Source organism: Alloprevotella rava, from assembly GCF_014195585.1.
Lineage (GTDB): Bacteria > Bacteroidota > Bacteroidia > Bacteroidales > Bacteroidaceae > Alloprevotella > Alloprevotella rava.
On the sequence record NZ_JACICA010000002.1, the window covers coordinates 173,014 to 288,356 of the forward strand.

Annotated in this window: 83 protein-coding genes, 1 tRNA gene and 1 riboswitch (2 of these 85 only partly in view); of the genes, 46 read left to right on the forward strand and 38 right to left on the reverse strand. The window is 49.4% G+C overall.

Going from position 1 to position 115,343, the window contains the following annotated elements; genetic code table 11:
* Window positions 1-52: the start of a histidine phosphatase family protein gene (locus FHS60_RS02725; RefSeq protein WP_183694658.1), read on the reverse strand. 1,238 nt of this gene lie to the left of the window's left edge; only the first 52 of its 1,290 coding nucleotides appear in the window; the start codon lies at window positions 50-52; its stop codon lies beyond the left edge, outside the window.
* 169 nt (window positions 53-221) lie between these two features.
* On the opposite strand from FHS60_RS02725, the gene FHS60_RS02730 reads away from it, so the two are divergent.
* Window positions 222-1,400: a THUMP-like domain-containing protein gene (locus FHS60_RS02730; protein WP_183694662.1), complete on the forward strand. Its 1,179-nt coding sequence runs from the start codon at window positions 222-224 to the stop codon at window positions 1,398-1,400.
* Between the two features lie 40 nt (window positions 1,401-1,440).
* Here FHS60_RS02730 and FHS60_RS02735 read toward each other — a convergent pair whose 3' ends face one another.
* The 15 genes from FHS60_RS02735 to FHS60_RS02800 form a co-directional block, all read right to left on the reverse strand.
* Entirely contained in the window at window positions 1,441-2,685 is a 1,245-nt protein-coding gene (locus tag FHS60_RS02735; RefSeq protein ID WP_183694666.1) for a tetratricopeptide repeat protein, read from the reverse strand.
* A gap of 106 nt (window positions 2,686-2,791) precedes the next feature.
* Complete coding sequence (locus tag FHS60_RS02740; protein ID WP_183694669.1) at window positions 2,792-3,553, reverse strand: tetratricopeptide repeat protein; 762 nt, start codon at window positions 3,551-3,553, stop codon at window positions 2,792-2,794.
* A 56-nt stretch (window positions 3,554-3,609) separates the two neighbouring features.
* Complete coding sequence (gene tyrS / locus FHS60_RS02745; protein ID WP_183694672.1) at window positions 3,610-4,905, reverse strand: tyrosine--tRNA ligase; 1,296 nt, start codon at window positions 4,903-4,905, stop codon at window positions 3,610-3,612.
* 825 nt (window positions 4,906-5,730) lie between these two features.
* Entirely contained in the window at window positions 5,731-8,826 is a 3,096-nt protein-coding gene (locus tag FHS60_RS02750; RefSeq protein WP_244957408.1) for an outer membrane beta-barrel protein, read from the reverse strand.
* Window positions 8,827-9,114: 288 nt separating this feature from the next.
* A complete protein-coding gene (locus FHS60_RS02755) occupies window positions 9,115-9,654 on the reverse strand; it encodes a TatD family hydrolase (RefSeq protein WP_183694675.1) in 540 nt (179 codons plus the stop codon).
* A gap of 164 nt (window positions 9,655-9,818) precedes the next feature.
* The gene (yidD, locus tag FHS60_RS02760; protein ID WP_009347605.1) at window positions 9,819-10,043 is read right to left on the reverse strand and encodes a membrane protein insertion efficiency factor YidD; all 225 of its coding nucleotides are present in this window, start codon (window positions 10,041-10,043) and stop codon (window positions 9,819-9,821) included.
* A 78-nt stretch (window positions 10,044-10,121) separates the two neighbouring features.
* On the reverse strand, window positions 10,122-10,538 hold the full coding sequence (gene rnpA / locus FHS60_RS02765) for a ribonuclease P protein component (RefSeq protein WP_009347604.1): 417 nt from the start codon (window positions 10,536-10,538) through the stop codon (window positions 10,122-10,124).
* Between the two features lie 36 nt (window positions 10,539-10,574).
* Complete coding sequence (locus FHS60_RS02770; RefSeq protein ID WP_009347603.1) at window positions 10,575-11,315, reverse strand: uroporphyrinogen-III synthase; 741 nt, start codon at window positions 11,313-11,315, stop codon at window positions 10,575-10,577.
* 17 nt (window positions 11,316-11,332) lie between these two features.
* Window positions 11,333-12,370 (reverse strand): DUF4271 domain-containing protein, encoded by a 1,038-nt coding sequence (locus FHS60_RS02775; RefSeq protein WP_183694678.1) that lies wholly within the window; start codon window positions 12,368-12,370, stop codon window positions 11,333-11,335.
* Window positions 12,370-12,945 (reverse strand): LOG family protein, encoded by a 576-nt coding sequence (locus tag FHS60_RS02780; RefSeq protein ID WP_183694681.1) that lies wholly within the window; start codon window positions 12,943-12,945, stop codon window positions 12,370-12,372. Before FHS60_RS02780 ends, FHS60_RS02775 begins: the two co-directional genes overlap by 1 nt.
* Before the next feature lie 52 nt (window positions 12,946-12,997).
* On the reverse strand, window positions 12,998-14,284 hold the full coding sequence (gene metK / locus FHS60_RS02785; protein ID WP_183694684.1) for a methionine adenosyltransferase: 1,287 nt from the start codon (window positions 14,282-14,284) through the stop codon (window positions 12,998-13,000).
* A gap of 117 nt (window positions 14,285-14,401) precedes the next feature.
* Window positions 14,402-14,530 carry a hypothetical protein gene (locus FHS60_RS10405; protein ID WP_262886673.1) on the reverse strand — a complete coding sequence of 43 codons (129 nt, stop codon included), beginning with the start codon at window positions 14,528-14,530 and terminating at the stop codon, window positions 14,402-14,404.
* Window positions 14,531-14,686: 156 nt separating this feature from the next.
* A complete protein-coding gene (locus FHS60_RS02790) occupies window positions 14,687-15,556 on the reverse strand; it encodes an OmpA family protein (RefSeq protein ID WP_183694687.1) in 870 nt (289 codons plus the stop codon).
* 573 nt (window positions 15,557-16,129) lie between these two features.
* Entirely contained in the window at window positions 16,130-16,786 is a 657-nt protein-coding gene (locus FHS60_RS02795) for a porin family protein (protein ID WP_183694690.1), read from the reverse strand.
* Window positions 16,787-16,798: 12 nt separating this feature from the next.
* A complete protein-coding gene (locus FHS60_RS02800) occupies window positions 16,799-18,619 on the reverse strand; it encodes a DEAD/DEAH box helicase (protein ID WP_244957409.1) in 1,821 nt (606 codons plus the stop codon).
* Window positions 18,620-18,849: 230 nt separating this feature from the next.
* Between FHS60_RS02800 and FHS60_RS02805 the strand changes: the two genes are divergently transcribed.
* The 11 genes from FHS60_RS02805 (at window position 18,850) to deoC (ending at window position 30,446) form a co-directional block, all read left to right on the forward strand.
* Window positions 18,850-20,145: a DUF2851 family protein gene (locus tag FHS60_RS02805; protein WP_183694692.1), complete on the forward strand. Its 1,296-nt coding sequence runs from the start codon at window positions 18,850-18,852 to the stop codon at window positions 20,143-20,145.
* A gap of 18 nt (window positions 20,146-20,163) precedes the next feature.
* Entirely contained in the window at window positions 20,164-20,553 is a 390-nt protein-coding gene (locus FHS60_RS02810; protein ID WP_009347595.1) for an acyl-CoA thioesterase, read from the forward strand.
* 45 nt (window positions 20,554-20,598) lie between these two features.
* On the forward strand, window positions 20,599-21,684 hold the full coding sequence (dprA, locus tag FHS60_RS02815) for a DNA-processing protein DprA (protein ID WP_183694695.1): 1,086 nt from the start codon (window positions 20,599-20,601) through the stop codon (window positions 21,682-21,684).
* 207 nt (window positions 21,685-21,891) lie between these two features.
* The gene (locus FHS60_RS02820) at window positions 21,892-22,368 is read left to right on the forward strand and encodes a DUF4251 domain-containing protein (protein WP_183694698.1); all 477 of its coding nucleotides are present in this window, start codon (window positions 21,892-21,894) and stop codon (window positions 22,366-22,368) included.
* A gap of 396 nt (window positions 22,369-22,764) precedes the next feature.
* Entirely contained in the window at window positions 22,765-24,015 is a 1,251-nt protein-coding gene (locus FHS60_RS02825; RefSeq protein WP_183694701.1) for a glycosyl hydrolase 53 family protein, read from the forward strand.
* A gap of 148 nt (window positions 24,016-24,163) precedes the next feature.
* On the forward strand, window positions 24,164-26,041 hold the full coding sequence (mnmG, locus tag FHS60_RS02830) for a tRNA uridine-5-carboxymethylaminomethyl(34) synthesis enzyme MnmG (protein WP_183694704.1): 1,878 nt from the start codon (window positions 24,164-24,166) through the stop codon (window positions 26,039-26,041).
* A gap of 76 nt (window positions 26,042-26,117) precedes the next feature.
* Window positions 26,118-26,654, forward strand: coding sequence for an adenine phosphoribosyltransferase (locus FHS60_RS02835; RefSeq protein WP_009347590.1), 537 nt, complete (start codon window positions 26,118-26,120; stop codon window positions 26,652-26,654).
* Between the two features lie 105 nt (window positions 26,655-26,759).
* Window positions 26,760-28,601, forward strand: coding sequence for an excinuclease ABC subunit UvrC (gene uvrC, locus FHS60_RS02840; protein ID WP_183694707.1), 1,842 nt, complete (start codon window positions 26,760-26,762; stop codon window positions 28,599-28,601).
* Window positions 28,602-28,625: 24 nt separating this feature from the next.
* On the forward strand, window positions 28,626-29,078 hold the full coding sequence (dtd, locus tag FHS60_RS02845; protein ID WP_183694710.1) for a D-aminoacyl-tRNA deacylase: 453 nt from the start codon (window positions 28,626-28,628) through the stop codon (window positions 29,076-29,078).
* A gap of 90 nt (window positions 29,079-29,168) precedes the next feature.
* Window positions 29,169-29,501 (forward strand): nucleotide pyrophosphohydrolase, encoded by a 333-nt coding sequence (locus FHS60_RS02850; protein ID WP_183694714.1) that lies wholly within the window; start codon window positions 29,169-29,171, stop codon window positions 29,499-29,501.
* A gap of 12 nt (window positions 29,502-29,513) precedes the next feature.
* Window positions 29,514-30,446: a deoxyribose-phosphate aldolase gene (gene deoC / locus FHS60_RS02855; protein WP_183694719.1), complete on the forward strand. Its 933-nt coding sequence runs from the start codon at window positions 29,514-29,516 to the stop codon at window positions 30,444-30,446.
* Between the two features lie 338 nt (window positions 30,447-30,784).
* Here the strand turns inward: deoC and FHS60_RS02860 are convergent, their stop codons facing one another.
* On the reverse strand, window positions 30,785-31,759 hold the full coding sequence (locus FHS60_RS02860; RefSeq protein ID WP_183694722.1) for a polyprenyl synthetase family protein: 975 nt from the start codon (window positions 31,757-31,759) through the stop codon (window positions 30,785-30,787).
* A 231-nt stretch (window positions 31,760-31,990) separates the two neighbouring features.
* Between FHS60_RS02860 and polA the strand changes: the two genes are divergently transcribed.
* On the forward strand, window positions 31,991-34,756 hold the full coding sequence (polA, locus tag FHS60_RS02865; protein WP_183694726.1) for a DNA polymerase I: 2,766 nt from the start codon (window positions 31,991-31,993) through the stop codon (window positions 34,754-34,756).
* A 135-nt stretch (window positions 34,757-34,891) separates the two neighbouring features.
* Here the strand turns inward: polA and FHS60_RS02870 are convergent, their stop codons facing one another.
* Window positions 34,892-36,073 carry an FprA family A-type flavoprotein gene (locus FHS60_RS02870; RefSeq protein WP_183694729.1) on the reverse strand — a complete coding sequence of 394 codons (1,182 nt, stop codon included), beginning with the start codon at window positions 36,071-36,073 and terminating at the stop codon, window positions 34,892-34,894.
* A 743-nt stretch (window positions 36,074-36,816) separates the two neighbouring features.
* On the opposite strand from FHS60_RS02870, the gene FHS60_RS02875 reads away from it, so the two are divergent.
* The 5 genes from FHS60_RS02875 (at window position 36,817) to FHS60_RS02895 (ending at window position 44,874) form a co-directional block, all read left to right on the forward strand.
* On the forward strand, window positions 36,817-38,430 hold the full coding sequence (locus tag FHS60_RS02875; RefSeq protein ID WP_183694732.1) for a DNA/RNA non-specific endonuclease: 1,614 nt from the start codon (window positions 36,817-36,819) through the stop codon (window positions 38,428-38,430).
* A 33-nt stretch (window positions 38,431-38,463) separates the two neighbouring features.
* Entirely contained in the window at window positions 38,464-39,861 is a 1,398-nt protein-coding gene (locus FHS60_RS02880) for a fimbrillin family protein (RefSeq protein ID WP_009347581.1), read from the forward strand.
* Window positions 39,862-39,872: 11 nt separating this feature from the next.
* Entirely contained in the window at window positions 39,873-42,422 is a 2,550-nt protein-coding gene (locus tag FHS60_RS02885) for a TonB-dependent receptor (protein ID WP_183694735.1), read from the forward strand.
* 31 nt (window positions 42,423-42,453) lie between these two features.
* A complete protein-coding gene (locus FHS60_RS02890) occupies window positions 42,454-43,770 on the forward strand; it encodes a DUF5689 domain-containing protein (RefSeq protein WP_183694738.1) in 1,317 nt (438 codons plus the stop codon).
* A gap of 69 nt (window positions 43,771-43,839) precedes the next feature.
* Complete coding sequence (locus FHS60_RS02895) at window positions 43,840-44,874, forward strand: endonuclease/exonuclease/phosphatase family protein (protein WP_183694741.1); 1,035 nt, start codon at window positions 43,840-43,842, stop codon at window positions 44,872-44,874.
* Between the two features lie 644 nt (window positions 44,875-45,518).
* On the opposite strand, the gene FHS60_RS02900 is transcribed toward FHS60_RS02895, so the two are convergent.
* Window positions 45,519-45,593 (reverse strand) — tRNA-Arg (locus FHS60_RS02900).
* A gap of 125 nt (window positions 45,594-45,718) precedes the next feature.
* On the opposite strand from FHS60_RS02900, the gene nhaD reads away from it, so the two are divergent.
* The 11 genes from nhaD to rnc all read left to right on the forward strand — a co-directional run bounded on the left by nhaD (window position 45,719) and on the right by rnc (window position 59,593).
* Window positions 45,719-47,080, forward strand: a complete 1,362-nt coding sequence (gene nhaD / locus FHS60_RS02905; RefSeq protein WP_183694744.1) for a sodium:proton antiporter NhaD — start codon at window positions 45,719-45,721, stop codon at window positions 47,078-47,080.
* A gap of 17 nt (window positions 47,081-47,097) precedes the next feature.
* Window positions 47,098-47,730, forward strand: a complete 633-nt coding sequence (locus FHS60_RS02910) for a porin family protein (RefSeq protein ID WP_183694747.1) — start codon at window positions 47,098-47,100, stop codon at window positions 47,728-47,730.
* Between the two features lie 80 nt (window positions 47,731-47,810).
* Window positions 47,811-48,086 carry a putative quinol monooxygenase gene (locus FHS60_RS02915; RefSeq protein ID WP_009347575.1) on the forward strand — a complete coding sequence of 92 codons (276 nt, stop codon included), beginning with the start codon at window positions 47,811-47,813 and terminating at the stop codon, window positions 48,084-48,086.
* Between the two features lie 224 nt (window positions 48,087-48,310).
* Window positions 48,311-48,727 carry a hypothetical protein gene (locus FHS60_RS02920; RefSeq protein WP_009347574.1) on the forward strand — a complete coding sequence of 139 codons (417 nt, stop codon included), beginning with the start codon at window positions 48,311-48,313 and terminating at the stop codon, window positions 48,725-48,727.
* Between the two features lie 366 nt (window positions 48,728-49,093).
* Window positions 49,094-50,032 (forward strand): rhomboid family intramembrane serine protease, encoded by a 939-nt coding sequence (locus FHS60_RS02925; protein ID WP_244957410.1) that lies wholly within the window; start codon window positions 49,094-49,096, stop codon window positions 50,030-50,032.
* Window positions 50,033-50,040: 8 nt separating this feature from the next.
* On the forward strand, window positions 50,041-51,141 hold the full coding sequence (locus FHS60_RS02930) for an endonuclease/exonuclease/phosphatase family protein (RefSeq protein ID WP_183694749.1): 1,101 nt from the start codon (window positions 50,041-50,043) through the stop codon (window positions 51,139-51,141).
* 174 nt (window positions 51,142-51,315) lie between these two features.
* Window positions 51,316-53,382, forward strand: a complete 2,067-nt coding sequence (locus FHS60_RS02935; RefSeq protein WP_183694752.1) for a protein-disulfide reductase DsbD family protein — start codon at window positions 51,316-51,318, stop codon at window positions 53,380-53,382.
* Window positions 53,383-54,216: 834 nt separating this feature from the next.
* Complete coding sequence (locus tag FHS60_RS02940; protein ID WP_183694755.1) at window positions 54,217-56,700, forward strand: DUF4982 domain-containing protein; 2,484 nt, start codon at window positions 54,217-54,219, stop codon at window positions 56,698-56,700.
* Between the two features lie 267 nt (window positions 56,701-56,967).
* Window positions 56,968-57,204 (forward strand): acyl carrier protein, encoded by a 237-nt coding sequence (locus tag FHS60_RS02945; RefSeq protein ID WP_009347569.1) that lies wholly within the window; start codon window positions 56,968-56,970, stop codon window positions 57,202-57,204.
* A 119-nt stretch (window positions 57,205-57,323) separates the two neighbouring features.
* On the forward strand, window positions 57,324-58,583 hold the full coding sequence (gene fabF / locus FHS60_RS02950) for a beta-ketoacyl-ACP synthase II (protein ID WP_009347568.1): 1,260 nt from the start codon (window positions 57,324-57,326) through the stop codon (window positions 58,581-58,583).
* A 155-nt stretch (window positions 58,584-58,738) separates the two neighbouring features.
* A complete protein-coding gene (rnc, locus tag FHS60_RS02955; protein ID WP_009347567.1) occupies window positions 58,739-59,593 on the forward strand; it encodes a ribonuclease III in 855 nt (284 codons plus the stop codon).
* Between the two features lie 115 nt (window positions 59,594-59,708).
* Here rnc and FHS60_RS02960 read toward each other — a convergent pair whose 3' ends face one another.
* Both FHS60_RS02960 and floA read right to left on the reverse strand, forming a co-directional pair.
* Entirely contained in the window at window positions 59,709-60,383 is a 675-nt protein-coding gene (locus FHS60_RS02960) for a hypothetical protein (protein ID WP_183694760.1), read from the reverse strand.
* Between the two features lie 207 nt (window positions 60,384-60,590).
* Window positions 60,591-61,613 carry a flotillin-like protein FloA gene (floA, locus tag FHS60_RS02965; RefSeq protein WP_009347565.1) on the reverse strand — a complete coding sequence of 341 codons (1,023 nt, stop codon included), beginning with the start codon at window positions 61,611-61,613 and terminating at the stop codon, window positions 60,591-60,593.
* A gap of 269 nt (window positions 61,614-61,882) precedes the next feature.
* On the opposite strand from floA, the gene FHS60_RS02970 reads away from it, so the two are divergent.
* Window positions 61,883-62,260, forward strand: a complete 378-nt coding sequence (locus FHS60_RS02970) for a hypothetical protein (RefSeq protein ID WP_183694763.1) — start codon at window positions 61,883-61,885, stop codon at window positions 62,258-62,260.
* A 295-nt stretch (window positions 62,261-62,555) separates the two neighbouring features.
* Here the strand turns inward: FHS60_RS02970 and FHS60_RS02975 are convergent, their stop codons facing one another.
* Window positions 62,556-66,632 (reverse strand): glycoside hydrolase family 2 TIM barrel-domain containing protein, encoded by a 4,077-nt coding sequence (locus FHS60_RS02975; protein WP_183694766.1) that lies wholly within the window; start codon window positions 66,630-66,632, stop codon window positions 62,556-62,558.
* A gap of 248 nt (window positions 66,633-66,880) precedes the next feature.
* On the opposite strand from FHS60_RS02975, the gene FHS60_RS02980 reads away from it, so the two are divergent.
* From FHS60_RS02980 to FHS60_RS02990, 3 genes are all read left to right on the forward strand, one after another.
* Window positions 66,881-67,591 carry a glycosyltransferase family 2 protein gene (locus FHS60_RS02980; RefSeq protein ID WP_183694769.1) on the forward strand — a complete coding sequence of 237 codons (711 nt, stop codon included), beginning with the start codon at window positions 66,881-66,883 and terminating at the stop codon, window positions 67,589-67,591.
* A 389-nt stretch (window positions 67,592-67,980) separates the two neighbouring features.
* Window positions 67,981-70,407, forward strand: a complete 2,427-nt coding sequence (locus FHS60_RS02985; protein ID WP_183694772.1) for a C10 family peptidase — start codon at window positions 67,981-67,983, stop codon at window positions 70,405-70,407.
* A gap of 44 nt (window positions 70,408-70,451) precedes the next feature.
* Window positions 70,452-71,765 (forward strand): thioredoxin family protein, encoded by a 1,314-nt coding sequence (locus tag FHS60_RS02990; RefSeq protein WP_183694775.1) that lies wholly within the window; start codon window positions 70,452-70,454, stop codon window positions 71,763-71,765.
* A gap of 154 nt (window positions 71,766-71,919) precedes the next feature.
* Here the strand turns inward: FHS60_RS02990 and FHS60_RS02995 are convergent, their stop codons facing one another.
* The 11 genes from FHS60_RS02995 to rpoN form a co-directional block, all read right to left on the reverse strand.
* On the reverse strand, window positions 71,920-73,485 hold the full coding sequence (locus FHS60_RS02995; RefSeq protein WP_183694778.1) for a YifB family Mg chelatase-like AAA ATPase: 1,566 nt from the start codon (window positions 73,483-73,485) through the stop codon (window positions 71,920-71,922).
* Between the two features lie 71 nt (window positions 73,486-73,556).
* Window positions 73,557-74,570, reverse strand: a complete 1,014-nt coding sequence (locus FHS60_RS03000; protein ID WP_183694781.1) for a TlpA disulfide reductase family protein — start codon at window positions 74,568-74,570, stop codon at window positions 73,557-73,559.
* Window positions 74,571-76,271, reverse strand: coding sequence for a tetratricopeptide repeat protein (locus tag FHS60_RS03005; RefSeq protein ID WP_183695131.1), 1,701 nt, complete (start codon window positions 76,269-76,271; stop codon window positions 74,571-74,573).
* Window positions 76,272-76,832: 561 nt separating this feature from the next.
* The gene (lgt, locus tag FHS60_RS03010) at window positions 76,833-77,780 is read right to left on the reverse strand and encodes a prolipoprotein diacylglyceryl transferase (RefSeq protein WP_244957411.1); all 948 of its coding nucleotides are present in this window, start codon (window positions 77,778-77,780) and stop codon (window positions 76,833-76,835) included.
* Between the two features lie 86 nt (window positions 77,781-77,866).
* Complete coding sequence (ychF, locus tag FHS60_RS03015; RefSeq protein WP_183694784.1) at window positions 77,867-78,970, reverse strand: redox-regulated ATPase YchF; 1,104 nt, start codon at window positions 78,968-78,970, stop codon at window positions 77,867-77,869.
* 196 nt (window positions 78,971-79,166) lie between these two features.
* Complete coding sequence (locus FHS60_RS03020) at window positions 79,167-80,282, reverse strand: YncE family protein (RefSeq protein WP_183694787.1); 1,116 nt, start codon at window positions 80,280-80,282, stop codon at window positions 79,167-79,169.
* A gap of 39 nt (window positions 80,283-80,321) precedes the next feature.
* On the reverse strand, window positions 80,322-82,307 hold the full coding sequence (locus FHS60_RS03025; RefSeq protein WP_183694790.1) for a TonB-dependent receptor plug domain-containing protein: 1,986 nt from the start codon (window positions 82,305-82,307) through the stop codon (window positions 80,322-80,324).
* A 59-nt stretch (window positions 82,308-82,366) separates the two neighbouring features.
* Window positions 82,367-82,563: riboswitch (cobalamin riboswitch) on the reverse strand.
* Window positions 82,564-83,188: 625 nt separating this feature from the next.
* Complete coding sequence (locus tag FHS60_RS03030; protein ID WP_183694792.1) at window positions 83,189-85,066, reverse strand: 4-hydroxy-3-methylbut-2-en-1-yl diphosphate synthase; 1,878 nt, start codon at window positions 85,064-85,066, stop codon at window positions 83,189-83,191.
* Between the two features lie 74 nt (window positions 85,067-85,140).
* A complete protein-coding gene (purE, locus tag FHS60_RS03035; protein WP_009347552.1) occupies window positions 85,141-85,647 on the reverse strand; it encodes a 5-(carboxyamino)imidazole ribonucleotide mutase in 507 nt (168 codons plus the stop codon).
* A gap of 35 nt (window positions 85,648-85,682) precedes the next feature.
* Entirely contained in the window at window positions 85,683-86,300 is a 618-nt protein-coding gene (locus tag FHS60_RS03040; RefSeq protein ID WP_183694795.1) for a phosphatase PAP2 family protein, read from the reverse strand.
* Window positions 86,301-86,313: 13 nt separating this feature from the next.
* Window positions 86,314-87,798 (reverse strand): RNA polymerase factor sigma-54, encoded by a 1,485-nt coding sequence (rpoN, locus tag FHS60_RS03045; protein ID WP_183694797.1) that lies wholly within the window; start codon window positions 87,796-87,798, stop codon window positions 86,314-86,316.
* A gap of 1,359 nt (window positions 87,799-89,157) precedes the next feature.
* Between rpoN and FHS60_RS03050 the strand changes: the two genes are divergently transcribed.
* The gene (locus FHS60_RS03050; RefSeq protein ID WP_338081913.1) at window positions 89,158-90,492 is read left to right on the forward strand and encodes a BspA family leucine-rich repeat surface protein; all 1,335 of its coding nucleotides are present in this window, start codon (window positions 89,158-89,160) and stop codon (window positions 90,490-90,492) included.
* Window positions 90,493-90,610: 118 nt separating this feature from the next.
* Here the strand turns inward: FHS60_RS03050 and FHS60_RS03055 are convergent, their stop codons facing one another.
* The 4 genes from FHS60_RS03055 to gltX form a co-directional block, all read right to left on the reverse strand.
* A complete protein-coding gene (locus FHS60_RS03055; protein WP_183694803.1) occupies window positions 90,611-92,284 on the reverse strand; it encodes a putative transporter in 1,674 nt (557 codons plus the stop codon).
* Window positions 92,285-92,502: 218 nt separating this feature from the next.
* Complete coding sequence (locus tag FHS60_RS03060; RefSeq protein ID WP_183694806.1) at window positions 92,503-93,594, reverse strand: glycerate kinase family protein; 1,092 nt, start codon at window positions 93,592-93,594, stop codon at window positions 92,503-92,505.
* 109 nt (window positions 93,595-93,703) lie between these two features.
* Window positions 93,704-94,981 carry a 3-deoxy-D-manno-octulosonic acid transferase gene (locus FHS60_RS03065; protein ID WP_183694809.1) on the reverse strand — a complete coding sequence of 426 codons (1,278 nt, stop codon included), beginning with the start codon at window positions 94,979-94,981 and terminating at the stop codon, window positions 93,704-93,706.
* Window positions 94,982-95,153: 172 nt separating this feature from the next.
* Entirely contained in the window at window positions 95,154-96,671 is a 1,518-nt protein-coding gene (gene gltX / locus FHS60_RS03070; protein ID WP_183694812.1) for a glutamate--tRNA ligase, read from the reverse strand.
* A gap of 301 nt (window positions 96,672-96,972) precedes the next feature.
* On the opposite strand from gltX, the gene FHS60_RS03075 reads away from it, so the two are divergent.
* The 12 genes from FHS60_RS03075 to FHS60_RS03130 all read left to right on the forward strand — a co-directional run bounded on the left by FHS60_RS03075 (window position 96,973) and on the right by FHS60_RS03130 (window position 113,286).
* Window positions 96,973-97,620 (forward strand): heavy-metal-associated domain-containing protein, encoded by a 648-nt coding sequence (locus FHS60_RS03075; protein WP_183694814.1) that lies wholly within the window; start codon window positions 96,973-96,975, stop codon window positions 97,618-97,620.
* Window positions 97,621-98,445: 825 nt separating this feature from the next.
* The gene (locus tag FHS60_RS03080; protein ID WP_183694817.1) at window positions 98,446-99,711 is read left to right on the forward strand and encodes a glycosyltransferase; all 1,266 of its coding nucleotides are present in this window, start codon (window positions 98,446-98,448) and stop codon (window positions 99,709-99,711) included.
* Between the two features lie 131 nt (window positions 99,712-99,842).
* Window positions 99,843-100,628, forward strand: a complete 786-nt coding sequence (locus FHS60_RS03085; RefSeq protein WP_183694821.1) for a glycosyltransferase family 2 protein — start codon at window positions 99,843-99,845, stop codon at window positions 100,626-100,628.
* A gap of 8 nt (window positions 100,629-100,636) precedes the next feature.
* Complete coding sequence (locus tag FHS60_RS03090; RefSeq protein ID WP_244957412.1) at window positions 100,637-101,095, forward strand: regulatory protein RecX; 459 nt, start codon at window positions 100,637-100,639, stop codon at window positions 101,093-101,095.
* A gap of 288 nt (window positions 101,096-101,383) precedes the next feature.
* On the forward strand, window positions 101,384-101,872 hold the full coding sequence (locus FHS60_RS03095) for a TlpA family protein disulfide reductase (RefSeq protein WP_009347539.1): 489 nt from the start codon (window positions 101,384-101,386) through the stop codon (window positions 101,870-101,872).
* A gap of 20 nt (window positions 101,873-101,892) precedes the next feature.
* Window positions 101,893-103,563 carry a DUF6029 family protein gene (locus FHS60_RS03100; RefSeq protein WP_183694827.1) on the forward strand — a complete coding sequence of 557 codons (1,671 nt, stop codon included), beginning with the start codon at window positions 101,893-101,895 and terminating at the stop codon, window positions 103,561-103,563.
* Between the two features lie 28 nt (window positions 103,564-103,591).
* On the forward strand, window positions 103,592-104,374 hold the full coding sequence (locus FHS60_RS03105) for an Omp28 family outer membrane lipoprotein (RefSeq protein ID WP_183694830.1): 783 nt from the start codon (window positions 103,592-103,594) through the stop codon (window positions 104,372-104,374).
* Between the two features lie 74 nt (window positions 104,375-104,448).
* Window positions 104,449-105,126, forward strand: a complete 678-nt coding sequence (locus FHS60_RS03110) for a hypothetical protein (protein ID WP_183694835.1) — start codon at window positions 104,449-104,451, stop codon at window positions 105,124-105,126.
* A gap of 73 nt (window positions 105,127-105,199) precedes the next feature.
* The gene (locus FHS60_RS03115; protein ID WP_183694838.1) at window positions 105,200-106,894 is read left to right on the forward strand and encodes a hypothetical protein; all 1,695 of its coding nucleotides are present in this window, start codon (window positions 105,200-105,202) and stop codon (window positions 106,892-106,894) included.
* 139 nt (window positions 106,895-107,033) lie between these two features.
* Window positions 107,034-108,908, forward strand: coding sequence for a thioredoxin family protein (locus tag FHS60_RS03120; RefSeq protein ID WP_183694840.1), 1,875 nt, complete (start codon window positions 107,034-107,036; stop codon window positions 108,906-108,908).
* Between the two features lie 346 nt (window positions 108,909-109,254).
* Window positions 109,255-110,685: a thioredoxin family protein gene (locus FHS60_RS03125; RefSeq protein ID WP_244957413.1), complete on the forward strand. Its 1,431-nt coding sequence runs from the start codon at window positions 109,255-109,257 to the stop codon at window positions 110,683-110,685.
* Window positions 110,686-111,429: 744 nt separating this feature from the next.
* Window positions 111,430-113,286, forward strand: a complete 1,857-nt coding sequence (locus FHS60_RS03130; RefSeq protein WP_244957414.1) for a thioredoxin family protein — start codon at window positions 111,430-111,432, stop codon at window positions 113,284-113,286.
* Between the two features lie 320 nt (window positions 113,287-113,606).
* Here FHS60_RS03130 and FHS60_RS03135 read toward each other — a convergent pair whose 3' ends face one another.
* Window positions 113,607-115,343, reverse strand: partial view of a M16 family metallopeptidase gene (locus FHS60_RS03135; protein ID WP_183694843.1) — the 3' portion only. Its footprint extends 1,137 nt past the window's final position; 1,737 of the gene's 2,874 nt are visible here — the last part of the coding sequence; the start codon falls outside the window, past its right edge; the stop codon is at window positions 113,607-113,609.

Below are 115,343 nucleotides of genomic sequence, written 5' to 3' on the forward strand. Positions count from 1 at the left end.
AAGCAGTGCAAGCTGCAAATACGAAGAGAAGGAGAAGTGCGGATTTCTTCATAGAGAGAATGATTTTTTAATGTTGCGAATTTAGCGATTTAGAAAGACTTTGCAAGAGAAAGTGAGAGAAAAAGCCCTCTCCAGCTTCCCCATAAGGGGGAGTGCTCGGATACCTCTTGCTTTGGACTCTTATCTTTTTATGCTCTAACAAAAAGCTGTACTTTTGCAGTATGAAAGAAGAAATGTACATCCGAGAGCACCGCACGGACGATGTTGCCCGCTTGGCTTTACAACTCAGTGGGCGCAACGACCTCGATACGGCTTACATCCTGCAACAAATTGAGGGGTGGCAACGACTGCGTACGAAAGTGCCGTCGTGGGCGGCAGTGGACGGACTTCGCTATCCGCCACGCTTGGCGTTGGAGCTGTGCTCGGGCGAAAAGGCGGCACGCTACAAAGCGGCAGTAGTAGAACGTTTGTTGCCCAACGGATCTACAATGGTAGACCTCACAGGCGGATTGGGTGTTGATTTCTCTTTTGTAGCGAAGCTTTTCAGAGAGGCAACTTACATTGAGCGCAACGCAATGCTTGCAGAACTGGTAGCGCACAACTTCCCGCTCTTAGGACTGAAACACGCTCGCTGCTTGTCGGGCGACGGCACAGAACTATTGCGCACGATAAGCACCGTTGATTTGCTTTTTCTCGATCCTGCGCGCCGCGATACTGCTGGGCGAAAAACGGTACTGTTGGAGGATTGCGAACCGAACGTTATCGAACTGCTCCCACTCTTCCGTGAGAAAGCGCACTACGTGATGCTGAAACTTTCGCCCATGCTCGATCTTCACCGCGCCATGAGCCTGTTGAATTGTACGGAAGAAGTGCATCTCGTGGCGGAGCGCGGAGAGTGTAAGGATCTCCTCTTGGTGCTCAATATGCAGCAAAAACAAATGGTTTTGCCCACTATCTTTTGTTGTGATGAAGAAACATTTAGTTTTCGCGCTGACGAAGAAACCACTGCCCTACCCGTCTATGCTTCTGCACCTCTCCGCTATCTCTACGAACCCAATGCGGCCATCTTGAAAGCGGGAGCATACAAACTTCCGGCAGTACGTTTCGGCTTGCAGAAATTTCACCCCAATAGTCATCTCTACACCTCCGACGAACGCATCGAAAACTTCCCCGGTAGAACTTTCGAGGTGCTTCGCTACAGCCATTTCAACAAACAAGAACTAAAAGCTTTTCAGGGCGATGTGCGTCAAGCCAACCTTACAGTGCGAAACTTCCCCGCTTCTGTAGCAGAACTCCGCAAGCGGCTCAAAATAAAAGATGGCGGTGACGAATACTGGTTTGCAACTACCTGCGGCGAGGATGAGCATTTGCTGATAGCGTGTAAGAAGAGCTCCATTTGAGTAAGATATCAAATGGGGCTGAGTCTTGAATAAAACAAAATTAGTGGAGAAGAGCGCGAGCAGCCGCGGCAACGGGAGAGGAACTTTGGGCGGCTAAGCGCAGATAGTGGTGAGCTTTTGCCGTGTCGGCGGTGACGCCTTGACCGCGGAGATAGAGAATACCGATATTGTATTGTGCTTCGGGTTTGCCTTGTTGAGCCGCACGTTCAAACCATGTGGCCGCTTTTTGCCAATCTTGCGTTGTCCCCTTCCCTGTGGCATAAAGTCGCGCCAAATTGTATTGCGCTTCAGCATAGTTTTGCACCGCTGCACGGGCGTAATACTCCAATGCACTGGCAGGATTAGCAGCTGTCCCCTCCCCTGCTTCAAGCATATTTCCGCAATTGTTTTGCGCCTCGGGAAGTCGTTGTTCTGCTGCCCGTTTATAAAGTTGAAAAGCACGCACAGGGTCTTTCGCCACATAACGCCCTTCGGCATAAAGATTTCCTAAATTATTTTCCGCCTCGGCATAATGCAAACCTGCGGCAGCTTCTAAGAGCTGTAGCCCCTGCGCCACATCTCCGCGACTGAAATAAAGAAGCGCCAGATTGTATTGTGCTTCGGGCAACTGCAAGTCGGCAGCTTTCCGATACCAGTATTCAGCTGAATCGGAACGCGTGGCGGCATAGTTATAGCCCAAAGTCAGCATGGCTTGCGAATGTCCCAAACGCGCAGCTTGTCGATAATAATCAACCGACCGCAACGAGTCTTTTTTCACCCCATCACCATATTCATACATTCCTCCCAGCATAAAGAGCGCGTTGGAATCGGGCCGCGCGGCTAATTCGGCATACCAACGCGCCGCCTCTTTGCGATCACGTTGCACGCCATTGCCGCGATAGAGCATCTCCGCCAGTTCGCGCTGGGCTTCCACATTGCCTTGACGCGCCGCCTTGGCGTAATAGAAAGCTGCCGCTGTGGGATCTTTCGGCGTGCCGATGCCCATTTGCATCATATTGGCTAAGAGGTACTGCCCCTTGGCGTCACCTTTCTGAGCTGCACGCCCATAGTACTCAACAGCGCGCTCATCGTTCTGCTCCACTCCCTGCCCTTGATGATAGAGCATACCGAGCTGCACAGCCGCGGCAGGATTGCCCTTTTCGGCCGCCTTTGTGAGCGACTTAACGGCTTCGACATACTGCTCCGAGCGCAAATAGGCCATCCCCCAGCGATACTCGTTTTGCGCGGGTTGTGCAGTAAGGACGAGGGAGAGCATAAAGGAGAGGAGAAGAAAGAGGGTACGCATGGTTTGTTGAGGTGAGATAAAAAGAAAAAAGCGGACGAGTCCGACTGGCTTGACCTGTCTAACTCGTCCGATAAAGCATAAAAGCTATTGAGTAGCTTCTGTTGTCTTATTTTTCGCTCTCGAGGCGGTCGATTTCTTTCAGCACATCTTTGGCGATACGCCTCAAAGGAGCAGGTCCAGTTTTGAGCAATGGCGCAACACTGTCCGTTGCTTTGTCGAAATCCTGCTGCACATCATCAACGCCTTCCATATAGATTTGCGCCAGTGTGACATGAGCTATTTTCACTCCACCTGCTGCTGCCTCCTCTAAGAGCTGCACAGCGCGCTGGGCTTCACGCCCGTTGGGATAGCCGTCCAAACAAAAGATGGCAAGGTTATATTTTGCAGCAGGAAGACCTTTCTCTGCCAATTGCTCAAAGAGATGGTAAGCCTCATCAAGGTCTTGCTCCATCCCTTCTCCGCGCTGCAGCATTCCGGCTAAATCGCAAGAGGCATCGTCCGAACCATGGGCTGCAGCTTTCCGAAGCCATTCGGTTGCTGCTTCAACATCTTTTTCGCCCACAATACCATGCAGTACATTCATTCCCATAAAGCGTTCGGCTTTTGCTTCACCCTGCATAGCCGCCTTTTTATACCAATCATAAGCCTTATCGGGATTCTGACCTACGCCTATACCGTTGATATAGAAATGGGCTAACAGGCTCTGCCCCTTGGCAAAGCCCTGCTTTGCTGATTTGAGCGTCCAAGCAAAAGCCTTCTTCTGCTGTTTCTTGTCGCCCTCGGACAGGAGAACGCCTAAATTGTACTGTGCCGACGCATCGCCAGCTTCAGCCGCTGCTGTATATTTTTCTAATTCTTTTTCGTCCATCTTCGAAGATATTTTGAGTGTGTCTCGAACCGGCTCGATGAGCACGAAAGTTTCTCTTACTTCACTGTGATGAGGAAGTAGTTCTTCTTACCGCGCTGCACGAGGAGATATTTCCCATCGAGGAGATCGTCGGCAGTGATAGTGCGGTCGAACGCTTCGAGTTTTTCTTTGTTCAGACTCACTCCTCCGCCCTGCACAAGTTTGCGCATTTCGCCTTTAGAAGCAAAACACTTGGTGGTTTCTGCAAAGAGATCAACGGCTTTCGCATCAAGGGCTTCGGCGCGGCTCACTTCAAAATGGGGTACACCGCTAAATACTGCCAAGAGCGTAGCTTCATCAAGTTTGAGGAGGTTCTCCTTCGTAGCCTTTCCGAAAAGGATGTTGGAGGCTTCGAGGGCTTTCTTGTATTCTTCCTCACCGTGAACCATCTTCGTCACTTCTTCGCCAAGTCGCTTCTGCAAGGTGCGGCAACCTAGATCCTGACGGTGCTCGTCGATGATGGATGTGATTTCGCTTTGAGAAAGTGTGGTGAAAATTTTAATATAGCGTTCGGCATCGTCGTCGGCCACATTGAGCCAGAACTGGTAGAACTCATAAGGAGTAGTACGCTTGGCATCGAGCCAGATATTGCCATTCTCTGTCTTGCCAAACTTGCGTCCATCGGCTTTTGTGATGAGCGGACATGTGAGGGCGAACACCTGATTTTCAGAGCCTAATGTGCGACGAATCAATTCGGCACCTGTCGTGATATTTCCCCACTGGTCAGAACCACCCATTTGCAATTTGCAGTTCTTTTCTTGATAGAGGTGGAGGAAGTCGTAGCCTTGGAGGAGCTGATAGCTGAACTCTGTGAAACTCAAACCATCGCGAGCTTCACCGTTCAAACGTTTCTGAACGCTATCCTTCGCCATCATGTAGTTCACTGTGATGTGCTTACCGATATCGCGAACAAAGTTGAGGAAGGAATAACCCTTCATCCAATCGTAGTTGTTGACGAGTTCGGCACGGTTGGGGGCGTCGGACTCAAAGTCGAGAAAGCGAGAGAGCTGCTCCTTGATACAACGGATGTTGTGCGCCAATGTTTCCTCATCGAGCAAATTGCGCTCCTGACTCTTACCGGAGGGGTCGCCAATCATACCCGTAGCACCGCCAACAAGCGCCAGCGGCTTATGACCACAATCCTGCAAGTGGCGCAACATCATGATGCCACACAGGTGACCAATATGGAGGGAATCAGCCGTAGGGTCAATACCTACATAAGCCGTTACTTGTTCTTTTGCAAGAAGTTCTTCTGTGCCCGGCATCATCTGATGGAGCATGCCGCGCCATTTGAGTTCGTCTACGAAATTCATCGTTTGTTTATCTGTTTTATGATTTTGCGTACAAAGATACTCCTTTTTCTCGGAATAGTGCAAGTTAGCATGACAGGAGGTAGACTCCTTCTCTCCACTCTGCAAGCATGGATAAAAAAAGATAAGACACAAAAGATAAACCTTGCTGCTACGCTCTCCCTATATAAAAATATTTTTGTCACGTCGTCACGTTGTCACAAAAGCGCAAAACAGATTAATAGACAAGCATTTACACGCGTGACAACAACTTATGGGATTCGGTTTTGTTGTCACACTCGTAACGTTCACTCTTTCAAATATTTAACTGCAAAGTGTGACGACGTGACGACGTGACAACAAAAAATCAAACTACAGGAGAAGAGATTGTAGCTCTCTTCAGTTCAACGTTTCTTAGGTGTAAGCTCCCACACAATAAGCGCGCTGGTTGACACAATAAGGATGTGAACTGACAGCCTTATTGTATTTTCGAACGCAATAGTAATGTCCCCAGCGGGGACACACCATGCGTAACCGCGGGTGATGCCCGAAGGGCGGACCCGTGGGAGAAGTAACAATTTCCATTTCCGACACTCGAGGTATCGCACAGCACGCACTTCTACTCGTACACCTCTTCATTCATCTACACTTGCTGTGTGAGGACTCAACAAAAAACCGCAATACCAACTTAAGGATATTGCGGAAAGAAAAAGAGGGTTCATCCCCGAATTGTACAGGTATTTATGAGTAAAGAAAAGTACCAACGCAATTCGGGGATGAACCTAAACATTATATATAACCATGCCTGTTGAATCTTGTAAGTAGAGATTGTACCTGCTTGTCTTCATTTTATCGTGTTTTAGGTGACAGGTTGAACTTATAGATGGCGTGCAACATGAAGTAAGAAGGAATGACATTGTGGTAGGTTTCAGTGCGGCCTTGTGCATTGACTGTGCGTGTCACGTTGGAAAGTTCGTGCAGCAGGTCGAAACCATCGAGAGCAAAGGTCAGATTTCCGTGCAGAATGCTGCGCTCGAGGCGAAGGTTCCAAATGAAGTGGTTGGTGTTGAGCTGCGTGTCGGTGTAGCCTCGACGGCTGAATACGGTGAAGTCCGTGCTCAGTCCCACCTTACCCGGCAATGGGAGGCGTGCAGTCAGTCCATAACTGTAGTCCCACGCGCTGATCTCCTTGAAGTCGCTGCGTTGGCCGGTCATGCGATTGTAACTGCCTTGCACTTTCGCTCCCAAGTGCCAACCTCGTTGCGAATAGTTGACCGAAAGTCGTTCACGGAGATAAAGACTGCCGATGGTGCTCAACTCATGTGTGGTGCTGCCGACCACGTTGGCCATATCAACATTGTGGTCGTAAGAGAAAGAGGACTGGTTGCTCCAATCGAAAGCTTTGTTCGTACCAAACTGTCCATTGGTGCTGAAAGTGCCGTCGGTGCGCCAGTTGCCGTTCACATTGACCGGGTGCGTCACATATCCTCCTGTGGTAGGATTGTAGGTGCGTTCTGTGGCCAGCGCGTTGGAAGTACGTTGGTAGGACAGATTCAAGTCGTAGAGTTTCCTGTACTTTTTCAGCGTGTTCATTGTGAACGAAAGGTTTTGCGTGGTGCTTGGCACCAAGTGGGCATTTCCCCTTTGGATGTAGAGCGGATTGGAACTGTCCTCCAATTCGAGGGCATAGATAAAGTCGGGCATTGCGCGTGACAGCGAGTAGTTGAGGATGAACACATGACTGGTCTCTCCTTTCTGAAACTGTTGATGAAGATAGACCTGCGGAGAAAACAACGCCTGCGTTCGATTTCGGTCGAAGTGCTGTCCGACTTTGTCGAACAACAAATGCTCCAGTTCCCAACGCAACGGAAGTTGGAAGGCTATTGTAGTGCGGTTTTGATGCTTCGTGCGATATTCCAAGCGCAGGCTCACCTGATGCCGACGCTGCCACAAGCGCGAGTGTCCGCTATTGGGCGCGTCGAGTGCCTGCATCATGTCGGCCGTTGTCGAGGGGAGCATACCTAGCGCGAAGTCGGTGTTGGCACCCCATCCCGCAAGCCGGTCGAGACGGTAGAAGTTGGTGTTGGCATCGCAATAGTCTTGCGAATATTTATAGCTCAAGGTCGGCCAAAACGCGCCAATGGGCATGAAATAAGATGCCTCCGTGTTGAAGTTGTAATGATGGGAGGGAGCACTGCGATAGCGGTTGCGGAAGTCGTTTGTTCCACTTCCCGCACCGAGATATTCCAAACGATAGTGGTCGAAAGTCCGAGCGCGATGTCGGTCGTAAACTCCTGAGAAATTAAAAGAGAAGAAGTCGTTCACCCCCGACTGCTGAAAAGGACTCCAACGTAATTGATAGGGTGCACTCAAGCGCCAATTCTCGCCATTGCCGCGCATCAGCGAATAGCGACGGTTGCGTGCCAACTGCTGCAGGCGCGTGCTGCCTGGGCGAAACAGCTCATCGAGCACCTCTCCATTGGGCACCAGCTCAAACGGATTAGCGCCCACCTCGCCGGCACGTTGCGTGGCGTCGTTGGTATTTTTGTCGTAGTTGAAACTGATTTGCCCTGATTGTCGCACCGCTTTTTTCAGAGAAAATCGATGACTCGTGTTGAACCACGTCGTGTGGTTGTTCGCTTCCAAACGACTGAGCGAGAAGGAGCGCTGAGTGGGTAGAAAACTCTCATGGTTGTAGGTGGTGAGCGTGTAGTTGTTGGTGTGTGTCACGTCCACATTGCTCGTCCATTCAAACGTCTTGTGGCGATTTTCGTAACTGTATTCCGCTCCGGCCGTTTTGCTCGTTTGCAAGCCCTGCGGCAGATAGGACGGCGACCACTCGCCCTTTGCTCCCGGGCGCCGTGTGTCGTTGGTGTTGTTGATACTGCCGAAAATCGCTAAGCGTGACAAGTCTGAAAATCTCAGCGCAAACAATCGCGCCAAGTACTTGTCTTTCGTGCCGCGTGCAGCCTCTGCATTGGCAATCCAGCCGATGGAATATTGCCGCTTGAGATTGACATCCATCACCAGCGGCCGCTCTATTTCCTTCAGCCCTGTCATCTCCTCAAAGTCGCTTTGTTGCTCGTAGACCTTGACTTTGTTGACCATGTAGGCAGGAAGGTTTTCCAATGCTATTTTGGGGTCGCCGCGGAAGAAGTCCCTACCATTGACCAGCAGACTGCTCACCCGCTTGCCGTTCACCGTGATCACGCCGCTCTCATTGAGTTGCGCCCCCGGCAGTTGCTCAATCAGCGCATCGAGCATCGAGCCTTGCGAAAGTTGGAAGGCATCGGCGTTGTAAACGAGGGTGTCGCCTTTCATCACCATTTTTATCTTCGTGGCCCTCACCACGGCCTCTCCCAGCCTTTGCTCCTTGGGGCATTTGCGCATCAAAGCCTTTTGAGGAATGATTACGAAACCACTATTGCGCGCGCCCAACTTTACGGTAATAGGAAAGTAGAGCGGGAAATAATTGGGGTGCTGAAGACGAAGGATGTAGTTACCTTCTTCGGGAACCTTACAATAATAGAGCGAAGCTGTCCGCACACCGTCATCGATATTGTACGTCCATTCTCCTGGAAAGAGTACCGTAGAATCGGGAGACAATACATCAATAGTTCCATCTTCAATAATTGCACCAGTGAAAGCGTCCGCAATATTGCCATACACCATAATGGAGTCCTTTTGCGAAAAAACTGGTAAAGAGAAGAGTAATCCAAGAAAAAGGAGAAAATACTGCATATCAATATTATGAAAAAGTTGGTATAATGCTAAAGGATAAGTATTTCTATAAGTTTCTACTGAAAGAAGACTACAAGAGTCCACAGAGGTGTACTCCTGGCATATGGGGCGTGGTTGTTGGCACAGCAGTTGTAATATCAACGCTAATACAACCTGAATTTGAGCATTGCTGATTGCTACAATCACCATTTGCGCAGCTTGCATCTTGACAACCTACATTTGCACAAGGAACATTTCGACATGCTGAATTGGAAGCAGGCAGAGATGTGGCGGGTACGATTCCACCAAAACCTCCCAGCAGATGTTCTTCCTTCTCCGAGGACATTTGCTATGTCTGTGTGGCAAAAGTAAAAAAAAGATTTAAATGACCTAACTTTTTCTAAGTTTTTGGTTCATCCCCGAATTGTACAGGTACTTTTCTTTACTCATAAAAACCTGTACAATTCGGGGATGAACCGTGTATAAGAGGATATGTTGTACTATATCAGAGAACTACAACCAATCATCATCGGTTTCTTCATGGCGGCGCGTGGGAGGCGTAAGGGCAAAGGATTCCTCATTGCGCTGTTTTCCGAAACTCAAATCAAAGCCTGCATCAAGCAACTGGCGAGCCAAGGCGGGACGGCCACGGAAACCATGAACGGTCCATTGCTGTGTAGGGCGGAGCTTTTTCTTGAGTTGCAAGAGGACATCGAAAGCACGAACACAATGAATAGTGAGGGGCTTCTGTAAGGTTTCGGACAAGGTTACCTGCTGGCAGAACACGGTTTCTTGCAACTCCATACTTCCTCCGCGCAAACGGTCGAGCCCGCATTCTCCCAACGCCACTACCTGCGGATGCTCCAAAAGCTGTTTCAGCCCTACAAACAGAGCCTCAACACCGTCCGCTTCTGTCCACCAAGGATGAATGCCAGCGGAATAGAGACCACCTGCCACAGGCCGAAACGTTTCCGGCTGGTGCACAATGTCGAGCGGCAGATTGACGATGGCCGTTCCTGGTGCTGCTTGCTGGTTGTGGGTGTGGAAATCCATATTTTAAATGTGCTAATGTGGGGAATGTGCTAATGTGCTAATGCAGAGAATGGTGAGTTTTTGAATGTGCTAATGTGGGGAAATGTAAAACATGACAGACGAAGCGGCGAATGCCGCTACATTAGCACATTAGCACATCCTCCACATTAGCACATTGAAAAAGGTTATGGTACTGGGTCATAGCCGCTACCGCCCCAAGGGTTGCAGCGAAGGATGCGCCAAATGGAGAGTAAGAGGCCTTTGATGGGGCCATGCTTCCGAAGGGCCTCAACGGCATATTGCGAACAAGTAGGGGTGAACCGACAAGAGGGTGGTGTCAGGGGAGAGATGAAACGCTGATAAAAACGAATGGGAGCTATCAGCAAACGGATGAGAAATTGACGGAGCATTCTGTGAAGTGTTTTTTATAAACGAACAATGAGTAATTACATTTCCGTGCGCTTCACAAAGGAGCAGAGGAGTAGTAATTACTCATTGTTCTTATTTTCTTGTTCTTTCAACAACTTATCGCCAACGTTTTGCATCAGCTTAACAAGTCGCTCTTCTACCACGGCCGATGTAACGGGCTTATTACTCAACCAAAGAAAACCTATGTGGAGAGCGGTATTCTCCGGAAGAGCTTCGCGCAGGATGTCTTTGTGATGGCGGTAAGCCTCACGCAGTTGCCGTTTCGCGCGGTTGCGATCCACAGCATGTTTGAAGCAACGCTTGGAGACACTTATCAACACTTTCACCTTCGGTTCTTTTCCGTCGTGATCCACAAGGCGATAGACAGCGCGTAGGGGATAAACGCTAGAGGCCCTACTGCCTGAGGCAAAGAGTGCTTCCACATCCGTTCGCAAACAAAGATGTTCTATTTTCGGGAATCCGAAAGGCTTCTCCATGCTTAGTTCCCCGCTGAAAACGGGCATTAAATATCTTTACTGATTTGTTTCCTTGAGGAAGAGCTCAAGCGTTCCCGTCATAGAAGGGGCTTGAACAGAAGGAGCTTCCATAGCAACAGGAATACCGGCGTCTTTGAGCGTTTGCGCAGTGTTTTTTCCGAAACAGCCCACCAGCACATTGCCGTCCTTCAAACAGGGATAAGCATCAGCAATGGCAATGGCGCCACTCGGCGTGAAGGGAATGACCATATCATAACCTTCCAGCGTTTTCGGCATATCATTGGGAACAGTGCGGTACATCGTACACTCCGTGTGTTGAAGCTTCTTAGCTTCGAGCATAGCAGAGACTTCATCACCTGCCACATCGCTCTGCGGCACGAGGTACTTTTCAGTCTTGTGTTTTGCCATAATCTGAACAAGGTCATCCCATTTACCCGTTGCTCCGAAGAAAATCTTACGCTTACGGTACTGCACATACTTCTGTATGTAGAGCATAATCTTTTCTGAAAGCCCGAAATACTTCATGTCGTCGGGAATAGCAACGCGCAGTTCGTTACAGAGATTAAAGAAATGGTCGATGGCGTGTCGAGAATTGAAGACAATAGCCGTGTGGTCAAGGATTTGCACCTTTTGTGCACGAAATTCCTTTGTCGACACACTTTCTACTCGAATAAAAGGATGGAATACAACTTCTACCCCATAGGTTTTCGCAAGATCAAAATACGGAGACTTATCAGAGGCCGGTTTTGGTTGCGAAATAAGAATTTTCTTTATCATTTGTCCGGATTGCTTTCTTAATCAATAGAGACTAACGCATTCAACACATAGTTCAAAGTTCTCCACAAAATAAGCGGAGGGAACAATTCTAGCGTGCAAAGGTATAAAATTATATGCAAAAAGTGTAATTTATACTCCGAAAAGATATGGAAACACTTATAAAAGAGCAATAGTTTGAGAAAGGCATACACACTAAAAAATAGCACCAACATAGTTTGGAAGTCAAGATCGAAATAGACCACCAAGAGGGCTACGGGGAAAAGAAGTACACCCATGGAGAAAACAGACAAGAGGTAGGCGTCGTTCCATTGCGAAATCACTTTGCGGTCGAAAAACACATTGTTGACAAAGTAGTAGAGCGCAATCTTCAAGAAATAAAAGCCGCCGAAGATACTGGAAGATACCAGGAGAATCTTGTAGGGCGATACAGAGTTGAAGATTTCTGGTTTGAACGATTGTACATAGTCGAAGGTGAGCACTCCCAGTGTAAAACAAAGCTGGAAGATAAGGTAGAGCTGCCCGCGCAACTCGTTCTGCGTGCGTGGTGCAAAAATATCGTTATACTCGTGGGGAGAGAAGAAGTTTTTGATGTGGTTTTTGAGGTAGTGGCGACTGCGCGAGATGACATAAATCATCAGGAAAAAAGAGAGCATAAGTGCTGTTGTCACAAAATCGTCAGAACGGAAACGATAAGGCACGGGGTCGCCCGCAACGCCTTGTGGACGAAAAGGCACTACCTCTATTTTCTGCTGGAGAGAGTCGACAAAAGCATTATCCCATAGCGGTTCATAGAATGTGAACTCATGAATTTTTCCTTTTGGAGAGAAAAAATCCGTTTGATCCGCTGTGCTCACACGCGTTGGGGCAGCAGTGAGTTGCTCCTCCGTATAAACAGCATCGGGAGCTGCCTCAAGAGGTGGCATTTTTTCCCACGTATGCCTATGCTCTCCTTGCTGGCGCGAACTGCGCTCGTTGGAAGAGACTTCGGATGCAGCCGCATCAAAAGAATAGAAGTGAGTACTGTCCGACTGAAAAAGTGCGATGGTCTTCTGCATTAGAGTGCAGCAAATTTTTGTAAGTTTTTATCCCATTCGGGCGTGGTTTCACAGAGGCTTACTGCTTCCTCTGCTGTTTCTGCCACTTGCCAGAGTTGGGCATGGAAAGGACGCATGAAACGCTCATCGACAGCGCGCTGTAGCTGTTCGAGCAAGGGACTGAAGCAACCATCAACATTGAGCACAATGATGGGCTTGAGATAAAGGCCGAGTTGCTTCCATGTGATGATTTCGAGCAACTCCTCCAAAGTGCCAACGCCGCCGGGCAGTGCCACACAAGCATCGCTCAATTCGGCCATTCGCTCTTTGCGCTCGTGCATATCGCGCGTCACAATGAGTTGTGACATCCCTTTATGCTGCCAACTCTGCTCAATCATGAACTGCGGAATGACACCTATGGCTTGACCGCCAGCTTCCATACAAGCTTCGGCAGATGCCGCCATCAGCCCCATACGTCCGGCACCATTGACCAGCGCATGACCGCGCCGGGCCATTATCGTGCCTAATTGGCGAGCAGTTTCAACATAAATATCTTTTACTTGCCCCGAGGAGGCACCATAGACTGTTATCTTCATGGGTCACTTTGAAATGTGGCGGAGCAAGCCCCGCCACGTTGATTTTTATCTATTAAAGCCCGAACGCTTTCTTAATCTGCTCAACATAGTCGAGCTTTTCCCAGGTGAAGAGCTCAACATCCATTTCTTTCACCTCATTACCGAGGCGGAACACCTTGTGCTTCATGCGCGGATTGTGGCCCATGTGGCCGTAGCGTGCTGTTTCCACATAGATGGGGTTGCGCAATTTCAGACGCTGCTCAATGGCGTAGGGACGAAGATCGAAGAGCTGTTTGATTTTTTCTGCTATCTCGCCATCGCTCAAAGCAACGTGTTTCTTGTCGTAAGTGTTGACATAGATACTAATAGGTTCAGCCACACCGATAGCATAGCTCAACTGAACGAGCATCTCATCGGCCACACCGGCTGCCACCATATTCTTAGCAATATGACGAGCAGCATAAGCGGCACTGCGGTCCACCTTAGAAGGGTCTTTACCCGAGAAAGCACCACCACCATGAGCGCCGCGACCGCCATAAGTGTCGACAATGATTTTACGTCCTGTCAGACCTGTATCACCGTTCGGTCCACCGATGACAAACTTGCCCGTGGGATTTACATGATAGGTAATGTCACTATTCTCAAACAGCGCTTTGATTTTCGGTGTATTGACACGCTCTTCAATGGTGCGCGGAATGAGGATATTGATGACGTCCTCACGAATTCTGGCCAACATCTGCTCATCGGCCTTCTCCTGGCTACCAGCTTCGGCAGCGGAGATAAACTCATCGTGCTGCGTAGAGATGACAATGGTGTCGATGGCTACGGCGTGGTCGTGGTCGTCGTATTTCACCGTTACCTGGCTCTTTGCATCGGGACGGAGATAGGTCATCACCTTTCCCTCGCGGCGGATGCGGGAGAGCGTGATCATCAAGTCGTGAGCCAAGGAAAGAGGTAACGGCATATAGTTGTCAGTCTCATTATTGGCGTAACCAAACATCATACCTTGGTCGCCAGCACCTTGATTTTCTGCATCAACGCGCTCAACGCCACGATTGATGTCGGCACTCTGCTCGTGAATGGCACTGAAAATGCCACAGCTTTCAGAGTCGAATTTATAATCGGCTTTGGTATAACCAATATGGGCAATAGCGTCGCGCGCCACGGTCTGCAAGTCGGCCCAAGCGTCGGACTTTACTTCCCCAGCAACGACTACTTGTCCGGTCGTCACCATTGTTTCGCAAGCTACTTTAGAACTGGGATCGAAAGCGAGCAGTTCGTCAAGCACGGCGTCCGATATTTGGTCGGCCACCTTGTCGGGGTGTCCCTCAGACACCGATTCGGAAGTGAATAAATACATAGTTTTTTTTGAAATGTAAGAATGAATAAATCTGTAGCGATGGCTTACGGAGGGAACAAAAAAATAAGCGCCCTCCGTTGGCGCTTTATCCATCATGACGGTGTTACCATTGCGGACTTAACCGTCGGTCATTTTAGCATTCTTTTTACGAGGTTGCAAGCAGCCAAATCTATCCTCGGTATCAGTGGAGCGAACATAGCGCAGCGCAAAAAGCTCATGCCGTGTCATTTCCACTTTGCGTTGCAAAGTTAGCGCCTCTTTTCTGCACCACCAAGAAAAGACGGAAGAAATATAAGTATTTTATGTAAAGCTTCCTCTTTGGATTGGTACAGCAAAAGTAAAATATAGCAAAAACATCGGGTCAGTCCGAACAGAACGGACTGACCCGATGTTGGATTTCTCTTACTCTTCAGTGTTTGGAGCTTTATCGATGAGATCCATGAACTGATCAAGCTTCGGCGTAATAATGATCTGTGTGCGGCGGTTGCGCTGCTTGCCCAGCTCAGAGTCGTTTGTGGTGATGGGGTTATACTCACCGCGACCTGCTGCCGTAAGACGGGCAGGGTTCACACCATACTGATTTTGGAGCGCCTGTACAACGCTGGAGGCACGGAGGCAGGAGAGGTCCCAATTGTTGCGGATATTGGTGCGAGAAATGGGCACAGGGTCGGTGTTACCTTCTACGAGCACATCATAGTCCTTATAGTCCTTGATGATTTTCGCAATCTTGGAAAGCGTCTCACTGGCACGGTCGTTGATTTCATAACTGCCGCTCTTGTAGAGCATATTATCGGCCAGAGAGATATAAACAACACCCTTGAGAACTTGAACATCCACTTCCTGAAGTTCCTCGCGATTGAGCGAACGCGTCAGATTATTGGTGAGCACCATATTCAGCGAATCGCTCTTCGTCTTAGCCTCAACGAGCTGCTTGATAAAGCGATTGGAAGCGTTGATTTCGTCCACCAACTTCGAAATGTTGATGTTGCCTTGATTATTCTGTTGCAAACTCTTATCGAGCGAGCCTTGCAGCGTCTGATAGTCTTTACGCAAATCTGCCACGCGTCGCTGCTCTTCCGCTAATCGATCTTGGAGATTCTTAGAATTTGCGTTACACTCGGCCAGATTGATACGAGCGTCTTGGTTCTGCAGTTTGAGTTCTGCATTTTCAGCTTTCAATGCCTCAAACTCTTTCTTGCTGGCACAACTGCTCAGTATGAGTGCACCTGCGAGAACGGGGAAAAAAATACTTCTGATTTTCATTATATACATTGGATTTATTGTTTCGGCTCGCAAGATAGACTTTTTTATCTGAACCGGACAAATCCTTTAGTATGTTTTAATGATTCTTGCAGTTTTTACAACAGCCTCCACTTATTGCAATCGTTCCCCTCTCCCACTCTTTTTGCAGCACTGTCGTTGTTATTATTACGACAAAGAAGGGGCTGATATCCTTATAGGAGTTGTTCAAAAATACAATAAGGTTGTCAGCTGACAGCCTTATTGCGTGAACTGACAGCCTTATTGTGTCAGCTGACGCAATAAGGAAAAATACAGCCTACATTATTACGTTATAAATCAACGCTTTACAACAGACCAACAATCCTATATTGTTTATCGAAACGCAGAAGTAAATGAAAGAAAGAAGAGGAGAGATGACAGCAATAAATCGCAAAAGAAAGCGCACCCGCATAAAAAACCAAAAGCCAACGCTCACTCGCGCTGGCTATTTTTGGAACATAACAATTTAAATTTACTATAACTCATTGGGGAAAACTTCCACCTTGAATCCGAGTGCAAAGGTAGGGCAGTTCTTATAGGGCTGCAATACCACTAACAGGGTATTTAGAACTGATAGCCTAAAGTAATGAGCCCCGAAACGTTGCGCGCACCCGATTTATCAAAGGAAAGCAGACCGAAATCTGTTTCCACCCCCACGGTGATATGAGTAGGAAATTGATAGCCCAATCCGACCGTCAGCCCCGCATCGAAGCGATGAACGCCTGCTCCCTTGAACGTTGAGGTCTTATAAAAGACTTTGCGACTTCCTTCTTGTTCAGCATCGCCGCGCGTCTTTTGTTGACCGTTGATGCCAAGGGCGGCATAGGGGCCTGCACTCAAAACGACGTAGCGCGATGCACCTAGGCGCAGATAATAGTTGAAAAGGACGGGCACTTCCAAATAGTTGGCTGATGTTGTACGGCTCTTTATGCCTGTACGCTGTGTGCCATCGGCATTAAGAATAGGATTGCCGTGCTCATCATAATACTTCACCACCTGATCCTTATCTTTCCAGCCCTTAGCATAAGCCGTGAGCCAAGGCGTTACCGTCAAGTGCTGCCCAAGCTCAATCTCATAGCCCAAGCCCGCCTTGAAAGCGCCAACAAGTTTGGCATCAGAATGGTGGGAAGCAAAGCCGCCTCCAATCTTCATTTGCAAATGCTGCGCTGCTGCTGGCATAGCGAGCAACAAGAGCAGCCCCACAATGAGTTTCCTTATCATATGTTGTTATGTTTATTCAAAAAACTTTCGCCAATCGGAATCTTCGTTATTTTTCTTCTTCGACCGCTTCACGGCAGTTTCGTCCGAACGGCGTTTGCGCGGCTTATCGAAACGCTCAGCACGAGCTCCGCGCTCGCTGCGTCCTTTCCCCGCAGACTTACGTCCTCTGCGCTCTTCTGTGGCAGAAGCGTCCCTATCGGCATTATCCACAACGACGGGACGATCGCCTACCTTGGCGCGGCGCATCTTTTTGAGAACGAAATCGGCATCGCCTTCGGGAACTTCGAAGAAAGAACAATTCTGCGTCAAATCAATACGCCCGATTTCTACATTGCCTTTCACATGGCGATTGATAAGGTTGATAATTTCCCGAGCGTAGAAATTATCACGCTTGCCTAAATTGATAAACAATCGAGTATAACCTGCTTCAGCGCGGCGCGGTCCGTCTTCACGGCGTCCACGACGTGAGAAACCGCCTCCTTCATCGTGTTTACCGCCACGATCTTTTGGCTGTAAAATTTCCGGTGCGCTGGCGTAATACTTCAGGAACTGTCCAAAGGCATCTGCAACAACGCGCTTCACGAGGTCTTCCTTTGTGAGCCAATCAAGCTTGCGAAGCACTTCGGGCATGAAGGGTGCAATTTCGTTTTCGTCGACCTCCTGGCGTTCCAAGCGGTCGATGACGTGATAGAGCTGCTTGGTACAAATTTCCTTGGGTTCTGGCAGAACGCCAACCTCAAACTCTTTGCCCAGAATACGCTCTATGGCGCGTACTTTTCCTTTTTCACGCTGGTGGATAATACAGATACTCGTACCTCGCTTACCTGCACGCCCCGTTCGGCCGCTGCGATGGGTATAGCTCTCAATGTCGTCGGGCAATCCGTAGTTGATAACGTGGGTCAGATCGTCCACGTCCAAGCCACGAGCAGCTACGTCGGTTGCCACAAGCAGCTGAATGGTGTGCTGGCGGAACTTCTGCATCGTCAGGTCGCGCTGCGCCTGGCTCAAGTCGCCATGGAGCGCTTCGGCATTATAGCCGTCGCGAATCAAGTTATCTGCCACCTCTTGCGTCTCCATACGTGTCCGACAGAACACTATGGCGAAGATACGCGGATAATAGTCCACCACACGTTTCAGTGCCGCATATTTATCGCGCGCCTGCACCATGTAGTAGACATGATTAACCTTCTCGGCCCCCTCATTACGGGAACCGACAACAATTTCTTTATGGTTGTGGAGATAGTTCTTTGCAATGTTTTCCACCTCTTTACTCATCGTGGCCGAGAACAACAATGTGTTTCTCTCCTCAGGCACTCCCGCAAGAATAGCATCAATACTCTCCGAGAAACCCATATTGAGCATTTCATCGGCTTCATCAAGCACCACGTTCTGTACTTCGTCCAAACGAGCTACACCTCGATTCATCAAATCGATCAAGCGACCAGGCGTAGCCACAATAACTTGCGCTCCTTTTTTCAGCGCACGTATCTGACTGTCGATACTGGCACCGCCATAAACAGCCTGCACATGAAGGCCGTCGATATAGCGGGAATAGTCTTTCAAATCGTCTGCAATTTGCAGGCAGAGCTCACGCGTGGGGCTTAGCACTACTGCCTGTGTGTGTCGGCTACTGGGATTCACCTTTTGCAAAATGGGCAGCCCGTAAGCTGCCGTCTTACCCGTTCCCGTTTGAGCAAGCGCAATCACGTCGTTGTTCTCGCCTAAAAGATAGGGAATCACTTCTTCTTGAACGGGCATAGGTTGTTCGTATCCCAGTTCTTCCACAGCGCGGCGGATAGCCTCCGAAACGCCGAGTTCTTCAAATGTCTTCAAATCAATGTCTTTTGTAATCGCGGCAAAGGTACACCTATAATAAGGAAGTACAAAATAAATTATCAACGGAAGTCTTGTATTCTCGTTCTCTTTTGTCTTGAATTATTGACAATTCTAATCTTTTTTCTCACCAGCATGGAGAGAATCTTACCCCATGAGCAGAAAAAGGAAGGAGAAGACACACTTGCACATTCCGAGAAAAGTCCTTATCTTTGTTCGTTTAAACCAGTATGGAAACAAATATGGAAAAATTGCTCCATTACGTTTGGCAACACCGAATCTACCCTCTCGGAACGTTGCACACGGAAGACGGCGCCGAGATTGACATCATAGATCCCGGTCTCCATAACTTCAACGCTGGGCCCGACTTCTTTAACGCAAAAGTGAAAATAGGTGGGAAATTGTGGGTGGGAAACGTTGAAATTCACGAACGTGCTTCTGACTGGTTTAGACATCAGCACCAACAGGACGCGGCATACAACAACGTCGTTCTCCATGTCGTTTCCGTTGCCGATGAGCAGGCACTTACGCTCGACGGTAAATCCTTGCCTCAACTCGTACTTACGGTTCCGCCTGAGATTCTCTGCAACTATAAAGAATTGCTCCACGAAGACACTTTCCCTCCCTGCTATCGCATCATTCCTCACCTCCCCGACATCAAAAAACACGCTTGGTTGGCCGCTCTGACGGCTGAGCGCTTGGAGGACAAGACCAACCGCCTACGTAACTATCTACAACGCACGTACAACGATTGGGAGCGCACGTTCTTCATCACCTTAGCTCGCAATTTCGGCTTCTCGGTCAATTCTGAAGCTTTCGAAGAATGGGCCTTTCTCATTGAGCCAAGCGCTGTGGGAAAACATCGTGACAATGCGTTCCAGGTGGAGGCTTTCTTTTTCGGACAAGCAGGCTTGCTAGATGATGCAGCAGTGGCGCAAGAGCGTCGCGATGATTATTTTTGCCGTCTGCAAAAGGAATACACCTTTCTAAAGCACAAATTCTCGCTCACACCAATGGATTTCCACCATTGGAAGTTCCTCCGACTCCGCCCACAAAACTTCCCCCACGTTCGCTTGTCGCAACTTGTAGATCTCTACTTCCGGCAAGGCGTCAACTTCTCCCGAATCCTCGAAGCACGCAATCTGGACAGCCTTCGCTCCCTGTTGCGCGCTGAAGCAACGGACTATTGGCGGCGCCACTATACCTTCGGCATTGACTCCGTTGAGAACTCGAAGCAGTTGCAGAATGCCAGTCTCGATTTGATTATCATTAACACCGTTGCTCCGCTGCTCTTCACCTACGGAAAGGAACGTCTCGACGAAAGCCTTTGTGAACGCGCTTTCAACCTATTAGAAGAGACACGAACAGAGCACAATTTCATCACGCGCTCTTGGGCAGCAGCAGGACTTCCTGCACGCAATGCGGCCGACTCCCAAGCCCTCATCCAGCTGAAGCGGGAATACTGCGACAAGCGCGACTGCATCCGCTGTCGGTTCGGTTCTGAATACTTACGCAAAACTTTATAATTATATATATATATAATAATGACACCTATTTTTGAACTTACACTTAAAGTGCGCGACTATGAATGCGACATTCAAGGAATCGTTAACAATGCTAACTACCAACATTACACAGAACACACGCGTAATGAATTTATTCGGTCGCGCGGACTTGCTTTTGATGAGCTGCATCGCCGCGGCATCGACACAGTGGTGGCTCGCTTAGAAATGCAATTCAAAACACCGCTCCGCCCCGGCGATGAATTTCTCTCACAGCTCTCTGTTCGCAGAGAAGGCATCAAATACGTTTTTGAACAGCAACTCCTTCGCCTTCCCGACCACCAACTCTGCTTGAAAGCCCAAACCACGGTGGTTGCTATCGTCAACGGCCGTCTGGGCGACTGTGAAGAGCTTCAAGAACTCATTCCTTAAGCTACTGCTCTACTGCAAAAAAATATTTTTGCCTATCTGATCTCTATGAACGAACAACATTTCCTTCTCGCTCTCTCTCGCTTGCGTGGCTGTAGCCAAGCGCAAGCGCTGGAAGCTTATCAAACTTTTGGTTCGGCGCAGGCCGTATTTGAAAAGGGTAAAGAGGGACCTGAAAAGCTAAGGGCTGCACTAAAAAATGCGCCCGAAGCTTTGAAATGGGCAGAACAGCAGGCGGAATTCTGCCGAAGTAAATCCATCCGCATCCTTAGCTTTGATGATGCAGACTATCCCGAACGTTTGCGCAACTGTGCTGATGCTCCGCTTCTCCTTTTCTATCGCGGAACGGCACAGCTCAATGCGCCGCACATCCTATCTGTCGTAGGAACACGTCATATCACGGAATACGGCAAAGACCTCTGCCGTCATCTTCTGCAAGATCTTGCACAACTCTTGCCTGACACACTCATCGTCAGCGGCCTTGCCTATGGCGTCGACATTCACGCCCACCGCAATGCCTTAGACCATCACTTGCCCACAGTGGGCGTATTGGCGCACGGCTTGGACCGCATCTACCCTGCCTCCCATCGCGACACGGCTATACGTATGCTGGAGGCGGGCGGACTACTCACGGAATATCCTTCCAACACAAAGCCTGACAAGGGCAACTTTGTGCGCCGTAACCGCATTGTGGCAGGCATTGCAGATGCCACAATCGTTGTGGAAAGTGCGGCAAAAGGGGGCGCACTCATCACGGCGCATCTGGCGCAGAACTACAACCGCGATGTCTTTGCTTATCCTGGGTGCATTGGCGACCCGTATTCTGAGGGCTGCAACCGCATTATCGCGCAACAAACGGCACAACTGGTCACCTCGGCCGAGGATATAACGCTAGCACTGCAGTGGACGCAACAGGAAACGCTGCAACCCATTCAGCGCGAACTTTTCCCCGAGCTTTTGCCTGAAGAAGAATGCATCTGCAAGAGTCTTGCCGATGGTCACCCCCATACGATTTCCAACCTTGTCACGGCAACGGCTCTCCCTTTCAATAAAGTCAATACGCTGCTCCTATCTATGGAATTACGCGGCCTTATCAAAGTCCTTCCAGGTGGTATGTACAGACTGCTAAAATAAGTCCTTACCACACCACCTCCAGCTCTGCCTATCAGGCTGATGCTTAAGTATTTAAGCAGCTTTATAACAATACTAAACAAACAGAAAATATCTGTAAAAACAGCTCACTCTTTGGTCAGTACCAAAGAGTTTTTTTATATTCGCATATTCACACTAAAACTTACGATTATGACAGGAAAGAGGAAAAATATAATAAGAAATACACTCATGCTGATTGCTTTAGTGTCCGTCCTTACTGCTTGTGCCACAGCGCAAGGTATTTCAGGACAGAAACAGGCAGAAAAGGCGGAACAAGTTTCTACTACTGTGCAACGTATGCTCAACGCTAAACATTTCACATTAAGCGTCAATAATATGCACCCTGCCAGCGCATCGAGTAAATACGTTGGCGGAGAGTTCTTTCTTGAGGTCAAGGGCGATACGCTGCGCAGCTATCTCCCCTATTTCGGAACGGTCTATCGCTCGTCCTACAATGCGGGTAACGCTCTGGATTTCGAGCAGAAAATGGAAAGTTTTCAGCAGGTTCGGAAGAAGAAAAATTGCACCACCATTTACATTTCCGTACGTACCGCAGAAGATTTCTTCAAATACACACTCAACATCTTCGACAATGGGCGCTTCGATCTGTACGTACAACCTGTCCATCGCCAACCTATCTCCTACGACGGCGAACTCAAACTCTAAACGTTTTCACACGCAACGCATAAGTTTCTAACACTAGAACAGCCATATATACATACTTCGAACTCGTCATTTTCCTTATTGTGCCAGCTGACATCCTTATTCTGTCAGCTGGCTTCTTTATTGTGTCAGCCGACGCCCTTATTGTAGCAACGCACACCTTAAAGATGGCCATCATTGAGCACCTTTTACGCAAAAAAGTTGTCTCCCGTTCGCATTTTCTCACTGAAATACACCCCAAAAGTCAAACAAAAAAACTCTCTATTCTATTCCTCTGCCGATAGTTCAAAACATCGCAAAAGAAAAGGACAAATGAGTTATACAACAAATCTATATAGAGATTTTCTTTTGACATGTATAGTTTTTACTACATTTGCCCATCAACAAAACTAAGCGTTTATGAAAATTCTCAAGTTTTTAATGGCTGCTTTTCTGTGCGTTAATAGCCTATCAGCCCAAGAATATGTAGGTGGCGACATCTCGCTTCTTCCTAAATACGAACAGCATGGAGCTAAATATTTCGACCATGATGGGCGTCCCGTGACGGATGTCATCGCCTTCTTCAAGCAACAAGGACTCAACTCTATGCGTATGCGCCTCTTTGTTAATCCGGAAAATGCTTCGGCAACAGACAAGGGACAGGGTGTCTGTCAAGACCTTGATTTTGTCAAAAATCTCGCTAAACGAATCAAAACAGCGGGAATGTCACTGATACTTGACCTCCACTACTCCGACTCTTGGGCTGATCCTGCCAAACAATGGACACCAAAGGCTTGGGAACAGCTGAACGACGAAAGACTATACACAGAAATCTACAAATACACGGTAGATGTGCTTCAAGAACTCGTGGAGGTTGGTGCTACGCCAGATTTCATCCAAACAGGCAACGAAATCAGCTACGGCATGCTCTGGGGAAAAGAAGGCTCACAAGACCACAGATGCTACATCGGCAACACAGCAAATTGGGCGCGCTTCACCACACTGCTAAAACGCGCAGCGCAGGCTTGCAGAGAAATTTGTCCCCATGCAAAAATAATTCTCCACACCGAACGGACTTTGCAGCCCGAAGTGCAAGAAAATTTCTATCAGAAAATGACTGAAGCGAGTGTAGACTATGATATCATCGGATTGAGCTACTACCCTGCTTATCACAGCACGCTCACCTCATTAGATAAGGCACTAACGGCTCTTGAAAATAAGTTTAGCGATAAGAAAATCATGATTGTCGAAACGGGCTATCCCTATGCCTGGCCTGTAGGCGGAACAACCTACGACTTGACGGACACTTACCCCTACTCTGATGCGGGACAAGAACTTTTCACCAAGGCACTCATCGCTACACTCCACAATCATCAGAATGTCAACGGCCTATATTGGTGGTTTCCTGAAGCCAACGAGAACGGATTGGATTGGATGTCAAACCGTGTAACAGATTCCTGGTACAATGCTCCTTTGTTCGACAACCGTACGGGACGAGCCACTTCTGCACTTTCTGCACTGAAATCGTTTTTACAACCCACTTCTGGCATCACAGCTCTGTCGACGTCAACAGCAGACAGTAGCTGGTACACGTTGCAAGGTCTCCGCATCAGCCGCCCACAGAGTTCTGGGCTTTATTTAATGCAAAATCAAAAGATTCTCATAAGATAAATCTACCATACAATACCCTTAAGAGCCCCGCCACTACTTACCTCCCAAGAGAGGATAAAAGTATGGCGGGGCTCTGACTAATAATCCTCTGACTTTCACATAATCGCGTATTTTTCGTAATTTTGCGGGCTGAAAGAAAAGAAACTGAATGAACGCAGAATTTAATTTCGATGTCATTGTCATTGGAGCGGGCCATGCTGGATGCGAGGCGGCCAACGCTGCAGCCCGCATGGGGGCGAAGACCTGCTTGGTGACGATGGATATGAACAAAATTGCACAAATGTCGTGTAATCCGGCCATTGGCGGCATCGCCAAGGGGCAGATTGCGCGCGAAGTGGATGCGCTGGGAGGCTTGATGGGCATCGTGACAGATGCTTCGGCCATACAATTCCGAATGCTCAACCGCTCCAAAGGTCCTGCCATGTGGAGTCCGCGCGCACAGTGCGACCGCGCACGCTACATTCAGGAAATGCGCATCCTATTGGAGAATACACCCAATCTTCATATCTGGCAGGACGAAGCCCGCGAAATCCTCGTTGAAAACGGACAAATCACGGGCGTACGTACCATTTGGGACATCGTCCTTCATGCTCGCACCGTAATCATCACTGCAGGAACATTCTTGAATGGCCTGATGCACATCGGACGCAGCAAGGTGGAAGGCGGAAGGTGCGCCGAACCAGCTTCAAAGTTTTTAACCGAATCCATCGAGCATTTCGGCATACGTAAAGCGCGTATGAAGACAGGTACTCCCGTACGTATCGACAAACGTTCAGTACACTTGGAAGAAATGGGCTTAGAACCCGGTGAAACCGACTATCATCGCTTTTCCTATATCGGACCACAACGCAAACTACCCCAGCTCCCCTGCTGGACATGTAATACAAACGAAGAAGTACACGAAATTCTTCGTTCGGGACTGGCTGACTCTCCGCTCTACAACGGACAAATCCAAAGCATCGGCCCGCGCTATTGCCCGAGTATCGAAACAAAATTGGTAGTATTTCCTGACAGAGAAAGCCACCCCTTATTCCTCGAACCAGAAGGAGTAGAGACCAACGAATTATACCTAAATGGTTTCTCTTCAAGTCTGCCCATGGACATCCAGCTGCAAGCACTAAAACGCATTCCGTGCTTCCGCGATGTAAAACTCTATCGTCCTGGCTACGCCATCGAGTATGATTTCTTTGACCCCACCCAACTAAAACATTCGTTGGAATCGAAAAAAGTGGACGGCCTCTTCTTTGCCGGACAGGTCAATGGAACTACGGGCTACGAGGAAGCAGCAGGACAAGGTTTGCTTGCAGGTATTAACGCCGTACTCAAATGCGGCGGTAGCGAAGCCTTAACGCTTCACCGCGACGAAGCTTATATCGGTGTCTTAGTGGACGACCTTGTAACAAAAGGTGTGGACGAACCCTACCGTATGTTTACTTCTCGCGCAGAATATCGCATCCTGCTGCGTCAAGACAATGCTGACGCTCGCCTCACACCCATTTCATCGCGCCTTGGAATCGCCACACCTGAGCGTACCGCTATTTGGGAAGAGAAAAAGAAGAACATCGATAAAATCATTTCTTTCTGCCATAACTATTCCATAAAGACCGAAAAAATCAACCCGTTCTTGGAGCAGCATAACTCCACGCCATTGCAACGCGGATGCAAACTTTTCGATCTTTTAGTGCGCCCCGAACTCAATCTTTCTGTATTATCCGATGAAATAGGCAAATTGCGCGAAATCATCGAAAGCTTCGACAACAAGAAAGAAGAGATCGCCGAAGCAGCAGAAATAGAAATGAAATACTCCGGATACATCGAGCGAGAGAAACAATTGGCCGAAAAAATGCAACGCTTAGAGGCTATTAAAATAAAAGGCAACTTCAACTATGAGGAATTAAGTTCTCTCTCCACAGAAGCCCGCCAAAAACTGACAGCCTTACAACCAGCAACGCTCGGACAAGCTAGTCGCATCCCCGGAGTATCCCCTTCAGATATTAGTGTACTATTGGTGTTATTAGGACGATAATACCGATAAAAAGGTATATTCTTATTAAGTTCCACGTGAAACAAAAACTCAGAAACCTCAAGAAATAAAGGAAATTATGAACGAGAAGTTGTTGCTTAACAACCTGCGAAACATTCCCGATTACCCAAAAGCCGGGATACAGTTTCAAGATGTCTCCACGCTATTTAAGAACCCTGATTGCGTGAAAGAGATAAAAGAAGAATTAGTACGTATCTACAAAGACAAAGGTATAACTAAAGTTGTCGGCGTTGAATCGCGCGGCTTCGTCATGGGCGGAATCCTGGCCAGCGAATTAGGAGCCGGCTTCGTTATGGCCCGCAAACCGGGCAAACTCCCTGCGCTAACGTGCAAGGCCTCCTACAAAAAAGAATACGGCTACGACACGATAGAGATTCACACAGACGCAATCGAGGAAGGAGATGTTGTATTGATCCACGACGACCTTCTGGCAACAGGCGGAAGTATGCAAGCCGTTTACAACCTTTGTGCGCATTTCAAACCGAAGAAGATATACATCAACTTCCTTATTGAATTGGCAATGGAAGGGTTACACGGACGTGAGACTTTAGGGGCAGATAAGGACATCACTACCCTCGTCACCGTTCGTCGGTAAACACGAGCGGAGAAAACGCTCTATCCAACAAACACAACGGACCTGCCGTACGCTCGCTGTACCGCAGGTCCGATTCGGTCCATATCGGTTAAGAAATCTTCGCATATGAAAAAAGAAGAACGCGTTAAAATCGACGAATATCTCAAAGGAATCGTCCAGAGCCTCCCCGACTCGCCCGGATGCTATCAGTATCTGAACGAGAAAGGTGTCATCATATATGTGGGCAAAGCTAAGAACCTGAAACGCCGCGTAAGTTCGTACTTCAATAATCCAAAGCAAACCTACAAGACGCAATTTTTAGTGCCAAAGATTCGGGACATTCGCTACATCGTTGTAGATACGGAGGAAGACGCCCTACTTCTGGAGAACAAACTTATCAAAAAATACAAGCCGCACTATAATGTGCTGTTCAAAGACGATAAGACCTACCCGTCGCTGGCCATTACCAACGAATACCTACCTCGGCTCGTCAAAGTGAGGAAAAGGACGGGCAAAGGCGCACAATTCTTCGGGCCATACAGCCATACGCCCACCATGTACGCGCTGTGGGACCTCTGCAAAGGTCTCTACAAGCCACGGCCGTGCCACACGGCTATGACGCGCGAGGGGATAGAGGCAGGCAAGTATGAAGTTTGTTTGGAATACCACCTACATAAGTGTTTAGCCCCATGCGTAGGACGTCAGAGCCGACAGGACTATATCAACAACATAGAAGCTTGTCGCGAGATTCTGAAAGGCAATACTGCCGAAGTGGCGCGAAAGATGAAAGAACAGATGATGGCCTTGGCCGCAGAACTACGTTTTGAGGAGGCAGAACTCGTCAAGCGACAATACATGATGATAGAGAACTACCGCGCAAAGAGCCAGGTGATCAGCGACGTTCTCTACAATATAGACGTTTTCAACATTGAAAGCGAGGAAAAACTGGCTTATATCAACTATCTACACGTGGTGAATGGCGCTATCGTGCAAGCTTTCACTTTTGAATACAAGAAGAAACTCGACGAAACGGACGAGGAACTACTGGCGATGGGCATTGTTGAAATGCGCGACCGCTATGAGAGCGACAGCAAAGAGATTATTGTACCATTCCATGTGGACTTACCCGACGACTACGCCCTCCAAACTATCCCGCAACGCGGCGATAAAAAGAAATTGCTCGACTTATCGAAGCTGAACGTAAAGCAGTACCGATTCGACCGCCTAAAGCAGGCAGAGAAGCTCAATCCAGAACAAAAGTCTGTGCGCCTCATGAAAGAAATCCAGCGCGATTTAGGACTTGAAAAACTCCCCTATCACATCGAACTCTTTGATAATTCCAACATCCAAGGCGAAGACGCCGTGGCCGCCTGCGTGGTCTTTGAGAAACTAAAACCTTGTAAGAAAGAATACCGCAAGTATAACATCAAAACCGTGGTAGGACCTGACGATTACGCCTCCATGAAAGAAGTTGTTTTCCGCCGCTATAGCCGACTCAGAGAAGAAGGAAAGAAGATGCCCGAACTGATTATAGCCGACGGCGGAAAAGGCCAGATGGAAGTTATCCGCGAAGTAGTGGAAGACGCCTTAGGCCTCGACATCCCCATTGCAGGCTTGGCCAAAGACGATCGCCACCGCACGCGCGAGCTCCTTTTCGGATTTCCTCCCAAGAGCGTCGGAATGAAGGCCGACAGCGAACTTTTCCGCCTACTCACACGTATGCAGGACGAAGTACACCGCTTCGCCATCACCTTCCACAGGCAAAAACGCTCGAAACGTCAGACCAAATCAGAACTTGATACGATCCCAGGCGTAGGTGCAAAGACCAAAGAGCTCCTCATCAAGACTTTCGGCTCTGTGAAACGTATCAAAGAAGCCAGTTTGCAGCAGCTGCAAGTGGTTGTAGGGCACGCAAATGGGCAGAAACTATTTGAAAATCTCCACTCCAATAAGGAAAATCACGAATAAGTTTGTACATTTGCTAACAGTATTATGCGAACAGTCATTCAAAGAGTTTCTCACGCCTCCGTAACCATAGATGGTTGCGTACACGGCAGCATCCAGCAAGGATTTCTTATACTCCTCGGCATCGAGCCTTCAGACACCGAAGCAGACGCCGACTGGTTGGCGAAAAAAGCAGCAGGCCTACGCGTCTTTGACGATGAGGAAGGCATCATGAACCGCGACATCGTCAGCATTGGAGGTAATGCGCTCGTTGTGAGCCAGTTCACACTGATGGCGAGCTACAAGAAAGGCAACCGTCCCTCCTATCTGCGCGCTGCTGGCCATGATATCGCCGTCCCGCTCTATGAATACTTCTGCCAACGCCTTTCGGAATACATTGGAAATCAAGTAGAAACAGGCGTTTTCGGGGCAGATATGAAAGTAGAGCTCCTAAATGATGGGCCGGTAACCATTTGTATGGACACGAAGAACAAAGAATAAGACAGAAAAAAATGATCTAAAATACGAGAGAAGCATTCTCAACACTCTGTTAATCAATCATTTTCATATACATTCCCAAGCAAACAAGATATGACATTAGAAGAAGCCCAGGCAACTGTGGACAAGTGGATCAAAGAATATGGTGTTCGCTATTTCTCAGAGCTTACGAACATGGCGTGCCTTACGGAAGAAGTAGGCGAACTGGCCCGCGTCATTAGCCGCAAATATGGCGACCAAAGTTTCAAAGCGGGCGAATCGCAAGACCCTGCCGATGAGATGGCCGACATCCTATGGGTGCTACTCTGCCTCGCCAATCAGACTGGCGTGAACCTCACGGAAGCTTTTGAGCGCAATATGGAAAAGAAAACACGTCGCGATGCTACGCGACACAAAAATAATCCCAAACTAACATCTAATCATTAAAATCAAATGAATATGGCTGAAAAAGATTTGCACATTCAGAAAGATGCAAGCCAAACTTCAAGTATGAGCAAGTATGAACAGGCGTTTCAGAAATACGACCTACAGCTCAACGACGACACGGTGAAAGCCGCCGTAAAGAAGCTCCTCGAGGAGAAATCAGCTCAGTACAACACGCCAGAAGTGCTCCGCTATTTGTTGAGCACCATTGAGCTAACCACGCTCACCTGCAACGACTCCGACGAGAGTGTACTAGCCATGGTGGAGAAGTATAATAAAGTGGCCGAAAATCACCCCGATCTCCCCTCCTTCTCTGCACTCGTCACCTATCCTCGCTTTATGGACATCGTGTCCAAGAGCCTCGAAGTGGAAGGCACTAAAGCTGCCTGCGTTGTAGGTGGTTTCCCTTCCTCACAAACGTTTATAGAAATCAAAACCTCCGAGACAGCCCTCGCCATCAAAGACGGCGCAGAGGAGTGCGACATGGTGCTCTCTGTCGGTCCCTTCCTTCAAGGCGACTACGAGACTTGTGCCGATGAGATTGAAGAAATCAAAGCCGTTTGCGGAGAAGTGCCTCTGAAGGTTATCCTTGAGACCGGCGAGCTCAAAACAGCTGCCAACATCAAGCGCGCAAGTATCCTGTCCATGTACGCAGGTGCAGACCTCATCAAGACCAGCACGGGGAAGACTCCCGTATCGGCAACTCCCGAGGCAGCTTACGTCATGTGTCAGGCCATTAAGGAATACAACAATGAAACAGGCCGCATGGTCGGTTTTAAGGCTTCTGGCGGCGTTTCTACCCCCCAAGATGCAGTTCTATACTATACCATCGTTCGCGAGATTTTAGGCGAAGAATGGATAAAGGCCGGCCTTTTCCGCATCGGAACCAGCTCTCTGGCATCACGCCTATTGACGGCAGTCACGGGTGAAGAATTCGAGAAATTCTAAACCTCTGTCAAAATTATAACCTAAAAAGTATCCGCAGCATCTCCTTTCAGATGTTGCGGATACTTTATTTTTGCGAGAATCAAAGCCTGTCACCACACAGCAAAACAAGGAAAAACACACATTGCAAAAGGCTATATTTCAACACCTTAAAGATGGGGAAAAATATCCTTATTGTGTCAGCTGACGCAATAAGGATGTCAGTTCATACAATAAGGATGTCGGCTGACATCCTTATTGTATTTTTGGAGGGAATAAGAGTATTGCAGAGGACGATTGAGCAAGGCTGTGACAAAGCTTTTTCGCCGCCTCACAAGTCCTATAAAAAGTCAAGAAATAACTTATAAATTGCGACCTATCGTAAAGTCGAGATAGCGCAGAAGGGCTTCGCGAACCTCGGTGTTTTGGAAAAGCTCCAATATGCCTAAGGCCTCTGTGTGCAGACGCTCCATAGTGTTCCGCGCATAGTCGATGCCGCCAGCTTGTTTGGTATATTCCACCAGTTCGGATATTTCTTCGCGCGTGGCAGTCCCCGCCTTCACCTTTGCGGCCCAATCGCGAACATCTTGACGCTCGGTGTGATTAACAGCATAAATAGCCGGTAGTGTGAGCTTCCCTTCGGCCATGTCATTCCCCGTAGGTTTCCCGATGTTAGAATCCTCGTAATAGTCGAAAATATCGTCGCGAATTTGGAAACAAACGCCCACGATTTCAGCAAATTTGGAGATTTTCTCAGCAAGCGGTTCGGGTGCTCCAGCACTCAAAGCTCCCAGGCGCGCACAAGCCGTGAAGAGAGCCGCCGTCTTGCGCTGAATGATATGAAAATAAGCCTCTTCGGTGCTCACCTCGCTACGGATATTGGCCAACTGGCGCACTTCTCCCTCAGAGAGCGTTCCGCCCAAGAGAGCAATAAGATCCACGATACGCACATCCTTTGTCAGCGCAGCCTGATGAAGCGTAACTGCCAGGATATAGTCGCCCACGAGCACTGCCACTTTGTTGCCATAGGCGGCATTCATACTGGCGTGTCCGCGGCGTTTACCGCTTTCGTCAACAACATCATCGTGAATCAAACTGGAAGTGTGTAGCAACTCAAGAGCTACAGCCGAACGGAGCGTGGCTTCGCAAATAGGACCAAATTCGCGGGCTACAAGCAAAACGAGAATGGGGCGCATCATCTTTCCCTGCCTACTGCCGACATACTGCAAGGCAGAGTTGAGATATTCGTCCTCGTGAGTGAAACAGCTATCAAATAAGGCTTTATATTCCTTTAGCTCGTTTTCAATCGGTTTGCGGATAAGTGATAATTGGTCCATTAGTATGCACGTTTTGAATCGCAAAAATACGAATTTAATCGTGATTGCGAACTAAATTATATCTGCAATCGGAACGGATACTTTAAATTAAGAACTTTTTATGCCAAAGAAAACGAAACAAAAAGCCGATAAGGAGACCCACAAAGCAGAGAGGGAGGAGTGATTTAAGCAGGTGGAAAGAGAGGAGAGTAAGGCCGAAATTGCTATATTTGCAACAAACAAAGCACAGCAATGAAGAAATTCTATCTCCTCGACGCTTACGCGCTGATCTATCGCGCCTACTATGGGCTCATCCGTAGTCCGCGTATCAATTCCAAAGGACAAAATACGAGTGCCATATTCGGATTCGTGAGCACCCTCAACGAGGTGTTGCAAAAGGAGCAACCCGACCTCTTGGCCATCGGCTTCGACCCCTCGGGGCAGACATTCCGCCACGAACTCTTCCCCGAATATAAGGCGCAGCGTGAGGCCACGCCAGAGGACATCAAAATGGCCGTCCCCATCATCAAGGAGCTCATCAAGGCCTACCGTATTCCCATCTTGGAAGTGCCTGGTTTCGAAGCCGATGACGTTATCGGAACGATGGCGAAAGCCGCAGTTCGCAAGGGCTACGAGGTACGCATGATTACGCCCGATAAGGACTATGCCCAACTTGTAGAACCCAACCTGCTGATGCAACGCCCTGGCCACGGCAATGTTCCTTGGGAAATTCTTGGCCCTCAAGAGGTGTGTGAGAAATATGGCTTGCAGTCGCCACTACAAGTCATCGACTATCTCGCACTCATGGGCGATGCTGCCGACAACATACCGGGCTGCCCTGGCGTTGGCCCAAAAACAGCCACCACCCTACTCCAGCAATTCGGATCTTGCGAGGACATCATCACACATAGTTCTGAACTGAAGGGAGCAGTAAGAAAGAAAATAGAAGAACATGTCGACGAAATTAAACTCTCGAAAGTCCTGACAACAATCAAGACCGACGTACCACTCCAATACGACTTTGAACAATTCAAAATAGAAGAGCCGGACAAAGAGGCTTTGCGACAAATTTTCACTGAGCTCGAATTTCGCTCTTTCCTCACAAAACTCGACGGACCTCAAAAATCCTCAAAATCTGCTCCCGTTGAGCTCTCTCTCTTTGGCTCAGAATCGACCGAAGATAAAGGAGATGATTCTGAACGCCTCTTTTCGCGATTAGAAAACCTATCTTACGAATACAAACTAGTTGATAATGAAACGGAAGCAAAGGAATTAGCCGATTTTTTATTGACAAATGAATTTTTCAGTCTAGACACGGAGACCACTTCCATAGAGGCATTGGACGCCAAATTAGTGGGATTGAGCTTTTCAACAGAGGATTTTCGCGCTTGGTACGTTCCCGTTTCACGTGAAACAGAGAAAGCTAAAAAAATCCTTGAAATTTTCCGCCCGGTGTATGAGAACCCGAAAATTTTGAAAGTCGGACAAAATCTCAAGTATGACCTCACGGTGCTGGCCAATTATGGCATTCATCTCTCCGGCCCTCTTTTCGACACGATGCTGGCTCACTATCTCATACAGCCAGAACTTCGCCACAATATGGATTATCTGGCTGAGATATACCTCAACTATAAAACCATCCACATTGAAGAACTGATTGGCCCTAAAGGACGCGGTCAGAAAAATATGGGCGACCTCGAGCCGAAGGATATTTATAAATACGCCTGCGAGGACGCCGACGTAACGCTACGCTTGATGAAACCACTGGCGGAAGAGTTGCGCAAAAACGGCGTTGAGGAAGTGTTCCAGAACATAGAGATGCCGCTGATGCCCGTCTTAGCGCGAATGGAGCGCAACGGGGTTGTGCTCGACACCGAGACCTTGAAGGAAGTGGAAAATGACTTTACGGCGCGTCTCCAGACTTTAGAAAAAGACATCTACGAACTGGCAGGACACGAGTTCACTATTAACTCTCCGCGACAAGTGGGAGAAGTGCTTTTCGGCGAACTAAAACTCTCCGAAAAGGTCAAGAAAACCAAGAGCGGGCAGTATTCCACCAGTGAGGAGGTGCTGCGCGATCTCCACTCGAAGCATCCTATCGTGCAGAAGATACTGGATTATCGCGGACTCAAGAAGCTTCTTTCCACCTACGTTGAAGCTCTTCCCAAACTCATCAATCCGGCCACAGGACACATCCATACCTCTTTCAATCAGGCCGTTACGGCCACGGGACGCCTCAGTTCTTCCAATCCGAACTTGCAGAATATCCCTGTGCGCGGCGAAGATGGTCGCGAAATTCGTAAGGCCTTTATCCCCGAGGCGGGAGAAATCTTTTTCTCTGCCGACTACTCCCAGATAGAGCTTAGAATTATGGCTCATTTGAGTGGAGATGAGCACATGATTGAGGCTTTCAATGCTGGCCATGACGTACATGCTGCCACGGCAGCCCGTATCTTCCACAAGGACATTAAGGACATCAGCAAGGACGAACGCCGGAAGGCCAAAACGGCTAATTTTGGTATCATCTACGGTATTAGTGCTTTCGGTTTGGCTGAACGTATGGATGTCTCTCGTACGGAAGCCAAGGAACTCATCGACTCCTATTTTGAGATGTATCCGAAGATAAAGGACTATATCTCAAAGGCCGTGGACACTGCGCGGGAGAAAGGCTACATCGAGACTGAGTTCGGCCGTCGCCGCTACCTCCCCGACATCAACAGCCGCAATGCCGTGGTGCGCGGCTACGCGGAGCGAAATGCCGTGAATGCACCCATCCAAGGGACGGCGGCAGATATCATCAAAATTGCTATGATTCGCGTGCAGCAGCGCTTAGATGCTGAAGGCTGCAAGGCACGCATGATGTTGCAGGTGCATGACGAATTGAACTTCAGCGTTCCTGCTGATGAGTTCGATAAGGTGAAGCGCATCGTCATTGAAGAAATGCAAGGAGCTTATAAGATGAGCGTTCCCCTCGAGGCAGATTGCGGTGAGGGCAAGAATTGGCTCGAAGCCCACTAACAGACACAACGAAGCGCGGAAGGATGTTGCTGGTTTGCCCTGTACTCCCCTTCCGCGCTTTGCCTATAAAAGCAACTGCCACCTATGAGGGAAACCTCAACAGGTGGCAGTTGTTATTATATAGAAATAGTTCGTTTATGCCTTAACAGCAGCTGCCAAACGGCGGCCCAATTCACGTGCGCGTTCCAATACGTCGGGGTTGGCGCCCTGCTTCCATTCCACCGGCGCATCCACCATCTCCATTTTCATACGTTCGTTGTATTTCTCCAGAATCTTAACGGCCTGACCAGCCCAAGAGAAACCGCCGAAAGCCGCCAGTACATGATTGCTGACCTTACGGCCGCAGAGGCGCTCCATCATATCGTTGACAACGGGGAAAAGCTCGCCGTTGTAAGTAGGTCCGCCAATGGCCAAACCTTTGTAGCGGAAAATGTCGCGGAGAACGTAGGAAGGCTGTGACACACTTAGATTGTGCACCACAATCTTGCGCACACCTGCTTCTGCAGCTCCTTCTGCAATCGCCTCGGCCACGCGCTGCGTATTGCCATACATAGACCCATAAGCCACCACGATACCTTCTTCGGTCTCGCCAGCCCCCAGACGGCGGTACAGCTCAATGATAGTGGAGATATGCTCTGTCCAAACCGGGCCGTGAGTAGAGCAAATCATCTCTATCTCCAGAGGCGCCAGTTTCTTGAGTCCTGCCAGCACTTGCGCGCCATATTTTCCCAGGATAGCAGCATAGTAGCGCTCCATTTCGGGAAGGTAGGATTCAGTGTCCATATCGCGATCGACGATGTTTCCATTCAGCGCACCGAAGCAGCCGAATACATCGCCAGAGAACAGCACCTTGTCTTCTTTCAGATAGCTTACCATGGTTTCGGGCCAATGCAACATCGGCACGAGATGGAACTGGAGCGTTGTGCTGCCCAAGCTCAATTCCGAGCCGTCGGTCACTTCCACATCGTCGGCCGTCGGTTCGCCGTAGAAACCTTCCACCATGCCGAACGTCTTTTTATTGCCCACTAATTTGACATCGGGGTAATACTTTCTAAGAAGACTAATGGAGCCGCTATGGTCTGGTTCCATGTGATTGATGACAAGGTAGTCGATCTTACGGTCGCCAAGGACAGCGTGCAGCTTATCAAGGAACTCGAGGAAGAAGTCAGCCTCAACGGTATCTATGAGGGCAACTTTCTCGTCGACAACTAAATAGCTATTATAGGACACGCCTTGCGGCAAATGCCACTGGCCTTCAAAGCGATGTTTTGTGCGGTCGTTCACACCGACATAGTAAATCTTATCTGTGAGTTGCATATCTTTGGATAATTTCTATCGTATATCTTTTTACCAGAAAGAAGGTTTTATAGATTCGCAACAAACTGTGAATCAACAACATACTATTTTTGTCGTCCCCCACCCTCTTTGGTTCGTTTTCCGTCTCTTTCTTACGGAGTGCAAAGATACAAAGAAAACAAGTATGCAACAAGATAGTAACGGCAAGATACCGAGAACGAGGTAGCAGCTTAAAGGAAATGCAGAACAACTCAACTCCATGCTTCGCCAACTCTCAGAAAATGAGCCATACAGCCTATTTCGCACATCGCCAAAGCCCACAAAATCTCTCCTTTCATAAGGATATCCGCCGGTAGAATAAGGATGTCAGCTGACACTATAAGGATGCCAGCCGACGCAATAAGGATGTCAGCTGACGCAATAAGGATGTCAGCTGACGCAATAAGGATATCCACGCACACAATAAGGAAGTCTACGCGCTGAGAATGGCGTATTTCGGGCCGGCGGGAGGCAAGATGGATTTCAAGCCATTCTCAGGGCCGTAGACTGCGAATTCTGTTTACAAAATACAAGCCTGCCGAACCACAGAAGAAGGAAGAAAAACAAGAAAAGAGGAAATGAAGAATAGCAGAATTGGCATGTCGAAGTGTTAAATCTCACCTATAAGAAAGCTTTTTAATGACTTTTGATAGGTGGATATTCCAAAAAATCCCTTACCTTTGAATCCCTTTACACTGATTACTAATTGTTTTTCTGACTTAAGGATGAAAATAAGACATATAGGTTTGCTTCTTTTGCTCGCTGCTGGAATGCTGATTGCAGGGTGCTCTCCATCGGAAAATGTAGCCGATGTAACCACCGGTGCGCTTAGCTTCAACTCCGAATATGCAGGCAACACAAGCAGCCTGACTTGGGCACAGAACAGCAAGATTGGAATATTCGAGAAAAAGAGCGGACAAACGCTCTCGGAAAGCAGTATGGTTGATGGTTTTTCCAACATTCCGTATCAAACCATCGGCAACGGCATTTTCACACATACCACGCGCCCGCTGACATATCCGCAAGATGGGTCGGCCGTCGACTTCATAGCCTACGCGCCCTTTAGCGACACACTGCGGAGCTACCAAATCAGCGTGGATGTGAGCCAGCAAACGGACAATCCGTGGCTCAACCTGCTCGCCTCTAACAATCTCGTGGCGCGCACAAACACCAAGCAACCCACGCTGCGCTTCAAACGCGCGCTGGGCAAGGTGACGCTCACCATCAACTCCACTGACGGCGGCGACATCAGTGGCCTAACTGCCACACTCTTCGATGTGCCCACAAGCGGCACTTTCGACCTTCGCAACAACACGATGACGGTTACAGCTCCACGCAACGGCACTATCCCCATGACCATGACGGGCAGCAAATTCACCCGTACGGCCACGGCCTATGTCCTGCCCCAGCAACTGCAAGCCCTAAAGGTGCGCTTCACAGCTGCCAATGGGCTGGTGCGCGAAGTGACGCTATCGCCCAGCGTGACAGTGAACAGCGACAACGCCTTGCAGCAAAACGTCACCATCTCGGGTTTAGGCTCTACCACCACCGTTGTACCGGGCAAGCAGCACTGGACGGAAACGCCTCTCATCACTTCCCAACAGAGCAGCAATGTGAGCCTGCGCTACATAGAGCATTTCTTCGCCCGCAATGGCCAGAACTATCGCAACTATGCTATGCTCTACGACACGGATCTCAAGATGGCCTATTGGGTGGCTTATCCGCTCTGCACTTTCTATACGCAGCGCAACACGGGGCGTACGGATGCTTGGGACTACGACCCCTTGCTCTCAACGGAACAACAGCCCACGATGAAGAACGCAATAGAGCGCTATCAGCGCGGCCACCAGATACCGAGCGCCGACCGCTATGTGACGGAAGAAGCCAATAAGCAAACGTTCTACTACTCCAATATGACGCCGCAAGCAGGTGCTTTGAACGGACAGGTATGGGCGCGATTGGAAAGCGCGGTCCGCGGTTGGTCGTCGAACATCGATACGTTATACGTCGTTACGGGGGCTATGCCCACCACTACGAGTAGCAGCTCCGTGACTTACGTTCGCGACAATAGCGGCAAAAATATTGCCGTGCCCAAATACTACTTCAAAGCCCTCTGCCGCATTGATCGCTCAACGGGAGCGGCCTACACGATTGCCTTCAAGTTTGACCAAGGCAACCGCGGCACTACAAGTGCGGGAACTTCCGTGAGCTACTATTCGGCCAACTATATGGACTTCGCGCTCAGCGTGAGCGAGCTGGAAGAGCTCACAGGCTTCACATTCTTCCCCAGCATCCGACAGCAGTACAAACTGACCTATGATGTCGGAAAATGGCAATAAGACAATAAAATTATAAACTAAATATCTACAAAAATGAGATTAAAGACCTTTATCCTGACAACAGGTGCAATGGCTCTGACTCTGGCTTCCTGCACGGAAGTGGAGGATCATAGCGATTGGGGTTACGGCACTGAGCCTAACTTTACTGCCTACGTGAGTGGAGGCTCCTCTATCGGTAAGGCCGATTCCTGGCCCACAGGTATCTCCGCTGGCGTATTTATGAAAGCAGCGGGTAGCAAACTCTCCGAAGCAAGTTCGTGCAACCGCGAATACCAACTTTCCGACCGTGGAAAGATGACTTCGGCCAACACAAACACTACCATCCATTTCCCAATAGATGGCTCAAAAGTAGACTTCGTTGCTTATGCACCCTACAACGCATCGGCTACAACGGGCACTTTCACAGTGTCGCTCACCGATCAGCAGGATCAATCGAAGCTCTACCTGATCCAATCGGCCAATGCTACTAACTGTAGCGGTCTGAACACCGACCTAAAACTTGGCTTTGAGAACAAGCTTGCCAAAGTATTTGTAGTGGCAACGACCGACAACGGCGTGACGCTCAACAATATGTCGGCTACGCTGACAAATGCTGCTGTTGAAGGCACATACAACTTAGGGAAAGGCAACTTCACGAGTGTTTCAAAGACGGCCGACATTACGATGCCTGTCACTGGAAACCGTGCAGAAGCCACTGTCATTCCCATGTCGACCACAAACAGCAAGATAGCTGTTGCTATAAATGGTATGACAAAGGAGTTCCTTATCTACAAAGAAGCTTTCCTTGCTGGCAAGACCTATGTCTTACCCGTAAAGGTGACGGCAAGCGACATCACTACCGACACCATCGTCTCGGGCGTCTGGACAGAGAACCCAGGCACCACTGTGGCTACTCCAACGCCCAACACAGACGTACAATTCGAGAAAGGAACGGTCCTGTTTGAAGAGAACTTTGGTACAGCAGCCCTGAAGAAAGTCGACGGAAGATGGCCGCTTGTGAGCAGCTTCACCGCGTGGTCTAATCCAACGCTCACCTTTAAGGATGTCAACAACACCCTCTCACTGCGTAACCACAGCAATACAAATGTCATTTGGTTCCCCAGTGGTAAGGATTCCGACTTCAGCATCAGCGGATTCGACACACAAGGCTATAAAAAGTTAATACTGACCTACGAACTCAATGCTAACCTCTACAACGCGGGAGATCAGATGGATCTCGCGGCCATGACGGGAACGTTCAACGGTCAAGCTTTTGCCACACCATCACAGATAGTGAAGAATCCCGATGACAAGAACACTTTCACCTCCTTCTCTATCGAACTCCCCATCACTTCTGCAAGCGCAAATTCAGAGCTACACTTCCTCAGCTCGGCAAACGCCAACACGAAGGGACTCCGCTTAGCAAAGATTAAATTTGTTGGAATAAAATAAAAAAAGATATTATGAACAGACGGAAAATCCTTATTGGCGCACTGCTTTTCCCGTGTCTTATCTACGCACAGAAACCTGCGGAGAAAGCAGACTCCACCACTCAGGAAGACCTATCCTTAGTGGGAGTGGTCGACGCGAGTGTCTTCGACGCTGATGGAGAGGACGGCTCCAACGATGCCTCACAGGACATCAACACTACAGTGCTCACCGCGCACGACATCTACCTCAACACAGCGGCTTACCAGCTCTCGCCCATGCGCTTCCGCAACAGAGGCTACAGCAACATCTATGAAGAGACATATATCAATGGTATGCCGTTCAATGATCAGCTCCGAGGCGTGTTCAACTACGCTTCAATCGGTGCGATGAATATCCTGACGCGCCATGGAGACCAGACAAATAACTCTATGCCTGGAGCGTTCACCTTCGGAACTATCGGCGGCGCGAACAACATCCTGATGCGCGCTGGCGACTTTGGCAGAGGTGGCCAAGCTACAGCTTCGTTCACCAACCGCAACTACTACTGGCGCGGTATGGCCCAACTGTCCACCGGCATGATGGACAACGGCTGGGCCGTGACAGGACTCATCGGCGGACGCTATTCGGGCGAAGGAAATATACAAGGAACTTTCTATCGCAACGTTTCCTATGCGCTGCTCATTGAGAAGCAGTTGGCCGGCGGTCGCCACCGTTTCAACTTCACCACAATGGGTTCGCCCGTGGTTCGTGGCCAGCAAAGCGGTTCTCTGCAAGAGGTGTACGACCTCACAGGTAACAACCTCTACAACGCAAACTGGGGCTACCAGAACGGAAAGAAGCGCAACGCGAAAGTTGTTAAGGCAATCGACCCCACGGCCATACTTAGCTACGAAGGCAAGCTGTCCGACAAAGTCACACTCAATACTGGCTTGAGCTTCCACTTTGGGAAGTACGGCAACACAGCCCTCAACTGGTTTGACGGAGCCGATCCTCGTCCCGACTACTACCGCTATCTTCCTTCTTACTTCGCCGCCAACGGCAATACAGAAGCAGCGGCGTACTACGATCAACTATGGAGAAGCGGCGACACAAGCTTTACGCAAGTGAATTGGGACCACATGATTGCAGCCAACCGCCAGAACGTGATGAACGGAAACGGACAGGCTATTTATTTAGTGAATGAGCGCCGCAGCGACCTTTATGAGACTACGCTCAATGCTACTCTCACTGCTCAACTCACTAAGCACAACAAACTGACGGCGGGCTTGCTCGGCCGAAACACCGTGAGCCATCAATTTGTGAAAGTGGACGACCTGCTCGGCGCAAACTATGTGCTCGACATCGATAAGTACTCCGACACGGACTATCCTGGTGATAACGACCAGCGTCAGAAGGACCTCCGCCACCCGAACCGTCGTGTTTACGAAGGCGGTATTATCGACTACGACTTCAAACTTCATGTCAACAGCCTTCGCGGTTGGATCAACAACCAGTATTCAAAAGGCCACTGGGATGCTTATTATGGCGTTCAGCTGACTTATACGGATTTCTTCCGCGATGGTAAAATGCAGAACGGCCACCATGCTAACAATTCCTACGGCGTAGGTGTTCGTCACAACTTTACTGATATCATGCTGAAAGGTGGTCTGACTTACAAACTCAACGGACGTCACCTCTTCCAGGTCAATACAATGTACGGAACCGTGGCTCCTCTGGCCAACGACGCTTATATCTCTGCTCGCTACAGCGATGAAACGCCACAAGGTCTCAAGAGTAGCCGTATCTTCCATATTGATGCCAGCTATCTTTTCTCAACGGCGAAAGTACAGGGCCGTATTAGCGTGTTCAACACAAGCTTCTTCGACCTGACAGAACGTTCCACCTACTACTACGATGGGGTTACGATGGTCAACCAAGTACTTACGGGCGTCCACAAAGTACACCGCGGCGTGGAAGCTGCTGCATCTTACAAACTCGACGACCATTGGACGCTGAGCGCAGCAGGAACTGTTTCTCAGTACTACTATGCTAACAATCCAGAAGGCCAGTTCTCCACCGACAACGGTAAGAGTCTTTCCGACTACGCCGTATCTGAGACCGAAAAGGTCTATATGCGCCACGTCATGGTGGGAGGTGTTCCTCAGTTGGCAGGAACTATCGGTGCACGCTACTTCATCAATTATTGGTTCCTCGGCGCAAATATCAATATGTTTGGGCGCAACTTCATCAGCGCAAGCCCCGCACGCCGCGTTTCCTCTCGTTACAATGGTAACTCGCAGGCAAATACGCCCGCAGTGACGCCTAATAATCAATACTATGATGCCTACCGCCAATTCACACATCAGGAAATGTTCGACGGTGGCTGCACTTTAGATCTCTCTATCGGTAAGATGATTTATGTGGGTCGGTCTAAATCGATCAACGTGAACCTCTCGTTCAACAACATCTTCAACAAGAAAGACGTGAAGACTGGCGGATTCGAGCAGGGACGTATCAACCTGACAAAGCCCTCCCTCTTCGCCAACAAGTACTTCTACATGCAAGGCTTCAACTGCTTCTTCAACGTGAGCTACAAGTTCTAAATCAGTAACAACAATAAAACAACAAAAGAATATGAAACTTATTAGCAAACTTTTGTGCCTCTCGGCAATGCTCTTCGCCTTTGCGTCCTGCGACAAAGACTATGAGCTCCCCCCTCTCACTGAGCCGACATACACTCTGCCCGCTGACGCCAAGACCGTCACTATTGCAGAATTGCGCACCCTTACGAAGGCTGCCACCAAAGACGCTCCCGTGACCATCACAGATAGTCTCTGGCTGAAAGCACGCGTGAGCGCGGACGACCGTTCTGGCAACGTCTACAAGCAGATCCTGCTGCAGGACGAAACAGGCGGCATCAGCTTCCTCGTAGACCAAAGCAGCGTTTACACCGACTATGCTGCCGGACAGGAAGTATATGTATCGCTCAAGGGCCTTTGCGTAAGCGTTTACGGCGATGAGCAGCAGCTGGGTCACCCCAAAGGCTATCTCTTCCGCACGCCTTATGAAGCCTTCAAGAAGCACGTTTTCAAAAATCGCTGGGCCGATGAAAGCCTCATCAACATCAAGGATTTCTCTGATTTCTCCAAACTCTCCGAAGCAGCCGATGCTAACAAGTTCACGCTTGTGCGTCTGACGGGTGTACACTTCGCAGATGGCGGCAAGGTCAACTATGCTGAGGCTAACGGCTACGGCTCTCGCAATCTGGTAGACGCCAAGGGCAACACCATTGTTGTGCGCACGTCTAACTTTGCCGACTTTGCAGCCACGAAGCTCCCTGTTGGAACAGGCGTTGTAGTGGCTATCCTGGGCCGCTTCAATGGTGCATGGCAAGTCACAATAAGCAACATCAAGAATGTTTATGGATTCGATGGCATCGTTCCTGATTCTTCCGGCGGTGGCGGTGGCACCCAGCCAGCCGGCACTGAGACAACAGCGTTCACCGAAACCTTTGCACAGAGCCAAGGCCAGTTCACGATCGAAGACAAGGTTAAAGATCCTGCCGTTAGCAACGTTTGGCAGTGGAGCGACAAGTTTGGCATGAAAGCTACAGCTTATGATCCCAACAACAAGCATACAGTGGAAAGCTGGCTCATCTCTCCTGTCATTGACTTGACGGGCTACCAGAACGCGCAGCTCACTTTTGACCACGCAGGTAAGTACTTTGGTAATGTTGCTGATGAAGCTATTCTGATGGTGAAAGATGCGAATGGCACATGGACCAAAGCCACTATCGACAAGTTCCCAACTGGCTGGGATTATGTCACAGCCACTGTAGATCTCACGGCATATAAAGGCCAGAAGATTCAGCTTGCCTTTGTCTACAAGAGCTCGCCCAATGGCGTAGGTACATGGGAGCTGAAGAATGTAAAAGTTTCTGGTGCGAAATAATCAATTATGCTTACAGCTCCTCAGTCTGCCCCACGCGGTAGGACTGAGGAGCTTAACACTATATAGTTTATGACACGGAAAATTCTGTTCATACTCCTCGCCCTCTTTACGGCAACGAGCATCACGGCACAGAAGCGCTACGGCATCTACTCCGTTGCCTTCTACAATCTTGAGAACCTCTTCGACACAGAGGACGACCCCAACAATCCAGGCGATAACGATTTTCTGCCAACAGGGCCCTATCAATGGACACCTGAGAAATACCAGCAGAAGCTCCACAACATCGCCAAGGTCATCGGAGAGATGGCGCGCGAACACTGCCCCGGAGGCCCCGCCCTCATAGGGGTGGCCGAGGTGGAGAACACACGTGTTCTCGAGGATCTTTGTAACACCGATCCAGTGAAGGCGATGGGCCTGAAAGTAGTGCATTATGATAGCCCCGACCATCGAGGTATCGACACGGGTCTGCTTTACAATCCTCGCTTGTTCCGTCTTACTGGCAGCAATGCCCATCACACGATGCGCGAAGGCCGTGTGAGCCACACGCGCGATATTCTGGAAGTGGACGGCATCTTAGCTGGCGAACCAGTAAGTATTCTCGTTGGCCACTGGCCCTCGAAGTATGGTGGAGCAGCTGTATCAGTGCCTCTCCGCGCCAATGCTGCCCGCCAAATGTTGGCTATTGCCGACAGCATTCGCAAGGCTAATCCGATGGCCAAAGTTATTGCAGTGGGCGACCTCAACGACAATCCCGATGACAAGAGCTGCGCCGAGGTGTTTGGTGCCAAGCGCACGCAGAAGGAAACGCCTACGGACGGTTACTTCAATGCTACTTGGCCGCTCTTCGATAAAGGTATCGGCACACTCTGCTATCAGGATGTTTGGGGACTCTACGACCAGCAAATCATTTCGGGCAACTTCATCGGTAAAGACTACTCTTCGCTGAAGTTCTGGAAGGCTCAGGTGTTCAACCCCTCCTATATGATTACGCCCACAGGTAAGAAGAAAGGCTACCCGCTGCGTTCGTTCGACGGCACTCGCTGGCAGAACGGCTTTGCGGACCACTTCCCCACCATTACCTACTACATGAAGGAACTGAAATAAGAGGTTTCCTCCAGAAGATCAAAAGCACCCGCCAACGTGGGTGCTTTTTTGTTGGGTGAGAAACTCTTGAACTGGTCCGACCAGTCGGACTGGTCTGACTCGTCCGACTGGTCGGATTGCCCCGATAAGCAGCTCTCTCAACAGAATCTCCGACTTGTCCGATAGAATCTCGGACCAGTCCGACCAGTCCGACTTGTCCGAGAATACCTAAAACCTCCTGAAAAATTGACAGGAGCTTTTCTTCTAAAAGATGGAGAAATTCTTTGAGTTGTGCTTTCTGCCAAAATCTCTGCGGTATTTTTTCTCTTTCGAGAAAGGAAAAATTGGCCAAAATCCTGCGGAAAACGGAGATTTCGAGGGATTTTCGCATTTTTTCGACCGATTTCGATAAAACTCTCCCCTATCCTCCTCGTTAGTCTCCTTATTGTGTCGGCGGACGCAATAAGGATGTCAGCCGACAGCCTTATTGTGCTGACAAATACAATAAGGAAAAACGCGCACAGGAAGGGAATCTTTTTCGCTCTTTCCATTGAACGCGCAGTTTCGAGCCATTCTCAGAGGCGGGAAATAAGAATTGTATTGACAAAGAACAAAGAAAGCGACCAGCCGGAAGCAGGAGATGCTCGATGGCTGGTCGCTACGCGTGGTACCCCCACTGAGAATCGAACTCAGATCTAATCTTTAGGAGAGATTTGTTCTATCCATTGAACTATGAAGGCAGAGCTTTTGTGTTTCGAGCGCGAAGTTAAGGAATTTCAATTATAATATTTGTGGTAATGCTTTTTTTTTCTTTTCTTTGCCCCCGCAAAAATCATATTATAAACCATCTAAACGCATTTACAGTATGTCAACTCTGACACTTGTCATTGTTATCACTTTCGTACTGGGCTATCTCGGTATCGCCCTCGAAAGCTCGCTCAAAGTGAATAAGGCAGCCCTCGCACTCCTCATGTGTGTGCTCTGCTGGACACTCTTCTCTCTCGCTCCCGAAACGTTTATCAGTGGTTTCCACGGGCTCGACTTCTTGAAAGAAGCAGGCAGCGCCACAGCAGCTATGGGCAACCTACTGAAAGAACATCTTGGCGAAACGAGCGAAACGCTCTTTTTCTTGATGGGTGCTATGACCATTGTGGAAATCGTTGATACCAACGGCGGTTTCAACTTTGTGCGCGACACGCTCAGTACGCGTTCTAAACACAAACTACTCTGGCGCATCGCTCTGATGACTTTTGTGCTGAGTGCCATACTCGACAATCTGACCACGAGCATTGTAATGGTGATGGTATTACGCAAACTGGTCAACGATCCAAAGGACCGTTTGATTTACGCTTCGCTCATCATCATTGCAGCCAATTCGGGTGGCGCCTTCTCCCCTATCGGCGATGTCACCACTATCATGCTCTGGGTGGGCAACTACATCACCACAGCTGGTGTTATGAAGGAAATCTTCATCTGCTCACTCACGTCGATGATTGTCCCTGCTCTCATCTTGCAGTTCAGCCTGAAAGGCGAATTGGCGCAACCTGAAAGTGCATCACCTTCTGATGCGCTCGATTTTAGCCGCAGAGAGCGCATGATTGTGTTCTTCTTGGGCGTGGGCGGACTTATGTTTGTTCCCGTGTTCCGCTATCTGACCGATCTCCCTCCCTATATGGGTATTTTGCTCGTATTGAGCTTGCTGTGGTTCACAACGGAGATGTTCTACCGTTCGAAACACGAAATCCACGACAACATGAAGAAACGCGTGACTAAGTTGCTCACGAAGATCGACTTCGCCACTATCCTCTTCTTCCTCGGTATCTTGATGGCCGTTAGCTGCTTGCAAGAAGTGGGCGTATTGGAGGGACTGGGCCTATGGCTTAACGACGTGAGCGGCAACAACCACTACCTGGTGACGGGCGTTATCGGCGTGATCAGTTCGATTGTGGACAACGTGCCTCTCGTGGCCGGCTGCATGCACATGTACCCCATCGCGCCAAGTGGAGATATGGCCGTGGACGGCATCTTCTGGCAACTTCTGGCCTACTGCGCCGGCGTGGGCGGTTCGATGCTCATCATCGGCTCGGCAGCTGGTGTCATCGTCATGGGACTTGAGAAAATCAGCTTTGGCTGGTATCTGAAGAACATCACCTGGATTGCCTTCGTGGGCTACCTTGCGGGAATACTCGAATACTGGATTGAACGCACTTACATCTTTGTCAACTAACTTAAAACAATAGTGTTATGAAAAAAAGTATCTTTTCGCTCCTCCTGCTCCTCCTCATGGTAGCAGCACCCGCCAAGGCCGGCATCGAATTTGGTGTGATGACAGGCATGAATATGAGCAAGGTAAACTTTAATAAGTTCAACAAAAACTTCGACTCATCCAATCGCTACGGTTGGTACTTCGGTCCGAAGGTGAACTTCAGCGTACTGGGTTTCGGCGGCGATGCAGCTGTCGTTTATAGTCAACTTCGCATGAATCTGGATGACAATTATAGCAAAACTTTCCGTTCGATCGAAATACCGGTAAATGCGCGCTACACTTTCGGTTTAGGCAGTCTTGCCAGCGTGTATGTTGCAACAGGCCCTCAGCTGGGCTTTAACATCGGCAACAAGGACTGGACTTGGAAGAGCATCACTACGCCCGAAAGCAATGTTCTGAGTAGCACGTTCGAGCGCAAGAAGATGAACGTGAGCTGGAACTTCGGTGCAGGCGTGAAAGTCCTCAAGCATCTCGAAGCAGGCCTCAACTACAACCTCATGTTGTCCAAATATGCCCACCCGATTAAGGTTGTTACGGGTCACGAAGTTAGTGCTTCTGACTATAACTTCCACACCAACACTTTCTCAGTTCGAGTGGCCTATCTCTTCTGATAATAACAACGCAGGCTAAGAGGCTTGCCGTCACCGCTTCAGAGTGGCAGCAAAGCTCCGCGCCTATTACATGACAAAATATGATACGAGTAAACTGTTTTTTCAAGGCTAATGAGGGTAAATACAACGAAGCCCTCGAAGCTGCCATTGCTCTTGTTGCTGAATCGCAGCAGGATGAGGGCGTAGTGTCTTATGATTGCTTCGAAAGTGCCACACGTGGCGAAATCTTTCTGATTTGCGAAACATGGAAAGACAAAGCTGCGCTCGAAGCACATATGCAAACTCCTCACTTCAAGGAATATGTGGGTCAGCTGGAGGCAGCTGGCATGCTGAAAATAGAGCAATTCGAGTTCTAAGTACCACCCCTCGAACGGTATTCAAAATGTAACGCCGACCGAGATTAAGACACCAGAGAGTGGACTCCGCAGAGAGTTCACTCTCTTTATCATTTTGGCCAATACATGCTTTCTGCAACCTTGTATTTGCATTATTACAACTTTTTTCTTAAAAATACAATAAGGATTTGCTTATTATTCTGGTAGCTACTATTTTTGCAGCGCAAATTAAACCCATTATAGGTATGAAAAAAATCTTATTATTCTGCATCATGGTACTCTCAACCATGACTGCCTTTGGACAGACTGCAACAAAAGTAGAAGATCTGAAACAAAAACAAAAGGTCTTAGCACTAACAGCTAAGTTGAATAAACTACAGCTCGATTATGAAAAAGAACAGGCTCATTATGCTGAAATAAGCGCCAAAGCTTCCTCTATCAATGCTTCGGCAAATACTATAACAACCGAATTTAATACTTCAGATGCTTCAAGCACCGTGAAAGATACCAAGAAGGTTGTTAAGGCTCTCAAAGAAGCAAAAGCAATCAATAAGAAGATCGCCAAGAGCCAAAAGAAATTGCGCAAAATGGAAAAGAAGATTGCAAAGATGAAGGCTCGTCTGGAAACAATGAATAAGAAAATACGTTTTGTAAATCAGTAAGATTTCCTTCAAGAACTATTAAAAGGGAGGCCACAACAGAGCTGCTGCGCAGCATGTGGGCCTCCCTCGCTTTTTGCCCAAAGAGATAGAGTCACCGCAGTACACTATCAGCAAGGCGATAAGTAGTATCTAACAACAGCCCCTTTCCCTACAAAAACAGATGCTATGACACATATATACACAAAGGGGAAAAGCACAAAAACCTCTATAAAAGAAAAGGAAAAAGCAAAGATGTGGGAAAGAAACTTCAATCCATTCTCCACCACAACCGCTACAAAGACAGTCAAAACCACATTAAGAAAAGCAGCGGACAATACTTGTTGGCACTTTAATTGTATCTTTGCAGCGAAAAAATAAGAAACGATTATGGCAAACCCTATGAGCGCAATGCCGCCCGCTACTAAAAACTTGCTCATCATCAATTGTATCGTTCTGCTGGCGCAGACGGTGCTTCAACAGGCAGGAATTGTCGACCTATCCAGTTGGTTGGGGCTTCATTTTGTACTGGCTGATGATTTCTACCTTTGGCAGCCCTTCACTTATATGTTCCTCCACGGCGGATTGAGCCACCTTTTCTTCAATATGTTTGCACTCTGGATGTTCGGAGGCATTATCGAACGCACCATTGGCACCCGCCGATTCCTCACCTACTACTTTGTATGTGGCCTCGGAGCGGCTTTGAGCCAGGAAGTGTGGCAGCTGGCGCAATATTTCGTTGAGGGAATGCAGAACTACCAGTTTGCAAATGTCAACGGAGTACTCATCCCCATGGGTCAGCTGCTGAACGCGTGGACCACCATAGGTGCGTCGGGCGCAGTCTACGGCATACTGCTCGCTTTTGGCTTTCTCTACCCCAACGAGCGTATCATGCTGCTCATTCCCCCTATCCCGCTCAAGGCTAAGTACCTCGTGATGGGCTACATTGTCATAGAAGCTCTCTCGCTCGGTATGTCCGACAATATCGCACACTTTGCGCATCTCGGCGGAATGCTATTCGGCTGGTTGCTACTCTTATACTGGCGCAAGCAGAGCAGCCGCACGAGCAACTTTAGAGGCTGGGACAATTACACACCTGACAAACCTACGCTCTGGCAACGCATGAAAAAACGATTCGGAAAACAACCGGACATACATATAAGTGGTGGACGAGCGTTCAACAGTCATACATCTGACTACGACTATAATCTGCAGAAAAAACAACAAGAGGCAGAAATCGACCGCATTCTCGATAAAATCAATCGGTCGGGTTATGATAGCCTGACGCGCGAAGAGAAAGATTTCCTCTTCCGTAATTCTCAATCCTAATAGCTCCCATGGCCGGAAAGACACAAAAAGGAAAAGGAACGAGCACCTTTGCTAAAATCATCATAGGTGCTTCATGGACAAGCGTACTCTTATTGTGGGCGTGCGCAGCATCGGTCATGGTCAACCCTACCCACTTCCGACTACTCAGCATCCTTGGACTTGCTTTTCCCTTTCTGCTTGCCGGCACGCTTTTCATGGCCTTCCTTTCGCTGATATTCACGCCGCGCAAACTTTGGATTACGCTCTTGGGGGTGTTCGTCTGTATTGTGCCCATCCGCACCTACTTCCCGCTCAATCTCAGCTCCCCTGCGCCGAAAGGCTGCCTAAAGGTGATTTCCTACAACACCGCTGGATGGGGCTGCGCCATAAACGACACCGTCAACGGAATAACCGGCAACCGCATTGCGCGCTATCTGGCGAACCAGAATCCTGATATTGTCTGTGTGCAAGAAGGCTTTGCTCTCGACGACTATTATGAGAAATACATCTACCCTTTTTTCCGCAAACAGCGCCACCATCAAGAGGATACTTTCAACGATAGTAAGCTTGTCTTGTTCAGTAAATATCCGATTGTCCGCAGCGAGCGCATCTGCCAAATAGGCAACAACGGAACAATGGCCTACTGGCTCAAACTGTCGGATAAGGACACGCTCCTCGTCATCAATAACCACCTGCACAGCATGGGCCTTACGCAGGACGACAGAGAGGAGTTCCACAACAGCGTGCGGGAGCCAGGCGAGAACACCAATGAGAAAGCCGCTCGCACCATCATATCTAAAATTAGCCGGGCCAGCATCGGGCGAGCAGCCATGGTGGACACCATCACGGCTTTCATAGCGCAACAGAAAGGTCAGAGCATGATTGTTTGCGGCGACTTCAATGACAGTCCCATCTCCAATACTTACCATCGCATGAGCAAAGGCTTACGCGATGCCTATGTGCGCACTGGCAACGGATTGGGACGGTCTTTCAACCGCGATGCCATTATTGTGCGCATCGACCACCTTTTCTGCTCCGACAATTGGCGGCCTTTCGCCGCCTACATAGACAACCGCGTCACTTTTTCAGACCACTACCCCATCATTGGCTACTTCAAACGGGAGCGTTGAGCCTACATGATGGGGCTTTTCTTTGAGCCTTTGTCACAAAAAACAAAGCTATTTCTCCCCACTTTTATAGAAAAGTATTCTCTAAATACTTGAAGAAACACATCCCCATAGGAATAGAATAAAAATAATTAGGTATTTTTGTCGCCATAAACCTCAAATTTCCTAGAATAATTTATGAAGAAATTTCTCTCTTTGCTTTTGCTGACAATAGCAGGACTCCTCAACACACTGCAAGCGCAGGTGTCGTTCAGCGTATCGCAGAAGCGTGTTTCCCCAACAGAGATAGACGTCACTTTCAAGGCTAAAATTGCCAAAGGGTGGCATGTCTACAGTACTAATATCCCAGACGGCGGCCCAACGGCGGCTCGCTTTGGTGTGGACAAGGCGGATGGTGCTGAGCCCATTGGAGCTCTCAAGCCAGGCCCTGGAGTGAAAAGTATGCACGACGAAGTTTTCGAGATGCAACTATCCTTCTTTGAAAACACAGCTACATTCACGCAGCGCATCAAACTAACGAAAAAGGACTACAAACTAAAGGCCTACTTGGAGTGGGGCGCATGTAACGATCAGAATTGCCTGCCGCCCTCTACAACAGAGGTAGTTGTCAACGGCTCCGATGGCCCTACCGGCGAGGCGGCCAAAGCTGCTGCGGCGGCTGTGGCTCAACAGCCTGGACAAAATACGAATGTTGCCACAGGAGTTCAGAACAATATGCTTGTTGATACGGCTGCAACCATGGCTACAACGGACACGGCCGCAGTTGCTCCCGTAGTAGCTCCGGCCGACTCTTCAGATGTGGCGCGCTGGTATGAATCTTCCATCGAGCAACTCAAGCATTGGGGCGAAGACGGCGGCACACACAACCGCACGCTTTGGTACATCTTCCTCATGGGCTTTGTTGGCGGACTCATCACAATTCTCACGCCCTGTGTTTGGCCTATCATCCCGATGACGGTGAGCTTCTTCCTCCACCGCAACGATGACCGGCGAAAAGCTATCCGCGATGCCATCATCTACGGTATAAGCATCGTGGTCATCTACGTATCTCTGGGCCTCATCGTCACCTCCGTATCGAGTGCCAACACCTTGAACGATTTGAGCACAAACGCTGTGTTCAACATCTTCCTATTCCTCTTGCTCGTTGTCTTTGCTGCCAGTTTCTTGGGAGGCTTCGAAATCACGCTGCCCTCCAGCTGGAACAACAAAATGAACGATCGAGCCAGCAGCGCATCGGGTTTCATGGGACTCTTCTTAATGGCGTTCACGCTCACCCTTGTGAGCTTCTCCTGCACAGGCCCTATCATCGGATTCTTGTTGGTTGAAGTGTCCACTGCGGGCGGTTCAATCCTCAACCCCACTATCGGAATGTTGGGCTTTGCCATTGCGTTGGCACTTCCCTTCACTTTCTTTGCTCTCTTCCCCACGATGCTGAAGAAAGCACCAAAGAGCGGGGGCTGGATGAACGTTGTGAAAGTGGTTCTGGGCTTCATCGAACTGGCTTTCGCTTTGAAGTTCCTCAGCGTAGCCGATTTGGCCTACGGTTGGCATATTCTGGATCGCGAAGCCTTCCTTGCCCTGTGGATTGCCATCTTTGGTTTGATGGGCGCTTACCTCTTCGGCTGGATTAAGTTCCCCAACGACGACGATGATACCCACACCAGCGTGACGCGCTTCTTCTTAGGCCTCGGCAGCTTGGCTTTTGCCATCTATATGATTCCCGGACTCTGGGGCGCGCCCTGCAAAGCTATCAGCGCCTTTGCTCCGCCGATGTACACGCAGGACTTCAATCTCGACCAAGTGAAGGTGGAGGCACATTTCCGCGACTACGAGGAAGGAATGGCCTATGCCAAGAAAGCAGGAAAACCGGTTCTGCTCGACTTCACGGGCTTTGGCTGCGTGAACTGCCGCAAGATGGAGCTGGCCGTGTGGCACGATGCCAAGGTGCGCGATATTATGAACAAGGACTATGTACTCATCTCTCTCTATGTAGACGATAAGACGCGCTTGCCCGAGAATATCGAAGTGAAGCAGCCAGACGGCACAATCAAAACTCTCCGCACTGTAGGCGACAAGTGGAGCTACTTGGAGAGCACCAAGTTCGGTGCGCAGACTCAGCCGTTCTATGTGCCTGTCGACAACGACGGAAAGGCCCTCAACCACAGCTTCTCTTACAAAGAGGACATCCCTGGTTACGTTAAATTCCTTCAGGAAGGTCTCAAGAACTACCGCGATAAGAAATAAACCAAACCGAGATAATCATTCATCCTCCCCACGTGCTCCACAGCGCGTGGGGATTTTTGTTGAGAAAAGACAGAGCCACAGCCCAGAAGGAATAACCCCCCTCCATCTCCCCCATAAGGAGGAGTGCTCAGCTTGGGTTCTCAGACTTTTCGGACCAGTCCGACCCGTCCGAGCCCCAATACTGATTCGTGCTCCTTCGCCCCTTTCGTGCTCCTTCGTGGGCTAAAAACATCAATAGAATTCCCACTTTCCCCCTCCCACGAAGCCCTTCAATCCGCGCACAAAAGGGAGAGAGCGAACAATCCAATCCTCCTGCACACGGATTTCCTTATTGCGTCAGCCTGCACAATAAGGATGTCAGCTGACAGAATAAGGAAGCCAGCTGACACAATAAGGAAAATGACGAAGAGGATAAGGAAGATTTTCATCAAAAGCAGCCGAAAAAGTGCGAAAAACCCTCGAAATCTCCACTTTCCGCAGGATTTCCCCCAATTTTTCTCTCCTGTGAAAGCAAAAATGCCACGAAAATTTTGGCAGAAAGCGTAAACAAAAAAATTTCTCCATCTTTTAGAAGAAAAGCCCTTGTCAATTTTTCAGGAGGTTTTTGGTATTCTCGGACAAGTCGGACGGGTCGGACTGGTCCGAGATTCTGTTGAAGGGGCTGCTTATCGGATTAGTCCGATAGGTCGGACCTGTCCGAGACCCAATAAAGCCACTCAAGAATCTCAAGTGGAAGCCGATCACTCCTCCTCATGGGGGAGATGGAGGGGCTTTTCCTTGTGTAGAATTCATACTTTTTTTCTACATTTGTCAGCAGAAATAAATCGACACAATATGAATCCGTTCCATTCTCTCCTCATTGCCGGACTGCTCTGCACCACGGCAGCATCGGCACAACGCTCGGAAACATTGCTCAAAACCCACTGGCAATTCCACAGAGGTGAGGCACTGGGCGCAGAAGCCGCGGAATACAACAGCAAGGCGTGGCAAGCCGTGAGCATCCCCCACGACTGGGCCATCACAGGGCCTTTCTCCCGCAACAACGACTTGCAGCGCGTGGCCGTTACACAGAACGGCGAGACGGAGGCTTCGGAAAAGACAGGGCGCACAGGTGGACTGCCGTATGCGGGAGTAGGGTGGTACAGAACAACTTTCGCGGCCGACACCGCCGGACGCACCACGCTGCTCTTCGATGGGGCAATGAGCGAGGCGCAAGTATTTGTAAACGGACGGAAAGCAGCTTTCTGGCCTTACGGCTACAACAGTTTCTTCGTCGACATTACGCCTTATCTGAATCCTAACGGCCAAGCCAACGTTTTGGCCGTTAGATTGGAGAACCGCCCGCAGTCGGCGCGCTGGTACCCTGGTGCAGGACTTTACCGCAATGTCCGACTCATCCACACAAACCGCATCCATGTGCCTGTATGGGGCACGCAGGTGCTCACGCCGCACGTGGCAGCCGACTACGCCTCCGTGGAGCTTCGCCTCAATGTGAAAGGAGGAGAGGGGATGCCCTTGCGCATCGCAACTACTATCTTCGACGATAACAACCATATCGTACTCACACGCGAGAACACACAAACCACGATGCACGGCCAGCCTTTCGTGCAGCATTTCACGATAGAACGCCCGCGCTTATGGTCGCCCGAAACACCGCAGCAATACCGCGCCGTGAGCCGCATCTATACGGCCGACGGACAACTACAAGATACTTACACAACGCGCTTTGGTATTCGTTCCTTGGAGTTTGTGCCCGACAAAGGGTTCTTTCTCAACGGTCAGCACCGTAAGTTTCAGGGAGTTTGCAACCATCACGACTTAGGGCCACTTGGTGCGGCCGTCAACCGAAGTGCACTCATCCATCAGCTCTGCCTACTCAAGGACATGGGTTGCGACGCTATCCGCACGAGCCACAATATGCCGGCGCCCGAACTCGTTGAGCTATGCGACTCTCTGGGCTTCATGATGATGATTGAACCTTTCGACGAGTGGGACGTAGCAAAGTGCGAAAACGGCTACCACCGCTTCTTCAAGGATTGGGCTGAGAAAGACATCGTCAACATGGTACGCCACTATCGCAACAGCCCGAGCGTTGTACTCTGGAGCATTGGTAACGAAGTGCCCACGCAGTGTTCGCCAAACGGATATGCCGTGGCCCGCCGCCTGCAAGACATCTGCCACCGCGAAGACCCCACGCGCAAAGTGACTTGCGGCATGGATCAGTGGGATTGTGTACTGACAAATGGGTTTGCGGCTATGATAGACATCCCTGGGTATAACTATCGCGCCCATCGCTATCAAGAAGGCTACGAGGGTCTGCCGCAGGGCTATGTGCTCGGTTCGGAAACGGCATCAACGGTCAGTTCGCGCGGTGTTTATAAGTTTCCTGTTGTCAAAGCGGACGGAAAGATGTATCCCGACAACCAATCCAGTTCGTACGACTTAGAGGCCTGCTGGTGGTCGAACATACCCGACTGGGATTTTGCCAACGCCGACGACCAGCCCTGGACTTTGGGGCAATTCGTTTGGACGGGCTTCGATTATCTGGGTGAGCCTACGCCCTACGACACCAATGCTTGGCCAGCGCACAGTTCCTACTTCGGCATCATCGATCTGGCTTCGCTGCCCAAGGATCGCTATTATCTCTATCGGAGCGTTTGGAATAAACAGGCGTCCACGCTGCACGTTCTGCCGCATTGGACGTGGCCGAGACGAGAGGGGCAGACTACGCCCGTCTTTGTTTATACGAATTATCCCGAGGCCGAACTTTTCGTGAATGGGAAAAGTCAGGGACGTCTGCGCAAGGCTGATGCACCAAAGTCTGCGCCGCGCCGCACCCAGCCCGAGGACTATAAGGATGTGGAGAAACGCTACCGACTGATGTGGAACGATGTTGTCTACGAACCCGGCGAACTTCGTGTGGTGGCCTATAATGATAGGGGAGAGCAGGTGGCAGAAAAGGTGGTGCGCACAGCAGGTAAGCCCCACCATCTTGAACTTGTGCGCGCCGACAGTGAATCTCTTCGTGCCAACGCTGAAGATGTGGCTTATTATACGGTACGTGCCGTTGATAAGGACGGTAATCTCTGTCCTACCGATAACCGACTGGTACGTTTCAAAGTTTCTGGCAACGCACATTTCAAAGCCACGGCCAACGGCGACCCCACTTGTCTCGATGCGTTCCAAGAGCCGCAGATGCACCTCTTTAGCGGAATGTGTACCGTGATTGTTCAAACCACCAACAAAGCTGGCGCATTCACCCTCGAAGCCGCAGCCGCCGGCTTGCAGCCCGCTCGCGCCACGGGAAAAAGCCAATAAAGGAAATCACCCCTAAGAGAAATCGACGCCCAATTCAGCTCTTCAAAATGATACGCCCCTTCCGTCCTCCATTTTCTCCCACATTCTCACCAACTTATCCCTCTTTTTATCAGCCAGGAATATCAAAATTGCACAGAAGTAGGAAAAAATGTGCAACGAGACAGCAGTTTTCGAATAAAAAGTTTGGGTATGTGCATAAATGTCTCTATTTTTGCAGCCTACAAAAACAGAAAAATCATATTAACAACAAATTAATTATTTACAATCATGTCTGAAATCTCTGATAAAGTAAAGGCAATCATCGTTGACAAACTGAGCGTTGACGAGGCAGAAGTACAAGACGGAGCAAGCTTCGCAAACGACCTGGGCGCAGATTCACTCGATACTGTAGAGCTCATTATGGAATTTGAGAAGCAGTTCGGTATCACTATCCCCGACGACCAGTCCGAAAAGATCAGCACCGTTGGCGATGCAATCGCTTATATCGAAGAGCATACAAAATAATATTTGTATCCATAGTTCCGATACCGACGTTTAACGTTTTCAGAAACGCGCCCCTCAATGGGTGCGTGTTTCTCCAGACGTTAAACGTTGCGCTTTATTAACAGATTAGCTCTCATAAAATGGAATTACACAGAGTTGTAGTGACAGGTATGGGTGCCCTCACGCCGGTAGGTAACACCGCTCCCGAAACATGGGAGAACATCAAAAACGGCGTTAGTGGCGCAGCTCCTATTACGCATTTTGACGCAGAGAAGTTCAAAACTCACTTTGCGTGCGAAGTAAAGAATTTTAAGGTTGCGGACTTTATCGACCGCAAGCAGGCTCGTAAGATGGACCTCTACGAACAGTACGCACTCGTAGCTGCGCAAGAAGCCATCAAAGACTCTGGTCTGGACCTCGACACAGTGGACAAAAACGAAATTGGCGTTATCTTAGGCGTCGGCATCGGCGGTATCCACACGTTTGAAGAGGAGGCCGGCTATTACGCATTGCATGAAGCTGAGGGTCCGAAGTTCAACCCGTTCTTCATCCCTAAGATGATTGCCGACATCGCTGCCGGACAAATCTCTATCAACTACGGCTTCCGCGGCCCGAACTACACAACGACGAGCGCCTGCGCCAGCTCCACCAATGCCTTGGCCGACGCGTTCAACCTCTTGCGTTTGGGCAAAGCTAACGCTATTGTAACTGGCGGTGCAGAAGCTGGAATCTGGGCTTGCGGCCTCGGAGGCTTCAACGCCATGCACGCGCTCTCCACTCGCAACGACGACCCCGAGCACGCAAGCCGTCCGTTCTCTAATAGCCGCGACGGATTTGTCATGGGAGAGGGTGCAGGTATCCTCGTGTTGGAGACGCTCGATCACGCTCTTGCTCGCGGCGCACACATCTACTGCGAAGTGGCCGGTGCAGGCATGAGTGCCGACGCACACCATATTACCGCATCTCACCCCGAGGGTCTTGGCGCAAAACTTGTTATGCAGCGCGCGCTGAAAGATGCTGAAATGCAGCCCGAAGATATTGATTATATCAACGTACACGGTACTTCTACTCCTGTGGGCGACATATCTGAGGTAAAGGCAATTAAGGACGTATTCGGCGATGCAGCTTACAAGCTCAATATTAGCTCAACGAAATCGATGACGGGCCACCTTCTGGGTGCCGCCGGAGGTGTTGAAGCCATGGTTTGCGCACTCTCAGTGGCCAACGACATTGTTCCGCCGACGATCAATCATGAAGATGGCGATGAAGATCCCGAGATCGACTATTCGCTAAACTTTACCTTCAACAAGGCGCAACAACGCGAAGTACGCGCAGCTCTGAGCAACACGTTCGGATTTGGTGGACACAACGCGTGCGTCATTATGAAGAAGTACAAGTAAACAAAGCTACGAGGGACGAGACACAAGACAGCGTTCAGTTGCTGGCTCTTAGTGTCCTGTCCCTTGTTTGTAACGTTGCATATCTCCTACATCGTCATTCATACGAGGGGTATTGTGCTTCGCAGCTTGTACCTCGCAACTCGTAACTTAATAGAATGAACACGAATTTACTTGATAGACTGAAGCTCCTCTTCCGCAAGGACAAGGAGCTTTATTTTCAAATTTACGACATCTTAGGGTTCTATCCGCACAATATAGAGCTCTATCAGACCGCTTTAGCCCATCGCAGCAAGGTGTATAAGAATCATTCCGGCCGCGCCGTCAACAACGAGCGACTCGAATATTTAGGCGACGCTGTGCTTGAGACCATCGTCAGCGACATTGTTTTCAAGAAATTTCCGCGCAGGCGAGAAGGATTTCTGACCAATGTGCGCAGCAAGGTGGTACAGCGCTCCACGCTCAACCTGCTGGCAGAGAAGATGGGACTTAGCCAACTCATCAGTCTCAATACGCGCCCCACAACTCGACGCAACAACATCGGTGGCAATGCCTTTGAAGCCTTTATCGGCGCGGTATATCTCGACCGAGGCTTTAAGAAATGCTACGAATTTGTGGACAAGCGCATTCTGGGGCAATACATCAATCTCGAAGCACTTTCGCGCAAGGAAGAAAACTTCAAGTCGCGCTTGTTGGAATGGAGCCAGAAGAATAAGCTACGTGCCGAGTTCAAACTGGAGAATATGGAAGGGGAGAACAGCAACTCTCCCGTGTTCAACACCATCATACTCCTGGAAGGCAAAAAAGCAGGAAAGGGGCGTGGCTACTCTAAGAAAGAGAGTCAGCAGAACGCCGCACATCAAGCGCTCGAAATGCTCAACAAGGACACCAAGTTTAAGGACAGCATCTTTGCAGCAAAGGAAAGCCGCACTGCCATGGAGGCGCAGGAATTTGCGGCTCTCCCATCCACTGAAGCTTCTCCTGTGCTTGCCGACAAGACCGCAAAAAACTAAGGCTACAATAAGCCGCATCATAACTACAAACGCCCGACCTCTACAGGCCGGGCGTTTTTCTGTGAGGACAAGCTCTCAAAGAAGCTGCATCCTCAATCTATCGAAGCGAAAAGCTTTAGAGGCCGAATTTCTTCAAACCCTTGTTCACCTCTTCTGAAGTCTTTTCCTTGGCTTTATCTGCCGATTCTTTCATAGCTTTTTCGGCCTTCTCAGCACCTTTTTTCATTTCTTCCTTTGCCTTATTCTTGGCAGCTTCTTTTGTAGCATCCACGGCCTTATCTGCCGCTGCGCTTGCAGCTTCCTGAACCTGCTCGGTAGCAGCTTTTGTTACCTTCTCCATAGCACCATCGGAAGTTTTTGCCACATTGACCATCCCGTTCAGGGTTTCAAAGAGATTGGTGGCAACATCCGCTTTAGCTGCAGCAGCATCCTCCGAAAGGCTCACTTTCGCCTTTGTGAGGGCTTCTTTCACTGCTGCATTGCCGTTGATATAGTTCTGAACCAACTGCGCATACTTTACCACGGCTTCTTTGTTACCGTCAACCAAGTATTGCTGAAGCGTAGCCTGCACAGCCGTAACAGCCGCCTGCAACTTCTCGGGGTCATTCACACTCGCCTTCAATTGCTCCGTCACGCCCTGAGCCGCAGCAGCCACGGGGTCATTCGTAGCATCAGCCACCACTGTCGTACTGTCGGAATCGTTTACTCCGCCTTTCTCTGTCTTGTTTCCTCCGCAGGAAGCGAAGCTGAAAGCAGCAACCGCTGCCAATGTGAAAACAATTTTCTTCATACTTATTCTTTCTTTTGTTATTATTACATTCGGCCACAAATGTAAAGAGTTCCAACAACAATATGTAAGCGTTTTCCAGTTTTTAACAAAACATTAGTATTTCTTATACTATTGTGGCATTCGCAGACTGTGGGAAACAAAAAGTGCCAATGGCCACCCAGCATGATAGGGCAACGCATTGGCACGTTATCTTAGTTTTCCGCTCTCTTAGTCGCGGCGCTTAGGCACTGGGGGAGGGGTATTTCCTTGTCCTAAGGAGGAGAGGCCGTTCTTTGCCAGGCCGGCAATCTCTTCGCGCATCTCTGTATCGCCCAAAAGGTTTTTGAGTCGGTAGTAGTCCATCGCGCCCATATTGCCATCGTTGAGGGCTTTGGCCAGAGCCAGTGGCACTTGTGCTTCTGCACGAATCACTTCTGCGCGGGCTTCCTGCGCCTTGGCTTTCATTTCCTGCTCTGTGGCCACAGCCATAGCGCGACGCTCTTCCGCCTTGGCCTGAGCGATGTTCTTATCAGCATTGGCCTGATCCATTTGCAAGGTAGCACCGATATTCTTACCCACATCGATGTCGGCAATATCGATGGAGAGAATCTCAAAGGCCGTACCAGCGTCGAGTCCCTTACGGAGCACCAGCTTAGAGATGCTGTCGGGGTTCTCCAACACGGTTTCATGGCTCTCTGCCGAACCGATGCTCGACACAATACCTTCGCCCACGCGGGCCAGGATGGTTTCTTCGCCTGCACCACCCACGAGTTGCTGGATATTGGCGCGCACCGTGACACGAGCCTTGGCGATGAGCTGAATACCGTTCTTTGCAACGGCAGCAACGGGCGGCGTATCAATCACCTTAGGGTTCACACTGGTCTGCACAGCCTCGAAAACATCGCGACCTGCCAAGTCGATAGCGGTAGCCTTCTCAAAGGTGAGGTCTATATTGGCTTTATTGGCTGAAACAAGAGCATGAACCACACGCTGCACATGACCACCGGTCATATAGTGTGCCTCGAGTTTATCACGCGTAATATTTTGCAGTCCTGCCTTGTGCGCCTCAATCATACTGGGCACGATGATACCTGGCGGGACATTACGGATGCGCATCAAGAAGAGCTGGATCAACGAGATATGAACGCCAGAAACTTTCGCGCTCAACCAGAGGAAGAAAGGCACAAAATAGAAAAAGATGCTTAGGGCAACGATGATGCCGAAAGTCATAAGCACGGATACAATTTCCATAGTGTGATATTTTATATGTTTGGTATTTGCTGCAAATATAAGGATTTTTTTTAGATGCAAGGGTGGGAGGGGAAAAAGCCTTTGCAGCCCAAAAGGGAAAACTCTGCATCCAAAAGGGACAAGCCCCCTCCATCTCCCCCATAAGGGGGAGTGCTCGGTTGCCACTTGGAGGGTTGAGTGACCTTGTTGGGACCCGGACTGGTCGGACCTGTCGGACCAGTCCGATAAGCAGCTCTCTCAACAGACTCTCCGACTCGTCCGACAGAATCTTGGACAAGTCCGACCAGTCCGACTTGTCCGAGAACACCAAAAAACCTCCTGAAAACTTGACAAGAGCTTTCCTTCTAAAAGATGGCGAAATCTTCTGGCTGGCGCTTTCTGCCAAAATCTCCGCTGCGTTTTTGATTTTGCAGGCTGGAACAATTGGTCGAAATCCTGCGGAAAGTGGGGTTTTCGAGGGATTTTCTCATTTTTTTCGGCTGCTTTTGGTAAAAATTTTCCTAAGCATCCTCGTCGGTTTCCTTATTGTGTCAGCTGGCTTCCTTATTCTGTCGGCTGACGCAATAAGGGAATCAGCCAGCAGCCTTATTGTATCGGCGCGCAGAAAGGGGGAGTTGTTTGCTCTCTCCCTTTTGTGCGCGGATTGAAGGGTTTCGTGGGAGGAGAAAAGTAGGAATTCTGTTGATATTTTTAGCCCACGAAAGAGCACGAAAGGGGCGAAGGAGCACGAATCAGGATGGGTTCTCGGACGGGTCGGACTTATCGGACCTGTCCGACTTGGTCCGATTCGTCCGACTGGCCTGATTCGTCCGAGAACCAAAGCTGAGCACTCCCCCTCATGGGGGAGATGGAGGGGGCCCTATCTTTTCTCAACAAAAAAAGCAAGCAGGGGATTTGCATCCTCTGCTTGCTCGTTAATAGATATATGTCTGTGCTTAGATCTTATTCGCCTACCACGGAGAATTCGGCACCGCTGGCGTATTCTGCGCCGTTCTGCTCGCTGAGAGCACGGAAGCGGATGTAGCGCGCCTTAGTGGGCTGAGAGAAGAGAACGCGCTGCGCTTTTGCAGAATTCGGGAACTCGCCTTCAGCCACCTTGCGCCACGTTTTGTTATCGTTGGAAACGTAGATTTCATAAGCTTTCACACGACCATTGACTTTGTCCTGACGCGGAGTGTAAACAAAGCCGCGCATCGTGCCTAAGACACCAGAGTCGAAGTCGACCCAGTGGGGGAACTTCGTAAGCGTAACGCCATATTGCGTATGCCAATAGGTGTCGAGCCTATTGTCGGTGAGGCGGGTAGCCTCTCCTTTGTCCGGCTCTATACTGCTGGCGTAGATGGCCTCCAAAGGAATCTCGTCGATCTTCGGGAAAATCATGCTCGCAGTACGTTTATCGCCCTTGTACTGAACCGTAACTACGCCGCCCTGGTGCAGGTTGAAAGGTTTGGTGTACACCTGTGGTTTACCACCATTGATGGAGTAGAGAATCTGACAGTCTTTTTCTTTCGTAGAGAGCGTGAGTTCGCCAGCACGGTCGCGCGAGAACGCGATAGGACTGGTTGCGCTGGTCTTCACCTTGCCTTGCTCTGCCGCGTTGTTGTTCGTAACGGGGCGGATGAGGAACGCAAACGTGCGAGAAGTAGACTTCACTTGATCTTCCAGCAATGGGCCTGGGCCGCAGCTTGCACCTCCGAGACCGCGCACCTGCGCATCGAGATGAACATGAACCGCGGAGCTCTTCGGGAGCTTATAGGCATGAGAAGCACCCATGAGTTCGAGCTGACTCCAAGGCAGAGCGGAACAGCTGAAAGTACTGTCGGCACGGAAGAGAACGCCATCGCCGGCATTATCCGTCAGCGACATCCAGCGCACATCCTCGCGGTTGCCCATAGCTTGCGGTTTCGGTAGAACGATATAGCTATCGTCGAGCTTCTGACCATACTGCTGCACAAACTGGCCCGTCTTGCGGTCGGAATAGTTGTTGACAGGGCCGCGACCATAATAGGTGTAGTTGTCGTACTGCTTAGGCAATTCGAGCGCATAGCCCATACGCGGCATGTCGATACCTGCATGGTTGGTTGTCACAGCACTCTGGAGTTCGATAGAACCATCGGGATAGATGGTATAAACGAGCTGCTGCGTGAAAGTAAGGATACCAGGTTCGGTAGACTTCTCATTGATGCGATAAACATCATCGGGATTGCGATCGGTATTGCTGTAAGTGTTCTGACATCCTGGAGCTGTATGACTTTCTACGATGAAAGAAACAACGCAATTGCCCTGCTTGTCAGTAGTAATCGTGGAGCTCTTCACATTGTGCGTCAATTTGTAGAGACCATTACGGAACCAACCGCCAATCTGCCAATAATCATTGTCGATTGGGGCGCGGAACACATCCAGCTTAGGACCTTGGCCCTTTTCTATCATCTGCTTACCAGCATAAGTAAGCTCTCGGATAGCACCTTGCTGCGTGTCGAAGATAACTTTGAAATTGTCGCCGCTCACTTCAACACCGCCAGCAACGGCACGCGACTGCGGCACACTCTTCTTGGCTTGCGACTGCTGAACACTGGGCAGAGTCCGCGCCGTTTGGAGAAGCAGCTGTTCGTTCATCTGCTCATAGCCTGCCTTAGCCCAAGGTTGGTCGGCACGGGTAAAGAACTGCACTTTGAGGAAGTACTCGGAATTGGCGTCAAGTTCGGCCATCTTGTAGTTAGGAACTGTCACCACGCGCTTTTCACGGGCGGGGATGGCAACGTTATAGTTCCAGCCAGAACCAGACACCTGCTGGCCGTCCTGCCAAAGGCTGAAGTGGATGGTATATTCGAGGGGCTCGAAATAGTTCTTATTGAAGATTTCCACCTGATTGGTCGCTGCATCCACCAACTTAACGCCGACGTTCTGGTAAACCTTCTTCACTTCAAAATATTGAGCCTTCGGCGTGAGATCTGGGCGCATCACACCGTTCATACAGAACATTCCGTCGTTGGGCTTATCGCCGAAGTCGCCACCATAGGCCCAGTAGTAGGTGGTAGAGGGAAGCCCCTTGACAGTATTCTTGCCGTCCACCTTATATTGCGCGTCCTGCACCTTATTCATAGCCTGGTCCACCCAGTCCCAAATGGCGCCACCCATCACATAATTGGTGCTTTCGATAGCATCCCAATAGTGCTGGAGATCGCCCACGGCGTTACCCATAGAATGGGCATACTCGGAGATGTGGAAAGGATATTTGGCTTTCGTCTTACCGGAAGCCAAAGCCTGAACACCGCCCACGCTGGGATATTGGTTAGAACCCATGTCAACGATATCGTTGTTGCGCTCATACTGCACGGGGCGAGAGGTGTCAAAGGCCTTGATGGCGGCGTAAGCTTTCTTGAAATTGTCGCCTGGGCCGGCCTCGTTGCCAAGACTCCAGATAGCCACGGAGGGGTTATTCACTTCGGCGTGTACCATCTCCATGTCACGCGCGATGTGCTGATTCAGGAATTCGGGCACATGGGAAAGCGAAGGAGCTTCATAATAGTATTGATGGCTTTCTATATTGGCCTCATCTTCGAGATAGATACCATATTTGTCGCAGAGGTAGTACCAATAAGGATCATTGGTGTAGTGGGAGTTGCGAACGTGGTTGATGTTGGCACGCTTCATGAGCATGACTTCTTGTTCCATCTGTTCGTGGGTAATAGCATGGCCGCGGTCGGGATTCGTCTCGTGGCGGTTCACACCCTTAAACTTGATGGGCTTACCATTATAGAGATAGTAGCGACCTGCCAGGCCGAACTCGTCTTGACTTGCGGGGACATCCTTAATCTCAATCTGTCGGAAGCCAACATAAGTGGAGTAGGTATCGATAGTACGGCCTTTCTCGTCTTTCAGTTCGCCCACGAGGACATAACGCTGCGGGCGCTCAGCCGACCAAGGACGCACAGCCTTACCTGCCGCAATCTGCGCAGTGGCCAGTTTCTCGCTGCCTTTCTTCACCAGCGAAACGGGAACAGTTCCCTCCACTCCGCTGACAGGCTTAGTGGCATCGCCGTAAAGCTCCACCTCGAGCAGCTTATAAGCCAGCTGGAACTTCTGATCCTTTTTGCCGAGATTGGAAACATAGGTCTTCACGTTGAGCACTGCATCCGTGTAGTTGGCATCCTTATAAGAGGGAATGGCAACTACATCGCGCACCTGCAACTGTGGCTTCGATGTGAGATAAACATTGCGGTTGATACCTGGCAGGCGGAACATGTCCTGACTTTCGAGGAACGAACCGTCGCTGTTGCGGTACACTTCCAGCGCCACAACGTTCTCGCCCTTCTTGTTGAGGTAGGGAGTGATGTCGAATTGCGCTAACGTGCGTGAGTTCTTCGAGAAACCCACGTATTTTCCATTGATCCAGAGATAGAAGAAAGAGTCCACGCCGTCGAAGTTGATATACACCTGACGACCCTTCCAATCGGCCGGCACGGAGAATGTACGACGGTAGGAGCCCACCTCATTGGGGTATTTCGCTGTAAGCCAGTTGCTGGGAGCTTTGCGCATAACGCCGCCTTTCCAGTCGCCCACTGCCACATGATGGGCGAAGATGACGCGCTGATTAGAATAGATGGGCAAACCATACTTCCAAGAGCCGTCGGCCTGGCGCCCTGCCATGTTCCAGGACATGGGCACTTCGATATTGTCCCAACCGCTCACGTTGAAATCTGGGCGGTAGAAATCTTGCGGTCGTTCAGAGGGTTGCTTCACCCAGTTGAACTTCCACTGACCGTTCAAACTTTCGTAGTACTTGGACGCCGTGGGTTGCACGCGAGCCGCTTCGCTCTCGTTGGCAAACGAGAAGAAGAAAGCGTGCGGCATCTGCTTGTTGTACGCCACGGAGTCGGGGCTTTGCCACTCCCAGCCTGTTGGAGCTGCATCTTGCCCATAGTGATAGCCTCGCAACTGCGTTATAGCCGATGTTTGAGCCATTGCGCCCAACGGCAGAGCCAGTCCGAGGAACACCCAAAGGTTTCTTTTTTTCATTAGATAGTGTATTGATTAGTTATATATTCTTTCGGAAAATCGAAACAATGTTTACTTTTGTCAATAATTATAGGGGCAAAGATAGTACAAAGTCTCTATAATTTTCTCACAGCCTTATAAGATTTTCTCCGAAGGAGCTATTCTTGCACTTATGGGACAAGAATTTCAAGACAAAGGAGCAGCACACCGACAAGATATATTAACTTTGCATTCCGAAAATTTTGGAAAAAAATCTCTCAAGCTGATTTATGACTCTCCCGAAGGTATCTGTCGTTACAGTTTGCTACAACAGCGACAAACTACTGCAAAAAACCATCACAAACGTGCTGCGCCAGAATTACGAGAATCTGGAGTATATCATCATTGACGGAGCGTCCACCGACTCTACTGCGCAGGTGATTGACAGCTTCCGCTCGCGCCTCACAACGGTGGTGTCGGAACCTGACAGCGGTATCTACGACGCGATGAACAAGGGCGTTCGTCTGGCCACGGGCGAATGGGTCATTTTCATGAATGCTGGCGATGGCTTTGCGGCAGACGATGTGTTGCAGAGGGTCTTTGCTGAAGAACGCGCGGCAGATGTCGTCTACGGCGACGTAGTGAAACGCGGCGTCATCAGAAAAGCCGAAGCACCGCATAATAGTCATCGTATGTTTTTTTGTCATCAGAGCGCACTGACCCGCACGGCTTGTTTGCGCGAGTATCCTTTCGATATACGCCACCGTATGTCGGCCGATTTCAAGTTGTTCAAACAGCTCATTCTTGCTGGCAAACGATTTCTGCAATTAAACTTCCCGATTGCCGACTTCGATGTGACGGGCGTTAGCAACAGTCTGCGCTCGGCAGGACTCAAGGACAACATCCGCGTGATAAGCGAGGTGGACAATCTCAAGGAGAGGATGCGCCTTTTGCCCCGTCTCTATTTCGTCTACTTTATGTGCCGCCTACGCGGTCGCTGACTCATTTTTCCGACAACGAGAGAAATTATTCATTTTCGTTGTCACGCCGTCACAAAGGTATAAACACGTTGATAAACAAGAGCTTAGATGCGTGACAACAAATTTAGTCCACAATTTTGTCGTCACCGTGTTGTCACGCTTATAATATATACGTTATCAAGCAGTTAGGCTTTGAGCGTGACGACGTGACGACGTGACAACAAAAAAAACAACATACAGGAAGAGATACATACATTCATAGTCGTCAGTAGCTTTATCCTATTCGCCAACACAATAAAGCTGTCAGTTCACGCAATAAGGATATCCGCTCACACAATAAAGCTATCAGCGAGTAAGATAGAATCTCTAATAAGAATAAAATTCAAATCATTAAACCTAAAAAAACAAAAGTGAAACAAAATTACATCCGTAAAATATTGTTGCTTGCCATGTACTGTGCAGTAACATCTGCAGTATGGGCAGAACCCGTGGGAAAAGATGCGGCGCAACGGATTGCGGCAAAGTATCTTGCAAATCCTGAAATGCAGCCAACAACGGCCCTTATGCGTGCTCCGCGAACAAATGAGCAGGCAGCTTATTATCTCTTCACAAATACCAGCGACAACCGATTTGTTATTATTTCGGGCGAAAGTCAATTGAATGAGTTGGTTGGTTATGGAACACTGAGTGCTGATAAAGCCAAGAAAGCTATTCCTGAAGAATTCAAGATGATGCTTCGACGCTATGAAAAGGTAGTATCAGCTGTACGCGAGGGGATGCCCCAAGCGCCTTCTGTGAAGCTTCCCAAGCAACGAGAAGTGCTGCCTTTGCTTACCTGCCATTGGGAACAGAATTTCCCTTTTAATCAGTACACTCCCAAGCAGGATGGCGTGAATACGCCAACAGGATGCGTTGCTACTGCCACTGCCCAGCTTCTATATTTTCACAAGTGGCCAAAGTCGCGCCCCAACTCTTATATAAAGTCTGAAGGTTCCGAAGCTCAGAAGAGTGCCGACTATCTGTGGGAAGATATGCGAGACAGAGCAAAAGATATGAACACGAGAGGGGGAGATGCTGTAGGCGTGCTGATGAGAGATGTGGGCAAAGCAATCCATACGTCTTACTTTATTTTGGGAAGCAGCTCCAATCTGCATCGTGCGATGGAGGCTTTACGCAATGATTTTGGATATTCTGTGCGCCATGTGTATAAGGATTATATGCTGGCAAGTACTTTTCAAGAAATTCTGCTCAATGAACTTGCCGATGGTTACCCTGTTCTGGTTTGCGGAGGTTCACATGTTTTTGTATTCGATGGATACGACAGACGTGGATTTGTACATGTCAACTGGGGCTGGGGTGGAGAGTTTGACGGATACTTTGATATCAATACTATCTACCTTAATGTCAGTGGATTTGGATTGAGAGATGGTAAGTTCTATGAAGAAATAGAAGTTGTTTTTGCGCATCCCAAAGACGGACAGCATAAAGAGTTTGCTACAACCCGAGAGATAGAAACAAGAAGTGTACACGCTTTCACAATTACAGAAAAAGATGTAGAGCGCGGCACATTGCTGAATGCCAAGATAGAAAAGATTGGTAGTAACAACCCTATCAATGGCAGCCTGGGACGCTTTACGGGAAAGGTGGCACTGGGGCTTTACAATGACAAGGGAGTGCAGGTAAAACTTTTCAACTCCGTTCAAACAGAACTAATGCTCAGTAGTATCTTTACAACGACAAGTATAGAATTTAACAATCTCGATTTTGCTGAGCTTCCCAATGGTACTTACACACTTAAGCCTCTATCTAATGAGTTGATAGAACAACCTTCTACCTATTCGGGTTGGCAACCAATAGCTTATGCAAATACACAAACTGTGGAATTGACGAGCGATAGAATCATAGTAAAAGAGATGGCGGCTCGCGTTCCACTTTCATTGGAGCGAAGCCCCGAAGTACTTGCTCCGCTCTATCAATATAGCGGCGACCAAGGCATGATAGGTATTGTTGTCCGCAATGATGGCTGGGAAGATGTGCGCGGAAACCTATTTGTAGAGTTTGAGGGAAAAGAAAATGGCATTAAGTTTACCGCGCCTAATCAGGAGTTTGTGTGTGCTCGACACCTCGAAACAACCGCGATGCATGCTCCCATTTTAACGTCTTACTCCACAAACGGCGTCAGCCATGCTCTTCTTGCTGGTCGTTATACTGTCAACTTCTTCATTTCTGTTGATAAGGGAGACAAAACTTTTGAGAAGATACCTATTATTACAGATACGCCGATAGAGATAGAAGTGCTGCCCAATACAGCACCCTACAAGCTCAGCATCAAAGGAATTGATTTCATCGCCAACGGGAAAACAACCGATCTGCAAGTGTTTGATCCGAAAGAAATACAAATGTTGGGACTAATGGTGCTTGCAGAATTGCGCGGCAGTAAAGGATATTCTGGTGCGCTGCGTTATCGTGCGAAGGACATTGCTGATGAAAAAGTCATCGAACTCGGCTCTAAATCTTATGTTTCTTTCCAACCCTTCGCCTACATAACCCCCAAGACAACGCTGGTAGAGTTTCCTCTCAACCGTTTAGAGGCTGGACACACCTACGAAGTGCATGTAGAGATAGAGAAAGATGGGCAGTGGGTAGATGTATGGAATAATTTAACTCCTCGTGTGCAGTTTGAAATTGCGTCTTCTGTGAGTACAGATATTACTACGACAGAGACAACCTCCAAGGCTTCAGAGGTGTATAGCCTCCAAGGTGTTCGCATTACCACTCCTGCTGGTCAATTGTCTAAGGGAATCTATATTATTAACGGAAAGAAAGTGAAGAAATAAAGATATTTCCTCATCCGCATCAACAAATAAAACTCAATACAATAATGAAAAAAAGAATTTGTATACAACTGATAGCACTCATTGCTATCCTCTGCTATCCAATCAACCTCAGAGCCGACGACTATAGCCTGGCACCCTCTACGGGGCAAAAGGTATATGTACCCATCCATGCACAGAGCGCGAAAGGACTGCTATATATCACCAATTACGGTAAAGCCACAGTTCAAGATTTCACTTATACGCTTTCTTTCGAGGGAACGATCCTGATGGAGAAAAAACATATCATGGAAGAGCCGCTGCCACGCATGGAGGTAGCCACCGTAGAAATAGAAGTGCCGCCCCATTCACAGCTCTCTGAAACTGAATTGCAGATAGAAATCACAAAAGTCAACGGCGAGCCCAACAGAGCTACCATCCCTTACGCCAATCTTCCTCGAGTCACCGTTACACAAGTGCCTCACCGAAGAGTAGTAGTGGAAGAATACACGGGAATGTGGTGCAAATACTGCCCACGCGGCATTGCCCTCATGGAGAATTTGGAAAATACATATCCAGACGATTTCATTGGCATTGCTATTCATTCGTCAGATCCTCTAAAATGTTCTGACTATGCTTGGAATATATCCAAAATACAAAACTACCCCACGCTCCAAATGAACAGAAGTCGCAAACTTTCTTCTTTTATCGCCACGGATGAGTTTGAAAAAGAAAGGGCTATGGGAGCCGACATGGACATTGATGTCTCCGCCCAATGGGACAAGCAGAAAGAGAACATCACCGTTATCCCCAGTGTTACTTTCCGCGTCTCCCCCAAAGAGGCAACATACGCCGTGGCCTATGTGCTGACAGAGGATGGAATGACAAAGCCCACCTGGATACAATACAATGTATTCTCTGGAGATGCGAGCCTCCGCGGTATTTCAGCAGAACTGGATAAGTTCATCAATGCTCCATCTGTGATAAGAGGGCTTCCAAACAACTTCACGGCAATTGCAGCAAAGAGCGTTTACACTCCTGCCGAAGAAGATTACATCAAGACCCCAATAGAGGTGGACAAGACTCAAAGTTTCACGCACGTGTTTGACATCTCCAGCAACAACCTGCTACAAGACAAGTCGAAGTTAAAAGTATGTGTGCTGCTCATTAACCTGAATACTAAGAAAATCGAAAACGCAGCAAAATGCAGCATAACCGATGCTCTCTCCACAGGTATTTCCTCTGCTGCGGAAGCACAAAAACGCGCCGTTGAAACAGCACGCTACACGCTCGATGGCCGTCGTATCCAAGCTCCGCAAAAAGGAATCAACCTCGTGAAATATAGCGATGGTCGTGTGCGCAAAGAAATCATAACGCGCTAAGGCGCTTTGAGAAGAACAAAGAGACATATTCTCTAACACATCTCTTATAGATAGTGTCCCTAAAAGCTTACACACTTTTAGGGACACTTCTTTTATCTGAAAAACAAATCCTATTTTTCAATGCAATAAGGATAGCGGCGAAGGCTTTTATCCTTTAGAACGTTTCGCCCCAGTCGGAGCGGTCCAGATTGCGGTAGCCAACGGCTTCGGAAATGGCGTCGAAGCCCACCTCCTCTTGTCCTGCCAAGTCGGCTATGGTGCGCGCCATTTTGAGTATGCGCTCGTAGGCTCGAGCACTGAGATCCATCTTCTTCATTGTCATGGCCAACGCCTCTCGCCCAGCTGCATCGGGCTGCGCAAAGCGTTCGATTTCGCGTGCGCCCATCTGCGCATTGCAATGAATGCCGGGCAAATTAGCAAAGCGTTCGGTTTGCACGGCACGCGCCTTGGCCACACGCTCACGTATGGCCGAACTACTCTCTCCTTTGGGCGAGCGTTGCAGTTCTTCAAGCGGCACTGGCGTTACTTCGATCTGCAAATCGATACGGTCCATCAGCGGCCCACTAATCTTCGACATATAGCGCTGAATCATACCCTGATTACAACTGCACTTATGCGTTGGGTCATTATAATAACCACAGGGACAAGGATTCATAGCGGCCACGAGCATAAAAGAGCAGGGGAGATTGGCGCTATATTTGGCGCGGTTGATATTGATAACTCTGTCCTCCAGCGGCTGGCGGAGGGTTTCGAGCGCACTGCGCGAAAATTCAGGCAACTCATCGAGGAAAAGTACGCCGTTATGGGCCAACGAAATTTCGCCAGGCTGAAGATTGACGCCACCTCCTATCAAAGCTACATCGGAAATGGTGTGGTGAGGACTGCGAAAGGGGCGGCGAGCAATGAGTGAGGTATTTTCTGGCAACTGGCCTGCAATGCTGTAGATTTGCGTGGTTTCGAGCGATTCGGACAACGTGAGTTGTGGAAGAATGCCAGGGATGCGCTTGGCCATCATACTTTTGCCGCAACCAGGCGAACCGATAAGCAGCAGATTATGTCCTCCGGCGGCGGCCACTTCAAAGGCTCGCTTGGCGCGCTCTTGGCCCTTCACTTCGGCAAAGTCGAGAGGATAGTCGCTCTGTGCTTGGTAGAACTCCTCCCGCGTATTGACCTCAACGGGTTGCAGGAGCGACTGACCGTTGAGATGGTCTACCAGTTCGCTGAGTGTACTCACACCGATCACTTTCAGCTGATTGACCACACCGGCCTCCCGCTCGTTTTCGCGGGGAACAAAGAGCGTGTCGTAACCCAGGCTGCGGGCTTCGATGGCAATAGGCAGCGCGCCGCGCACAGCTCGCACGGAGCCGTCGAGGCCTAACTCGCCTACGAACATCATACGCTCAAGCGTGGGACACTTAATGAGGTCGCACACCGTGAGCATGGCGATGGCCAGTGGGAGGTCGAAGCCAGAGCCCACCTTGCGGATGTCGGCGGGGGCAAAGTTGATAGTGATATTGAGTCGGGGGAGGCGCAAGGACGAATTGATGAGCGCGCTCTGCACGCGCTGTCGGCTCTCTTTTACAGCATTGTCGGGCAAACCGACCATAAAGAAAGGCGTTTCTCCAAGAGCGTCGTGCTTGGCAGGAGAGGCGTTGATTTCGACCATCACGCGGAGGGCCTTCAATCCGTTTACTACGGCACTGTGAATTTGGGTAAACAAGGAAGAATGTTTTTAGGATATTGAAAGAAACGAGAGGGGTAGCAGGCCACACAAAGGACCTGCTGACACACTCACTCCAGAAGTTTTGAAACGCGGCTTTCCAAATCGGCAGCAGGAATATCGCGCGCTACGACACGTCCCGCGGCATCAACGAGGATATTACCGGGGACATAGCGCACTCCCAGCTTTTCGGCCACAGGCGAACGAAAGGCTTTTCCGTCACAAAGCGTCGGAACTGTGAGTGTATCAGCCGTCACGCGGTGTCGGCAATCGGGGATGCTGGTGTCCATCGAAACGGTCACTATCTGCATCTTACTCCCATAGGCTCGCTGCAAACGCTTCACGCAATTGAGCATTTCGGTGCTTTCAGCCGACCAGTTCGCCCAGAACACTACGAGAGAGGGCTTACCCTTTAAGGTGGCGTTGGATACAACAGTCCCATTGAGCGCGGTGGCGGAGAAATTCTGCAACGGCATACGTGCCGAATTGGACAAGAGCGGACGTAGGCGTGCATCAAGTTGGGTTATCAACACCTTGTCGGCTTGTTTCTGTTTGAGCAAGTCGAGCAGTTGCAGCGCGGTGGGAGCGTCGAGTTCCTTTTCCCCTGCAAAATATTCGAGGAAAAGCACCAAGCCATCAAGCGTTGTAGCATTGTCGCGGATGTACTGGGCTGCGGCCATCCGCACATTGGAGGCGGGTTTGCCCAGATTGGTGTGGCGAAACTTTGAGAGGCGTTCGTTGCTCTCCGTTCCGCTCACATCCACATCGCTCAACTTCCCTGCATCGCCCGCAATATGGATGGTGGTTCCTGGTTCAGCAATCACCAGCGTGCGCGAGAAGTTGGGGTAGAGCAACGTGAGGACTTCCGTGCTCTCCAAGGCTTTCTCGTAGCGAAACTTACCGTCCTCGATGCGAACTGTATCAATGCCCGCAAACTTTTCTCCGTCATTGTAGACATAGAACTCGGCATTGTTGAGATTTTTGAACTCTCCAGTGATGCGCACATGGTGCTTGTCCGGTCCGCAAGCGGTCAGAACCACCAATGCGAGCAGGAATAAGCTGCAAAGGGAACGGCGTGTAAGCATTTATTTCGTGATGTTTTGGAAATCGGCAGTATTGAAGTAATTGGCAAACTCCAGATCCTTAGCGGCGCGAGCCTTGAACGTGCTGTCGAGCTTAAAGGCTTGCTCGAGATTCGGCACTACATCGGCTGCCTGACGCGTGCGGGCAGCGAGGATAGCCTTCAGATAGGCAGTTGTAGCATCGGGTTGAGCAACGCGAGAGAGCGTTGTGCGCGCCTCTGTATAGTTTTTGTTCAGTATCTGTGCCAGTGCGGCGGAATTGGTATTCACGCCTTGCAACTGGCGAGCTGCTTGTGCATATTGTCCACGAGCCAATGCCAAATTGCCCAGCACTTCGCCGTAGTTGCGTGCCGTTGCGGCTTGTCCCAGATAGTCCTCCGATGTTTTAGAGTCGCCTTCGGTCAGCGCCAGCAGGGCAAGGTTCGCTTTGGGCTCGGCTGCCTGCTCGTTTTTCTTTGCGGCTTTGGAGAAAAAGTCCTTTGCAGCGGTGAGATTGCCCTTTTCATAAGCCAACACACCGAGGTTGTTCACCGCGCGGTAGTCAGTGGGGAAGAGTCGGTCAGCAGTGGTGTAGATATTCTCTTTTTCGGCTGGATCGTCCGCCAGTGTGGCAGCATAGAGCAGTTCTTCGATGCTGAGTTTTGAAGCATCGGTCTGCAACTGCTGCTGTATCTCATCGTCGGTACGTCCCACAATCAGATAGTTGATAGTAAGGCGTGAACGGCGAAGTTCGGGCAATACCTCGTCAGCCAGTTCGCGGAAACCAGCAGATAGGTTCTTGATTTGCTGTTCGCGCTGTTCGGGGTCTTGATACATGGAGAGCACGCGCAGAATCACCTCTTTGTCCTGAATGTTGCTCTGACTCACGAGTTCCTGGAAGCCTTCCCAGTCCTGCGCGGTATAACGGGAGTTAACCTCACCTTCGAGGTTTATTTTCTTCAGCTGGCTCTTCACATAACAACCTGAAGCGTCATCGCGACTCTGTGCCAACTTGGTGTTGAGTTTCTCACCGCCATCGGGCGATGCGTAGGAACTCACCTCCACATTTTCCAATTCTAAGCGTTTGCCGTCGGCTTTGATGTTGCGGAGAGTCTGCACAAAGTCTTTCACAGAAGCCGATTGCAATTCGCTGGTGCGGATGCGAGCTTGCTGGATGAGGTACTTGATTTGTGCTTCCTGCTTTTGCTCGATGGTGTACTGGAACTTGTCCTCTCCCAGAGCGGCATTGGCAGAAGCAGCGGTGCGACAGAGCAGTGTGCTGGTAGCCAGTACGCCGTCGGCAACTTTCACTTCGGGGATGTTCACCTTCTTCTTTCCAACAGTGGCATCAAACGTAACGTAGAGTTCGGAGCGCAGCATCTCGTCGCGGAAGGGGAATGTGGTGCGCAGGTTGTAGTTGCCGCCCAATAAGTACGAAATTTCTTGATGATTTCCTTGCACTTTCTCGCCCTGGAAAATATCGCCGGCACCCGTAGATTTCCCGCCTTGAAAACGCAATACGGGAGTAATCTTGACCACAGCGTTCTTTTTCATATACTTCTCAGGGAAACGCCCAGAGATGACCACAGGCACCTGATTATCCACAGCTTCGAGCGGTGAGGGTGCTACTGCAAAATTTTCAGAACTTAAAGACCCCATCTTGGAACAAGAAGTCAGGCCAACAGTGGCGGCCAGTGCCAGATAAACGAGAGGTTTGCTTTGCATGATTTTTCTATATTGGATGTTGTACGCAGCAAAGATAATGATTTTTTTCGTTCGTTGTTCGCGATAAAGAACACCTACCACTGATTGCCGCAGTTTTCACGCGCTCAGACGGGATTATACCACAGATTTCCACCCGCATTCTGCCCTTTGAAAGCAGGCATTTGCGCATCTTCGGCCTTATGCGCAGGATTGCTCCCCTTGAGCCGCTCAAAAATACAATAAGGGCGTCGGCTGACGCAATAAGGATGTCAGCTGACGCAATAAGGAAGCCAGCCGACAGCCTTATTGTATTCACGGATAGCCTTATTCTGTTCTGCTGCCTATGAGGACGACAAAGCGGCTTCCTTATTGTGCTAATCGGCTCTCCTTGCGTTCTTTCCGCCCGAAGTATCGCACGCTGGATTTCAAGCCATTCTCAGCGCGTTAGTTTTACGCTATTTCTTGACATCTCAAACGTTTCTCGACAAGACATAAAGAAATCCATCCGCCAAAAGCGGACATCCCAAGAGGGCTGGCTTTTGGCGGATGGATGAGTAGGGGAGTGGGTGGATGAATCTGCGTTTAGAGTTTCTTCTGCGTGGGTTGTTCGCCCAACTTCTTACAGTATTTACCGCCCAACCAGCAATAGAGGCCGAGTACCACAAAGGGGATGCTCAACATCTGGCCTTGATTCAGTCCGATGGCCTCAACCATCGACAGCTCCCAAGGCTCTTGCACTTCCTTGAGGAACTCTACGAAGAAACGGAAGGCGAAGATACACGTCAAGACCCAACCGAAGAAATAGCCCGTGCCGACCTTCGTTTTGTAGCATTTGTAGAGCCACAAACCGATGGGGAAGAGGAGCAGATAGAACAGGGCTTCGTAGAGCTGTCCCGGATGTCGCGCAAAATTTTCATGGTTCTGCACAAAGATAAAGCCCAGCGCAGAATCAGTGGGTTTGCCCACAATCTCGGAGTTCATCAAGTTACCCAAACGAATGAAGCAGGCAGTGATGGGCGTGGCTATGGCGATGTTGTCGAGCACGCGCATCAGATTCACTTTGTACTTTCTCACGTAGAACCAAAGGGCTATCATGAGGCCCAGAGTACCGCCGTGGCTCGCTAAACCTGCGTAGCCCGTAAACTTCCAACTGCCATCGGCAAGGTGCTTCATGGGGAGAAACATTTCGAGGGGGTTAGCCATGAAATAAGCCCGCTCATAGAAGAGGCAGTGGCCCAGGCGCGCGCCCAATAATATACCTACGAAACAATAGATGAAGAGGGGGTCAAACTTTTCATCGGGCAGGCGTTGGTCCTTATAGAGCCACATAACGACCAGATAGGACAAGGCGATACCTACGACCCACATGATGGCGTACCACACAATGGGGTGACCGAACACAGTGAAGGCCACCTTGTCCGGATTCCAGACGATGGACAACAGGGCCGCACTGTCGAATCCTTTCCCAAAGGAAAGCGGAGCTACAAGGGCTTGCAGCTGCACGAGAATATGGGATAAAAAATGAATCATAATGAGATGATTTTAAGGGGAAGGGATGTGTTGAAAAAAAGACAAGTCGCACTGGCCGACCAGAGCAACTTGTCCGAAAATATCTTTTATACGTTGAAGCGGAAATAAACGATGTCGCCGTCTTGCATAACATACTCCTTACCTTCGATATGGAGCTTGCCAGCTTCGCGCACACCTGCTTCCGAACCGTAGCTGATGTAGTCGTCGTACTTAATGATCTCGGCACGGATAAAGCCACGCTCGAAATCAGTGTGTATAACACCGGCGCACTGCGGAGCTTTCCAACCCTTGTGGAAAGTCCAGGCTTTCACTTCCATCTCGCCTGCGGTGATGAACGTTTCCAACTGTAGCATTTTGTAGGCAGCTTTGATGAGTCGGTTCACGCCTGACTCTTCCAAACCGGCCTCTTGCAAAAATTCTTGGCGTTCCTCGTAAGTTTCGAGTTCTGCAATGTCGGCTTCAGTCTGAGCCGCCACCACGAGGATTTCTGCCTCCTCTTCCTTGACAGCTTCGCGCACCTGTTCCACGTAAGCATTGCCGCTGGCAGCACTTCCTTCGTCGACGTTGCAAACATAAAGCACGGGCTTGGAGGTCAGCAGAAAGAGATTGCGAGCTGCCTGCTGTTCTTCCTTAGATTCGAAGCTAACGGCGCGGGCATTCTTGCCTTGCTCGAGCACTTCCTTGTAGGCCTTCAGCACATTATATTCAATCTTGGCGTCCTTGTTTCCGCCGATCGTTGCGAGCTTCTCCACCTTCGGCAGGCGGCTTTCAACGGTCTCCAAGTCCTTGAGCTGTAGCTCCGTGTCAATGACAGCCTTGTCTCTCACAGGGTCGACGGTGCCGTCAACATGGACAACGTTGTCGTCGTCAAAGCAACGGAGCACGTGGATAATGGCGTCGGTCTCTCGGATATTGCCAAGAAACTGATTACCTAAACCTTCGCCCTTTGAAGCCCCTTTAACCAAGCCCGCAATATCGACAATCTCCACCGTAGTAGGGACAATGCGGCCGGGATGGACTATTTCGGCCAACTTATTAAGGCGTTCGTCGGGCACAGTTATGACGCCGACATTTGGCTCTATCGTGCAGAATGGGAAGTTTGCGCTCTGAGCCTTTGCATTACTCAGGCAGTTGAATAACGTTGATTTACCCACGTTTGGTAAGCCAACGATACCACATTGTAAACTCATATTGTCTTATTTCATTATATTTTCAGCCGCGAAGTTAGTAATTATTCGGTGAAATAAGGCATTTGGACATGGCCCTCATAAGGTTACAAACAAAAAGCCCCCTCCATTTCCGCCGTAAAAAGGAGTGCCCGATTACCAAAATAAGGAATCCGAGCACTCCCTTTATTAGGGGAAATGGAGGGGGCTTTCTATATTTTTAGATTACCATTGTCACATAAGAAATGGGGAAGATAACAGAGTAAGGATGTATACCTACGTTGAGCTTCTTCAAGAAAGAACCTTCGCTACTATAGATGTAAACGAAACCAGGTTTATTAAAGCCTTTGCCATCTGGGTCGGAAGTAACGATAACATATTTCTCGTTGAGATCCGTAAAGAGACCCGTGGGAGCCGGAGCCATCTCGCGCTCCTCAAAGTGGTTATTTGAATCCTCTTTTAAGGTAGAGCCATTGAAAATCTTAACCTTTGTTTTCACTTCTCCCGTACTCCAATTGGTCTGTGAATCGAAAACATAGAGCAGATTACGCAAACAAACGATATGATTACCAGCTGCCACCTTATCTACCTTGTCTGATTTGGAAATACGTTGTACTTCAGGCGCAATAGTACCATAGTTACCCATACATACTACGAATACGTTGCCAGCATTATCCACATCCATGCGGCCAGGGTTTATGCCAACAGGGATGTCCTTTGTTTTCTTGAAAGTCTGAAGGTCAATCTTTGCCACCTTCTTTCCGTTTGCATATCCGTTTGCAGAATTATAACCGTCGGATATAGAAGCGTACAAATGCTTATTAGCTACGACAAGACAGGCAGGATTTGGACCTACTTTAATAGAGTCCTTTGCATAGGTTGCAGTATCAATACGAGTAACAAAACCATTATTGTTGGCCACATAAATGTTCTTGCCATCAGTAGTTACCCATTCCGGCTCAGTTGTTGAGACAGACGCAATGATTTTCTTAGTGGAGGGATTGAGCACCCAAACCAAGTTACTTGCATAAACCGAAACGTAGAGTTTAGAACCACACATTACACCGTTCTGAGGCGAATCGCCGAGACTTTGTCCATTGGCAGCCTTGAACACACTTGATGTAAGCGTTCCTTCCCAAAAGTTGTTTGCAGTGTTTCCCAACTCTAAACGATCCAATGTACCTTCTACACCTCCGTAGTAGTTACCCTGGTTGAGAACAATCATTTCCTTCTGAACCGGAACTACGTACTTTTTAGGATCTTCATTGTCGGAACAAGAGGCCAATGTAATACCAGCCAACAGCGAGAGGGCTGCAATTTTGAATGTTTTCTTCATAACTTTATGTAATAATATTAAGTTGATTTCTCTGAAGCATCACCACCGCAGCAGCGCCGAGAAGCGATAGGCTCGCCCTGGCATTGGATAGCGACGGATAACTTCGTATTGATAATTAAAAAGGTTGGTCAAATCAGCACGTGCCTCCAACTGGAAACTACGAAAGCGGAAAGTGCGGTAAAGTCCGATATTGACATCAGCATAAGCCGGCACGCTGGTGGTGACAGTATGCTCGTTGGTAGCCCAACGTTTGGCGGCAGCGGTCAGACTCACAACGGCATTGACCCAAGGGTTTTCCCACGCCATAGATACCGCGCCGGAATGAAGCGGCGTATAGGCCAGTTGCTTACCATAGTCCTCCGACTTTTTATCTGTACGATCCGTGACACGCTGATAAGTGTAAGTACCATTGCCTATGAGCTGTTGCCCATTGCGCAGCGTCCACGTGCTTTGCAAAGCCACATCCATCCCCGCAGCCCTCACCTTGCCGAGATTGACTGTGCGCCAAACGAAGAGGTTGTAGGGAATGCTGGAGATTTTGTCCCACACGCGGTTCGCATACCCATCGGCAGTGAGCTGCACCTGCCAGCGAGCGGACGGCATCCCTGCGAAGGTGACGCCTGCGCCCAACTGCTGGGTGCGTTCGGGCTTCAAGTGGGTATTTCCGAGGTGGTAATAATAGTTTTCCGTAAAGGTGGGCACACGGAAGTATTCTTTATAGTGCGCTCTCACAAACAAGTGAGCGCGCTGATCAGACAGCAGTTTCCACGAAGCCGAGAGGCTCGGCGAGAGTTGGCTGGCATTCTTTGCCGCCTCTGTTCCTGCTGTAGCGTGGTTGCGGAAGATGGAGCTTACAAGGCGTCCCGTCAGCTCGAAACGGCGGGGAGCGTAGCGCAGTGTCATACTTGTGAGCCAAGAAGTGCGCCACACGTCGTTGTCAACTTTGAGATTGGAGGTCAAATCATTACGAAACCAATCTGTGGCCACTGCTGCTGTGAGCGCTTGCCAAGTATATGAAGCTCCTGCTGAAGCATAGATTTCGTTTTGTTTATAGCGTTGGTCGAGACGTCCACCGGGGTATCGCCCAGCAATATCAAGGTATTTGCTTTCTCGCCAATCCGCTTTGCCAGCTCCGAAGAAATTCCAGCGGCCATACTGCTGTTCCCACTTCAACTGCGCAAAAGCATTCTGCTCTGTGAGGTGTTCGTTGTTGCCACTGACATAGAGCGTGACAGGCCCCGGAAGATAACGATGATTCGTAACGTAAAACACTTTCCCCGAAAGCTGTCCGCGCTGCAAAAGGTGGTGGACATTGGCTTCCAGCGTCCAGTCGTTCATCTGTGAATTCAAGCGTTTCTCACGATGCGTGGCCACACCGTTTTTCACCGTGAAGGGATAGGCGTTATTACCATGATAGTAGTCGGCACTGACATTGACGCCCGTGCATCCGTTCCAATTTTGGGAAAGCAGCACACTCGGATTCCAAACTCCAAAACTTCCGTGGCGGAGGGCCACTGCGCCGTGCATACCTCGGTTCTGCGCATTGGGTTGCCAAGAGCGGAGCACGACTGTTGCCGCTCCCAACTGCCGCACAGGCACAAGGAGGCTGCCTTCATCGGCCGTGTGAAGCTCAACTCCCGCCAAACGGTCGAGAGAAAAGCGTCCTAAATCGATTTGTCCCTGCTGGGCATTGGAAACCGTCACCCCGTCGTAGACCACTGCCGTGTGCTGTGCGCCAAGTCCGCGCACGCTCACAGTTTTCAAGCCGCCCGCTCCGCCATAGTCGCGCAAATTGACTCCCGCAAAGCGGCGCAGCGCATCAGCAGTAGATGTGACACCCATACGCCGGATGCTCGCCGTGTCAAGTTTCTGCACCGGAGCAGCCGAAGCCACAGAGGCATCGGCCCGAACGCCTAAGACTTCAGCGGACGAGAGATGGCGATCTTTCCGACTTTGCGCCGTGAGCACAAAAGGCAGAAAGGCAAGCGCCAAAAGACGAAGACGAAAAGGAAACTTATTTCCCAATTCTGCGAGTAGTAGTTATGCTATGTTTCACTGCAGCTGTCCCTCCTCGGGGAGCAGATGCAACAACGACGAATACGGCAGGTCTTCTGACTTACCTCTATGTGCCTCGTCTTCCCGAATAAATTTTACAACTTATGCAGTGACGCGTGTTGAGACACACAAGAAAGAGGATTACAGCAACGGGACTGTACGGGACTCTCACCCGTTTCCCTTTTGAGCTCTTCTCTTTATGAGCACCGTTATGCCTGCGAATGTACAAAGAAATTAAGAAAGATGAAAATTTTATATAAAAGAACAAAGAAAGGGAGAGCCCCCTCCTTCTTGCTCACAAGGGGAGAGTGCTCGGCTTTGGCTCTCGGACGGGTCGGACAAGTCGGACGGGTCAGACCAGTCCGATCTGTCCGAGAACCAATACTGATTCGTGCTCCTTCGCTCCTTTCGTGCTTCTTCGTGGGCTTAAAACATCAACAGATTTCTTACTTTTCCCCTCCCACAAACGCCTCAAAATCGAGCACGAAAGGGAGAGGGCGAAGAAAGCAACCTTTCTGTGCGCCGATTTCCTTATTGCATCCGCCGGCACAATAAGGCTGTCGGCCGACAGAATAAGGAAACCAGCGGATACAATAAGGAAAAAGACGAAGAGGGTAAAGAAACTTTTCACCAAAAACACACGAAGAGAGAGATTTCCTTATAAAGTCTGCGCCACTTGCAGGATTTCGCACGACTTTTCCCTTCCAAGGAAGCAAAAAAGGCTCGCAAAATTCCGCAGATGGCGCAGAAGGGAGATTTTCTCAAGGTTTTAGAGAAACTGCTCCTGTCAAATTTTCAGAATGTTTTAGAAGTTATCGGATAAGTCCGACCAGTCTGACCCTTCGGAAAGGCTATTGCCGTTTCTGTTTATCGGACTCGATGAGGGCTAAAAGCTTGTCGACGGCTTCTTCCTCAGCAATGTTTTTCTCCACGCATACTTTGCCGCGATAGAGACTCACCTTGCCGCGGGCAGCTCCCACATAGCCGTAGTCGGCATCGGCCATTTCGCCAGGCCCATTCACGATGCAGCCCATGATGCCTATCTTGAGCCCCGTGAGGTGGCTGGTGGCAGCCTTGATGCGGGCAATGGTGGTTTGCAGGTTATAGAGCGTTCGGCCACAACCAGGACAACTGATGTATTCGGTGCGAGTGGTGCGCTGGCGTGTGGCTTGCAGAATTCCAAAAGCCGTGGCATCGATGTCGGCATAAGTCATGCGTTGCGCCTTGCCCTGATAGTTGTTGAACAGGAAGATACCATCTGTCAGTTCGTCGAACAGTAATGCGCCGAGATCGGCTGCCGTCTCGATTTGGAATTCTTCTTTCTCGTCGGCACTGTGAGCACTCTGCTCGAAGAATACTACGGGATTCTGGAGGTTTTCGGTCCACATCTCGTGTACCAAAGCCCGCAGTTCGCCCAGTCGGTTCTGGTGATTGCTCTGCGCAATAACGACCATCTCGGGGTGGAGGCGGAGACACACCTTCACTTCCTCATTGAGGGCAGGATAGGTGAGGAACAAGAATTTGAGCGGACAAGGATTCATGCCGATGAGCGGTAGCGTTTGGTCGGTATAAGCCGGAAACACGCCCTCTTCAGGTTTCCACACGTTGGCATCTACGATATAGGCCGTATTCGCACGTTTGTCGAGCGGCGGAAGTTGGTGGCCCGCATAGATATAGTCGGGCAAGAGTTCGCCCACTTCAGTAGAGCCGTTGAGGCGTTCACTGATAACTACAGGTGCATTCGTTCCACCGATGTTGAGCACGGGGCAAGTGGCGTGGCGCTCAGGCCGAACGTAATCAAAACCTGGGAAAGCCATACCCGGAATAAAGGTGTGGCCCGCGCGGCGTACCACGTGGGAGGCCAACTTATAGGCCACGGGAATTTCGTTCTCGGGAGCTTCGCTCAGGCTCACGCGGATGGTGTCGCCAATACCGTCGGCGAGAAGTGCTCCGATGCCTGCTGCACTCTTGATGCGGCCGTCCTCACCTTCGCCTGCCTCCGTCACGCCGAGATGCAGCGGGAAATCCATCCCCTCTGCCTGCATGATGGAGCACAGAAGGCGCATACTGCGCACCATGACCACTGTGTTGGACGCTTTGATGGAGATGACAACATCCTTGAAGTCTTCTTTCTGACACACGCGCAGAAACTCCATGCAGCTCTCCACGATGCCCTCGGGCGTATCTCCGTAGCGCGACATGATACGGTCGCTCAACGAACCGTGGTTTACGCCTATGCGGATGGCTGTGTGGTTGGCGCGACAGATGTCGAGTAGTTGGTGGAAGCGCGCTTCAAGACGTTTCAGTTCGTCAGCGTATTCCTCATCGGTGTACTCCAAATGTCGGAAAGTACGTGCGGGGTCGATGTAATTGCCCGGATTGATGCGGACTTTCTCTACAATAGTGGCGGCCACGTCGGCCACGTTCGGATTGAAGTGAATATCGGCCACGAGGGGGGTAGTGTAGCCCAAGCGCGTGAGTTCGTCCTTGATATTGCGCAAGTTCTCGGCTTCGCGCGTGCCTTGCGTAGTGAGGCGCACATAGTCGCCGCCTGCATCCACGATGGCCTTTATCTGGCGCACACATCCCTCGGTGTCGGTGGTTGCCGCCGTAGTCATACTCTGGAGGCGGATAGGGTTGTCGCCACCCAACGGCTTGTTGCCCACGCTCACCTCATGAGATTCGCGCGGCGTATAGTTGAATAGTTCTGAACCGGAATGGTATTTCATATAAATATAATAATGAGCCACAGCCCTACTTATGAGGACCTGGCTCGGTTAGAGTAAGACCGTAACGGGTCTTATTAGTTGGTCTTAAATTCGTATTGCACATCGGCCAAATCAGTATTGGCTTTGATGATTTTTTGCTTTAAGCCTTCCTTATATTTGGTAAGCTTTTCAGCAATTTCGGGGTCGGCGAGAGCGAGCATCTCAACAGCTAAGATGGCGGCATTCTGCGCACCGTTCACGCCCACTGTGGCAACGGGGATTCCGGGAGGCATCTGCACGATGCTGAGCAGGGCGTCGAGCCCGTCGAGCATTCCCTTGATGGGCACACCAATAACGGGAACCGTCGTGGAGGCTGCAATCACACCAGGAAGGGCTGCCGCCATACCGGCACCAGCGATGATGACTTGCAAACCGCGAGCAGAGGCATTTTGCGCAAATTCTTCCACCTCTTGCGGAGTGCGGTGGGCGCTTAGAGCCGTCATCTCGAAGGGAATCTCCATTTCGTTGAGAAATTTAGCGGCTTTTTCCATAACGGGCAGGTCGCTGGTGCTGCCCATAATAATACTGACTAAAGGTTCCATATCGTAATGAGTTTGATTTTCTAATGTTTGGACGACTACACCAAGAGAACGCAGAAGAATCCGCAGAGGATTCCGATGAGCGTACCCAAGCCGATGTCGATGAGTTTGTGCTGGCGAAGGATGAGACGGGCCGTACCCACTAGTCCGCATAAGAGAATGCAGAGACAGAGCCAACTGAGGGGATTGAAGTTAAACCAAAGCGAGTAGGCACAAAGTGCGCCGACCACGCCGCCTGCTGCCGCCGCATGGGTGCTTACCTTGACCCAGTTGTTGAATACGGCGCAGATGATTTGCAATGTCAGAGCTCCCACGATGATTGCCAGCGTGAAGTGTGGCATATGGAGCACCATCATCAGATACAGAAGTCCGACGTAGCACGTTATAGAAAGAAAATAGGGGATGTATCGATTGACACGCCGACTCAAATGATGGCGCGACCAACCATTGAGGCGGCGATAGATGTAGATGGATAAAGTGGGGAGCAGCACTGTGAAAAAATAAACCATCAACAGAATGACCAATTTATAGCGCAGGGGAAACTGGTTCAGATAACTGAACAAAAAAAGCGCTACAAAGGCCACAACGGGCGTATAGAAAGGCGAAAAAATCAGCGAAACTACCTTCGCTGTCAGGATGAGTATGCGATTGTTCATTTTCGTTCGTGTGTCAACTCTTACGTAGGCCACTCTTGGGGATTCCCAGAAGCTCACGATATTTCACTACTGTGCGGCGCGAAATGGGGAGGCCTTTTTCTGCCATTAGCTTAGAGAGCAGTTCATCGGAATAGGGCTTGCGTTTGTCTTCTCCGTCTATGATCTCGCGCAAGGCTATCTTTGCTTGTCGCGAGGATAGTTCTTCACCGCTCTCCGAGGTGAATTGTGATGAGAAGAAGAACTTTAGCGGATAAACGCCATAGGCTGTTCGCACATATTTGCTACCTGTCACTCGGCTGACGGTGGAAAAATCCACGCCCGCCCGTTGTGCCACATCTTTCAGCGTCATCGGCACGAGAAAAGATTCGTCGTCTTCGTTGCGGAAAAAGTCTTGCTGAATATGAGCAATACTCTCCATCACATTGCGCAGCGTCTGTTTGCGGCGATTCACCAGCTCGATGAAAAGTTGTGCATCGCCCACTTTCTTTCGTGCATAGATGTAGGCCTCTTTCTGCGCAATACTTAGTTGATTCCCTTTTCCGGAAAATTCGCGCACGGTATCTTTATAAGAACGGCTCACACGCAAATCGGGCGTATCGCCGTTGTTCAAACTGATTTGTATGTTACCATCTTCGTCGAGGCTTAGGTAGAAGTCGGGAATCACCGTTGGGGCGGTTTGCGAAGCAGACTCGTTGAGCCCGCTGCCCGGCTTCGGATTCAGATGAAGCAACACCTGCAGGGCAGCTTCCATTTCCTCCTGGCTGATGCCCAAACGCTGGCGGATATGCGCCCAATGGCGCAGGCTGAAATCCTTATAAAAGTCGTTGATGATGCGCAGCGCAATGGGCTTTGCAGCCGATTTCATTTCGGGATTTTCCAATTGTATGCGCAAACACTCCTGCAAATTTTTAGCACCAATACCGCGCGGCTCAAACGTTTGGAGCAGACGGAGCATGCGCTCCACATCCTCATCTTCGGCATCTATATTATGATAGATGGCCATTTCATCCGTCAAGGTGTAAACATCCTTACGCAAATAGCCGTCATCATCAAGACTACCGATGAGATATTCCATAATGGCGCGCTCGCGTTCGCTGAGATCTTGTTCGCCAATCTGACGATACAGCTCATCGTAGGCGTTGCTTTGCTCGCTAATTTGGATCTCGCGCTCTTCTTGCGCATTGTTCTGGCGCACAAGATAGTCGGGCACATCATCCGCACTCAGATAGTCGGCCGTTTGATCATCCATTTCGGGCAGTTCCATATCGCCCAGTTCGCCATCTGTTTCTTCCTCGTTGTTGTCAGTATCCGGTTGCTCTTGTTCAGGTTGTTCGTCACCACCAGCTTCTTCCAGCGCCTCGTTGTCGTCCATCTCATTGCGAACACGCTCCTCAAGATCCATAACGGGGAGCTCCAACAGTCGAGCAAAAGCCACCTGAACAGCACTTAGCTGCTGCGTCTGTTCCTCTTTCTGTGTTTGTACGAGCTTCTGTGACATAATCCTGAATCTTTTCTGCAAAAATACAGATTTTTTTGTGAACCTTACAATCTTCCGCCCTTTCCTATCTGAAACTTGCTGCCATCTGCTCACCCTCCGCTGCAACAGGGCAATTCTTCGCTCTCAGTACCGCAGAAAAACCTCTATTTTACGGAACAATATTCATGAAAACAGCACGATCCTGCGAAGAATGCTCCACATCCTACGCCTTTTCATCGATGACATAACCCACCAAAAGCGTGAATAGCTCTTAAAAAGTTTCAGAATTGAAGCTTTTCTGAAATTTCACTGAAGCATTTCAGCCAGTTTCATAAAGTGGTAATCAAACATTTACGATTCCGGCAAAACTTCTGAAGCTTTTTTGCAACGTTTTCTGGATGAGAAGTGGAAATACTGCGGCAGTGGGCGCGGTTTTGCTTATTGTGTTTCAGAATATCCTTATTACGTTCGAGAATATAATAAGCCTATCCGCCCTCACCCTTATCATGTCAGCTCACACCCCTATTGCGTCCAGAGATGCAATAAACCTATCCGTCGACAGCCTTATTCTGTCAGCCCACGCCCTTTTAGTGTCTGCCCATCCCTTTATCGTGTTTGAGAATACAATAAGGCTATCCGTCAGCAGCCTTATTGCGTCAGCTCACGCGCTTATTGTGTTCGGAAATCCAATAAGGCTATCAGCTCCCCCCTTATTGCGTCCACTCGCGCTGCGATGTAGCGTGTTCACCCACTGTCCCCGGCGGGGACACACCATGCTTAACCGCGGGTGAGATGCCCAAAGGGCGAACCCGTGGGAAAGGGATACACAAACCTCCGACGCAGGAAGCGTCGCACAGCACCCACTCTCCCCCTCCCAAGATTTTATTTTTTCGTTGTCACATCGTCACGTTGTCACACTTTGAGTATAACCGCTTGATAATGTGTTTATTGCATGCGTGACGACGCGTGACAACGGTGTGACAACAAAGAGCAATTGTTGTCACGCGCATAAGTCCTTATCTATCAGCTTCTTCCCTTCCTGCGTGACAACGTGACAACAAAAATCGAGTATTTCCTATAGGAGGAGAGAGGGAGAATACTCCCTCAACGCTTTCAGTGCGATGCTCATCCGTCCACTTCCCCCAACGAAAAATATATATTTTTTTTTGCATTATTAAATAAGTTTCCATACCTTTGCGAAAATACAACTTTTATAAAAGAAAACTTGTCGCTTTGCTTTCTAAAGAGTCGAAAGGCAGACAAGGTGTTAATCTAATGATTCGAAATTACTATTAATCTCAACGGCCCAACTTCCCGATACGGCACTCCCAGAAAGTATAAAGACGATAAGGAGACAAAGGGGAAACTAATTTTATGAAAATGCAATTACTCAAGAATTTCTGTGCTGTGTTCCTCGCAGGATTCATGGCCTTGTTGCTCCTTCCGCAGTCTGCTCAAGCGCAGGAGAAGGAAGCTTACGTTGTGAAAAGCAGCGATAAGAAAACGCTGACGTTCTACTACGACGATCAAAAATCCTCCCGCACGGGCACTGTGTGGGGAATTAAGGAGACGAAGGAGGTATATGGAGATACATACCCTGCTTGGTCTGGAACAGAGTCCAAAGTTACTACCGCTGTCTTCGATGCTTCGTTCAAGAACTATCTTCCCCAAAGCACTGAGAGCTGGTTTTTTAATTTTAGAAACCTGGAGAAAATAGAAGGATTGACAAATCTCAATACATCTGAAGTCACTACGATGAGGACAATGTTTACGTTCTGCCTGAATTTAACTTCCCTCAATCTCTCCAACTTCAAGACGGAGAACGTGCAAGACATGATGGGAATGTTTAGGGGCTGCCAGAATTTAGAATCCCTCGATCTCTCTAACTTCAAGACGGAGAACGTGCAAAACATGAATTCAATGTTTAGGGACTGCGAGTATTTAACTTCCCTCGATCTCTCCAACTTCAAGATGGAGAACGTGAAAGACATGAATTCAATGTTTTATCGCTGCCGGTATTTAACTTCCCTCAATCTCTCCAACTTCAAGACGGAGAACGTGCAAGACATGAATTCAATGTTTTATGGCTGCTCAAGGTTAACTTCCCTCAATCTCTCCAACTTCAAGACGGAGAAGGTGCAAGACATGAGTAAAATGTTTTGGGACTGCTCAAGTTTAACTTCCCTCAATCTCTCCAACTTCAAGACGGAGAACGTGAAAAACATGAGTGAAATGTTTTATGAATGCAAGAATTTAACTTCCCTCGATCTTTCCAACTTCAAGACGGAGAACGTGCAAAACATGAATGAAATGTTTAGGGGCTGCTCAAGGTTAACTTCCCTCGATCTCTCCAACTTCAAGACGGAGAACATGCAAGAAATGAATTCAATGTTTCGTGAATGCAGTTCTCTAGAAACCATCTATTGCAATAATACTTGGACTTGTTCACAATCTTGGGATATGTTCCAGGGTTGTAGGAGTCTCGAAGGAGCAGTGGCCTACGATGAAAGTAAGAAAGATGCTTCCATGGCGAATCCCGAAACAGGGTATTTCACAAAGAAAGGAAGTACGGGCGTTGCTACGGCTACCACTGAAGCCAATGCGAGCATCCAGACGATTTACTCTACTGACGGGCGCAGACTCAACGACTTGCAGCGCGGGCTGAATATCGTTCGCATGAGCAACGGAACTACGCAGAAGATTCTGCGCAAATAGTGTTCTCAATAAAATAGAAATTTCCCCACGAACTACTCGCTGCGAGTAAGTTTGTGGGGAAAACTTTTAGTATAAAAAAGCGCACATAGGTTTCAATAAATGTTACGCTCTATTCTTTCTATCCGAGCCATAGCATCACAATGAGTTGGGCTATGATGACGCGCACGAACATGCCGAGAGGATAGACCGTGGCGTAGGCAACGCTGGCTTGGTCGCCGTCCTCTGTTGAATTGACATAGTCGAGCGCAATGGGGTTGGCCATTGCTCCACAGAGCATACCGGCTGTGGTGGCATAAGAGCGTTTGAACCATTTCACCGCTATAATGGCCATGATAGCCACCGGCACAACGGAAAGGAACACACTATAACCAATCCATGAAAGTGCGGCGGGGCGCATAACGGTCTCTACAAATTTCGGTCCTGCATCAAGCCCCAAACAAGCCAGATAGGTGCTCAAACCCAGGGAGCGGATGAGCAAGTTGGCAGAGTTGGTCACATAAGCCACCATGTGAAAGCGCGGACCGAAAGCACCAATCAGAATACCCATCACAACAGGGCCACCGGCGAGACCGAGGCGCAGCGGCGAGGACATGCCAGGGATGGCGATGGGCAAATAGCCTAAAGCCAAGCCTAAGACCATACCAATGAAAATAGTTACCATATTTGGTTCGTCGAGCGCATGGATTGTGTTACCAAGCTCTTCAGCCACTTTCTTGCAGCTCTCAGGCGAACCTACCACCGTTACGCGGTCGCCCACACGGAGCACAAGGTTGGGCTCGGCCATGAGCTGGATGTCGCTACGCTTCACACGCGATACATTCACGCCGAAGCGATTGCGCAAATGGAGTTGTCCGAGGTGTTTTCCGTTGATATGGTTTCGAGTGATGAGGATGCGCTCGCTCACGAGTGCCGTGTCCAATTTGTTCCAGTCTATGTCGCTCTTGTTCCAGTCCTTCTCGTCCACTTTTCCGAAAAGGATAGTGAGGGTTTCGACATACTTTGGTTGGGTGATGACCAGCACGCGGTCGCCTTCCTCCAGCGGGGTCTGCCCCGTGGCCAGAATAACGCGATCTTTGCGCCAGATGCGGCTCACGATGAAATGCTTGTCTGCAAGTTTTGCACACTCTATGATAGTTTTTCCGAAGATTGCGGGGTTGCTAATCTCAAAGGAGGCGATGTAAGCCTCATCAGGGTCGCGCTTCACTATGCTCTTCGGATTCTTGTGTAGATAGCCTTTGACGAGCATCAATGCAATGATGACTCCCACCATACCGATGGGGTAGGTCACGGCCAAGGAGAGAGCGGCGTCCAGTCCGTCGCCAGGGTGGTGCATCTGGCTCAGTGCCTGCTGTGAAGCCGCCAAAGCCGGCGTGTTGGTAGTGGCGCCACAGAGCACACCCATCATCTCGCCCAAAGGACTCCATCCGAAGAAGATGGGAACAAGCGCGGCGATAGTACCAACCAAAATGAGCGTCAGGCTGAGCAAGGAAAGCACCGTTCCGCCAGAGCGAAACGAACTCATGAAGCCGGGGCCCACTTGCAATCCTAACACATAGACAAAGATGATAAGTCCGAAGTCCTCCGCATAGATCAACATTTCGTGGTCGATAGTGATGCCGAGTCCTCCGAGCAGGATACCCATGAAGAACACCCAAGTGACACCGAGTCCGATACCTTTGATTTTGAATTTTCCCAGCGAAAGTCCGATGGCGCAGCAGAGCGAAATGACGGCCACGGCTTTAATAGCCGGTACATCAAACACAACCTTGTCAAGCCATTGTAAAAAGTCCATAGTGTATAGTTGCGAAAGATTATACATCAAAGACGGCCTCCCACTGTATTTTGCAGAGCGCGGCCGTAATAATCTCTTTTAATGGGGACGAAGTTACGGTAAGACACTCGAAAAAGCAAATTTACAGTATAAAAAGGCCTTTCTCCCACTTCCTTATGGGTACATTCTGTCTTTTTGGAAACAGAAATCGCTATTGTGGTTGAAAAGTCCAACATTCCTCACTCTTTTATCTCTCCCCTGAAGAAACGTGTGAGCAGTTGGGCGGTGGTGACCGACAGATTCTTCTTTGTCACTTCTGCCCTAAGTCGTTCTTCCACGGGAATCCCTGCGGGATGAATGCAGAGAGCTTCTCGAAAACCCGCCTTCAGCAATTCTTCACGATTGGAAACCTTACCGGCGAGCAAGCAACAAGGCACATGTGCTTTCTGTGTTCGTTGAAGCACGTGCCAAGGTAGCTTCCCCATGAGCGTTTGTTTATCAGCAGAACCTTCGCCCGTGATGACCAGTGCAGCATCCCGCAAGCGGGCGTCGAAGTCAAGCGCATCGAGCAACAGCTCTGCTCCCGACTGCATCTGCGCGCCGAAGAATTGCAAAAAGGCATACCCCAATCCGCCAGCAGCTCCCGCACCGGGCAGCATCGAGCAATCGTGCCCCATCCTGCGGGCGGCATGCTGCGCCAAGCGTTGCATGCGTGCATCGAGGCGCACCACTTCGGCAGGCGTAGCTCCCTTCTGTGGCGCAAAAACTGCTGCAGCTCCTTGCGGTCCATAAAGGGGATTGCGCACATCACTGGCCAAGATCCAACTACATTCATTGCGCCAACGGGGGAGATAAGTGTCGAAAAAAGCGGCTGGTCCGGCATGGACATAGAGAGCCTTGAGCATACCAAAACCTCCATCGGTCGTAGCTGTACCTCCTAAGCCGATAATGAAACGACGAGTACCGCGCTCAAAGGCATGGATGAGCAACTCGCCCACTCCATACGATGTACCGCCCACTGCATCGCGCTCGTTGCTCTCCAGCAGCGACAGTCCGCAAGCTTGGGCCGTTTCGATGATGGCCATATCGCCCACCAAACCATAATCGGCTCGAATGGGGCGCATGAGTGCATCGTGGCAGTTGCAGCTCACTCTCTCCGTACGATAGGCTTGGCAGAATGCGCTGAGCATACCGTCGCCGCCATCGCTCACATTGAGCACTTCTACCGTTTCATTTTCTGCTCCCTCAGCCGCTGCCTGCCCCGCTTCAACGGAAGAGAGACAACCTTTGAACGAGTCAAGGGCGAAGATAATTTTATGGGCTGTAGTCATACTATATAAAAGGAGTAAAAACAAAAGCTGCAAGGCGTAGACATCTGTGGGGTATGGGTGTCGGCGACCTTGCAGCTTGTAGGGGTTTGAAAAGAAAGAAGGAAGAGCGTTATTCCAGCGTTGCCTGATAGATAATATCGGCAGCTTGCGCGTTCTCCTTGATATAGTCGTGAGCGGCATCGCCCGCTTTCTTCAGCAGAATAGGCGAAGAGAGGTACACATCTAAAGCCTCATCGAGGTCCTCTTGATCGTGGATTTCTATGCAGCCACCGTTCTTCAACAAGTCTTGCGCTTCCTTGAATTTCTTATTGTTAGGGCCAATGAGAACAGGGACGCCGTAGACCGCCGCCTCCGGAACGTTGTGGATGCCTACACCAAAGCCACCTCCAACGTATGCCACCGTGGCATAGCGGTAGATGCTCGCCAATAGGCGGTAGCAATCGATGATGAGGCAGTCAGCATCTTTCACTCGCTCCGTATCTGTCTGCGTATAGCGGGCATAGGGGCGTTTGAGTTTGCTGATAATGTCTTGAATATGTTCCTCACTGACCACATGAGGAGCCAGCACGAGTTTCAGATTTGAGTGTTCGTTGAAGTACTTGATAAGGAGGTCCTCATCGGGCTCCCAACTGCTACCAGCTATGAGCACTGGATTGTTCAGCACATCGGGCAACTGTGATTCTTCGAGGCGTTTGGTCTCATTGATTTCGGCTTTCGTGCGCCCCACAAAAGCTTCCACGATGGGCAGGGGCTTTGCGCCTTCCTTGATGTCTCTCACGCGTGCAAAGCGGGTATCGCCCGCCACGGTCACCTTATTGATGCCAAACTTATTGAGCAGGATTTCCGAATCGCGGTTTTGAACAAAGAAATGGCTGATGCGGCGCAAACAATGACCGTAGCCACGCCCATACCAGCGGAAGAAGATCTGATTGGGACGGAATATACTGGAGACGCTATAAACAGGGATGTGGTGATGAACCAGAACTTCTATATAGTTGCGCCAAAACTCGTATTTAATGAAGAAAGCCTTTTCGGGGCGGGCAGCACGAATGAAGCGGCGCGCATTCAAAGGCGTATCGAACGGAAGATAACACACCACGTCGGCATAAGGGTAGTCCTTGCGCACTTCATAGCCCGAGGGAGAGAAGAAAGTAAGCAAAATTTTCTTCTCTGGGTGCTCTCGTTTGAGACGTTCCATGAGCGGACGACCTTGTTCAAACTCGCCGAGCGATGCAGCATGAAACCAAACGTAAGAATCCTGTCCAATTTTCTCTTCGAGTATTTTCCAAGTGTTTTTCTGGCCTCTCACCAAGGTTTGCGCCTTCGTATTGAATAGCGCAAAGATTTTGGCGCAGATGGCATATAGATAAATGGCAAATGTGTACATACGGAGTAAATAATATAAATGATATAGTCTTCTCCACCTGCCCGATACGGGACGAACGATGGGACACCGCGATGGGCGGAAACCTGATTTCTCTCTCCCGCTGGCGGGTCTCTCTGCGGCTGTGGTTTCAACCGCTTCTCCCGATAGTGGAGATGGAGAAGACTCTTATTGTTTACTTCAACACCTCTATGGCGCGACGCATTCGCGCAAGGGTTTCATCCTTTCCGAGGAAGGTGCTGATTTCGTACATATGCGGACCTTTTCCTTCACCAACGAGCGTCAAGCGCCAAGCGTTCATGATGTTGCCCATCTTATAATCGTTCGCCGTTATCCAAGCGTTGACGGCTGTTTCCTGCGTTTCTTGTGAGAAATCGGGCAACTGTTCGAGCAAATCGGCCAATTCTGTCATACATTTTGCCGAATCTTCTTTCCAGCGTTTCTTCACCGTTTTCTCGTCATATTCGGTTGGAGCAACGAAGAAGAAGCGGCAGAGTGGCCACAGTTCCTTGATGAAGTGGACTTTCTCTTTCATCACATCGACCACCTTTGCTACGCGCTCCATCGGGGCTTCGATGCCGTTCTCGCGAAGTATCTTGTCGAAGCTCGGAGCCAACTTATCGCTCGACGTGCTAAGGAGGTATTCGTGGTTGAACCATTGTCCTTTCACATAGTCGAAGCGGGCGCCGGATTTGGAGCACTTCGTGATGTCGAACTGCTGTATGAGGTCGTCCATAGAAAGGATTTCCTGATCGGTGCCAGGATTCCACCCTAAGAGCGCCAAGAAATTGATGACAGCCTCAGGCAGATAGCCACTCTCGCGATAACCGGAGCTGACTTCGCCCGTTTTGGGGTCGTGCCATTCTAAGGGGAATACGGGGAAACCCAGTTTGTCGCCATCGCGCTTACTGAGCTTTCCGTTGCCCGTAGGTTTCAGCAGTAGCGGCAGATGGGCGAAACGCGGCATAGAGTCCTGCCAGCCGAAAGCTTCATAGAGCAAGACATGGAGCGGTGCACTCGGGAGCCACTCTTCGCCACGGATCACGTGGCTAATCTCCATGAGGTGGTCGTCCACGATATTGGCGAGGTGGTATGTAGGCAGTTCGTCAGCGCTTTTGTAAAGCACTTTATCGTCCAAGATACTGGAGTTGATTTTCACATCCCCGCGAATGAGGTCGTCAACGTGAACTTCCACGTTTGGCTCTATCTTGAAGCGCACGGTGTACTGCGCGCCGTCGGCGATGAGGCGTTCGGTTTCTTCCTGTCCCAGTGTGAGCGAATTGCGCATCTGCATACGCGTGGAGGCGTCATACTGGAAGTTGCTGATTTCTTCGCGCTTCTTCTCGAGCTCTTCGGGCGTATCGAAGGCGATATAAGCCTTTCCTTCCGCCAGCAGTTGCTCCACATATTTCTTATAAATGTCGCGACGCTCGCTCTGGCGATACGGCCCTTTATCTCCTCCGAAGCTAACGCCTTCATCAAAGTGGATGCCGAGCCATTTGAAGCTCTCGAGGATATAGTCCTCTGCTCCAGGAACAAAGCGGTTGGAGTCGGTGTCTTCTATGCGAAAAACGAGTTCTCCTCCGTTTTGGCGAGCGAACAAATAATTATAAAGAGCGGTACGTACGCCGCCTATATGGAGAGGTCCGGTAGGACTGGGTGCAAAACGCACGCGGACTTTCTTTTCTACCATGTTTCTTTCAGTATTTTTATATTTACTTGCAAAAATACATATTTAGAATTAAGAAAACAAAAGATGTGCTTCCTAATATGTCTTTTTGACACATAAGGGATATAAACGTGCTGTCAATTTGCCCAAATATCCACATTGGAAAGTCTTCACAACTAATAAGTTCTTTTAAGAACTGTAAAAGTGAGTGAACACGGGCTTTTTCCTATCTTTGTGCCGTTCTTTCTTATCTCAGTAGTAAGAAGAGGACTTTTTGAGAAGAAAATCAATAGAATAATCCATCATAAAAATAAAATTATCAAGTATGAAAAAATTCCTTACAGTGTTCCTCTGCATGCTTATGAGCATCAGTATGGCAACGGCTAAAACGCCGAAAAAGAAGCAGGTAGTTACCAAGACGTATGTCACTGACATTCGCTGCGAGAATTGCGTGAACAAAATCATGAAGAACATCGAGAAATTAGGTAAAGGTGTTCAAAACGTGAATGTGAATCTCGAAAAGAAAGAAGTGGATGTAACTTACGATGCAAGTAAGACCAACGACGCTAACATTATCAAAGGCTTCTCCACAATCAAGGTGAATGCTTATCTGAAGGGTCAATGCGTTAAACTTGTTAAGTGTGAGAAGGATGTAGCTAAGAAGTGTGGCGATTGCAAGAAGAAAGCAGGCAAATGCGAAGAAGAAGCTGAACACTGCGATAAGGCTGAAGCTCAAAAGACAGGACACTGCGACAAGCAGGCTGGCGCTTGCGACAAAAAAGCTGGTCATTGCGACAAAGCCGAAGCTAAGAAGTGTGACGGCAAAGGTGGCAACAGCGAATGCAAAGACAAAGCTGGTCACTGCGACAAGCAGACTGGCAATTGTGACAAGAAAACTGGCCACTGCGACAAAAAGGCGGGCGAATGCGATAAGAAAGCTGGTCACTGCAAAAAAGCTGCAGCTAAGCAGTAAGTAGAAAGAAACAGAAAGAAAAGATGTGTTCTTTTTCTTCCCCATGGAAGAAGTGATTAGAAACATCTTGATGAAAAATTGAAAGCTCCCTCCATCTCTCACACAAGGGAAATGGAGGGAGCTTTTTATGTAATTCTCGAATAAGTCCTATGAATTGGATCAGAAATAAAATGTGCTGAAAATTTAACAGAATCTATTTCTCTTAAATCTTGAGAAAATTTCCAATCTGCGCCATCTGCGGAATTTTGCGAGCCATTTTTGCTTCCTTGGAAGGGAAAAGTCGTGCGAAATCCTGCAAGTGGCGCAGATTTTATAAGGAAGCCTCTCCTTTTCGGCCGTTTTTGGCGAAAACCATCCTTATCCTCTCCGTCAGTTTCCTTATTGTGTCAGCTGGCTTCCTTATTCTGTCGGCCGACAGCCTTATTGTGCCGGCGGATGCAATAAGGAAATCGGCGCACAGAAAGGTTGCTTTCTTCGCTCTCTCCCTTTCGTGCTCGATTTTGAGGCGTTTGTGGAAGGGGAAAAGTAGGAAATCTGTTGATAATTTTAGCCCACGAAGGAGCACGAAAGGGGCGAAGGAGCACGAATCAGTATTGGTTCTTGGACAGATCGGACTGGTCTGACCCGTCCGACTTGTCCGACCCGTCCGAGAGCCAAAGCCGAGCACTCCCCCCCTTATGGGGGAGATGGAGGGAGCTCTTCCCCTGACCTGCTTGTGCTTCTCAACAACTGCCAAGAACTGCCGAAACATAAATTTATCCTTTCTGGCGGACCTTTTTCTTAAAAACTATGTAAATTCGCAGCAAGAATCAATTTGTCAGCAAGATGAAAGTACTATTGGTGAACACCTCGGAGCAGACAGGCGGCGCGGCCATCGCAGCGTCTCGCTTGATGCACGCCCTAAATAACCACAACGTGCAGACACATATGCTCGTGCGCGACAAGCAAACGGACAATCCGAACGTTATCAAGGCTCGGAATCCGCTGATGCGGGCTAAGTTTGTGGCCGAACGGGCTGAGATATTCGCCATCAACCGCTCACGCGAGAACCTCTGGGCTATCGATGCGGGCACACATGGTATGGACATCACTAAGTTGCGCGAATTTGAAGAAGCAGACCTCGTTCATCTCCATTGGATAAACCAAGGGATGCTTTCCTTGGGCGATTTGGCAAAAATCCTCAAGACGGGGAAACCCGTGGTATGGACAATGCACGATATGTGGCCCATCACAGGCATTTGCCACCATGCCAAAGAGTGTGAAAACTGGCTGTCGCACTGTCACGACTGCCGACTGCTGATGCGCCCTAATGAGCGCGACCTTTCCTACCGCGTGTTTGAAAACAAAATCAACACTTACGCGCAGGGGAAAATACATTTTGTGGCGTGCAGCGAATGGCTCTGCAAACTGGCTTATCAAGCTCCGCTGACGAAGGGTCACGAGGTTGTGAGCATACCAAACGCCATCGACACCAACTTCTACGTGCCAGGCGACAAGCAGGCGGCGCGCGAACGCCTCGGATTGCCGCGCAACAAACGCTTGCTGCTCTTCGTGGCGCTCAAAGCTACGGATAAGAACAAAGGCATCGACTATCTCATCAAAGCCACCCACATCATCGCCGAACGATACCCGGAATGGATCAGTCAGCTGGGAGTGATTCCCGTGGGCCTTGAAGCCGACACGCTGAAAGACGCGTTTGCTTGCTCCTGCTTCCCGCAGGAATATGTGAAAGACGCAGCGCGCATGCGCGACCTCTACCAGGCGGCCGACCTTCTTGTGATGCCCACGCTGATGGACAACCTGCCCAACACCATTGTGGAAGCGCAGGCTTGCGCCTTGCCGTGTGTGGGTTTCAACATTGGCGGCTTACCTCAGATGATTAAAGACGGCCTTAATGGCTACTTGGCGCGCTACAAAGATGCAGACCACTTCGCAGAGCTTACTCTTGGTACGCTCATCGACGAACATTACCAGAAGTTCTGCCTACGCGCGCACCAAATGGCCGAGAGTACATACAGCGAGCAGGCTGTGGCCGAGAAACACATACAGTTGTATGAATCGGCATTGGCTTCCAGCGCGGTCGCTATATAATAAGACACAACGCGGCGCAGAGGCCGTGGGAGGACTCCTCCATATTTCTTAATCAAAAAACATAGCATCGTTAGCCCATTGGCTTTTTATCCGAAACGTTAGAAGCAGAAAAGGGCTACTCATTTATATATATGGCTCGACAACCCCTAAAGATAACGGTCATTACAGTGACTTACAACGCTGGCGCACTTGTAGATAGAACGTTTAACAGCGTAGAGGAACAGGACTATCCTTATGTGGAACACCTCGTTATTGATGGTAATTCCACGGACGATACGTTGGAGAAATTCCATCACTATATGGAGCGTAACTCCAATGCGGCCGTGCGCCACGAACTCAACTGCCTCAGCGAGAACGACTACGGAATTTACGACGCCATGAATAAGGGGCTGGCATTAGCTACAGGTCGCTACATCGTTTTCCTAAATGCCGGCGATAAGTTTCATGCAAAAGATACGCTCTCTTGTATTGCCCGCGCCATACAAGATGAACAAAAGCAACCGGCCGTGGTTTATGGCGACACGCACATTGTGGACAGCTTCGGCAATCTTCTACACCGCCGCCGACTCACGCCGCCAGAAAATCTGTCGTGGAAAGATTTCAACAACGGAATGCTGGTGTGTCATCAGAGTTTCTATGCCCGCGCCGACTTGGCTAAGGAGCTGCGCTACAATCTGAAGTACAGATTTTCGGCCGACTTCGATTGGACCATCCGCATCATGCGCGAAGCGGAGCGCCGCAAGCTCACGCTGCTCAATTCCCACCTCATACTGACCGACTACCTAAGCGAAGGCATGACCACGCGCAACCGCCGCCGCAGCCTCTTTGAGCGTTTCCGCATCATGACCCGCTACTACGGCCTGGGCACTACCGTAGCCAAGCATCTGTGGTTTGTTATTCGCGCCTTGATTCACTAATGATGCGTATGAAACCTTTCACCAAAGAAGAGGCCTACAACTGGGCAGCAACGCGCTGTGCGCTGAAAGAATACTGCCGTATGGAACTGGCGCAGAAGTTTATGCAGCGCGGACTTTCGCGCCCCGACTGCGAGGATGTCCTTGAGCAACTGGAGCAAGAAGGCTTTGTGGACGAAGCTCGCTATGCCTGCGCCTTTGTTCACGATAAGACGCTCTACGACCATTGGGGACGTATGAAAACGCGGCAGGCTTTGGTGGTGAAAAATATCAGCAACGAGCATATCGAACAAGCCTTGGCCACAATCGACGAAGAGGAGTACCGACAGATACTCCGCAAACTCCTACTGACAAAAACGCCCACCATCAAAGCCGCAACCGACTACGAATGCGCACAAAAGCTCCTCCGCTTCGCAGCAGGGAGAGGTTTTGAGGCCGATTTAGTGTTTCGCGTGATGGGAGAAGACTAACGAAAAACACAAGCCGCAGAGGCATCGGCCATTCTATTCCCTACCGCCGCCCCATAATGCTATCATGCAAGCACATCTAAGAAAAAGAGCCACGAATATGCTTTCTTTCTACAGCTGCAAAGAGAAATAGAAAAATTATCCACCAATAATCTTTCTCATCTCTATATAGTTACAAAACTTTTCTATAAATTTGCGCGGTCGGAAAGACAAATGCCTTTCACGGCATTATTGGCGGGCACAGTCCGCTTTCATTGAGTGTCAACAATATTACCAAACCAATCCGAAGCTATGCGCAAATTCTTAGTTTCTCTTTTCTTTGCAGTTATCTGTGCAACAGGAGTTATGAACGCTCAGCTGCCGTCCGTCACGCTGAAGGACATCAACGGCAAGACAGTACAGACCGATACGCTTTCAAACGGCGGAAAACCATTTATCATCGACTTCTTCGCCACTTGGTGTAAACCTTGCAACCGAGAACTCACCGCCATCAGTGAAGTGTATGAGGACTGGGTGGCAGAAACAGGCGTGAAACTTTTTGCCGTCTCTATCGACCAGGCGCAGAACATCAACAAAGTGCGCCCTCTCGTTGACCAACACGGATGGCCCTATGAGGTGCTGCTCGATCCAAACGGTGACTTCAAGCGCGCCTTAGGCATACAGATGATTCCCTATGTCATCGTGTGCGACGGAAAAGGCAACATCGTTTACAAACACAATGGCTACACGGAAGGGGCCGAGGCGGAACTCATTGAGAAAGTCAGAGAACTCATTAAATAAAAGATAGCGACTTCCACAATATGAAAAAGAAACATTTGCTTCCAGCTGTTGCACTCTTGGCCCTACCTGTGTGTGCACAAGAAATGGAAAACGATGGACACTATAATCCCTCGCTGAGCGGTAGTGTGCAGAGCGATATGCTTGTCCCACAAGGCACGCAAAGCGATGGTTCTCACGAGAACTTCCGTACGAACACCTACTTGGACCTCAACTTCATGAGTAAGTTTCTGGATGCTGGCGGCCGCTTTTCCTATCTGGATCATCCGCTACCAGGATTTGAGAAAGACTTCAAAGGCTGGGGCGTTCCCTACTTCTATCTGAAAGCAAAATTCCGCAATATGGAAGTGACGGGCGGTAACTTCTACGAACAGTTTGGTTCGGGCTTTATCCTGCGCACCTATGAGGAGCGCTCGCTCGGTATAGACAACTCGCTCTTTGGTGCACGAGCTATCGTGAAGCCTATCAAGGGTGTTCGCCTGAAAGGTCTTGCGGGCCGCCAACGCCGCTATTGGAACTACAACCACGCTTGGTTGGCTGGTGCGGATCTCGAACTTAGCATCGACCAGTGGGTGAAAGCGCTGGAGCAGAGCGGCACTTACTTAACGCTCGGTGGCTCTTACCTGAACAAGCGCGAAGGAGCCGACGAGGACGGCAGCGTCTTTTACGATGCAACCCATAAACTGAATTTCCCAACTTCGGTCGACGCGTGGGATGTTAGGGCTAATCTGCAAAAAGGACCTTTCAGTCTCTTGGCAGAATATGCCCAGAAAACACAAGATCCCTCTTTCGATAACGGATATATATACCGAAAAGGATACGCCGCTATGCTATCGGCGTCCTACTCAAAGAAAGGTTTCAGCGTGCTGGCTCAAGCCAAGCGCACAGACAATATGTCGAGCCGCTCGCGCCGACAAATGAACGGCTCGTCGAGCTTCATCGACCACATGCCGGCATTTGCCTACGAACACACCTATACGCTGGCGGCACTCTACCCCTATGCCACACAGTTGTCCAAAGGCGAGTGGGCTTACCAAGGACAAGTGGGCTACAACTTCAAACGTCGCACGCTGCTGGGAGGTAAGTATGGCACGGGTCTGCAAGTAAACTTCTCCCACATCCATTCCATCGCCAAAAACGCGCATGGTCTCGCAGGAATTGCTGGAACTCCTGGCGGTCGCGGTACTGACGGCTACGGCTCGGCCTTTTGGAAATGGGGCGACGAGACTTATTACCAAGATTTCAACGTTCAGCTGGATAAACGCCTCACGCGCAACTTCAAGCTACACTTGATGTACATGAACCAGCTCTACAACAAGACGGCTGTAGAAGGCGAGGGCGGAAAGATACGTTCCAACATCTTCGTGGCAGATGCCAAGTACCAGTTCTCACCTAAGACAACGCTACGCGCAGAAGCACAATATCTCACGACGCCAAACGATGAAGGCGACTGGGCATTTGGACTGCTCGAACTTTCGTTAGCACCTCACTGGATGTTTACGGTAAGCGACGAATACAACGTGGGAAAAACTCACAAACACTATTGGAACTTGCTGGCAACCTATAATGTAGGCTCTCACCGCATCCAAGCTGGCTATGTACGCACACGTGCTGGCTACAACTGCTCGGGAGGTGTTTGTCGCTATGTCCCTTCCTACCAAGGATGGACCGTTTCTTACAACTACAACTTCTAATCTCCTGAAGGATAGAAACCGCGCATTTATGAAAAGAACATTATTATATATAATAGGAGCTATGCTGCTGTTCAGCGCCTGCTCTACACAGATTGACGAAGAGCATCGACTCACCTACGTGAAGCCCGCAGCTGTGGGCAAAAACGTTCTGCTCGTCGACTTCACAGGGCAGCGCTGCATCAACTGCCCCAAGGCCTCCCACGAGATTGAGAAAATCCAGAAGCAGTATAGTGCGGACACGGTTATCGCTGTCGGAATGCACTCCGGACCGCTTGGATTCCGTGGCAACGCAAAGACTGTGGGCCTTAGCACTACTACGGGCGACAACTACTACCGCCAATGGAACATCGAATACCAGCCGCAGGGCGTTATCGACTATCTGGGCAAGAGCGACTATACGGCGTGGGCGGGCATCGTCCACGAACAGCTCAAGCAGACCGCTCCGCTCAACATTAAAATTGATGCCAAGACCAACGGCACAAGCGGCAGCGGCACCATCTCCCTCGAAGGCCTCGACGGAAGCATACAAGGCAAGCTGCAACTTTGGGTTGTTGAAGACAGCATCACCGCAATCCAAATGATGCCTGATGGAACAACGAACCGCAACTACCTTCACATGCACGTTTTCCGTACTGCCGTCAATGGCGAAGCTGGAGAAGCCGTCAACGTGAAGGAGGGAGAAACCACTACCATCAACTTCTCCACCGATTTTGCTGCAACATGGGTTCCGCGCCACCTCTGGCTCATCGCTTTTGTGTACAACGACCGCGGCGTACTTCAAGTGAAACGTTCAGCTTTTAAGACAAACTAAACAACCCCATACTATAACTCATCGCTCTATCAGAGCAAATCATCCACACACCTAAACACTAAAACAATACGTCTATGAAGAAAATTTTTACGCTTATTTTAGCTCTCTTTGCAACCTATAGCGTGAGCTACGCACAGTCGGGCGCCGACGAACTCGACGAGACTTTCAAATTCGTTACCGCAGACGGGACAGAAGTACCTAATGGTTCTACGTGGACAGTCAATGTAGCTGAGCAGAACGACTTTGGTACCACACAAATAAAGTCAGGCCTCTTTCTGAAGAATACCCTCGGCGAAAAGGTAGGTGCACAAGTGACGCTCGATGTAAAGAAGATACCAAACGGCAATTTACTTTTCTGCATGCTTGGCAACTGTAGTTCTTACGATACAGTCGGCTTACAAACCAAACAAGGCCGTTTGAACGAAAACGCAACGGACGACTTACAACTTGAGTGGGAACCAACGGCCTACGAAGAGTGTGTTACCACGCTGCACGTTGATGTTATCGAAGCCGTTGAAAAGGATGTAGAAGGAAGCAAGCAGATTGTCTACGGCGACGTTATAGGTAACGGTCCGACAATCACAGTAAAGTTTGTCTACGCTGATCCTACTGGCATCCACTCCACCACCCACGACGGAGCAAGTGTAGTGGCACGCTACAACGCCCTTGGACAACGCCTCAGCGCACCGCAGAAAGGTCTAAACATCCTTGTCCTGTCCAACGGCAAGACTATCAAACAATATCAGAAATAAAAAAGAAACTGACTTGCCAAGCATTTATCGCTCTGGCAAGTCTTTGTTTCATCCTATCATCCCTATAAATCTCATGAGAAAATATACTTTCTTCCTGTTAGCTGCCATGTGCGGACTGCCCGCTCTTGCGCAGTTGCAGCAACTCCCCACTAACGAGCAGAACAAAGCGGATCTGACTCAAATTGTCAGTCTCCAATCGTCGGCTAAAGCCCGCGCGATTTCGCCCAAAGCCCTCAAACCCATCACTACAGAGCCCGTACTCACACAGCCCGAGGGAAAGCTCGTCAACGCAGCTTGGTACGGCAAAGGTTTCTACCCCATCAGTGGCTACAGCCGTATCTTCTCCCACGAAATGGAAGCACGCGCTACGACCTATGTTAATCAAGGCGACACAGCCATTTGGATAAAGAACAGCCTCACCGAATATGAAGGCGAACAAGGTTGGATTCGCATCAGCAAGGTTGATGATAAAGGCAACTGGGAACTTCGTACGCCGCAAGCCATCATGATTCGCACAAACTCGAAGAATGAAAAGAAAACATTCTACGTTACAAAACTCGGCGGCAGTACTCCTGCCACGGTCAACGAGCGCGGCTATACAGTAGGTAATAACTTGAACATACGTTTCCGTATGGACAACAAAGGCGTTCTCTCCCAGGTAACGACAGACGGCTCCGAGATTCTTGGTCTAACCGATGGAGATGGCACGTGGTATCCCTATGGTAGCTATGGCTATAAGTATATTGCCAACGAGGATACGCCCGTGACGAAACCAGCCAATCTGGAAGTGACAAAATACGTCTGGGCCAACACCATCAACAAGCAAGGCTCTGAAACAATCCATACTTTTGTCAACGTGGGCTATTCAGGCAATGACATCTACATGAGTTCTCCCGCCGACACCACGCTGTATTTCAAAGGAACAATCTTAGGCAACAAAGTTATCTTCAAGTCGCCCCAATTCATGGGTGTAAGCAAAGAATACAACCGCCTGCTCTATTTCTCTGGCGTACGCTTTGCATGGGACGATAACAGCCCTGGAGGCTACAAAGTAAGCTTCATCACTGGCGACATCATCTTCGACTACGATGCTATCTCCCATACATTTGTTCTTCCGAAAGAGTATGCCATCGTTGCCAAAGTCTTCGGCCACGACACCTATAATGTCTACGCTTCTCCCAGCCTGCGCATCTATCCTTTCGTTGAGAAAGCCGCCACGCCACAGGCTCCACAATTCTGGAAGCCCGAGAGAAATTTCCGCAACTATACTTACGATGAGCGCATCCAAAAAGGTATCGCACAAGTACAGTTTATCATCTCTCCGCACGACGTAAACGGCGAATATATCAACCCAGACTCAATGTACTACCGCATGTATGTGGACGATCCCGAAACGCCTTTCACATTCGACAAGATTGACTACCCTGCGCTTCCGGAGGACGAAATGACGGAAATCCCCTTCTGGTTCACAGACAAAGAGTACATCATGGGCTACACCAATACGCTCCGCCTCCTCTTCTTCTTCACCGAGGTGCAGGACTCTATCGGTTTCCAGAGCGTCTATAAGGGCGGTGGCGAAACGCGCGAGAGCAACATCACCTGGTATAAGCTCCCGAAGAGCACCTCTATACAAGGCGTTCAGAATTCCAACAACGGCAGTCCAGCCAAGGTCTACTACGATCTCTTGGGCCGTCGCCAGAAAGGACTTCGTAAGGGTATCAATCTCATCCGTAAGGAAGATGGTAGCGTAGAGAAGGTTATCCAGTAATAAATGATTGAGTGAACAGTCATAACCTTATGACCACCATAGGTTCTCCGACTTGCCAGACCGGTTTCTCTTGTCTGACAAGTCCGAGAACTTTCCCTGCTCTTTACCCACTCTTTCTAATAATCAAAACATCAAAGATATGAAACAAATAAGACTTTATTCCATCCTCTTGGTGCTTGCCTTGCTGTGTACAGGCTTCACATCTGCAACAGCACAAAGCAGCAACCCTCTCGTTTATGGGTCTTACGAATCCGGAGCTACCACCAGTTGGGGCACACTCAAGGCCGAAAACTGCGGTGTGGCTATGCAGCTCAAAGATCCCTCCCTTGTTGGTCTCACCATCACTAAGGTACGCATTCCTTTCGATGACGAAGCGAAAAACTTGGGCCGTGGCGCTCTTTTCCTCTCAAAGGAATTGAAAGTAGAAAAGGGCGCAACCTCCACTGATATTCACAATGTGGCCGACATCTTAGTGGACAGCTTTATCATCAAGGCTGGCTGGCTCGACATCACGCTCTCTCAGCCCTACACCATTACAGAAGACGGCGTTTTTGTGGGCTATACTTTCAGTGCCAATAAGAATGGTCTGAAACCCGTTATAACTGTTGATGTTGCCTCTGAAAACAATCTGTGGGTATTCTCTAACCGCACCTACAAGAAATGGAGCAACAAGAGTCAGCTCTTGGGCAAATCGCTTGCCATGCAGGTTCTGCTGACAGGCGCACCCACCAATGCTGCCAGCGTGAGCTTCGCCAGTTCCACCACACAGCTCAACGCTCAGCCCAAAGTAAACCTCACCATCACCAACCATGGTACGGCGAAGATTAGCTCTATCGACTACACTTACGAAATCAATGGCATTTCTCAAACAGCCCATAAAGCGTTCTCGCCAGCTCTGTCCGCTCTCTTCGGCAAGACCGCCAATTTCGACATCACCTTACCCAAGATGACGGTGAAAGGCGCACGCACGCTGACAGTGACCATCAACAAGGTCAACGATCAAGCCAACGAGGACAAAGCTCCTGCCGACGCACACGACTTAGCCGTTTATTCAGAGATTCCCAAGAAGCGCGCATTATTGGAAGAGTACACCGGCACTTGGTGTGGCTGGTGTCCCCGCGGATTTGTTGCTTTGGAAATACTTGAAAAGGAGCTCAAGGAGGATTTCATTGGTGTAGCCTACCACAGTGGAGACCCGATGGCCTTTACAGGCGATTTCCCCATCGGTGTAGACGGTTATCCCAGAGCTTCCCTTGATAGAGTTGAAAACTCTCTTGACCCATACGGCGGCAAGTCAGGCGGCGGTTTCGGTATGAGAAGAGATTTGGCAGAAAGAAACAAGATGTTCACGCCGGTAGCTATCAAAGTGGAGGCTTACTTTGAGGATGAGGCGCAGACCGTTATCAAGACACGCAGCACCACTTTCGCACCGGTTGATTTGAAAGATACAAAATTCCAAGTATCCTATATCCTCGTGGCCAATGGCTTGACCGAAGCAGGCGATCCTTATCGCCAAGGCAACTGGGCACAGAAAAACTATCTGCCAGGTATGAGCGCTACTTATCCTGAACCAGATTTCAAGCCTTTCACTTCAGGTGGCTCTATCGTCACGGGACTTACTTACAACTTCGTGGCTTGTGCACGTTCCAGCAAATATGGCATCGCTGGCAGTCTGCCCAAGGAAATGACAGCCGATGTGGACTACACGCACGATTATCGCTTCAAACTGGCCCTGGCAAAGAACACTTCTGGGCGCGAAATCTATCAGGATAAAAATAAGCTGGAAGTAGTGGCTTTCGTCATTGATGCCAACACCAAAGCAGTTATCAACGCTTGCAAGACAAAGGTTCAGTCCTATGCTGCACATACGGGTGTGACCGACATCACTACTGCCGGCAGCGAAACTCCTGTTGCTTACTACAGCGTAGACGGTAAGCGCCTCAACGCTCCCCAGCAGGGTATGAACATCGTACGCCTTAGCAACGGCACATCTCGCAAAATCTTCATCAAGTAAGTTGCACGCTTAGCAACCTGCTTTCCCTCATAGCGCCCAGCTCTCTAAGTTGGGCGCTTTTCTTTTGCCACGAGCAACATTTATAATGTTTATTTAGACACACAAAGAAGCAAAATAACATAAAACTAAAAAAATCCTCTAAAGATATGCATCCATTCACCAGAGTTTATAGTATTTTTGCCCTTTTTCTAATTCTCCTATATATTTGATATATACATCATCATCCATATAAACAGACCTATACGAAGACAAGTGAAAACCTGTTCACGAGCTTCCACCTAATGACGGTTTGTTTACCCAGGGCTTGCTTCCATACCCTATTTTTATCCGAATAAATAAAAGATATATGCAACGTAAAAAACTTATTTCCTTTCTGCTCTGTCTTATCCTGCTGTGCACAGGTTTTATGCCCGTAGCGGCACAAAGTAGCAACAAAAGCAGCCTATTGGGAAAACCGCTCGCTATGCAGTCCCCCCAGACAGACGCACTTACCAATGCTGCCAGCGTGAGCTTCTCCAGCTCCACCACACAGCTCAACGCTCAGCCCAAAGTAAACCTCACCATCACCAACCATGGTACGGCGAAGATTAGCTCTATCAATTACACTTACGAAATCAATGGCATTTCTCAAACAGGCTATAGAACGTTCTCGACAGCTTTACCTGCTCTTTCTGACCAAACGGCCAAATTCGACATCACCTTACCTAAGATGACCGTGAAAGGCTCGCGCACGTTGACAGTGACCATCAATAAGGTGAACAATCAAGCCAATGAAGACAAAGCTCCTGCTGAGACACACTACATCGCCGTTTATTCCGAGATTCCTAAAAAGCGTACTTTGATAGAAGAGTACACCGGCACTTGGTGTGGCTGGTGTCCAATCGGATTTGCTGCAATGGAAATGCTCGATAAGGCTTTCAAGGAGGACTTCATTGGTGTAGCCTATCACAAAAACGACCCAATGGCTTTTACAACTGACTATTCCATCCCTGTGGGCGGTTTTCCGATAGCTTCCCTTGACAGAATTGAGAACTCTCTTAGCCCATACAAAGGCAAGTCAAGTAGCGGCTTCGGCATGAAGAATCTGTTAGAAGAAAAAAACAAGATGTTCACGCCCTTATCTATCAAAGTGGAGGCTTACTTTGAGGATGAGGCGCAAACCATTATCCAGACACGCAGCACAAGTTCTACGCCTGTCGATTTGAAAGAAGCAAAATTTCAAGTGTCCTATATCCTCGTGGCCAATGGCTTGACCGAAGCGGGCGATCCTTATCACCAAGGTAAATGGGCACAGCATAACAATCTAAAAGGTAATAGTAAGACTTATCCCGAAGAAGATTTTAAACCTTTCACTTCAGGAGACTCTTTCGTCAAAGGTCTTACCTTCAATTTCGTGGCTTGTGCTCGTTCCAGCAAACATGGTATCGCTGGCAGTCTGCCCACGGAAATGACAGCCGATGTGGACTACACGCACGACTACCGCTTCAAACTGGCCATGGCAAAGAATGCTGCAGGCCACGAAATATATCAGGACAAGAACAAACTGGAGGTAGTGGCTTTCATCATTAACTCAGAGACCAAGAAAGTAGTCAACGCCTGCAAAACAAAAGTTCAGTCCTATCCTGTACATACGGGCGTGACCGACATCACTACCGCCGGCAGCGAAACTCCTGTTGCTTACTACAGCGTAGACGGGAAGCGCCTCAACGCTCCTAAGCAGGGTATGAACATCGTACGCCTCAGCAACGGCACTTCTCGCAAAATCTTCATCAAGTAAGTTGCACGCTTAGCAACCTGCTTTCTCTCATAGCGCCCAGCTCTCTCGCTTGGGCGCTTTTCTTTTATTTCGAGCAGCATTTCCCGCACGCTGTTTTTCACCATTTCTTTGACAACCAACTTTTCTCTTTTAGAAACGGAAATCTCAAAGATTTCGCTCAAAATCACTTGGATGGGTACGAAAACATCTGAACCGTGAAGTGCTTTCCTTATTTTTCGGTTAAAAAGGATAGAAAAATACCGATTTCGCATAAAATCAGTGGCCAACATGTCCCGAATAAGCGCATTTTTCCTTATTGTGTCAGCTGACACAATAAGGCTATCAACTGACATCCTTATTGCGTTTGAGAATATCCTTATTGTATTTTTCATTTTGCCTTGAAAAGCTAAAAATAGCCCTATTTGGGTAATGCTTCAAATAGGCGTTATTTCCAACCGCAGGCAAAGAAGTTGGATTTTGAGCCATTCTCGAGGCTGTAGACTGCGAAGCGAGTTGACAATCATAAAGAAGCAGAATAGCAAAAACATGGAAAAAACCTTGAAGAAGGGAGTGATTTTACCAGAGTTTATACTATTTTTGTCCTTCGTCTGATTTTCCTGTTTTTTGGTATATATACCATCTTCCATGGAAACAGACCTATACAAAGATAAGTACACACTCGCTCATAAGTTGCCGCAGAATGGCAGCTTGTAGCTTCGGTGTATGCTTCCATACCCTGTTTTTATCCTAATCAATAAAAGATATATGCAACGTAAAAAACTTGTTTCCTTTTTGTTCTGCCTCGCCCTGCTGTGCACAGGTTTTATGCCCGCAGCAGCACAAAGTAGCAACACATTAACCTACGGGGCTTACGAGTCAGGGCCTACTACAACGTGGGGCACCAAAAGAATCGAAAACTATGGAGTAGCTATGCTGCTCAAAGATCCGGCACTCGTGGGGCTCACCATCACCCGCCTGCGCATTCCTTTTGCAGACGATGCCGAGAATCTCTCCAAGGGAGCTGTTTTCCTCAGTAAGAAACTAAATGTGAACAACAGTCAGAATGTGGCCGATGTGCTGGTCGACAGTTTCGCCATCCAGGCTGGCTGGGTCGATGTCACACTCTCCCAACCCTACACCATTACGGAGGAGGGCATTTATGCTGGCTACACCTTCAACGTTGATAAGACTTCCAATAATCCTATTGTTACTGTCAACCAACCGTCGGAGGAAAATCTATGGGTATTTACGGGGCGCACTTTCCGCGTATGGAAAAAGAAAAGCGCATTCCTGAGAAAGTCATTGGCCATGCAGGTCATTCTGACAGGAGCAGCCCCCAACGCTGCTGGTGTGTCTTTTGCAGACAATATCACGCAGCTTGGAGCTCAACCGGAAGTAGAGCTTAGCATCCACAACCATGGGACATCCGCTATCAGCTCTGTTGACTATACCTATGAAATTAACGGCATCAGCAATTCGGCCCATCAAGAGTTTAGCACCCCTATACCGGTACACTTCGGCCGCACTGCAAACTTCAACATCACCCTGCCACAAATGACCCAGAAAGGCATTTGCCCGCTCACAGTTACCATCAATAAAGTCAACAATCAAGCCAATCAAGGAAAGCTTCCTTCCGCCACGCAGAATATGAATGTCTATACTTCCATACCTAAAAAGCGCGCACTCGTGGAAGAGTACACTGGAACATGGTGTCCTTGGTGTCCGAAGGGATTTGTAAGCATGGAATTGCTGGCAAAAACTCTAAAGGAGGATTTCATTGGTGTGGCCTACCACGACCGCGACCCCATGGCATTTTCGCAGGACTTCCCCATCTCCATCGGAGGTTTCCCCACGGCTTCCATTGACCGAGAGGAAAAAAACATTGATCCCTTCCACGGCAGATCTGGTTCAGGCTTCGGCATGAAAACTTTGGTGGAACAGAGAAACAAGAGATTCACACCGATGAACATCAGCGTGAAGGCTTACTTTACGGACGAGGCTGAAACACAAATCCAAGCGCAGTCCAGCACTTTCTCCACCCGCGATTTGGGTTATGCTAACTACCAAGTGGGCTATATTCTCGTGGCCAACGGTTTGACTGAAGCCGGCGACCCTTATCATCAAGACGGATGGGGGCAGAGAAACAATCTGGTGGGGGAAGGTAGTACTTTCCCGGAAGAAGAAATGAAACCGTTCACCAATGGTAGCTATCTCATCAAAGGCTTAACTTTCAATTTTGTGGCTTGCGACCGTTCCAGCAAGCACGGCATCGCTAGCAGCTTGCCCACTAAGATGACAGCAGATGTGGACTACACCCACAATTACACTTTCAACCTCGACAAAGCAAAGAACCCCGCCAAATATCCCATCTATCAAAACAAAAAGATGTTGGAAGTGGTGGCCTTTATCGTTGACCCCACCACCAACTACGTTATCAACGCTTGCAAGACAAAGGTTCAATCTTACGCTACACATACGGGCGTGAACGATGTGACTACTGCCGCCAACGAAACTCCTGTTGCTTACTACAGCGTAGACGGGAAACGCCTCAACGCTCCCCAAAAAGGTATGAACATCGTACGCCTCAGCAACGGCATATCTCGCAAAATCTTCATCAAGTAAGTTGCACGCTTAGCAACCTGCTTTCTCTCATAGCGCCCAGCTCTCCCGCTTGGGCGCTTTTCTTTTGTGCGAAAGGAGATGTACTTAGCAGCGTGGTGTTTCGTCTTCAAAAGAATCGGAGCAATAAGGTTGCTCCGCGCCACACGAAAGACACCCCACACTCCCCTGTGGTAGCCGAGCACTCCCCTTCATGGGGAGATGGAAAGGGCTTTCTTATCAGTCCCTCTCTCCCTTTCGTTTCTCCATACAAAAAGGCCACCCAACACTGCGTTGGGTGGCCTGTGAAATATGTAGGGTCTGCTGACCCATTCGAGGTTTGCTTATTCTGTTTCGTGCAAGCTCTCCGGCATCATGATAATGGCGCACTTGTTACTCTGCTTGAGAAGCACGTTTTTAGCAAAGTTCTGAATGTCTTGGCTTGTTACGCCGTTCACTGCAGCCTCGTAACCCGTGCGTCCGTCTTGGTTCCAGAAAGTTTTAGCAGAGATAAGTCCTTGCCAGTATCCATTATTCTTTTGGCTTTCCTGGTATTCCTTAATCTCAAACTTCTTCACCTTGTCAAGTTCTTCGGCGGTCACGCCCTTTTCTGCAATCTCCTTGATAGCTTCATTCATAAGCTGAAGCGCCTGGTCCACATTGGCAGGCTTCACAGGGCAGTAAAGCTGAACAGAATACTGCGGGTGGAAGCCATAGCTTGCGTTAGCACCAGCCTGCGTACTGTAGGCGATGTTAGCCTTTTCGCGGACACTCTGGAGTACGCGGTCATCGAGCACAGAACCAAAGGCGTTGATAATTTGCGCCTCTTTGAGCGAGTAGGGGTGGCTACCGTGGTAGAGGATAACGATGTTAGCCTTCGGTGTTTCCATACTGCGCACAAACTTGTTGGTCACCTGGCCTTTCACAAGTTCGAGTTTCGGATCGCGGCGTACTTCCTTTTTCTTAGCAGCTGGGATAGACGCGAGATAAAGTTCGCAGAATTGTTTCAGAGAATCAACATCTACGTTACCAGTAAAGAAGAACGTGAAATCAGACGGGCTGTTGAAACGCTCACGATAAATCTTCTGCATCAGCTGATAGTCGTAGAGAGCGAAGTCTGCCTTTTTCTGTTCCGTCGTGCGGATGCGCGCGTCGTGACCATAAATGGTTGTGCGGATAGAGTCAGAGAAAGCTGTTTCGGGAACCTTTTCAGCGTTCTCCAACTGCGTCTTCATGCTCAGCAAAGTATTGTTGTAGGCTTCGGGATCATTACCTATAGCTGTAAACTTGAGGTAGAGCATCTCGAAGAGCGTACGCAAATCCTTCGGAGTAGAGCTTCCGCCGAGACTTTCAGTATCGTTGTTGATAGATGAGCTTAGACTTGCCTGCTTGCCAGCCAAAGCTTTTTCCAACTCAGTCTGCTTGAAGTTGCCCAGACCTGTACCGTCCACGATGTCAGCAGCCAGCTGTGCGTTGACAAGTGTCTTGGGGTCCTTGATATTCAGTTCGTTCAGACCACCCGCACTTTGTGCGCTCATGATTATCTGGCTCTCGTTGAAGTCCGTCTTCTTGAAATAAACCACTGCACCGTTAGAAAGCGTCCATTTAGTATAGCCGAAGTCAGCAGCTTCCTGCTTCTTCACGCTGCCAGCCTTGGGCAGTTTGGTGATGAGCGGTTCGTTCTTCACATTGTCCACATAGGCAGTGACATTTTCAGCCATACCTGCTTCAACGGCCGCCTTCATCTGTGCTTCAGTAGGAACTACCACGCCATCCTTTTCAGGATACATAGCGAGGAACACGAAGTTCGTGTCGGTGCGTGCCGTCAGTCCAGCCACCATCTGGCTAACCACAGGAGCGAGCTGCTTGGATGCGCGGAGCTGTTGTGAAATCATCTTGTAGAGGTTATACTCTGTTTCGATGCTGGGGATAGCGTTACCCTCGAGGAAGTGGCGGTAGTACTGCGGGATGTAGTAGCTACTCTTCTGCTTGTCGCGGTTGTTGTAAACGGCCTCCAAGTTGCTGAGGAATTCATCATCTGCGCGCATCAGCTCAGTCTCTGTAATACCGAATTTGTTAGC

What these genes read in the sequence shown, in the direction of transcription:
- FHS60_RS02885 (WP_183694735.1), top strand. Translation starts at nt 39,873, where the DNA reads ATGAACAGACGGAAAATCCTTATTGGCGCACTGCTTTTCCCGTGTCTT.
- FHS60_RS02945 (WP_009347569.1), top strand. Translation starts at nt 56,968, where the DNA reads ATGTCTGAAATCTCTGATAAAGTAAAGGCAATCATCGTTGACAAACTG.
- FHS60_RS02730 (WP_183694662.1), top strand. Translation starts at nt 222, where the DNA reads ATGAAAGAAGAAATGTACATCCGAGAGCACCGCACGGACGATGTTGCC.
- FHS60_RS02925 (WP_244957410.1), top strand. Translation starts at nt 49,094, where the DNA reads ATGGCAAACCCTATGAGCGCAATGCCGCCCGCTACTAAAAACTTGCTC.
- nhaD (WP_183694744.1), top strand. Translation starts at nt 45,719, where the DNA reads ATGTCAACTCTGACACTTGTCATTGTTATCACTTTCGTACTGGGCTAT.
- mnmG (WP_183694704.1), top strand. Translation starts at nt 24,164, where the DNA reads ATGAACGCAGAATTTAATTTCGATGTCATTGTCATTGGAGCGGGCCAT.
- gltX (WP_183694812.1), bottom strand. Translation starts at nt 96,671, where the DNA reads ATGGTAGAAAAGAAAGTCCGCGTGCGTTTTGCACCCAGTCCTACCGGA.
- lgt (WP_244957411.1), bottom strand. Translation starts at nt 77,780, where the DNA reads ATGATTCATTTTTTATCCCATATTCTCGTGCAGCTGCAAGCCCTTGTA.
- FHS60_RS03105 (WP_183694830.1), top strand. Translation starts at nt 103,592, where the DNA reads ATGAAAAGAACATTATTATATATAATAGGAGCTATGCTGCTGTTCAGC.
- yidD (WP_009347605.1), bottom strand. Translation starts at nt 10,043, where the DNA reads ATGCTCCGTCAATTTCTCATCCGTTTGCTGATAGCTCCCATTCGTTTT.
- dprA (WP_183694695.1), top strand. Translation starts at nt 20,599, where the DNA reads ATGAACGAACAACATTTCCTTCTCGCTCTCTCTCGCTTGCGTGGCTGT.
- polA (WP_183694726.1), top strand. Translation starts at nt 31,991, where the DNA reads ATGAAGAAATTCTATCTCCTCGACGCTTACGCGCTGATCTATCGCGCC.
- metK (WP_183694684.1), bottom strand. Translation starts at nt 14,284, where the DNA reads ATGTATTTATTCACTTCCGAATCGGTGTCTGAGGGACACCCCGACAAG.
- FHS60_RS02920 (WP_009347574.1), top strand. Translation starts at nt 48,311, where the DNA reads ATGAAAAAAATCTTATTATTCTGCATCATGGTACTCTCAACCATGACT.
- FHS60_RS02960 (WP_183694760.1), bottom strand. Translation starts at nt 60,383, where the DNA reads ATGAAGAAAATTGTTTTCACATTGGCAGCGGTTGCTGCTTTCAGCTTC.
- FHS60_RS03040 (WP_183694795.1), bottom strand. Translation starts at nt 86,300, where the DNA reads ATGAACAATCGCATACTCATCCTGACAGCGAAGGTAGTTTCGCTGATT.
- FHS60_RS02735 (WP_183694666.1), bottom strand. Translation starts at nt 2,685, where the DNA reads ATGCGTACCCTCTTTCTTCTCCTCTCCTTTATGCTCTCCCTCGTCCTT.
- FHS60_RS02775 (WP_183694678.1), bottom strand. Translation starts at nt 12,370, where the DNA reads ATGCAGAAGACCATCGCACTTTTTCAGTCGGACAGTACTCACTTCTAT.
- dtd (WP_183694710.1), top strand. Translation starts at nt 28,626, where the DNA reads ATGCGAACAGTCATTCAAAGAGTTTCTCACGCCTCCGTAACCATAGAT.
- FHS60_RS03110 (WP_183694835.1), top strand. Translation starts at nt 104,449, where the DNA reads ATGAAGAAAATTTTTACGCTTATTTTAGCTCTCTTTGCAACCTATAGC.
- FHS60_RS03120 (WP_183694840.1), top strand. Translation starts at nt 107,034, where the DNA reads ATGAAACAAATAAGACTTTATTCCATCCTCTTGGTGCTTGCCTTGCTG.
- FHS60_RS02935 (WP_183694752.1), top strand. Translation starts at nt 51,316, where the DNA reads ATGAAGAAATTTCTCTCTTTGCTTTTGCTGACAATAGCAGGACTCCTC.
- FHS60_RS02870 (WP_183694729.1), bottom strand. Translation starts at nt 36,073, where the DNA reads ATGCAACTCACAGATAAGATTTACTATGTCGGTGTGAACGACCGCACA.
- FHS60_RS02805 (WP_183694692.1), top strand. Translation starts at nt 18,850, where the DNA reads ATGGAAACAAATATGGAAAAATTGCTCCATTACGTTTGGCAACACCGA.
- floA (WP_009347565.1), bottom strand. Translation starts at nt 61,613, where the DNA reads ATGGAAATTGTATCCGTGCTTATGACTTTCGGCATCATCGTTGCCCTA.
- rnc (WP_009347567.1), top strand. Translation starts at nt 58,739, where the DNA reads ATGAACACGAATTTACTTGATAGACTGAAGCTCCTCTTCCGCAAGGAC.
- FHS60_RS02860 (WP_183694722.1), bottom strand. Translation starts at nt 31,759, where the DNA reads ATGGACCAATTATCACTTATCCGCAAACCGATTGAAAACGAGCTAAAG.
- FHS60_RS03095 (WP_009347539.1), top strand. Translation starts at nt 101,384, where the DNA reads ATGCGCAAATTCTTAGTTTCTCTTTTCTTTGCAGTTATCTGTGCAACA.
- FHS60_RS02980 (WP_183694769.1), top strand. Translation starts at nt 66,881, where the DNA reads ATGACTCTCCCGAAGGTATCTGTCGTTACAGTTTGCTACAACAGCGAC.
- FHS60_RS03100 (WP_183694827.1), top strand. Translation starts at nt 101,893, where the DNA reads ATGAAAAAGAAACATTTGCTTCCAGCTGTTGCACTCTTGGCCCTACCT.
- FHS60_RS03125 (WP_244957413.1), top strand. Translation starts at nt 109,255, where the DNA reads ATGCAACGTAAAAAACTTATTTCCTTTCTGCTCTGTCTTATCCTGCTG.
- FHS60_RS02770 (WP_009347603.1), bottom strand. Translation starts at nt 11,315, where the DNA reads ATGATAAAGAAAATTCTTATTTCGCAACCAAAACCGGCCTCTGATAAG.
- FHS60_RS02835 (WP_009347590.1), top strand. Translation starts at nt 26,118, where the DNA reads ATGAACGAGAAGTTGTTGCTTAACAACCTGCGAAACATTCCCGATTAC.
- FHS60_RS02990 (WP_183694775.1), top strand. Translation starts at nt 70,452, where the DNA reads ATGAAAAAAAGAATTTGTATACAACTGATAGCACTCATTGCTATCCTC.
- FHS60_RS02940 (WP_183694755.1), top strand. Translation starts at nt 54,217, where the DNA reads ATGAATCCGTTCCATTCTCTCCTCATTGCCGGACTGCTCTGCACCACG.
- FHS60_RS02915 (WP_009347575.1), top strand. Translation starts at nt 47,811, where the DNA reads ATGATACGAGTAAACTGTTTTTTCAAGGCTAATGAGGGTAAATACAAC.
- FHS60_RS03130 (WP_244957414.1), top strand. Translation starts at nt 111,430, where the DNA reads ATGCAACGTAAAAAACTTGTTTCCTTTTTGTTCTGCCTCGCCCTGCTG.
- FHS60_RS02880 (WP_009347581.1), top strand. Translation starts at nt 38,464, where the DNA reads ATGAGATTAAAGACCTTTATCCTGACAACAGGTGCAATGGCTCTGACT.
- FHS60_RS02810 (WP_009347595.1), top strand. Translation starts at nt 20,164, where the DNA reads ATGACACCTATTTTTGAACTTACACTTAAAGTGCGCGACTATGAATGC.
- ychF (WP_183694784.1), bottom strand. Translation starts at nt 78,970, where the DNA reads ATGAGTTTACAATGTGGTATCGTTGGCTTACCAAACGTGGGTAAATCA.
- FHS60_RS03085 (WP_183694821.1), top strand. Translation starts at nt 99,843, where the DNA reads ATGGCTCGACAACCCCTAAAGATAACGGTCATTACAGTGACTTACAAC.
- FHS60_RS03055 (WP_183694803.1), bottom strand. Translation starts at nt 92,284, where the DNA reads ATGGACTTTTTACAATGGCTTGACAAGGTTGTGTTTGATGTACCGGCT.
- uvrC (WP_183694707.1), top strand. Translation starts at nt 26,760, where the DNA reads ATGAAAAAAGAAGAACGCGTTAAAATCGACGAATATCTCAAAGGAATC.
- FHS60_RS02895 (WP_183694741.1), top strand. Translation starts at nt 43,840, where the DNA reads ATGACACGGAAAATTCTGTTCATACTCCTCGCCCTCTTTACGGCAACG.
- FHS60_RS02750 (WP_244957408.1), bottom strand. Translation starts at nt 8,826, where the DNA reads ATGCAAGCTGCGCAAATGGTGATTGTAGCAATCAGCAATGCTCAAATT.
- FHS60_RS03050 (WP_338081913.1), top strand. Translation starts at nt 89,158, where the DNA reads ATGCAATTACTCAAGAATTTCTGTGCTGTGTTCCTCGCAGGATTCATG.
- FHS60_RS02890 (WP_183694738.1), top strand. Translation starts at nt 42,454, where the DNA reads ATGAAACTTATTAGCAAACTTTTGTGCCTCTCGGCAATGCTCTTCGCC.
- FHS60_RS02825 (WP_183694701.1), top strand. Translation starts at nt 22,765, where the DNA reads ATGAAAATTCTCAAGTTTTTAATGGCTGCTTTTCTGTGCGTTAATAGC.
- tyrS (WP_183694672.1), bottom strand. Translation starts at nt 4,905, where the DNA reads ATGAATTTCGTAGACGAACTCAAATGGCGCGGCATGCTCCATCAGATG.
- rpoN (WP_183694797.1), bottom strand. Translation starts at nt 87,798, where the DNA reads ATGTCACAGAAGCTCGTACAAACACAGAAAGAGGAACAGACGCAGCAG.
- fabF (WP_009347568.1), top strand. Translation starts at nt 57,324, where the DNA reads ATGGAATTACACAGAGTTGTAGTGACAGGTATGGGTGCCCTCACGCCG.
- deoC (WP_183694719.1), top strand. Translation starts at nt 29,514, where the DNA reads ATGGCTGAAAAAGATTTGCACATTCAGAAAGATGCAAGCCAAACTTCA.
- FHS60_RS02975 (WP_183694766.1), bottom strand. Translation starts at nt 66,632, where the DNA reads ATGAAAAAAAGAAACCTTTGGGTGTTCCTCGGACTGGCTCTGCCGTTG.
- FHS60_RS03075 (WP_183694814.1), top strand. Translation starts at nt 96,973, where the DNA reads ATGAAAAAATTCCTTACAGTGTTCCTCTGCATGCTTATGAGCATCAGT.
- FHS60_RS03080 (WP_183694817.1), top strand. Translation starts at nt 98,446, where the DNA reads ATGAAAGTACTATTGGTGAACACCTCGGAGCAGACAGGCGGCGCGGCC.
- FHS60_RS02910 (WP_183694747.1), top strand. Translation starts at nt 47,098, where the DNA reads ATGAAAAAAAGTATCTTTTCGCTCCTCCTGCTCCTCCTCATGGTAGCA.
- FHS60_RS03065 (WP_183694809.1), bottom strand. Translation starts at nt 94,981, where the DNA reads ATGTACACATTTGCCATTTATCTATATGCCATCTGCGCCAAAATCTTT.
- FHS60_RS02740 (WP_183694669.1), bottom strand. Translation starts at nt 3,553, where the DNA reads ATGGACGAAAAAGAATTAGAAAAATATACAGCAGCGGCTGAAGCTGGC.
- FHS60_RS02795 (WP_183694690.1), bottom strand. Translation starts at nt 16,786, where the DNA reads ATGATAAGGAAACTCATTGTGGGGCTGCTCTTGTTGCTCGCTATGCCA.
- purE (WP_009347552.1), bottom strand. Translation starts at nt 85,647, where the DNA reads ATGGAACCTTTAGTCAGTATTATTATGGGCAGCACCAGCGACCTGCCC.
- FHS60_RS03090 (WP_244957412.1), top strand. Translation starts at nt 100,637, where the DNA reads ATGAAACCTTTCACCAAAGAAGAGGCCTACAACTGGGCAGCAACGCGC.
- FHS60_RS02930 (WP_183694749.1), top strand. Translation starts at nt 50,041, where the DNA reads ATGGCCGGAAAGACACAAAAAGGAAAAGGAACGAGCACCTTTGCTAAA.
- FHS60_RS03115 (WP_183694838.1), top strand. Translation starts at nt 105,200, where the DNA reads ATGAGAAAATATACTTTCTTCCTGTTAGCTGCCATGTGCGGACTGCCC.
- rnpA (WP_009347604.1), bottom strand. Translation starts at nt 10,538, where the DNA reads ATGGAGAAGCCTTTCGGATTCCCGAAAATAGAACATCTTTGTTTGCGA.
- FHS60_RS03060 (WP_183694806.1), bottom strand. Translation starts at nt 93,594, where the DNA reads ATGACTACAGCCCATAAAATTATCTTCGCCCTTGACTCGTTCAAAGGT.
- FHS60_RS02790 (WP_183694687.1), bottom strand. Translation starts at nt 15,556, where the DNA reads ATGTATATAATGAAAATCAGAAGTATTTTTTTCCCCGTTCTCGCAGGT.
- FHS60_RS02755 (WP_183694675.1), bottom strand. Translation starts at nt 9,654, where the DNA reads ATGGATTTCCACACCCACAACCAGCAAGCAGCACCAGGAACGGCCATC.
- FHS60_RS03005 (WP_183695131.1), bottom strand. Translation starts at nt 76,271, where the DNA reads ATGCAAAGCAAACCTCTCGTTTATCTGGCACTGGCCGCCACTGTTGGC.
- FHS60_RS03020 (WP_183694787.1), bottom strand. Translation starts at nt 80,282, where the DNA reads ATGAAGAAAACATTCAAAATTGCAGCCCTCTCGCTGTTGGCTGGTATT.
- FHS60_RS02850 (WP_183694714.1), top strand. Translation starts at nt 29,169, where the DNA reads ATGACATTAGAAGAAGCCCAGGCAACTGTGGACAAGTGGATCAAAGAA.
- FHS60_RS03030 (WP_183694792.1), bottom strand. Translation starts at nt 85,066, where the DNA reads ATGAAATACCATTCCGGTTCAGAACTATTCAACTATACGCCGCGCGAA.
- FHS60_RS03000 (WP_183694781.1), bottom strand. Translation starts at nt 74,570, where the DNA reads ATGCTTACACGCCGTTCCCTTTGCAGCTTATTCCTGCTCGCATTGGTG.
- FHS60_RS02875 (WP_183694732.1), top strand. Translation starts at nt 36,817, where the DNA reads ATGAAAATAAGACATATAGGTTTGCTTCTTTTGCTCGCTGCTGGAATG.
- FHS60_RS02820 (WP_183694698.1), top strand. Translation starts at nt 21,892, where the DNA reads ATGCTGATTGCTTTAGTGTCCGTCCTTACTGCTTGTGCCACAGCGCAA.
- FHS60_RS02780 (WP_183694681.1), bottom strand. Translation starts at nt 12,945, where the DNA reads ATGAAGATAACAGTCTATGGTGCCTCCTCGGGGCAAGTAAAAGATATT.